Origin of the sequence: Brevibacillus daliensis (assembly GCF_021245735.1) — a bacterium.
In the GTDB taxonomy this organism is placed as follows: domain Bacteria; phylum Bacillota; class Bacilli; order Brevibacillales; family Brevibacillaceae; genus Brevibacillus_B; species Brevibacillus_B daliensis.
The window spans coordinates 1-99842 of record NZ_JAJISB010000025.1 but is presented as its reverse complement, the minus strand read 5'-3'; the positions used below and the strand labels follow the sequence as shown (position 1 = coordinate 99842).

Sequence of the window (99842 nt, the reverse complement as noted above, 5' to 3'; positions counted from 1 at the left end):
AAGCTTTGTGTTCATCCTACTTTCGTGGAGAAAACCAGCTTCTCTTTTCACTCTTCGCTAAAAGGGTCTTCGCCTCAAAGAGGGTTTGACTGTCCGCTCCGTGTGAAAAGAGAAGCTGGTTTTTCATGCTGTTGGTTTTTGTTATTGTTTTTACACTGAAGCCGTTAGCATAAGAAGCACATTTTTTGACCAGAACTATTTAAGGTCCTACTCAGCTACATAACAAAGAGGGCGGAATAAAAAGTGCAACCCATGAGATACTGCGTAGCGTCACCTCTTTTTGCACTTTTTGCACTCTTTATTTTGTAGCGGACATTCTTAAGCTCCCTTGCGGGACCTTAACGAGTTTGCAGATTAGAAAACTTGGCTTTGCCGCAGGTAAAGCCTTAGTTGCACTTATGTAGATGAGAATTTTTATAAATTCTTATCTGTCAAAAAATGTGCTTCTTCTGCATCCCACTACAGAAAAAAACAGCCAGCTAATTAAGCGACTGACTGTTTTGCTTTTTACCTTCTAAAGTTAATAAACGTAATCATTTTACCTGATGCAATCATCGACGTTATCCAGCCTTTTAATAAATGACGAAGAATCATTCTTGTAAAAGGAAAGAGGAACACCAAACCGACCACATCCGTGAAGAAGCCAGGGAATAACAGCATAATTCCACCGATAAGGAGTAAAAGACCATCCAAAATCGTATCGGTAGGCATTTGCCCTCGAGATAGCTGCATTTGTAATAGTTTCAGCATTTGAGTACCCTGCTGTTTGGCTAAATAAGCACCTGCTACAGAAGTAAGAATTAACAGAGCTATCGTCCATAATGGTCCGATTACCTTCCCTACGCTAATGATCCCCCAGATTTCAATAATAGGTACAGTCAAAAAAAGTATGAGCAATACTCGAAACTTCATCACTATCACTCCCTCTACAATAACTTGGTTTCGTACGATTATGGTGTCGTACATTTCCTTTCTTCCTAACGAGATTCATACTCTTTTTGCAAGCAAGAATAGAGTTCGGGAAACATTTTTGATAAACGAATTGGTTTTAACTCCATATTGGTAAATACGTGTTCGGTTTTACCAGAGACGAGTAATTTTTGTTCCGCTACTCGATAAATTTCATAATAAAAATCCAAACGAACTGGAGAGAGGTTTTCGATAGATGTGCGCACTTCAATTTCGTCATCATACAAAGCTGGTGAATGAAAGATCAAGGATGCATTGGTTAACGGCAGCATAAAACCCTTCTCTTCAATATCTCGATAAGAATATCCACTCTCTCTAATATATTCTGTACGTCCCACTTCAAACCATGATAAATAATTGGCATGATAAACGATTTTCATCTGGTCCGTTTCAGCATAACGAACTCGCAAGCGATGGGTATAATAAGGTTTGGTTTTCACAAGCGGTCCTCCCGATAGTAAGATCTTTTTTATACTGTAGCACAAAAATCAGGCAGGAAATAGTGAAGGGATGCTAGCCCTTTCAAAAATAAAGACTGCTGATCATTTCCGATCAGCAGCCTTGTCGATTAAACTACTCTATTACAATACAGGAGCAAGTCCAGAAAAGATTTTACCACGTTCTGGGTCGATTGTTACTTCCATTCCATCTTTCAAGATGGAAGTAGCGTCTCTCACACCAATAATAACTGGTGTATTCAGGTTAAGCCCTACGATTGCCGCATGGGAGGTAAGCCCACCTTCCTCCGTAATGACTGCAGCAGCACTTTCGAATGCAGGAATCATATCAGAATCAGTGCCCATGCATACCAGGATAGCACCTTTTTCTACCTTATCCATTGCTTCCTTTGCAGTGCGAGCTATAACCACTTTACCAGTTATAACCTTTGAACCGATCCCTTGACCTTTCGCAATCACATCACCGATCACATGAATTTTCATCAAGTTGGTTGTTCCTGTTTCACGAACAGGTACACCTGCTGTGATTATTACCAGGTCACCGTATTTTACAAGACCACTTTTCAAGGAATCACTTACAGCAATGTCGAACATTTCATCCGTTGTTTCTACTACCTTACTAACAACCGGATACACACCATACATGAGAGAAATGCGACGCGCAACACCTTCATGCGGTGTAATAGCGATGACAGGTGCTTTTGGACGGTATTTAGATACCAGGCGAGCTGTATAGCCGCTTTCTGTAGAAGAGATAACAGCAGCCGCATTCAAATCCAATGCTGTTCTTGCTACAGCTTGAGAAATAGAATCCGTTACAGTATTGCGATGAGCATGGGCATGTGCTTCTTGTACCTCTTCATAGTTAAGGCTTTGCTCAGCACGTAGAGCGATGCGATTCATGGTTTCTACAGATTCAACCGGGTATTTACCAGCAGCTGTTTCACCAGATAACATGATGGCATCTGTACCGTCGTAGATTGCATTCGCTACGTCACTTGCTTCCGCACGAGTCGGACGAGGGTTACGTTGCATAGAATCAAGCATTTGCGTTGCTGTAATTACTGGTTTACCTAGTGCATTACACTTTTCAATCAGCATTTTTTGTACAACAGGAACTTCTTCAACCGGGATTTCTACGCCTAGGTCTCCACGAGCAACCATGATTCCATCAGATACGGCAAGAATTTCGTTGATGTTATCTACGCCCTCTTGGTTCTCGATTTTGGAGATGATATCGATTTTTGCACCATGGTTGTCCAAAATTTCACGGATTTCCAGAACATCGGCACCTTTACGAACGAAAGAAGCAGCGATAAAATCTACTCCTTGTTCGACTCCGAACTTAATATCAGCAGCATCCTTCTCAGTGATCCCTGGCAAATTGATGCGTACGCCAGGTACGTTAACACCTTTTCTACTTTTCAGCGTTCCACCATTTTTCACACGGCAGATGATGTCTGTTCCTTCAATCTTCTGTACTTCAAGTCCGATCAAGCCATCATCAATTAAGATTAGGCTACCTTTCGTAACATCTTCTGTAAGTTCTTTATAAGTGATAGCAACACGCTCAGCAGTACCAGGTATATCCTCTGTTGTGAGTGTAAACGTGCTACCTTCTACTAATTCTACCGAGTCGGTTGCAAGCACAGTGGTACGGATTTCCGGACCTTTTGTATCTAAAAGAATCGCAACTAGCTTACCTGTTTCCTTAGCAGCTTGACGGATATTTTGGATACGTGCACCATGTTCCTCATGGGAGCCATGCGAGAAGTTCAAACGAGCTACATTCATTCCCGCCTCAATCAATTTTTTCAGAGTTTCCACTGATTCACTTGCTGGTCCAATCGTACATACAATCTTTGCTTTACGTAACAAAACAATTCCCTCCTCGAAAGAACGAGCCTTCTTTTATAATTCAACCACTAGATGTTTATTACCCAATATTTCTATATTAAATGGACAGTGTACGAGCTAGATGGAAAATGGACATATCTATCTCATGTTTATCTGCTAATGCTTCATCAATATCTACATCAATAATTTGGTTATTTTTCATTCCTACCATTCTGTCCTGTTTACCTTCCAGTAGCAAATCTACTGCTGCGGCACCCAAACGGCTTGCAAGAATTCGGTCAAATGCTGAAGGAGACCCACCACGTTGAATGTGACCAAGCACCGTTACTCGCGTATCAAAATTAGTTTGCTTTTTGATGATTTCAGCATATTGGTGAGCGGTGCCTACACCTTCTGCTACGATAATAATAGAGTGCTTTTTACCACGCTTACGACCTGCATACAGGCGCTCAATAACGTTTTCAACACCTGTTGTAGCCTCAGGAATGATAATAGATTCAGCACCTACTGCCAAACCTGCAAATAGAGCGATGTCACCAGCGTCACGACCCATTACTTCGATGATATATGTACGTTCATGAGAAGTTGCTGTATCGCGGATTTTGTCAATGCAATCCACAACAGTATTAAGAGCAGTATCAAAACCAATTGTATAGTCCGTGCAAGGAATATCGTTATCAATCGTTCCTGGAACCCCGATCGTTGGGAATCCAAGTTGCGTTAACTTTTGAGCACCACGGAAAGAACCGTCTCCCCCAATAACAATCAAACCTTCAATATCGTGTTTTTTCAGCTGTTCAACTGCTTTTGCACGACCTTCTTCAGTTCTAAACTCGTCACTGCGTGCTGTAAACAGCATTGTTCCACCATGGTGAATGATATCACCAACTGATCCAACTGTTAGTTCCTCGATGTTACCACTGATTAAACCATTGTATCCGTTATACACTCCAAAAACCTGAACGCCATTATAAATTGCACGTCGTACAGAGGAACGAATCGCAGCGTTCATGCCTGGAGCATCTCCACCACTAGTTAATACAGCAATTCTTTTCAATGAACTCACCTCTTCATTTTCTCTTTTCCATAGGATGACTCAAAACCATACTTTCTATTTTTGGTTTAACAAGCACAGACGCAAGATAACATGAAGGAATATATCCATTCTATTCCCTTATTAACGAACTAGCAAAAAAATAATTTCGTATTTAATCGTTCCGCTCGCTGAGGTTATACCAATAGATCTTATTTTGATAATAAGTATGCTGGATTACGCATATAACAGTGCTTAAACCAGTTCATTTCTATTTAAGTCATCTTACTTATGGAAAATGTGTCATACTTTTTGTTACTTTTGTATTTTCTGACATGATAAGACTTTCGATTACTGATTGTAGCAGATTTTAGACTGTGGAAAAAGCATAAAAAAGCCCTTTCTTTATGAAAGGGCTTTAAATGTGCCAATTTGTTTAAATTTGTTATAACGTTGTGTTTTTAGCTCTTCTGGAGACATCGGAAGTAGTTCTTCCAGACCACGTAACAACGATTCTTTAATTGATTGAGATTGCTTTACAACATCTCGATGAGCACCACCGAATGGTTCCGGAATCATTTCATCAATAATGCCTAAATCCAATAAATCTGGTGCAGTTATCTTCATCGATTCTGCTGCACGCATAGCTAACGTAGAATCTTTCCACAAGAGCGCTGCAGCACCTTCTGGAGAGATAACGGAATAAATGGAGTTCTCCAGCATGTAAATATAGTTTCCTACACTTATCGCTAACGCTCCTCCACTGCCGCCTTCTCCCATAACAACACAAATAACAGGAACAGATAGATTAGCCATCTCCAAGAGATTTCGGGCAATCGCCTCACTCTGTCCACGTTCTTCTGCTGCTTTACCAGGATAAGCTCCCTGGGTATTAATAAAAGTAATGATCGGTCTATTAAATTTATCAGCCTGCTTCATCAGTCGTAAGGCTTTACGATACCCTTCCGGATGCGCCATCCCGAAGTTTCGGCTAATATTTTCTTTTGTATCTTTTCCTTTTTGATGCCCGATTACAGTTACAGGACGCCCTTCAAGACGGGCAATGCCGCCTACAATGGATAAATCATCCCCATACAGCCGATCGCCATGCATCTCCACAAAATCGGTAAAGATATGCCCAATGTAATCGAGCGTTGTTGGACGTTCGGGATGACGAGAGATTTGTACGCGTTGCCAAGGAGTCAGATTACCATAAATCTGTTCAGCCAAATTTTTTGCCTTTGCCTCTAAGCGTATTACTTCATCAGTAAAGTCGATCCCTTTTTCCTCAGTAAACTTGCGTAATTCCTTAATTTTATCCTGTAGTTCAACTAATGGTTTTTCAAATGAGAGATCAGTTGCCATTTACGCTCCCTCCCAGACAGTATGCATTGCTACCAGCTGTGCCAGCTTATCGCGCATTTCCTTGCGGTGCACAACCATATCAAGTTGCCCGTTTTTTAACAGAAATTCAGCTGTCTGAAAATCCTTAGGCAACTCCTGGCGAATGGTTTGTTCAATGATACGTCTTCCTGCAAAACCAATCAGTGCACCTGGTTCTGCAATATTAATGTCCCCGAGGGAAGCAAAGCTCGCTGAAACCCCACCTGTAGTCGGATTAGTCATTACAGATATAAAAAGTACTCTTTCATTAGATAATTGCGCCAGTGCAGCACTGGTTTTTGCCATCTGCATTAAGCTGATCATTCCTTCCTGCATACGCGCACCACCTGATGCGGAAAACAGGATAAACGGTAATTTTCTTTCTTTTGCTCGTTCAATTGCTCTCGTAATCTTCTCGCCAACAACAGACCCCATACTTCCCATACGAAAACGAGAATCCATAACCCCAAGGATCACAGGTTGACCTTTAAGTAATCCTTGACCAGTAATTACGGCTTCATTCAAATTGGTTTTTTCCTTGTCTTGTTCCAGCTTTTCTTCATAGCCAGGAAATTGCAGAGGATTATTGGATAAGAGATCAGCATCAAATTCTTCTATGAACCAGCCATTATCAAGCAGGCTCTGAACTCTCTCTGTAGACGAGAGTATAAAATGATGCTGACAACTCTTACATACTTTTAGGTTTTTTTCCAAATCCTTGGAGTAATGGATGGACCCGCAATGGGAACATTTATGCATAAGACCTTCCGGAACCTCTTTTTGTTCAATCACAGGAACCTGTTGCATTCTAGATGAGTCTGTCGGTACAGTCGCAAATTTGCGCTTCTTTCCAAAAAGATCTTTAAGCACACTATCACCTCACATTAGGTTCAGTGAAGAATTGTTCCAAGAATTTCTTGTACTTCGGATAGTTCGCTCTCAGGTACTACTATTTCATATTGCTTCGACACCCTGGTCTCGCGAACCTTCACCAAAAATCCTTCACTTGTTAATCGGTGTTGAATACGTTCGGCAATCTTGGCGCTCGGAGCAATGTAGATCACAGTCCACATGCTAAATCCTCCTTACATGCTGTTCATGCATATGTCTGTGAGTCATCATATCACGCTCCGAATATACCTGCAATTTATAACATGCTGTTGTCAAGATGTACCTTCATATAATCAACTGCTTTTTGTTCGTTACCCTCACGGATTGCTTCCATCACTTGAATATGTTCCTGATGGGAATTACGCACTCTACCCTCTCTGGACAGAGAGTCTTTCCGAATCCCCCCACTATACTCTACGAGGGGAGCCCATATGCGATGTAAGACCGAGTTACGACTTGAACGGGCAATTATGCGATGGAACAGATAGTCCTCTTCCATTGGCACTTCTCCCTGTTCTATTCGCTCCCACGCTGTATCCAGGATTCGTTCCATTTCATCAAAATGTTTCTGTGTGGCACGCCTGCAAGCAAGCTGGACCGCATCCAGTTCCAAAATCTTACGCATCTCAACCAGGTCTTTCTTTGTTTTACTATCACGCAAAATATAAGAACCTAAAATATCAATGAGTCGATTTTGACGATAATGTTTTAAGAACGTACCTTCGCCTCGTCTCGTTTCAATGAGGCCAAGCAGTTCTAATGCTCGCAACGCTTCCCGAACCGAGGAACGCCCGACACACAATCGATCAGACAACTCACGTTCAGAGGGTAACTTGTCACCTGGACGCAAATTTTCCTCTGCAATGATTTCGTTCAGTTGCAGAAGAATCCCTTCATAAACTTTGCGATTAGATGAAGTATCTTCCATTTTTACCCGCCCTTTCTGTGAGAAGTCCTTTGGAAAACCCGGCACTACCAAATCCTTTTTTTACCAAACCGTTGAATGATCTCACGCGGATAATAATGTGATACATGCCCAATTCCTTAAGAATAACTTCTATGAAATTTATACATTCTGACCCAGGAAGAGAAGACGCCAGAGGCGCCTTCTCTTCCTTCGCACCTATGTTCAACAGCTTACACCTCTTGGTTTTTAAATCCAGATAATGCTGCTGTTTTCTTTTTAATGTCTTCAGGGTCGACAGTTATACGTGCTACACCTGTTTCCATAGCAGCTTTTGCTACCGCAGCAGCTACCGCAGGAGCAACTCGGTGATCAAATGGAGCTGGAATTACATAATCAGTATGTAATTCATCCTGATTAATCAAATTGGCAATGGCATATACGGCTGCCAGTTTCATTTCTTCGTTAATTTGAGTAGCTCGTGTATCAAGAGCTCCACGGAAAATACCTGGGAAAGCAAGTACATTATTTACCTGGTTAGCAAAGTCAGAACGACCGGTTCCAACAACAACTGCACCTGCTGCCTTAGCTTCATCTGGCATGATTTCCGGAATTGGATTAGCCATGGCGAAGATGATCGGATCACGGTTCATTGACTGAACCATCTCTTGTGTAACGGCGCCTGCTGCAGAAACTCCAACAAATACGTCCGCACCCTTCATTGCATCAGCTAACTGACCTTCCAGTTTATTGCGGTTTGTAATCAATGCCATTTGTTCTTTAATCGGGTTCATACCGAAAGTGCGCCCTTCATACACGATACCTTTTGTATCACACATAATAACTTCCTTAACTCCCATGTTAATCAGAAGCTTCATGATTGCGATACCAGCAGCACCAGCACCGTTAGCTACTACTCGGATGTCCTGAAGCTTTTTATCAACCAGTTTCAAAGCATTGATAAGACCTGCTGCTGTTACGATTGCCGTACCGTGCTGATCATCATGGAAAATGGGAATATTAGTCTCTTTTTTTAAACGCTCTTCAATTTCGAAGCAAGCAGGAGCAGCAATATCCTCCAGGTTAATCCCACCAAATGTCGGCTCTAAAAATTTTACGGTTTCAATAATTTTTTCCTTGTCTGTAGTGCCTAAGCAGATTGGAAATGCATCTACACCAGCAAATGTTTTAAACAACACCGCTTTACCTTCCATTACTGGCATAGCAGCCTCAGGTCCGATGTTCCCTAATCCAAGTACAGCCGTTCCGTCACTTACAACGGCAACCAAGTTACCCTTCATCGTGTATTCGTATACTTGGCTAGGATCTACAAAAATCTCCTTACATGGTTCGGCAACACCAGGCGAGTATGCCAGACTCAAATCATGTGCACTCCGCACAGGCACCTTTGTGACCGCTTCTAATTTACCTTGATGTTTTCTGTGAAGTTCGAGTGCTTCTTCTCTCAATGTTGACATTACCTACCACTCCATTCTCGCCTGATTAAATAAAATGAGGGCTATCCAAAACACGCAATCACCTATTAATGGCGGTATATGCGGCGAATAGCATCTGAAACATATAATATTTTGAAAATAAAATCTTTTACACCGAAGTGGTCTGACCACTTCCTGTCTGTTACTGTCCATTATAACAAAAGTTTTCCAACTGTAAACATATCGATTCAGCAAAAAATGTTTTATCAATGTAAAAACACACTGTTTCTATTTTTATAGAAACAGTGTGCGTCCATATAATATAATTTATTTGTAGAACAAAAAAGTATTTCTGGTAGCCTCACTACCTATGACTGGATGGGAATCTCAGTTCGAACGATATACTCTTTTCCAATCAAGTCACTTATTTTTTGTAAAACTTCCTTATCGTCTTTTATCCAAAATTGACTAGGCAGACGTATCGTTTTACGATTACTTTCATAATGAAGCAAGACAGGTATTTCCCCCTGATTACTTGCTAACAGCTCTTTTAAAGCTACCATACTTTCGCTTTTCTCCATACCTGCTACGATTTTGATAAAAAATACGTTTTCTATCTTTGGCTTCGGCAGGTCTTTAGCATTCCAAATCCGGTTTGCAATCAGCTTAGGAATATCACCCTGCTTGTCAACGCGCGCTTCCAGGACAATGATCGCTTCATTATATAAAAAGCTTTGCGCATGTTCAAATACTTTCGGAAAAATAATTGCTTCTATCTGCGCAGTCATATCCTCCAGAGTCAGAAAAGCCATGGGGTCTCCTTTTTTTGTCTGTATACGCTTCGCTTCTAAAACCATACCTACCACTTTACATAAATGATTGTGAGGAAAATCATCAATTGTAGCAAGTGGTGTAACCTCTTTTCTCTTACTCACATGAAGATAAGGATCAAGCGGATGACCTGTTAAATAGACTCCCAGCAGGTCTTTTTCGTCCTTCAGTTTTTGAGTATGGGACAACTCCGGAACCTGGGGATAATCGCTTTCCAACAGTGTTTCACTATCTTCTAACCCTTGATTGTTTTGTTCAGATGGTAGAGCAAACAGATTTAATTGATTATCTTCCCGTTCTTTCCGCTTTCTTCCGCCCTTATCCAACACCTCATCCAGCATCAATAACAGCTGGGCGCGGTGTCCCGGCATAGACTCAAGTGCCCCACAAAGAATAAGGGATTCTAGCACACGTCGATTTACCAGCCTGCTATCCACTCTAGAGCAAAAATCTAGTAAATCGGTGAACCTTGCTTTCGCACGTTCCTCTACAATTGACTGGATCGCCCCGTAACCAACATTTTTCACTGCTGCCAAACTAAATCGAATTGCTTGTTCCTTTTGATCTACCGTAAATAAAGAAAAGCTTTCGTTCACATCTGGTGGCAGAATCTTAATTCTCAATCTTTTTGCTTCTTCTATATACTCAGCAATTTTCCCCTGGCTACCAATAGATAGAGAAAGGAGGCCAGACATAAACGCCAACGGATAGTTTGATTTTAAATAAGCCATTTGATAAGCAATCATGGCGTAGGCAACGGAGTGCGATTTGTTAAAACCATAGTTAGCAAATTTAACAATTAAATCGTACACCTCATTGGCTAATTGTTCCTCGTAACCTTGAGCAATGCTTCCTACGACGAATTTTTCCCGTTGCTCTGTAAGTATTTCCAGCTTCTTCTTACTAACCGCACGTCGCAAAATATCTGCTTCCCCCAGAGTAAAACCAGCCATTTTAGATGAAATTTGCATGATTTGCTCCTGATAGATGATAAAACCATGTGTTTCCCTCAAAATAGGTTCCAAATCCGGGTGCAGATAATGAACAGGCGTATCCCCATGTTTAGCCTTGATATATTCAGGAATAATTTCCATCGGACCAGGTCGGTATAATGCTAGTAACGCAATAATATCTCCGAGTGAAGTTGGCTTAAGCTCACGGATAACGTTGCGTATACCTGTTGATTCCAACTGGAATACTCCCGTCGTTTCTCCCCGACTAAGCATAGTAAAGGATTGAGAATGATCAGGCGGTAAGCGATCCAAATCAATCTCTATTCCTTGATCTCGCAAAATACGCAAGGTTTCTTGGATGATCGTCAAGTTCCGCAGGCCTAGGAAGTCCATTTTCAAAAGACCTACTTTTTCCAATACATCCATTGGGTATTGGGTGAGTAATAAACCCTCACTGCCCTGTTGCAATGGAACATACTCTGTTAACGGCTCACGAGAAATAACCACACCTGCCGCATGAGTAGATGCATGGCGGGGTAAACCTTCCAAGCCACGTGCGATGCCAATTAGCTTGGCAACCTGCTGATTTTCTTCTGTCAGACGTTCCAGATCAGGATTAAGGGTAAACGCTCGTTCTATCGTCATTGATGGAGATTGCGGGATCATTTTCGCTACTCGATCAACCAAGGCGAGGGATAATCCCAACGCTCGACCTACATCTCGGACTACCGCACGTGCAGCCAACGTTCCAAAGGTGATAATTTGTGCCACTCGATTATGTCCATATTTATCTGCCACATAATGAATCACTTCGTCTCGACGCTCAACAGCGAAATCAATATCAATATCTGGCATCGTAATACGTTCTGGATTAAGAAAACGCTCAAAAAGCAGGTTATGTTCTAACGGGTCCACATTCGTAATACGAAGCACGTAGGATACTAGACTTCCCGCTGCAGAACCACGCCCTGGACCTGTTGCGATACCTGCTGTATGCGCATATTTCATGAAATCCCAAACAATCAGGAAGTAGTCAGTAAAACCGACATTATTAATAATCGACAATTCGTAATCAAGCCGTTGTTTAATCTCTTCATTAATCTGTCCATATCGATATAGACACCCTTGCTCGCACAAACTGCGTAGGTAGCCCTCGACTTCTTCTCCTTCAGGTAAAGGAAAGCTAGGTAAAATATGCTGATCTAACGGAATCTCAAGCTGACAACGCTCTGCTATGCGAAGTGTATTTGCCAGGCCTTCCTTGGCGTAGGCAAATAACCCACTCATCTCTTCTGCCGTTTTTAAATAATACTCCTCTGTGTCGTATCGAAAACGACCAGCTTCACTAATCGTATTACCATGACCGATGGCTAGAAGAACATCATGTAATTGCGCCTCGCTTCGCTCTACATAGTGAACGTTGTTGGTGACGACCAGCGGAATACCCGTTGTTTCATGCAATCGAACTAACCGTTGATTAAGGCGACGCTCTACCTCTGTTCCATGATCCTGTAGCTCCAGATAAAATTGATTACGTCCAAATACCTCCAGATACCAGGCTGCCGTTCGTTTAGCACCTTCTAGGTCGCCTGCCAGGAGTAAATCAGGAATCTCTCCCTCTTTACAACCACTAAGCGCAATTAGTCCTTCATGATGTCGTTTTAATCGCTCTTTGTTTATGCGTGGAACGCTTTGAGCCCCTTCTGTGTGTGCAATGCTTGCCAGCTGCAATAGGTTTTTATATCCCTGCATATTTTCTGCAAGCAAGGTAAGATGGAAGGGAGGTTTGCTCTGTCTCGTAACTCGATCACGTAAATCTCCATCTATTAGGTATACTTCCATTCCGATAATCGGCTTGATTCCATGCTGAATACACGCCTGATAAAACGGGATTGCCCCATATAAATTGGCGTGATCTGTCATTGCTAGCGCAGGCATATTGTATTCTGCTGCCTTTTTCACTAGCTTTTCTATTCGAGCCGCTCCATCAAGCAGGCTATATTCCGTATGCACATGTAAATGTACGAAGGAAGCTGACATGTCTCTTGCTCCTTCCTGAAAACCTCAACTATTCAGGGTTCCGTTATCTATTTTCCTGTTATCATTATAACCGATTCCCTCGTACGGGCGAACATTTACTCCCATCTAATAAAAAAACGTTTGATCAAAATGATACTACTAACCTTGATAAACGAATAATAAGAAAGAGGGTGTTTTGAAAAAAGATTGATCAAAACATCCTCTTAAATATTCTATTGGAGGACTATTTTTGCAGTCCTTTTTTGCGGAAAATCTTCTTGAACTCATAACTTCTTTATTTCAATGCCTGTAAATCTTATATTCAATTTAGCATCTGATGCAAGAATAATCTCGTGAGAAAGATAATGGTCATCATATGCAGTAATTTCATCTACTACCCAATCATCTAAACCTCTTTGTCCATCACATACAATTTCATCACACTCATAAATAAACGATACAACCTTTTCCTTCTAACTTGTCTAACCAATTTGGTATTTTTAACCTTTGATTCCATCTTAGATCTAAACGCTCTAATCCATCTATCTCCAGCAATGAATCTGGCAATTCTATCAAATGATTGCTCCTTAGATCTAATTCTAATAAATTTGTTAGCTTTCCGATTCCTTCGGGTAACGTAGTCAATTGATTATTTCTCAAATTCAATCGTCTTAGTTTTTTACATTGGTATAGTGAATGTGGGATTTGTTTTAATTGATTGTCTTCCATATCTAGAACTCGTAACAACGTTAAATTAGTAAATATTTCCGGGAGAGTTGTGAGTTGATTATTTTTCAAATATAGCTCTCTCATATTTGTTAACTTGCTAAAGCTCTCAGGTATCTTATTTAGTTCGTTATTCATTACACGTAACTCGACAAGTTTAGTTAATTCTCCAATTTCTTTTGGTAATTCACTAAATCTATTGTCACTTAGATTTAAATATTTTAATTTTGTAAGGCATCTAATTTCTGATGGGATCGTTTGTAATCTATTATTATGAAGATATAAATAATCCTCCAAATTCACGAGAAATTGGATTTCCGATGGAATTATTTCAATCTCATTATGTCCTACATCTAACATTCTAAGTTCTTCCAGATTTTTTATTTTAGAGGAAATTGTTACAAGTTCATTAGCAGAAACATTTAATATTTTTAAATTTTTCATTTCATAGATTTCTTCTGGGATTATGTTTAGATTATTATCATAAAGATTAAGATCAGTAATTACATTCATAGGTACGCCTAGGTTTGGCAACGACTTTAATTTAGCGTGGGGTAAGCTGATTTCCATTTGATTTCCTCTGATCAATAAAGCAATTTAAATAATTATAACATAATTTACATCTTTCAAATTTATACACAGTTTTAAAAAGAGCTGCCCACGATAGGACAGCTCTTAGTTTATTAGATACTATATTTTTTTTACTCCATTTATCATTTGGCATATTGGTTTATGGTTTGCAGATTGTCTTGCAACCACTCTATTCTTGACTCTTGGCTTTCTGTTACTCGCTTCACTAGCTCTGAACCAATTTTTTCATGTTTTTGGTTTTGTTTTTGGTTTTGTTTTTGGTTTTGTTTTTGGTTTTGTTTTTGGTTTTGCTTGTGCTTTTCCACTGAAGCCCTTGGCAGAAGAAGCACATTTTTTGTCCAGAACTATTTAAGGTCCTACCTAGCTACTGGGCAAAGAGGGCGGATTAAAAAGTGCAACCCATGAGATACTGCGTAGCATTCTCTACCTTTTGCACTTTCCGCACTCTTTGCCCAGTAGCGGACAGTATTTGCTCCCTTGCGGGACCTTAACGAGTTCACAGACAAAAAATGTGCTTCTTCTGCATGCCCACTAAATCTGATCTTACGAAAAAAAGGCTGCTGAAATTACTCAGCAGCCCTACGCTGTCTACACGGGACAGCTCATTATAGAAAAGTGGGATTTCACTTGTTACACACCAAAAGATACAAACTTTGTTTCCAGATACTCTTCCAAACCATATTTTCCACCTTCACGACCAATACCGCTTTCTTTGAAACCACCAAACGGTGCTTGTGTCTGTGTAGGGGAACCATCATTAATACCTACGATACCGTATTCCAAAAGCTCTGCCATACGGAAGCAACGAGCATTGTCTCGTGTATAAACATACGCAGCTAGACCGAATCTCGTATTGTTTGCATGTTCAACAACAGCCGCTTCATCCGTAAAAGTAATCATTGGCACAACTGGTCCGAATGTTTCTTCCTGATAAATTTTCATTTCAGTTGTAACATCTACCAATACGGTTGGTTCACAATAGAAACCTTTGGCATAATCGCCATCCGTTAAACGGTTTCCACCGTGAGCCACTTTTGCCCCTTTATTTTTTGCATCTTCAATATGATCTAATACTTTATTTAGCGCTTGTTCATTTACTAGAGGACCAATTTCTGTATCTTTATTACGTCCATCCCCTACTTTTGCCTTCTTCAAGCGTTCTGCCAGCTTTTCGGTGAAGGAGCTAGCTACGTTTTCATGTACATATAAGCGGTTGGTAGAAATACACATCTGACCTGTGTTACGGAATTTGCTCTCAAACAAACCGTCAGCTGCTGCATCCAAATCAGCATCCTCGAATACGATGAATGGGGCATGACCACCAAGCTCCATGCTGACACGCTTCACTTGCTTCGCTGCACCTTCCATCAGAAGCTTACCAACACGGGTAGAGCCTGTGAAGCCGATTTTTTGAACTTTTTCATTCTCCATGAATTCTTTACCGATTGATACTGGATCACCTACAACCAGGTTAACGACTCCTTTAGGGAAACCAGCTTGCTCGATTAATTCAAAGAGACGAATCGCTGAAAGCGGAGTGCTTTCAGCTGGCTTCAATACTACCGTACATCCAGCAGCCAGAGCAGGAGCAATTTTGCGTGCTACCATGTTCACAGGGAAATTCCAAGGCGTGATAGCAGCTACAACACCAATTGCCTGACGTAGCACCATGATGCGCTTGTTAGGAATAGAAGAAGGAATCGTTTCTCCATACACGCGTTTTACTTCTTCTGCATACCATAAGAAGTTATCTGCTGCGCCCAGCACTTCACCTTTTGCTTCACGAAGTGGTTTACCCATTTCAGCAGAGATAATTCCTGCCAGTTCATCACGATGATCACGAACCAATTCATATAATTTATACAAATATTTGGAGCGCTCACGAGCGGCTGCACGGGACCATTTGCCGAAAGCATCATGGGCAGCATCAATCGCTTTTTTGGCTTCTTGGCCACCCCCAAAGCTGGCTGTTCCTACTAGCTCACCAGTTGCCGGGTTCATAATCTGCTTTGTTTCTCCGCTCTCAGATGTAACCCATTCACCATTAATATACATTTTCGATACATCACTCATGTACTTCGCTCCCTTCAAATACTATTCATATATTGGTTTTAACGCTTCAAACGGATTTTTACAATGGCGACAATACAGAATACTCCGACATGCAGCAGGACCAAATAGATTCTCTACGTGGGTATACGGAGAGTCACAGTATGGACAGGCAACCTGCCATGTATCGTCTTGTTGTGGCGGTGGTGTAACAATTCCTAGTGTCTTAAGCTTCTCGCGTCCTTCATTAGAAATTCGATCAGATGTCCAAGGTGGTTGGTAGACAAAAGAAACATTGATTTCCTTAACTCCTGCCAAGCCTTTCAGCTTATTGCTAATGTCGTTCTTCATCATATCAAGCGCAGGGCATCCTACAAAGGTAGGCAGGACTTCCACAGTTACCATGTCATCTGATACCTTGACCTGATGAATCATCCCCATCTCCACCATGCTGACGACTGGCATTTCCGGATCTTTTACTTCCTCCAGAAGCTCCCAGCACTTTTCTTCGGTTACGGCACTCATTTCATATGGCATGTGGATATCTCCTTTACCAACTAGCTTGCGGATCGAGAACATATACCTCAGATAATGTTTGCAGTGCATTTGCGAGGTCAGGAGTATGCTGACCATCACGTCCACTCTCTGCTGGTATTCCCAAATCACCAGGCCAGTTCAGCCCGATTTCAGTAAATTTTTGTTGCATGCTAGCATACCATTTTTCGCGAAGACTCTCTTCGGATGCTACGATGCCGAATCCAACAATAGTAGCTGCTTGTTTTCCATAAGAGAACAATTCGCCTGCATCTACCCATACCTTCTCAAGAGCAGCTTCCAGTTTTTGTTTCGCATCATCTGTACTATTCGCTAACTGCTTCATCCACACCTGCCAATGCATCATATGATATCGGTGTTCAGTCAGCATCTTTCTGCTTACGAAAGATAATTTTTGATACGAAGATTCACGTAATGCTTCCAATTTAACTTGTTTGATAGATCCATATACAAAGTGGCGAGCAATCGCATACGCCCAATCATATTTAGGAGCATCGTTATATTCTCCACTACCGTTTTTACGTTCTGCCAGAATCACATTGCGGAACTCTTCCGGTTTACGTAGCTGAGCAAGATCATCTGCTTTTCCTAGTCCAAGCTCATCGAGCAATTCATAATGCATAACTGCGTGACCCATCATGTCCTGTGACATAGAGGAAAACGCCACATCTTCTTCAATATGAGGAGCAAGGCCAAGCCACTCCGATCCGCGATAGGCCAAGATGAAGTCATCATCAGCTAGTTGGAATAACAACTCTGTTAGAGCCGCTTTATATTCCGGATTTTCTTGAGCTTTTTGGGCTGAATCTACTTGTAGAAACTGAACCATCGTTATCTCTCCCCTGCTTCCCTGACATTCGGCTGTTGTTTGCTTTCATACGCTTCTTTATGCTTACGCCATCTTGCCTGGAGATCACCGTATCCTTTAGTCTCTCGATAGCTTTTATTATCCAGTCTTTCTAAGTTACCTCTCTCCTCAGGAGAAGTCATATGGATTTGGTCTCTCTTCACTACCCATATGTTTATACATTGATCCCGACGTAAAAAATTCTCGCGCGCCATGACCAGAGCAATCTCTGCATTAGGAGCTAGTAAACTGAACTGATGCGCAAAGGATGATGACTGATTTTTCTGACTAAAAACTTCATAGATATCGAAATTCTCGTTCATATTATTTGTCTCCATGCTGTTCACCTACCCTACTTTACGTCCGTATGCCAGAATCGCATCACGAACCCATTTGGTTTCTTCGTATGACATCTCTCTCAAATTCAAACGATGTGCCGAGCGAGGTCCATTTCCTTTAACAATCTGTTTGAACTCTTCCCAATTTGGTTGTTGATACACCCACATTTTAGATTCTTCATCGAAATGAATCGTTTCATCTGGCAAGGTAAAGCCCAAGTGGAAAATTCGAGGTACATACTTGGTCAGGAATGCCTGACGAAGCTCTTCATTCGTCTGTGTACGAATTTTATATCTCATATTCAATTGCTGGTTACTTGTAATACCGCCATTTTCCGGTGGTCCAAAGAACATGAGGAGCGACGGCCACCAACGTGTAATAGCTTCTTGAAGCATTTGACGTTGTGCATCTGTTCCTTCTGCTAATTCAAGTACAATGCTCTCACCATGCTGCGCATGAAATTTTTCCTCTGCACAGATTCGTTGCAGTGCTCTGCCATATGGTGCATAGGAAGAGTCAAGTGACATGGTTTGCGTAATGATGGCTGCACCATCTACCAACCAGCCAATAACACCAGCATCTGCCCAAGTTGGAGCTTCCATGTGGAACACATTGTGGAATTTCAATCTGCCAGTGAATAAGTCTTGCATGATATCTTCGCGTGATTTTCCAAGCGGAGCCATTAAGTCTTCTGCTACTCGAAGAAGTAATTGTCCGTGTCCCATCTCATCCTGAACCTTTGCCATGATTGCTAGCTTACGGCGCAGTGTCGGTGCTTTTGGAACCCATTCCTTCTCAGGCAGCGCACCCATGATTTCACTGATGCCATGCATGGTAATCAGTTTGATTAATTGCTGACGGTAATCGTCTGGCATCCAGTCATCTGCTTCAATTCTTTCACCACGGTCAATTCTGGATAAAAACGCTTCCATTTTATCAGATTGTTGATCGTTTATTGTCTCGGCAGAAATAGTCTGCGTTAATCCTGATTGGTTCATTTCGGCTTGCATAAAGTCTACCTCCTTGAGTTGATTTATATTACATTTTAATTATGCTACGTTTTTATAACGTTATAATAACATAGTGTCATACGATTTCGCAATAGTCATAACTTTTTCTGTTTTCAGATAGAGAAGGCTGTTCCTTCTGCTTTAACTTCAGAACGAACAGCCTTCATCTTAATCTGGGAAAACTACTCTTTTGTTCCGCTATTACGAGGCTGTCAGGTTACATTAATTCACAACGACAAAATCGCCGTTTTTCACTTCTACCATAATCATACTATCCTCAGATAATCCATTATGATCCTCAGCCGTAAACGAGAATTCTCCCGTTACTCCTACGTGTTTTACCTTTCCTAATGCTTCAGCTAATTTAGTTTGATCGCTATTTGTTGCTTGTAAAGCTTCTACCAGAATGTTTAGACCATCATAACCATAACCAGCAAATCCATCTGGATAATCACCATATGCTGCTTTATAGGTATCTGCGAAAGTTTTGATCACAATAGCCTGCGCATCGCCTTGATCGATTTGATCTGGAACTAACAGCTTACCAGCTACAAGAAGTACACCTTCAGCAGAATCGCCAGCCAACTCAATAAATTTGCTATTTGCGCTACCATGGCTAGAGATGATTGGAATATTAAAGTTTAACTGTTTCGCTTCTTTTACAATCGTAGCTGGACCTGGATTGGTACCTGCAACTATAAGTGCTTGTGCATCAGTTGCTTTAATTTTTGTTAATTGGGAGCTCATAGATGGATCTTTCGTACCATACTTTTCTTCTGCTACTAGCGTAATACCGTATTCAGGAGCATATTTCTTCAATTGCGTTGTCCAGCCACTACCGTAAGAGTTGCTATCATTCAGGATTGCAACTTTCGTAATACCTTTTTCTTGTAGATATTTGAAAATACGCTTTGTACCATGAATATCGGTGTGAGGTGTCTTAAAGATACCTGCACGGGTTGGATTCGTAATTTGATCTGCCGCTGCCATTGAGATCAGGCTGATTTTTTCTTGGGATGCAATTTCAGCCATAGCAAGAGAAGGACCACTGCCGGAAGAACCAAGTACAGCAACTACTTTCTCCTTGTTAACCAGCTTCTTCATCGCTTTAACCGCTTCTGTATTATCAGATTTATCATCTTCAATAATTACTTCAATTGGACGGTTACCTACTCCACCCTTTTCATTAATGCTCTTCACCAATAATTCTACAGCTTGTTTTTCAGGTACACCTAGAGGACTGTTCGGTCCAGTGAGCGAGAAAACTGCACCGATTTTAATTGCCTCCTTGCTGTCTTTTGCACCTGGTGCTTCTCCACCTGCACTAGCACTAGGCTTGTCTCCTCCCCCACAGGCAGAGACTACCAACATGGCAAATACTAGTACGAAATAAAACAATCCATTCAACTTCTTCATTTTTCTTCCCCCTTTTTTCATTCGCTGCTAATTTTATATGGCAGTATGTGAATGCCCCAGATATGCGGATTGAACTCTAGGATCATTAGCAATTTCTTGTGCATGACCCTCCAGCATAACGGTGCCCGTACTCAATACATAAGCCCGATCCGATACGGATAAAGCTGCTCTGGCATTTTGTTCCACGAGTAGGATCGTTGTTCCCCATTCTGCGCGTATCTCTTGTACGATGGTCAAAATCTCTTTCACAATTAACGGCGCAAGTCCCAGTGAAGGCTCATCCAAGAGTAACAGCTTTGGCTTTGACAACAGAGCTCGTCCAATAGCTAACATCTGCTGCTGCCCGCCTGATAGCGTCCCTCCCATTTGCCATTTACGTTCTGCAAGAATGGGAAAGCGCTCATAAATACTCTCTATTTCTATATTCAGATCTTTCTTCGATTCTTTTCCCATACGGTGAGAAGCACCCAGCCAGAGATTGTCTTCAACTGTCATGGTTGAAAAAATCTGCCTTCTCTCTGGAGCATGTGCCATTCCTTTTGGTACTACTGCTTCTGCCGGCATACGAGTAATGTCATGCTGGTTGAAGTGAATTCGTCCTTCCTTTGCTGTGTGCAGACCGCATATGGAGTGCAACAGCGTTGTCTTACCTGCCCCGTTCGCACCAAGCAACGAGACAATTTCTCCTTCATTCACATTCAGGTTAATCCCATGCAGAACCTCAACAGGGCCATATCGAGCCGTCAAATTTTCCACCTGTAATAGTGCCATGATTGTCTCACCCCTTTACCAGTTCCTCTTCTTCCTCGCCTAAATATGCGGCGATTACACTCTTATTCTCCTGAATTTCCTGAGGGGTTCCCTCGGCTATTTTCTTACCTTGGTCTAATACGACAATTCGATCTGCTACTTGCATGATCATGTCCATATCGTGTTCGACCAAAAGGATAGCTGTTCCACTTTTTCTGATCTCTTTAAAAAGACGGCTCATCTCCGCTGTTTCCGTATGGTTAAGTCCAGCAGCAGGTTCATCCAGTAGCAGTAGCTTCGGACCAGAAACCATTGCTCTGGCAATTTCCATGAGGCGAAGCTTGCCATATGGCAAACTCCCTGCCAATCTGGATGAGATATCAGGCAAACCAACCAGGTCTAGCCACTTTAGCGCTTGTTCGCGCATTTCTTTCTCTTCTTTTCGTGCTGTTGGCAATTTAATTCCACAGGCAAACAGACTTGATTTTCCTTTTGAATGCATGCCAACCATTACATTCTCCACTACCGTCATATCATCAAAGGTCTGTAGATTTTGAAACGTCCGAGTAATGCCTAGGCTAGCGTACGCGTGACCAGCAACCTGTAGCATCGGTTGATTTTCAAAGGAAATCTCGCCAGAAGAAGGTGGGATTACACCTGATATCATGTTAAGAACGGTACTTTTCCCTGCACCATTAGGGCCGATTAACGCCAGAATTTCTCCCGTATTCATATGAAAATCGACTTCAGAAACTGCCTTAACTCCACCAAAATCTCTAGACAAACCGCGAATATCTAAAAGCATTGTCATGTAGTAGCCTTCCTTTCCATCGACTGGTCGTCCTCTTCACCGCGAGCTGCCTTTTTCTTCATTTTCATACTTTGCAGGAATGCTGCCGATTTTGGAACGAGACCTTCAGGCATGAACATGACGATTAGTACGAGAATTCCACCAAATACGATTGTATCTACATCCCCGTGTAAGAAAGGGATATACTCTCTTAACACAGTCAGAATTTCACTGATTGCATTAATGACAACTGCACCGATTAAGGCACCCCAGATGCTCGTCATCCCCCCAATTACCACCATCGTCAAAAACTTGATGGATTCGTGTAAACCAAATGGCTGGGGATCAAGAATTCCCATGAAGTGAGCGTACAATCCACCAGCTAGACCAGCGAAAATACCGCTAATAATAAATGCACTCAATTTGAAAGATCGTACATTAATCCCCATTGATGTAGCTGCTACTTCGCTCTTATGAATCGCCCGAAACGCTCTACCTACTCTCGAATGAAGAAGCGACAAGGAGAATACCAGAACACAGGTAACAAGTGCCCACACGAGGTAATACATGCGAAGTTCACTTTCACCAAAAAATGCAATCTGTGGGATGTTAATCATACCGTTAGCTCCACCGGTCACCGATTCCCATTCCGTTATTCCGATTTGTACGATAAATCCAAAGGCGAGAGTTGCCATTGCCAGATAATATCCTTGCAAACCAGCGATCGCTCTGCCCAAAACGTAGGCAAAAACTGCTGGAATAATCATCGCAATAAGTAAGCCAATCATCGGTGATAATCCATATTTAGCGGTAACAACCGCTGATGTATAAGCACCCAGTCCAAAAAACGCTGCCTGTCCAAGCGAAATTTGTCCTGCTTGTCCCATCAGTAAGCATAGCCCGATGGTGACGATTGAATGAAAGCCGATAATAATTGCTACAGAACGGTAATACTCATCAATTGGTAAAAAAGGAAAGATAAGAACCAGAAAGAGGTATAGAAAAAATCCTTTTCCCCATTTGTTAATAACTTTCATTACAATCCACCTTTCCCCACGCTGCGTTCTCCAAAGAGTCCTGAAGGTTTCATTATTAGTACCGCTATCAGAATAAGGAAGGCAAATGCATCTTTCATTCCAGAACTGATATACCCTGCTCCAAATGATTCAAGAATCCCGATCAAAAATGCTGCAACTGCGGCTCCAATCGGATTACCTAACCCACCAAGGATCGCTGCAGAAAAGCCTTTGATACCTAGAAGCACACCCACATCATAGGAAGTAACACTTAACGGTGCGATTACGATCCCAGCAATTGCCCCCGTAGCTCCACTGATGCCAAACGCGATCATGCTCATCTTTACCGGACTGATTCCCATCAGTTTGGCAGCCATTGGATTGATGGAACATGCGGTTATTTTTTTTCCTAGCATTGTTTTACTCATCAAGAACCAGAGGAAGACAAGAATAATTAATACAGTTCCCAAAATCCAGACACTTTGCATTGCAATGTTTACACCTGCAATGGAGAGCGGTGCACTATTTGTGATAGGAGGGAGCGAGAATGCATCTTTTCCCCAGGTTAAGCTGGCAGCCCCTTGTAAAAGGGTAGAGAAACCTATTGTCAAAATTATTAGACTTATAGCATTTGCCTTTTTGACATTTGCAATAATATACTTTTGAAGAAAGATTCCTAATAACGTTACTGCTAAGATTGCTACTAACGCTGCTACGCCATACGGAAGTTCCATCCCAATCAAAGCCACAGTAATCATTCCGCCGAGCATTAAAAATTCACCTTGTGCCATGTTAATTACTTTGCTAACACTGTAAATGGTGATGAATCCTATCGCAACGATCGCATAGATACCACCATTTACTAGTCCATTAGCAAAATATTGCATAAATTCTGTCATTCGCTGATGCTCCCCCTTCTTTCCCAACCTACCATGAAAACGATTACAAGTTTTTTGAGTAAAAAAATCCCCCAGTACCTTGATGCTTTTGCAATGCAGTTGAACTGGGGTTACACTCTCATTTATGCCTTATCTGTGGGTGCGGGCTCGTACATATGTTCAAAGAAGCGAATTGCTCCCGGATGAAGCAGAGCATAATAATCTTGGAATAGCTGGTCTGCTTCTCTTCCTAGCCATAGCTTCGGGAGCAATTCCTCTGGTAAATCTGGATCAATAAACAAGAACTTGCGATATTCGTGGACGAGCTTTGATTTTTCAACAAAGCAGAAGCTATCTTCTATCCCTGCTTTTTGCTCTACTTTTTGTAGCAATTCCTCATAAGCTGGACGATACAGATGAATAAACTCTTCATAAGCAGCATTGATTTCATCAATATTCCAGCATTTTTGTACCAATGTCTCATTACTGCTCCACCCTTGATGCTCCGCAGTAAAAATCTCGACATAATCCGTAACCTCGTAAGATTCAGTTACTTCCTTGATCCTATCAGTAAGATTATTAGGACTAATCCATGTACTGGTTGTTAACATACCGAACCCCATCCAGGCGAGTTCTTTACGCAGCTGATCGCGCAATATTCTCTTTTCTTCGGGAATGTTGTAGCTGACTATGCAGCATTTGCCGTCCCACTGTGTATTTTCTACCTTATAGATACGGGCTGCCGCTTCATCCAGTCTCTTTTTGCCCCTTGGCGTCATTGAGTAGTAGCTACGGTTTCCGATTTTTCTAGATTCGAGCCAGCCTTGGCGATTCATACGGGAAATTGCTGCACGCACTGCCTGTTCAGTTAAACCGAACTCTCCCATTAACTTGGTGAGACTACCGATCCAAATTTCACTACCATAGTTGCGAACATATTCACCAAAAATGGTAAATAACATTGATTGTGGCTTCATTCATTTACCTCCAGATCGTCTTCATAACTTTCCGCTGTGAAATTGTACCATACATCCATGCGAAAAGTTCAGCGATCCGGCATTTTTATAACGGTTTTTCCTATTACGTCTTCATAACGTCATAACGAAAAGATGCTAGAGCCTTATGCTGATTCTCCTTCTGCTACCTTCTTTTGTAAGGAAGAAAGTCTTTCTGCCATCTCCTGCTTAACAAAAACCGCTTGCGTAAAAATCCCAACTCCCACTTGGTTTTCTGATGTATGTGCGGTTACTTCACATATTACTCGTTTTCCTCTGACTTCTGTGCAAGTTGCTTGAAAGGTAACAGTCTGCCCAATCACCGCAGGTCCCACATGCTTCACATTTATTTCAAATCCTGCTCCCTCTTCATGCTCTTCGAAGTAAGGGAGGATGACATACCGTCCCACTTTCTCCATGTAATAGATCATGGTGACGGTAGACATCACATGATGAACAATCTCACCATCGAAGGAAGGCACCATATCTTCGGTCACTATTATGGAAAATTTTTCGCTTTTTCCTAGTATCCCGGGTTTCACGTCGTCGCCTCCTACACTCGTTCAATAATTGTTGCAACACCTTGACCGACACCAATACACATCGTAGCTAATCCATAACGCACTTCACGTCGTTCCATCTCATGTAATAAAGTGGTTAAAATTCTCGCACCACTACATCCGAGTGGATGACCAAGTGCAATCGCTCCCCCATTCACATTAACCAGGTCATAAGGGATGCCTAATTCATTCACACAAGCCACTGCTTGAGCGGCAAATGCTTCATTTACTTCAAACAAATCAATATCTTCTATTTGTAGGCCAGCCAGCTTCAGTGCTTTTCTCGTTGCCGGAATTGGACCAAGTCCCATTACAGATGGATCAACACCTGCTACAGCTGATGCAACGATACGAGCACGAGGTGTAAGCCCCGATTCCTTTGCCAATTCCTCGTCCATTATCAGTAGAGCACATGCTCCGTCGTTAAGACCGGAAGAATTACCTGCCGTGACAGAACCATTCTGCTTGAATGCTGGCTTCAATTTCTTCAATTGCTCCATCGTTGTTTCAGGTCTAGGATGTTCATCTGTATCGACCAGCGTAACATCCCCTTTGCGCCCAACGATTTCTACATGGACAAGTTCACTAGCGAATTTGCCTTCAGCAAACGCACGCCCATACTTCTCTTGACTGGATAAAGCAAATTCATCTTGTGCTTCCCTTGTTACCCCATATTGTTCCGCTACATTTTCTGCCGTTTCTCCTAGACTAATTGTTGGATACATCTCATCCATCTTTTTGTTTACAAGACGCCAGCCTAGAGTCGTATCAGCAAGTTGTTGGTTCCCACGTTGATAAGCATTCCCAGGCTTCATCATGACTAGAGGAGCACGAGTCATGCTTTCCGTTCCACCAGCAATGTAAACCTGTCCAGCACCTGCTTTAATGGCATGCGATGCTTGGTTTACTGCCTCCAAGCCAGAACCACATAGTCGGTTCACAGTTACTCCCGGTACCTCAACAGGAAGTCCCGCCAGTAAGGAGGACATACGTGCTACATTGCGATTATCCTCACCAGCTTGATTGGCGCACCCAAAGATAACATCTTCAATCAAGGTTGGGTCTAATTCATTACGTTCCAGTAGTTTACGTATCACGATTGCACCCAGATCGTCTGGGCGGACATCCTTCAATGCTCCCCCATGGCGACCGATAGGTGTACGTATGGCATCAACAATCACAGCTGTTCTCATCAGTAATTCCTCCATGGTTCATGTTTACAAAGCTTCTACAAGCGTAGCCAATCCTTGTCCTCCACCTATGCAAAGCGAGACTACACCGTACTGTTTGCCTCTTCTATTTAGCTCGTACAAGATTGTTCCCAAGAGTCTCGCACCGCTACATCCTAATGGATGACCAAGTGCTATCGCTCCACCGTTCACATTGGTTTTGTCTGTAGGCAAATTCAATTCTCGGATACAAGCAAGTGATTGTGAGGCGAAAGCTTCATTTATTTCAAACAAATCGATATCATCAATGGTCATGCCCGTTTCTTCCAGCAATTTACTGATGGCATATACCGGACCCATTCCCATCACTCGTGGATCTACACCTACAGAGCAGTAATGAACAATTCTTCCTAATGGTGTGGCATTCAGTTCTTTTAGCTTGTCAGCACTCATTAGGACAACTGCCGCTGCTCCATCATTGATACCGGAAGAGTTACCTGCCGTTACCGAACCACCTTTGCGGAATGCCGGTTTAAGGCGAGAGAGTGATTCTAATGAAGTATCACGTCTTGGATATTCATCTGTATCAAAAATAATCTCGCCTTTCTTACGATCATGCCGAGTAATAGGGACGATCTCTTCTTTAAACCAGCCTTGATCAATCGCATGAATCGCGCGGCGCTGACTCTCTACCGCAAAAGCGTCCTGATCTTCACGACTAATGTGATAAGCTTCGGCTACATTTTCTGCTGTATCTCCCATGGTCAAATCTCCATATAGGCTAACAGGTGCAGAACGTGGACCTCCAAAGGATTCAATCAGTGTCTTACCACCACGTTGGTACGGTTGCTCGAATTTTTCCATAATGTAAGGGGAACGAGTCAAATTCTCCACGCCACCTGCCAGAACGACATCACTATGACCTGTTTGAATAGATTGCGTAGCCAGATTAATGGCTTCCAGACCAGAAGCGCATACTCGATTCACAGTTAATCCAGGAATTGATTCAGGGAGACCTGCTTTCAATAATCCGACACGGGCTATATTAATGAAGGGACCAGCCGAAATCACATTCCCCATAATGACTTCATTTACGTACTCTGGATTAAGGTTGGCACGCGAGACGGCTTCCTTCATAACCAGAGCGCTCAAATCATCAATGGGAACCTCTGACAGACCTCCTCCTAGCTTACCGATAGGTGTCCGAACCGCAGCAGTTACATATACATCACGCAGTTGTTGTCTCATACTCTGATTCCTTCTTCCTGCGGATACAGATAAAATCCTTGTCCACACTTTTTGCCCGTACGAGCTGCTAATACCAATTTTCTGAGGAGAGGAGCCGGACGGTATCTCTCTTCTCGTAGATCCCGATGAATCCCATTCACTATGGCATAAATCTCATCGATTCCAATTTGATCAGCCCAAGCAAGTGGTCCCTGCGGGTAATTGGTTCCTTTTTGCATCGCGATGTCGATATCTTCAGCAGTCGCGGTTTTTTCCATTACAGCAAATACTGCTTCATTAATGATGAGGGATAAAATACGAGGAAATACCAGTCCTACCTCATCTACGACAACTTCTGTTTCTTTGCCAAGTGTTGTAAAGAATGTTGTTACCTGCGGAGTAATTTCCTCCGCTGTCTGTAATGCCGGAGCAATCTCGATCAGCTCCCGCTCCACTAGCGGAACCAATGTTCCAAAACCACAAATCCGCTCAGGATGCTTGGTCCAGGATGCTACCTCCGTAGCCGTAATCGCAAGTGACGTTGTTACAATTGGAACTTCCAGAGAAAGGAGACGGTCCAGTTGCACGATCGAATCCTTCTTCTTTTCCAGATCGGTATTCATTACTTCCAGCGCCAGCTTCACTTGATACGTGCCGGTTTCTGCCATCTTCAAATCAATCACCTGATACTGATTGCTCGTCATCAAATAATGTAACTCTTCGAAGAGTGGTCCTTCTCCTACCAATAAAATGGTTTGATTAGCTGTAGTCATAAAATCCCTCACCTGTCTTCCTGCCCAAGTTGCCTGCCTGTACCATACGTTCCTGAATTCGGCTTGGCTTAAATCTTCCTTCATAGAAAAAGTCCTGGAACACGGTTTGCGTTGTTGCAAAATTAATGTCAATTCCGATCATATCTTGAAGTTCAAACGGTCCCATTTTAAAGCCACCTGCGCGCTTCATGATGCGATCTATCTGTTCTACTTCTGCCACACCGTCTCCGAGAATACGAAGGGCTTCGTTATAATACGGTCGTGCTACACGATTTACAATAAAGCCTGGTGTGTCTGTTGCCATTACGGGAACCTTAGCGAGCTTCTTAGCGAATTGATAAGTAGCTTGTACGTTCTCTTCCGAGGATTGTTTGCCCCGAATCACCTCTACCAATGGCATAACAGGTGCCGGGTTAAAGAAATGAAGTCCAAGTACTCTCTCCGGATGAGCCAGACTCCCAGCAATCGCTGTAATAGAAATGGAAGACGTATTACTCAGCAAAAGAGTCTTTTCCGAGCAGATTTTTGCAAGTTGCTGAAACAACGATTTTTTCAATTCGAGACGCTCAGGCACTGCTTCCACAATAATAGTCCGATCATGTAACTCTTCTATTCGAGCAATCGGATTAATCAACTGAATGGTTTTTGCCTTTTGCTCTTCGCTGATTTTTCCTTTCGTCACATCTTTGGTTAAGGTTGAGTGAAAATATTGTTTTGCTCTTTCCAGTGTCTCCTCATTGGCGTCCAAAAGCTTTACGCTATATCCCTGCCTGGCGCATACGAGAGCAATCCCTGCGCCCATCGTGCCTGCCCCGATCACGCCAACTCGATATTCATTCATGGTGGAAACCTCCTTTATGCTATTACTGTCCGGTAAAATCAGGAGTTCGTTTTTCCAGAAATGCCTGGATACCTTCTTTATGATCTCGGGTATTACCCGCAGCTTCTTGCGCAAATGCTTCGTATTCAAGCGTTTCAGAGAGATTCATGTTCATTCCTTTATACATGGTTCTCTTGATTAATCCGATCGCTTTTGTAGGTAGAGTAGCCAACTTACTTGCATAGGCAAATGCCTCTTCTTCAAAAGTCTCGGGAGCGAATACTTTACTTACAAGACCAATTCGATATGCTTCTTCTGCGGATACTTTTTCGCCTGTCATTGCCAATTCTAACGCTTTCCCCATACCTACAATTCGAGGCAGGAAGTAACACCCACCGGAATCAGGAACCAAGCCGATTCCCACAAATGCGTTTACAAACGATGCTTTCTGAGAGGCTACTCGGATATCACAAGCTAGTGCAATGCTCATCCCGGCACCTGCGGCTACACCATTGACTGCTGCAATAATCGGTTTCTCCGTTTGCTGGATTTGCATGATCATCGGGTTGTAACGATCGCGAAGGAATCCACCATAGTCGATGGTCTCTCCCTTTACGTCAGACAAATCCTGACCTGCATTAAAAGCTCTTCCTGCCCCTGTAAGCATGATGCTTCGAATATTATGATCTTTGTTTGCCTGTTTGAAGGCAGATATTATTTCTTTATGCATTTGTTCGGTAAAGGCATTAAATTTTTCCGGGCGATTCATCCTAATTACAGCCACGCCGTCCATGACTTCATATTGAATGGTTTCGTACATAATTGCCCTCCTATTTTCCTTGGAAATGTGCCTTTCGCTTTTCAATAAAAGCCTGCATGCCCTCTTTACGATCCTCACTTGCAAGTAACAGATAAAAGCAGTTGCGTTCATACTGCATACCTTCTGTAAGCGTGAGATCTTCCGCTTTATGAGCAGCTTTTTTGATTAGCTGAACCGCAAGAGGTGGTTGCTTGGCAATTTGTTTAGCCAACTTAATTGCTTCGTTGTAATAAGCTTCTACGGGAACCACTTTATTAACTAAGCCATATGCCAAGGCCTGATCTGCTGTAATTGGATCGCCTGTCAAAAGCATCTCCATCGCTTTTCTGAGACCAACTGCTCTTACTAGACGCTGGGTGCCGCCAGCACCAGGCATTACCCCAAGTTTTACTTCAGGCTGACCAATCAGCGTTGTTTCGGAGGCAATTACCATGTCACAATTCATCATCAATTCACAACCGCCACCTAGTGTAAAGCCACTGATAGCCCCGATAATCGGCTTCGAAATGAGTGACATGCGATCCCACACTGCAAACTGGTCTTTTTGCATGATCGAGATAGCTGATTCTTCTGCCATCTCATTAATATCTGCACCTGCTGCGAATGCCTTTGAATTCCCTGTCAAAACAATAACCCGTATATTTTTATCCTGATCCATCCGCTCAAGCTCGTTTACCAATTCATCGATGAGTTGCAAGTTCAAAGCATTAAGGACCTGTGGGCGATTCAACGTAATGATACCAACCTGCTCATCCGTCTTCACCTTAATCAATTCGGTAGACATGGATCATCCTCGCTTTCCTTGTGAACTTATCTGGAAGTAAAAGTTATGAGCTTACTTTTGCTACGTTCCGATTATCAACTATGCGGATCGCTTTGCTTTCACTTCGCTGAATGGAATAAGGAGCTACCATTTTCAGTAGAACGGATACCCCTAACATGTCTTTAATTCTGTGGCAAATCTGCTTCACCAGTTTACTAGTATCTTCACCCAACTCAGAATATTCTGGAGTTAATTCGCAGTGAACTTCGAAACGATCCAAAGCTCCATCACGTTCAATGACAACTTGATAATGTGGAGCAAGCTCTTTGAAGGAGAGAAGAACGGACTCAATCTCCGTCGGGAAAACATTTACGCCGCGAATAATCAGCATATCGTCAACTCGTCCTTTGATACGTGACATTCTTAATGACGTTCTTCCACATACACAAGGCTCTGGATTTAAAGAAGCGATATCCCCTGTGCGATAACGTAGAACTGGGAAAGCTTCTTTTGTAAGTGAAGTAAACACAAGCTCACCTTGTTCGCCATACGGCAATACTTCACTAGTTTTCGGATCAACAATTTCTGCATAGAAATGATCTTCAGCGATATGAAGTCCATCTTGTCCTTCATGACACTCACAGGAGATACCTGGTCCCATTACTTCGCTCAATCCGTAGATATCAACCGCTTTAATATTTAGCTCCGTCTCAAGCTGTTCTCTCATTTCCTCAGACCAAGGTTCTGCTCCGAAAATCCCGTACTCTACGCTAGATTCACGCGGATCTAAGCCCAATCGCTTCATTTCTTCCACGATATTTAAGATGTAAGATGGCGTACCTGACAATCCACGCGGTAAAAAATCTTGAATCAATGTGATTTGGCGTGATGTATTTCCGCCTGAGATCGGTACAACTACGGCTCCCATTTGTTCGATACCATAGTGAAGTCCCAATCCACCTGTAAATAATCCGTATCCATAAGCGTTATGGAAGATATCACCTGGACGTCCTCCTGCCAAGCAAATTGATCTCGCTACTACCTCAGACCAGTTCTCGATGTCTTTTTTTGTATATCCTACAACCGTTGGCTTTCCTTTTGTTCCGGAAGAACCGTGAATGCGTGCTACCTGATCCATACCAACTGCGAATAAACCAAACGGATAGTTCTCTCGTAGATCTGTCTTTTTCATGAACGGAATCTTCTGCAAATCATCTAAAGTTTGAATATCTTCTGGTTTAATACCTGCTTGTGCAAATGAATTTTTATGAAACTCCACGTTTTCGTAAGCGTGAGCTACTGTTTTTTTCAAGCGTTCCAATTGGATTTTTTGCATTTCTTCTCTTGATAACGTTTCCATTTCTTTGTTATAAATCATCTTTCCTTGCTCCTCTCACATTTGCAATGTCTCTAATCCTTACTTCTCTTCATTCATCTTTTACTCTCCAGTGAAAACTGGTTTTCTTTTTTCCTGAAAGGCTTGTAATGCCTCTATACGATCTTTAGTTGGAATAATAACCTCGTAGCACATGCTCTCCATATCTAACGCTGTCTGAATATCCACACCATGACCTCGATCAATTGCCTGTTTTGCTTGATAAACAGCTAGAGGCGCATTAGATGTAATTTCTATCGCTAGTGACATCGCCTTCTGTTGCAGTTGATCCAGATCATCAACCACACCGTTAAGCATTCCGTACTGATAAGCTTGCTCTGCATCAATTCGACGGGCAGTCAGAATAAGCTCCTTCGCCAGTGACAGACCTACTAGTCTGGTCAAACGCTGCGTTCCCCCAGCACCTGGAATAATCCCAAGGCTAACCTCAGTTAATCCCATTTTTGCTTCTCTTATGGCATATCTGAAATCACATGCCAATGCTAATTCCAAACCGCCACCAAATGCAAAGCCATTAATCAAGGCAATGGTCGGTTGCGGGAGACGTTCGATAGCACTAAAAACATCACGAATTTTACGAACATTCCGTCTAACTTGTTGTTGATTAAGAGTCTTTCTCTCTTTTAGATCAGCTCCGGCACAAAAAGCACGCCCTTCTGCTCTGACAAGAACTACTCGAGTCTCTTTACTATCAATTCTCACATTTTCAATGATCTCTTCCAATTGGACAAGAGTAGCAAACCCTAGTGCATTTAATTCATCGGGACGTTGGAGTGTAATGATCCCGATATATCCCTCTTTTTCAAAACGTACATGTTGTTCTGCCATTCCTCTTCCCTCCCAAGAATCTATTCACTATTTTGATAGATGTGCATTGTTATTTACGATTTTTCGGTATTAATTCTCGCATACGTCCCTGAAGCGAATGCTACTAACTCACCATCGCAAGTAACACGTGCTTCCATGATTATTAGTTTGCGCCCGCTTTTAATTACTTTGGAAACCGCTTCAAGACGCTCTCCTTTTGCAGGGGCTACATAGTTAATTTTTGTTTCTACCGTGACACATTGCTGTACTCCGTTTAGATAAGGTGCAGCTCCATGGCCCATCACTACATCAGCCAGGGTAGCCGTTACTCCACCATGTACAACGTTATCTAGACTGTTAAAGTGCTCCGGTCTCACAGTCAATGCAATACGACAGCCTTCATCATCTCTATGCAGCACTTCTATACCTACATGCTCATTAAATCGATTCGTTTTTTGATTTAGCATCTGCTTTGTCCTCCTGATGCAAAAAATACTTCTAATTATTGAGGCTATCTACAACCATTACCATGATGATTACTAGTGGCAGATAGCCTACATCGATATAAAATTATAAATTTTCAGTCATTGCAAACCATGTTTTATTCCAATACTTCTGCAATATGCATGGCTACTACTTTACCTGCAAAACCCATTAAATCTTTTCCAGCAGCACGACCTTCAGCAGATGACAACGCTTCCAATACAGCTTCCTTAGAATCAAAATACATTTCTGCGATTAGATGCAGGTTGCTTTCTCCACCAGGAGCTCCAACTACTTTGCTTACTTCCATTTTGATAAGACCTGGCATTTTTTCTGCAAGGGGCGCGTGCACTTCGAAATAATGACGATCAAATGCTTCTACATCTTCCGGCTTTTTATAAACAGCGACCAATTTATACATGTTACCTAGCCTCCCAAAATTAAAAATATTAAATGTGACATTATTTTATGTGACGTTATAATAACGCACACTATATTTTTTATTATATTTTTAGATTCAAGCAAGAGTCAATGAATTTTTTGTCATCATTTGTTCAATTTTGTTTTTTTATATGAAAAATATCTACTATTCGCAACGTTTTCACAAGTGTGATGTGCAATTTTATTCAGAATAAATGATATAATGTGTGAGAATCTTTATTTACAAATTAATAATCAGGCAGGTGTCTCTTTATGTGGAATGCCATATATGTAACGGGAATAGTCGCGGCATGTATTATGGGGGTTTTTTATAGCATATCGGCAAGACGACGCGGTCTCCATCCAGCTGAATCCCGTATGATTCTCGGCAAAATGAACATTTCTCTTGGTCTTCTCTTGTTATTACTTGGAACCAATCAGTTTACTTTTGAAGATGTAACAACCATACGTGTAGTCGTTGCCATCATTATGCTAATTGTGGGTACAACCAATCTGGTACTGGGATTTAGAAATTATCTCTATTACAAAAAAGATTGGAGACAAATAGCGGCACAATTAAACGCGAAGAACTAATACGTGTCTAGAAAAAATAACAGAAGCCCCCTTTAGTTACAAAAGGAGTAACATGTCTAACATGCCATCCATTTTGTTGCAGTAGGGGGTTTATAAAATGTAGCGGATTTACTTTCCAATAAATATCAATTTATTGTAACTTTTTCCTGTTTTGATCGTATTAATTAAAACAAACCTCGCAATTATCTTTCACTGACCCTCTCAAATATTACCAATATCTGCTCCTGCATTCCCTTATTCTTACGCCATCCGGTTAGAAAAATTGAATGGAGGTATGTACATGGTTCTGCCAATTGCAATGCCGCCAACTTTTCCCCCAGATGTTTCTAATTTATCTGCGTGCACAGAAGATGTACGTCTAGCAGCATTAGTAACGGATTCAGGTCCTCTTCATCCACTCGATTACCAGTCCCTTATTACTCGCCTTACTGCCAGTAAATCCAGCTTACCGCCTTTATATCAAGATGCTGTTTTCAATCCTTTTCTCACCACTTTAGAACAATTAGGTGAAGCAGGATTTGAACGGTTGCTCCGTCAAGATCCGCAACATGTTCGTCAGGCAGGTCTCTTGCTTGATATTGCACAAACCATTTTGCAAAACGGAGAAAAGTATCTTCAGGAATCAACAGATGCCTTTCAAGAAGTGGTAAGCGATTTATACGATGGTTTCTTAAGTGCACAGGATCGAAAAGGCGTAAAGCCATCTGATCTGGGTACCATTCCACCTCTTGTAAAATGGGGAAATCCTGATTTTGGACCCTATACTTGGACAGGCGAAGCAACCAAAACATTCGGTGTAAAAACTGCCATTGTTAACCTGCCACCGTCGCACGCAACACGCTGTTTATTCGGCTGGGCAACGCTAGGACATGAGACTGCCGGACATGATATTTTACACGCTGATAAAGGGCTTGCCTCGGAACTTAGCTCCGCTCTTCGACAGCAATTGTTACAATCAGGAACAACCGAGCTGTTAGCACATTACTGGGCGAATCGAATTGATGAAACGGCTTCTGATGTAATGGGAATTCTCAATATGGGACCTGCTGCCGCTATTGGTCTTATCGGCTATTTCCGAGGATTAATGGCTGCTTATCGCAATGACCCCACTCTGCGCAATGAAGGTCCGGAACAAGATTCCCATCCCATCGATATTCTACGCGGTTTTCTCGCTGCTTCCACTGTTCGTTTACTCCAGTTTTCCAAAGCAAGTGAATGGGCCAATCTGATTGAAGAAGAAGTCATGAAAGATGTAAGCACCATTCGTATCGGAAAAACGATTATTTCACTTGATGATGCCAAATCCACTGCCCAGCAAACAGCAGAAGTCATCATGTATAAAAAGATGGCTGCGCTCGAACATCACGCCTTGGGAGACATACAAAACTGGAAGGACTGCGATGAAGAAATTGTTTCCATGTTACGTCAACAGTTGGTGAATCAACTCCCACCTTCTGTCGATTATGCAACAGGGATATATGCTGCTCATGTGGTCGCAGCTGCTGTAACACAAGGAGCCTCACAAGGTGCCGACCTCACAAGCCTTTTTACTCAGATGATACAAATGCTGAAGCAAATGCACGACGCTAATCCAGCTTGGGGTCCTATGTATGTGACACTCCCAGGTAATCTTGTTCGTCATCATGCCTTTCTTTCATAAAAAATTAGAAAACTTGGCTTTACCAAGCTTCTGGTGCAGGTAAAGCCTTAGTTGCACTTATGCAGATAAGAATTTTTATAAATTCTTATCTGTAAGCAAAAGAAGATGGGGCCACAATGCTGTGCCCCCATCTTCTTCATTTTTGTATATACACTTCGAGGAAAAAAACCTATCTTTCCAAAATCTGTGCAGTAATCATGGCTTTTCCCACCATATGCTCCTGATGATACACCTCAACCTCCACTTTACCAAAGCGACGGCTTACATCAAGCACACGTGGTCTAACCTCTAGTTCACTCTCAATTTGTACGGGACGGAGGAAGTAGACAGTTATATTTTCTGGGACCATATCTCCTCTACGATGACGGCGCAATTCATTACAAGCAGCTTCAGCCATGACTGTAGTCAAGACACCGCTAGCAATTGTCCCTAAATGATTGGTCATCTGTGGAGTTACTTCACCGATATAGTTCACCGTGTCACGATCCTTCTCCTCACGGAAATTGCTCATGATAAGATTAGGGAACGTTTCGCTTAACTGTGGCTGTTTCTGCATGTATTGAAGAGCCTTCAATACCTCCTGACGCGTGATGACACCGATCAGTTTTTTGAAGTTGTCCACAACCGGCAAGAGCTCTATCCCTTCCCATGCCATTAAATGCGCAGCCGATGCTACAGAGACACGTGGCGAGGTGGTAATCGGATTACGTGTCATAACTTTTTCCACACTTACATTTTCCTCGTTACCAATGATATCCTTCGAAGTTAAAATCCCCAGTAGCCTACCCGTATCATCTACTACTGCAAATCGTGTGTCCTTATATTTTTCTGTGTATAGATGCCACTTCTTAATCGTATCTGTCGAGAAAAGAATTGGTACTTCTTCCAGTGGCTTTACAATGTCCTCTACCATGACAATCTCTTTTTTAATTAAACGGTCATAAATGGCACGGTTTAACAGGGATGCCACACTAAATGTATCATACGTGGTAGAGATAATAGGCAGTTCGATTTCATCAGCCAGTTGTTTTACCTCATCAGACGTATCAAATCCACCTGTAATCAGTACCGCCGCACCGTTTTGCAAGGAGAGACGATGTGCTTGCTCACGGTTACCCACAATCAACAAACTTCCTGGTTGAATATATTTGACCATGTTTTCCAGCTTCATTGCACCGATCAGGAATTTTTGCAGTGTCTTATGCAGTCCATCTTTTCCGCCTAATATATGACCATCTACGATATTTACAACCTCTGCGAAGGTAAGTCGGTCAAAATTTCCCTTTTGTTTCTTTTCAATACGCACCGTTCCTACTCGTTCTATGGTGCTCACATACCCCTGTACTTCCGCTTCCTTAATCGCTCGGTATGCTGTGCCTTCGCTTACTTCAAGATCCTTGGCAATTTGTCGAACCGAAATCTTGGTACCGATCGGAAGACGGTCAATATGCTGTAATATTTGTTCATGCTTGGTTGCCATGTTAATCACCTACAACCCTCTCTATATATGAAAAGCTTCCTTGAAACAGCATACCGCAAGCGAGTATAAAAAAAAAGGGTGCAACGGCGCCCGTTACACCAAAACACGTATATAAATTAAGGGGGTTTTCATCATGTTTTTATCATATCCCCTTAATATTACAGGAATGTTACAAACGAATTACAATTGGATTTCATTCGCCAGAAACTGCAATAATCTTGTATTACTCTTTATTTTTCTCCCATTCCATACAAAGCTTGCAGCGGTTCTGCAATAATTCTGTTGATATCTTCCATAATTTGACCCAGCATACGCTCTGCTTCTAGTACCTTGCGAATGTCATCATTAAGCTGAATAATCTCATACAGTTTTTGAATTTGTTCAATCTCTTCTTGAGATAATTCTTGTCCACTCATTTGTTTCATTTGAAATTCAAACTGCTTTTGACGAAAGTCTTCCAACATGCGATTTGACTCGGGAGTTTCGCTCACTTTCTTTTGAGCTGCCAAAAACATTTTGTATTCAGCGCTCTCCTTAATAGAGCGTGCTAATTCATGGGCTTTATCGTAATTCATTTCTTTTCCTCGCCTTCTTTGTCAGTTTTTACCAATTGTTGCTACACCATCTCGGTACTGGTTTACCTTATGCTCCCTCTTCTGCTTTTACCAATTGCGAAGTACAAGCAGGACAACGTGTTGCTGCAACTGGAATTCTCGAAATGCAGAACGGGCACTCTTTTGTTTTCGCCTCTTCCTTTTTCGGTTCCTCTTTTTGTTTACGTAGTTTGTTAAGTTGTCGAATTACGAAGAAAACAGAAAAAGCAATAATAAGAAAATCTAGGATTGCATTAATGAATAAGCCATAATTAAGTGTTGCATGACCTGCTGTATTTGCTTCTGCTATTGTCTTGTGATCCGTAGCGGAAAGGTTGATAAACAAATTACTAAATTCAACTCGTCCCAATAGCATCCCCACAAGTGGCATGATCATATCATTAACCAGACTCGTGACGATTTTACCAAAGGCACCACCAATCACTACCCCTATCGCTAGATCAATAACATTTCCCCTCATCGCAAACTCTTTAAATTCTTTCCACATTCTCATCACCCTTAAAATATTTCCGTTAGATAAATCATAGTAAGTAACCCCAAGATAAATGACATGGTAGCTACACGCTGATTACCATCTCCATGACTTTCTGGAATTAATTCTTTGTAGACAATAAACATCATAGCACCAGCCGCAAAGGATAGTCCATACGGTACCAATCCACCGATTATAGAACTGAGATAGAACCCGATCAATGCGGTTACGATTTCGACAGCTCCCGTTAATGTGGCAATTCCAAGTGCCTTCCATTTATTTATGTTTTGATTTACCAAAAACAGAGCAACCAGGAAGCCTTCTGGTGCATTTTGCAACCCTATTGAAAAGGCTATTAGCGTTCCCAAACTGTCATTTCCACTCGCATAACTGACACCGACGGACAACCCTTCCGGCAAGTTATGCAAGGTAATGGCTGCAATAACCAGAAATGCTTTTCCTTCAATCTGAAAGGTATTGTTACTGTGCTCAAGATCAGTGTGTGGCACAAATCTTTCCAAAATAAGTAGAGTAAGACTTCCTAATAAAATTCCGATAGTAATAATCAGTAGGTTGGAGGCAGCAAGTGCTTCCGGAATCAAATTGAACATGGACGCAGAGGTCATTATTCCTGCTGTATATGCCAGTAAAATATCACGCCACCGATGTGTAACCTGTCGAAAAAAGAGAATAGGAATTGCTCCTATACCTGTTGCAAGAGCGGAAATTGTACTACCAACTATTACTTCATTCATGTTCGTTACCGTTCCTTTCAATCCTATCCCCGTGTATGATTTACTTTTTTATTTTAACAAAACTTTTTTTCATTGATAAGCTACATTCGTTATACTGTCTAACTGTATCTGTTACCAATAAATAGACTCTCTGAAACATAAATAATTATATATAAATAAAAATTAATTTGGTTGTAAATTTTTTTCTCTTCATGTACGATAAATACATTCCGCTTCACTTTAGTACAGAAAAGCGGATAAGCGTTAATGTAATATACTTATTACGAAATCAATTATCTAGAAATGGAGGTTACACAGATGAAGCAACAACATTCATCATCAAGCTGGACAAATCCTGTACATTCATTCATCCTACTCATTCTACTACTGGTGGTGATTGGTTATCTTGTGCTTGTTCTGCAAGCCCCTCCACATCTCGCCATTCTATTTTGTTTGATGTTAGCAGTAGGGTACGGCTTTATAAAAAAAATACCCTGGCGTGTAATGGATAAAGGAATTCGAGAAGGTATTTCATCGGGGATAACTTCCGTGATCATTTTTATGCTAATCGGTGTATTGATTGCTGTATGGATCAGTGCAGGAACTATTCCCAGCATGATTGTATATGGATTTAACCTGATCTCAGCCGATTACTTCCTCGTCACAGCTTTTATTTTATGTGCTATTGTCGGTACGAGTATCGGAAGTGCCTTTACAACTGCAGCTACACTGGGTGTTGCCTTTATGGGTATGGGAAGTATGCTGGGGCTTGAACCGGCACTTATCGCAGGTGCAGTCATTTCTGGTGCATTCTTCGGAGATAAAATGTCTCCGTTATCGGATACAACTAACCTGGCACCTGGTATGGCTCATGTTGATCTGTTCGTGCATATTCGACACATGATGTGGACAACACTTCCTGCCTTTGCGATTTCACTCGTTTTGTTCTGGATGATTGGGAGTTCGCAAGGTAGTTCTGTTTTAACTGATTTCGAAACTATGCAACAAGGTCTAATGGCTAATTCCTACATTTCCTGGGCTACTTTTTTACCGCCTCTCGTCTTGTTTGTACTAGCAATTAAACGTGTACCAGCTATTCCAGCTTTATTTGTCGGTATCGTTGTTTCTGTTGTGCTGATCTTCATCACACAACCTCAGATGCAATTGCTACAATTATTAAATGTGATGGCAAACGGCTATGTATCAGAAACAGGAATTGCAGCAATTGATTCCCTTCTGTCTCGGGGTGGAATTCAAAGCATGATGATGTCCGTCTCACTCATTTTGCTCGCGCTTGGTCTTGGGGGTATTCTTTATGAGATCGGCATGATTCAGGATCTAGTGTCTTCGATTCAACGTTTTGTAAAGACTAGAGCACGACTTATTTTCTCTACTGCAATTTCTGGTATAGGTGTCAATGTGCTCGTGGGTGAGCAGTACCTGTCAATTATTTTGCCTGGACGAGCTTTCTTAACCAAATTTGATGAACTGGGATTAGCGCGTAAAAACCTCTCTCGTGTCTTGGAAGATGCGGGAACGGTTGTGAATCCGCTCGTTCCTTGGAGTGTTTGTGGGGTATACCTGACTGGTGTACTGGGAGTGCCAACGCTGGATTACCTTCCTTACGCCTTCTTCTGTCTCTTGTGTCCTGTCATTACAATGATATTAGGCGTTACTGGTATAGGCGTTCCTACTGCCGAAAAAGCAGGGCAAGTACCACGGAATGTTAAACTAGAAAAATCCATCACTTAACATAAGAAAAACTTATATCGAAGTCCCTTCGAAGAAGCTGGTTTTCTTCCTGCAATAGTGGAGAAAATCAGCTTCTCTTTTCATGCTGTTGTGATTGTTCCTGTTTTTGCACTGAAGCTGTTTGCAGAAGAAGCACATTTTTTGTCCAGAACTATTTAAGGTCCTACCTAGCTATACAGCAAAGAGTGCGGGCTAAAAAGTGCAACCCATGAAACACTACATAGAATGGCTTCTTTTTGCACTTTCCGCACTCTTTACTGTGTAGCGGACAGTATTAGCTTCGTTGCGTGACCTTAACGAGTTCGCAGACCAAAAATGTGCTTCTTCTGCCACCCCACTACAGTACTAATTAAGTTTTGAAGCCTTTCTAAGAAGCTGCTTCCACCTTATGATGAAAGCAGCTTCTTGCTTTTCATTATCTTATCTACAAAATAAAGTTTATCAATCCTTGAACCAGACCAATGATTCCCCCAAGAACAAAGCCAAGTATTGTGATCATGCGGAATTCTTTGCCTGAAATGCCTATGATCATCTCTTCCAGGCGTTCTAACGGGAAGCCTTCTACTTGCTTGGTCACAATTTCTTTAATTTGAATTGAATCAAATAATCGTTCCACGTTATCTTCCAACTTTTTCGTTACCAGCCGAGCCAAACGAGGCCCCCACATGGTGACAATTCTCTCTTCGAAATGAGACACTACCAAAGAAATAGGCCTATCCAGAAGAGCTAAGCCAGCTTTTTCTCCATTACGAAACAGTAGCTCCTGCAACTCTTTTCGCCCTTCTGTACCTAATAGAAGAATAAAATCACCTGTTGGTCTTTCTAATTGTCGCTCTGCTTCCTTATGCAGGGTACGCTTTACTTTATGGATCATTTCTTGATTCGTTAGCATCGATTCCAGATACGGAGTAACTTTGGAAATCAGCCGCTCGTCACTAAGAAACATGCTGAAGAATCCACCTAATTTATTACTACCTTTAGTCATCATGGAGCGAACCATACGCTGCATATACATCTGTCCATCCTCTGAAAGGATATACTCCCTCACTCGATTTATGAGTAGATCACCCAATGTATCTATGGCATCATCCAGCTTGTCCAACAAAACAGGAGGAAGTAATAAGTGAAACGGGCGACTTTCTATTCCTTGCAAAAGTTGTGCGACCTGTTTGTCATACAGCTGATAGAGTGGCTGGCGGATACGAGGATGTAGTCCGCCTTCCTCATCAAACACTTCTGTTGTATGACGCCCCACAACTTCTTTCAAAGTAGCATCGCTACTTTTCCATGTGTGGACTTGCGTTGCCAGCCATTCCACCAGCTTCTTCTCTGCATCCAATGACTGAATCGCCTCTTTGACACTTTCCTTGGTCAGAAGATGATCTTCAACCAGCCTTCCCATTTCGAACGAAATTTGTTGATGTCTGCGCGGAATGAGACCAGGTGTGAACGGAAGGGCAAATCCGCCTATTTTTATCTCTCTATATGGTCTAAACAGCATACGTATGGCAAGCTCATTTGTTATACCACCAATAGCTGAACCCACGCCTACATTGATTAGCAATGTGAGCCAAGCACTCATCTTACCACTCCTATATGGAACCAAAATATTTGATAACTCATACCATAGACTAACCTAATGCCTATGAAAAGGGGGATTGTCATGTTGTTTGTACGTACAAATGTGCGAGAAGATTCCCACCGTCCCCCATCTCAAATTAGTATCCCCAAACATATCATTGCAGGACTATCTATTCCCGTAAACCAGACTGTAACGGTACAGATGGGTCAGGCAAAGAGTATGGCGACCATTACTCCGAGTAGACAAGGAGAGTCTATTTACATGCATAGTTCTCTTCTAAAAAGCCTGCATATTCCTGCGGGAACCAGGTTTCTCTTAGGCTACAATCAAATTGCAGAAACACTTTATTTAGGCCCTTTATTAGGTGTTCTGCTCACACGTATACAGCGTGATGAACACCTTTCTCCATTTGGGTCTCTTCAATCGTTTATGAACGAACTGTCTTACACCTACAATCAAAAAGGCGGCCAACTCTTTGTATTTTGTGCAGAAGACCTTCATCGAACAAGGAAAACGATCTCTGGTTTTGTACAAATAGAAAATGAATGGCATTCCGTATCCATGCCTCTCCCAGATTGTATCTACAACAGATGCGCTTCGAGAAAAAGCGAAAAAAACTCTGCTACATTGGAATTGATGGAAATCTGCGAAAAGAGTGGGATTCCCGTCTTCAACCATCGCTTTGTTAACAAGTGGCAGGTTCATGAAGCTCTTCATAATGACAGCGATAGCAGAAAATATCTACCTGAGACCATTTTGTATCGAAAAGAGTGTCCTCTCTTTGACATGCTTACCTCCCATTCTTTTCTGTACTTCAAACCCACTCATGGTAGCATGGGGCGTGGTATTGTTCGTCTCAGGAAAAATCTTGGTTCTTATACAGTAGAATACCTTCATAAAAACAAATTAGTTACCCGTACTCATAACAGTTTACCTTCACTCCAAAAATTTTTAAACAAACGTAGTAAAAATAAATCTTATGTACTTCAGCAAGGGATACAACTTATAGGAATTAATTCTAATCCTACAGATTTTCGCGTACTGGCTCAGAAGAACAAAAATGGGAAATGGGCCGTTACCTCTACAATTGCCCGAACTGGCGAGAATCACTTGGTATCCAATGTTGCACGCGGTGGCAGCATGTTATCTCCCAAGACAGTTCTAAATGAATACGGACCATGGAGAGGTAACCACCCACCATCTGTATCAGCTCTTAAGCAGGTTGCCTTACAGATCGCCGAATCCTTGGAAAGCAAACTAGTCGGACATTACGCAGAATTTGGTATCGACCTCGGGATAGATGACACAGGACATATCTGGTTGCTTGAAGTAAATAGCAAACCTTCCAAGTCGTATACCTCACTACCTGGCATAAACCGAGCGGATATCCTCGATCAACGTGCGCGTCCCTCCGTCCTTCGTCTGATTGAGTATACTGCTTTTCTCAGTGGCTATCAGACTTTACTGCCTGTAAAAAAACAGCCAAAGAAAAGAAAGACAATGCACAGAATAGATAATGATACTGTTATTTCGGGTGATAAAGGATGAAAACGTTTAAGAGAAAGTTAGGGATTTTGGCAATATTTAAAGGTTCAATCGAAGAAGCAACCTTCAACGAGAAATCATATTATACGCGTATCAGTCTCATCGGGCAAAAACTAGGAATTCGAATCTTCGTTTTCTCCCCGAGACATGTTAACTTTGCCTCAAAAACCATCACTGGTTTTAGACTGGTAAACGGAAACTGGGAGAAGGAATTATTTCGTTTTCCCGTATTGATATATGATCGATTTTTTCGCGGACCCTATGTAAAAAAAAATAATCACATCTTGCAAGAGATGCAAAACAATGCTGATCTTACTTTTTTAGGACGCGGATTATCAGGAAAATGGCAGGTTCATCAGATGCTTTCCCAGTCAGCTGACCTGAATCCCTTATTACCACCTACCGAATTATTTACCGTCCAATCATTCATAGAGAAACTGGAGACAAATGGGTCCCTCTTGATTAAACCGTTAGCTGGAACTCATGGAAATGGTGTGGTTCGAATTCAGAAACGAAATAGTCAGGATGGGCAAACGAAATATGAGCTAACTGGCAGAACCTTGCATAATAAACCATTTCGTTTGGTGCTGCCCTCTCAAAAACAGACCATAAAGAAAGTAAACAGACTCACGAAAAAAAAGGAATACCTGATTCAACCTTTTTTACAGCTTGCTACAAAAGAAGGTTTCCCCTTTGACATACGTATTCTGGTTCAAAAAAACGGGCAAGGCAAGTGGCAAACAACAGGAAAGGCCGTTCGTATCGGTAACAAAAAAAGCATTACATCCAATCTTCACGGCGGTGGCATGGCAACAGCACTGCATCCATTTTTAGAAGATCATTATCCGCAAGAGATCTGCTCCCACATTATCGATACGCTAGACCATATTGCAACAACTCTTCCTCCCTTTTTAGAAAAAAAACATGGGCGATTGGTCGAATTAGGCATTGATGCAGGCGTTGATCCAGAGGGAAATGTCTGGATTATTGAGGTGAACTCTCGCCCTGGCCGGGATGTGTTTCGTCACATAAAAGATCGCCAGGCGATCGCCACCTCCATCAAACAGCCCGTTCACTACGCTCGTTATCTCTTGGAGGAGCATATAGGAGGTTAGGTAAGCATGGAATCCTTAGCAGTACGACTCAGCTTTCTCACTTATTTGCGTGTCAAAGCAATCGTGCTCCCTTCCCATTTATGCAGGGAGTGGGGGTTGAAGCATAAGATGATAATTACCATCTCACACGGACAAAAAAATAGTAGAGCACTCGTCATGGAAGATACGCAGATCCAATCAGGCCGAGTTGTAAAACTTACGTCGCCGTTAAAAAAAGCGCTAGCTATCCCGTATGCGGGAACCATTCACATAAAAAATGAGAATGGCACCCTGCGCATTGGTCCCTCCATCGGCATCGTTACCACTGGAATAAAAACAGATACTCAAACCCTTCTGGGAGGCAGGACTCGTTTTTTTAAAAAATTATTGATGGCTCAAAAAGGAAAAGGCGTATACTACTTCTTATTTTCTCCTGATGAAGTTGACTGGGAATCAAATCAGGTTAATGGCTGGTTCCTGCTTCCTAACGAACAAGGAGAATATAGCTGGAGACAGTGTGTTACTGCAATGCCTGATTCCTTGTATGATCGAATTCCCTCACGTGCAGCTGAAGCCAAGGATGATGTTCAAGACTTCAAGATAAAATTGATAACCGAGACCCATGTCCCTATTTTTAACCTAGGATTCTTTGATAAATGGGGCGTCCATCAGCGGCTCTCCTATATGCCAGAAGTTACGAACTATATACCTGAAACCCATCTTGCTCCTACTCTCGATATGTTAGAGAGTATGTTAGAAAAGTACCCAATGCTCTACTTGAAGCCCAAAAACGGCAGTCTGGGATATGGAATTGTGAAAGTGCAAAGACTTTCCAATGGCTTTCGGGTTTCCTACCGGATGGGTGGAAGTAACTTCAGTAAAACGTTCGCGAAGCTAGCTAATTTATATCGTCACATTTTCCGTACACGTCAAGTAAGCAATTATTTAATTCAACAAGGCATTCAACTATGTACGTATAAAGGGCGACCCTTTGACTTCCGCGTTCACTTGCATAAAAACCTGGATAATAACTGGGTTGTCTCCTGTATGGCAGCTAAAGTGGCAGGTGTCGGAAGTGTAACTACACATGTACGTACAGGCGGGTTCGTTATTCCTGGTAGGGAACTCCTAGAAACCTTATTCCCTGACCGTTTTGATGAGTTAGAAGAACAAATCAGAGAAGCGTCGGTTCGTTTAGCACAATCGATGGAACTTGCGTATTCCACTCATCTGGGCGAGCTCGGTCTTGATATGGCAATTGATCTAAACGGTGATATTTGGATGTTTGAAGCTAATTCTAAACCAGGTCGTTCTATTTTTAAGCATGATCGGTTGAAGCGAGCAGATGAGCTGTCACGCAGTTTGCTTGTTGATTACAGCAGATACTTAGCCAATTTTTAATTTTATGTGATACAGCTTGCATGGATGGATTGATAAAAAGCTGGTAGAAAAGAGGAGATCGCATGCCCAGCTGGCATTCCGGTTTACTTACTATCCTACCGACGGGCCAGTGGTATCTAAGTAACAAAAAAAGCATATCCGAAGGCCATCTGGAAGAAATACTTATAGCTCCATTAGGACCTTGCCAGAAAAATCAGCCTGTTACGATTGGCTTGGCACCCGTTGCTGCAGATCGATACCGAACTCGTATCCGTTGGAAAATTACAGATGATACGCTTCATCTTACTCCGTTAATTGGAATCCTCACCTCGGGTGAAGGAGCCTCTTTTAAGGGAAATCGGGAAAATTTTATTGATATTTGTAAAATGGGGCAAAAGAAAGGGGCTCTTGTTTTTGTTTTTACACCTGATGGAGTAAATTGGGATACAAAAGAGATCAATGGACATTTATACCATAGCAAAAAGGAAGAGTGGTTTTCACACACCTTCCCTTTTCCACATGTCGTCTATAATCGCATCCCCACTCGAAAAGTTGAAACAAAACCTTATATGCAAGAGCTAGTGGAACGCTTCTCTCGACTTGAAAATGTAACGTTATATAACCAAAAGTTCTTCGATAAACATGACCTGTTCACAGAGCTACAAAACCAGAATAATGTGGCTTCGTTCCTACCCCAAACACAAAAGTTAGATACCCTCTCAACCTTAAAAAATTTTAGTAAAAGCCACTCTCTTCTCTATTTAAAGCCCGTTCTCGGCAGAGCAGGCAAAGGCATCATGCAAGTGGAAAAGGTAAAGGGCAACTGGTTACTCCGGCGTGTTGAACGAAAAAAAGCACCAACCGAAACATATTCCACATTAAAAAAGCTTTGGGAGCAAATTAAACCTCTGCTTGATAATACCCCTTATATCATCCAACAAGGAATTAGATTAGCTTCTTATCAAAACCGTATATTTGATATCAGGGTACTTGTACAGAAGAATGGTTCGGGATGCTTTGGCGTTACAGGAATGGGAATCCGGCAGGCAGGTGAAGATAGTATTACAACACATGTCCCACGTGGAGGAGCCATTTTGCTCCTTGACGAGGTGCTGCCAGCCCTATTTGGAGAAGATGAAGCTACGCGATTAAAAAATGAATTACGTAATACCGCATTATTATTTGCAATGGCGTTAGAAAAATCAAAGGGAGTTCTAGGAGAAATGTCAATGGATCTCGGAGTGACACCAGATGGGGCTATCTATTTTTTCGAAGCAAATGCAAAACCGGAAAAATTTGATGAGCCCTCGATTAGAGTCTCTTCATTAGAAAACATTATTTCCTTTGCCCACTATCTATCTTCGCAATCCTTACATTTACCTCAATCTCCTTCATCCAGATAATCAGTCCCTTTGATATCGCATTGGGACTTTGTTTTTTTTCAACACTATTTTTCAAATACTCCAGAAAAAAAGAGGAATAAAATATGTGTAGCAGAGAGGGAAAAATACGCCGACATAGAATTGGTCGATAAAAGAGCAAAGAAATGGAGCAGCTAAATGAAAAAGATAATTGAAAAGGTAAAAGAAATAGATTCAAATGATGTTGGAATCATTGTATTTTCCCATAAAAAACAAAGTATTATTTCCTCTTACAATGAAGATATCACTGTCCCACTTGCTTCTTCTGCTATGCTTGCACTAGGTTTTTGTGTAGCAAAATGGGTAGAGGAAACTCTACTTAGTTGGGATGACAAGGTAGATAATATTACGTTCCATCCAAAAGAAGATAGTAAAGAAAAATATCCACACTTACAACAACGGACCACACTAGCACTGCGGGATGCTGTTGAAGTTATGATTGCATGCCACGACAGCTTTTTAGCCAATAGTGTTGTACAGTTTTGTGGTGGATGGGACAAAATTAATAACCAATTAAAACTTTATTTTAGTCATATAAATATTACAAATAACCCTAGAGATTCAGAAAATACTGGGCAATTAAAGCAGATGTTTGAACTTTTACATTCCATATTCCAGGGCTATAAAGCTACTCCAGATTTATGGATTCCAATTATCAATGGATTAGTTAGACAACAAGCTTCGATAGGAGAAATACCTGAACATTATGTAAATCATATGACTGGTGGATTAAAAAATCTCGTGATTGATATAGGTATTATAGGAGAGTTTAGTCAAAATCCATTGTTGTATGTATTAGGTGCAAATAATCTACCTGATCGAAGCAACAATCAAATAGCAGATAATAAAATTATAGAAGCAATTATATACCTGTATGAGGAGTACAAAAATCAAGAAACAGTAACATAGGATTACCTTACCTCATGAAAATTTTGTTCATCCATGCATTTCCTTTCCCTCCTTGGTAAAAACTGAAAACAGGAGGTGGTCAAAATGACCCACAATCAAAACTATAATCCATCTGCTTTTGCACAACTTTCGGGAGCTCATTCCGTTTTCCAACCTGGTTTCGCTGGGACCAATGTTCAGGAAGTACAAGCCTGGAATTCAGGCTATCATCCGCAACAAGCAATGAGTCAAGCACCTACCAACCTTTACTCACAAGGATTTGCCAACACGAATGTACAGGAAGTTCGCGCACTTAATTCCGGACAACCTACACCAACTGTTGCGAATCAATCTTATGGTGGAGGTTTACCTGCTACATACGGCTTTCAAAACTATGGGTCCAATCAAAATTATGGAATGAATCAAGTTCATAGCAGCCTTCATAACTATCAGTCCTCTGCAAATCTGGGTAATAACGCAAATCAAAGCTATGGACCAATCCAAGGATATGGCGGATTCAACAATGTATTCCAACCAGGCTTCGCAGGGACCAATGTACAAGAAGTACGCTCTTTGAATGCTGGTCATTTCACACCTGGCACCTCTCAAGGATTAAGTAGTGGTGGAGGTCATTCCATTTATAATAATGGCTTCGCCAATACGAATGTCCAAGAAGTAAGAGCTCTTAACTATGGACAGCCTGTATCAGGTGTTTCTTACCAATCCTACGGAAATCAGGCTCCCCAAGCTTACTCCTATTCAGGCTTAGGTTCTGTTTTAGGAAGCGGTAATTATGGGGCTTCCAACTTCACGAATCAACAAAGTGTAGGCAACATCCATCAGCCTGGATTTGCAGGAACGAATGTACAGGAAGTTCAAACTTGGAATTCCGGTTACCACCCGCATCAAACTATGAATGCAACAACTGCTAGCATCCAAAGCCCTGGATTCGCAAACACCAATGTACAAGAGGTACGCTCACTTAATTCAGGTCAACCTACACCTTCTGCTCAACAACATGCTTATGGGCAAGTACAAGGTTTAGGTACAGGATTCCAAGGCTTTACTCTTTAATTACTTTTAAACAAACGAAAGACCGCTCTAGCCGGGCGGTCTTTTTTTCTGAATCAGATAGAGAACAGGAGGATGCTAATGAAACCGTACGGAGATTTTCGTAAATTATATAAAAGACTACGTACCTACGATTCACAGCAGACTGCTGTTCAGCGAAGTGAGGATTTGCAAGAGATTGAACAAATCTGGCACTTTTATAACAAGCTATCTGTTCATGAGTTACGTATACTGTGTGCAGCTATCAAAAAAACGGAGGCTCAGCTCGGGTATATACCCTTTTGCCTTACCACCGTTCCCATTGTCTTTATCGTTTTTTCTAGCAAGCTAACGCATTATGTTTCTACAAGTATTCCACTGCTTAGCATTGTCATCATTTTTTTTACAGCATTGTTAATTTATCTGATATATAAACACTTTAAGTTTAAATCATACAATGCCTTACATCTGTATATTGTTCAATCGTTACTGCAAACCAAGTCGGAATTGGAAAAGGATGCGCAACCAGAAGAAAAAGATGCACGTCCGCTATCTCATTCCTTTGTAGAAGAATAAGGTTATTTCTTCGTTTCGTTTAGACGATCGACAATTTCTTTTGCCCACTCCTGAAAACAGGCAAGTGCATCTTCTACATCAGAAAATATCTTTTTTTCCAGACAAACAAAATTGGGGAAATCAGTGATCTGGTTCTTCTGTACGCGCACACCGTCCGTCATAATTTGAATTTCAAGGAATATAGATACATCTTCATCGATACCGTATTCATTCTCTACATATTCATATGTACGGACCCAATCAAGTACACGAATCTCATTTGGCTTCAAGCCAGTAGCCTGTGTAATGGACATCACCGTTTCATTCCCGTAGTAATGCATCCAATCCTCTCCTTCCCTCTCTTACGCCAATTGTAGTGCAAAAGTCAGCACATACCCTATAATGGCCAGCAAAACGGAACCAAGTAACCCTGCCACCAGAGCAGGCATCCCCGTTTTTCGAAAGGCAGCAAACTGAACCTGCAATCCCAAACCTGCCATTGCCATCGCAATTAACAAGTACGCGATATCTACCATCCATGATGCAACCACTTCTGGAATCAATCCTGTAGAATGAATTGCGCTCATTACCAAGAACCCGAAAATGAACCACGGTATAGGTAGAGATTGACGCTTGTTGTTGTCATATCCCTCTGCTGCTTTTTTCCCTTCCAAACGGTTATACCAGAATCCGATTATGAGAGCAACAGGTACAAGCAGAAGAACTCGCGTTAATTTGACGATAACTGCAATATCTACCGCAGAGTCACCACCTGGTGCGGCAGCCGCAATTACGTGAGCAATCTCATGCAACGTAGCTCCACTAAATACTCCATATCCTTCCGATGACAGCCCTAATACAGGATAAAGAAACGTATAGAGTAGTGTAAAAATCGTTCCCAATATTGCAACAACGGCAGCACTGATCGCAGTCTCTTCTTCTTTTGCTTTAATTTGTGGAGAAATAGCTACGACTGCAGCTGCTCCACAAATTGCCGTACCGCAAGCTGTTAGGATCGATAATTTCTGGTCAGCCTTTAATAAGCGCGAAAAGCCATATACCACAGGCAAGGTAAAACAAATAACGATGGTAGCTAGTAACAATACCTTAGGTCCCGCTTCCACAATATCAACCAGGTTAAGTCGCATACCAAGTAATATAATCCCGAGTCGTAGCAGTTTTTTACTTGAAAATTGGATCCCTGACAAGGAACGGTGCGGAACACGTGAAAAACCCTGCCAAATCATACCCAACAATATCGCAATAACCAAATGCCCCATAATACTGAAGAAAGGTAGCATGGCGATATATTTAGCAGCGATAGCAAGAATAAATGTAAGTAAAATTCCAATCGTAAAACCCTTTTTTTCTGACTGTGGAGTAGCCGTCCCTCCCATTTTGTATCCTCCGTTTCAGATCGATGTCCGATGATAACAATGAATATTCCCGTCTTTATCATAAGAAATTATGAATGATAATGGAAATATTGATTTGTTATCTTAATGATTAGAAAAACTTATCATACATAAGAAAAAGGCTACCTATCTAAAGCCCCTTATAATGATCGTCTTCTTCCTACCATAGTGGAGAAAACCAGCTTCTCTTTTCACCCTTCACTAAGAGTCTTCGCCCCGCAAGGGGTTGGACTGTCCGCTCCGCACTATTCATCAGGGAAGCTCAAAACGACGTATTCACTGTAAGACTTGCTGGGTCTCGCTTCTTAATCCCGATGAATAATGCTCCGCTGGGTCGTGCTTCGCCAAGTCGCTCTGTGTGAAAAGAGAAGCTGGTTTTTCATGCTGTTGTGATTGTTCGTGTTTTTCCACTGAAGCCGCTTGCAGAAGAAGCACACTACAGTAGTCATTAAAAGGTCTTTCACACCTGAAAATTATATACTTTCTGATCTTAGAACGAAAAAACATCCCGTCCCACTCTCAAAAGTGGGACGGGATGTTTTTTCATATGTTATGTTAACTTATTTCATTTTCTTCAATTCTACGTGGAAATAAACAGCATCACCTTCTGCATTAGCCCAGATTTTACCACCGTGCAATTCCACTATACTTTTCGAGATGGCAAGTCCAAGGCCAGAGCCATCTTGAACACTGTGACGTGATTCATCAGCCTTATAGAATCGATCAAATAATTTGTCCAGATCCTTTTTGCCAAGTGATTCTGCTTTATTGGCTACTGTTATTGTAACCTTATACTCGTCATGCTTCATGCGCACAAGAATTTCTCCTGGCTTATCGCTGTACTTAATGGCATTTCCAAGCAGATTCTCAAACACTCGTACGATCTTGTCAGGGTCCACTTCAACATTAACCCGTTCGGACGGCACTTGTTTCTTGAAGTGTAACTCTTCTTCCTCTATCTGTGGAACCAATTCCTCCAACAGTTGTTCCAGCATCTCTGTTAGATCAACCTGTTTCCGATAGATGGTAACACCTTCATTAGTCAGTTTCGTATATTCGAACAGGTCCTCTATCAGTCGCTTTAACTGTTCGGACTTCATGTAAGCAATCTCTGCATATTCAGCAAGCTGCTCTTCATTTCGATATCGTTTATCTTGAATCAATCGAAGATAACCCATGATAGAGGTCAACGGTGTTCGTAAATCGTGGGAGACGTTGGTGATCAGTTCATTTTTTGTCTGCTCTGCCCGTCGTTCTTCCTCGATGGTATCATTCAATCGCATAGCCATATTATTAATGTTCTCAGCTAATTGTCCTAATTCATCGATACTGTTTACAGGAACCCTCACATCCAAATCCCCTGTAGCCATCGCTCTGATTCCTGAAGCCATATTTCGGATGTGTAGCATCTTTTTCTTGGTTAAGAAGAAAAAGCAGAAGATAAATACTACAAATCCAATAAAACCAGGTAAATCTGAAGGTAGATAGGTTTTGATTAATTCAGGATGAGGGATTCCTCTTACTACTACATACATTTTTTCTTTTAGCAAGTCGATTGGGTAAAAAGTAGTAAATTGTTGCAGCACATCATCTTCTGAATTAATTCGTTTATCCATAGAGGATCGAATCAGCGTGTGTACATCAATCTTCGTCTCATGTACATTTTTGGATTTGATCGCAATATTCCCATCCAGATCCATCAAAATAATGTCTACACTATTGATTCGGGAGAAACTGTCTACCAGCTCATTCAATTCGTCACGTTCTTCTGTAGACAGTTTCTGGACAGGATTTGTTATGGCATTCGCTGCTGTTACATAAGCTCCAGCTCCTAGTGAATTTCCCGGAGTCGCCGTATTGCCTATTACATCGGGGGGATTAGCCGATGTAATAGTCCCAGATGATTCTTCTGTTCCCGTTGGAGTCTCGGTTTGAGAAGACTTCTTCTCTTCATCCGTCTCCGGATTTGTGATATATTCATTAAAATTTTCTAGCTCTCTAACGATTCTCTGTGCATCATTATCAATATTTTCCATTCCATTCTTATAATTAATGACAACATGCTGCTCACTCGAATACGGTTCAATGTTAACTGCTACTAAAATACCAGCAAGCATACTAATAGCAAAAGACATCATTACTTGCAATCGCAAGCTGGAACGGTACTGAAAAATGATTTCTTTTCCGATTTTTTTAATCGATTGCACCAAAAAAAGGAAAATTCTAACCGGATTCCACTTCAACTTTATAACCTACTCCCCACACAGTTTTAATATAGCGAGGTTTACGAGGATTTGTTTCGATCTTTTCCCGGATTTTTCGAATATGTACCATCACAGTGTTATCCGATTGATAGAAAGGTTCATTCCATATCCGTTCATAGATTTTTTCCGTGCTAAACACGATTCCCTTGTTGCGCACCAACAATTCTAGAATGGCAAATTCACGTGGTGTCAACTTCACCTCGCGACCATCCACTCTTACTTCATGCGTAGCTACATTTATTAACAAGTCATCCACTTCCATCTGATCGCTAGATACCTCATTAAAACCACTCAAGCGCATATAACGACGCAGCTGAGATTTCACCCTAGCGATCAATTCCAGGGGGTTAAATGGTTTCGTGACATAATCATCCGCACCAGAAGTTAAGCCAATTATTTTATCCATATCTTCAGCTTTAGCAGAGAGCATGATAATGGGAACATTCTCTGTATCCCTGATTTTCATACACGCCTCTAAACCATCCATTTTCGGCATCATGATGTCCAGAATGATCAAATGAACTTTATGATTCTTTAACTTCATCAGACCTTCCAGTCCATCCGCAGCTTTGATTACATTGTACCCTTCATTAGTCAGATAAATCTCGATTAAATCTCGGATTTCTTTTTCATCATCAATGATAAGAATGGTCTCTTTCTGCATTTTGTCTTCTCCCTCACAGTTGTGATTCCTTACTCATTGTACCTGTTCCATCCTTAAAAGTCTGTATGGGATCTACCGGAAACCCATTACTGTTTCTTTTTTTTGATCCGATATATAAAAGCGGGAGGAACATTCAATGGCTCAAATGAGATGGAAACCTCGTCAAATACTTCTTCAAACTGACTTTTCATCTGCAAGGAATACTGGAAGGCAATAAAAGATCCACCAGGTTTTAATGAACGTTCAATCTCATTCACAATACGATCTCGCAACTCCTGTGAGAAATTCTTGAACGGAAGACCACTAATAATTACATCTACCTGACCAATCTGTGCATCATGTAAATCCTGAAACAACCGCTCCGCCTGTTTACGATGGTAATAGTTAGGATAATTTCTTTTAAGCAATTCCGCCAATTCCGCATCCTGTTCATAGATAAATACTTCAGCATCTTCTTTAATGAGTTGGTTTAAATACTTTGTAAAAACTCCTGTACCCGCACCTAGTTCTACTACTGACGAAACATTATTCCAATCAATACGTTTAAACATTCTCTTTGCTAAATGTCTGGAGCTAGGGATAATACTACCAACTTCTTTTGGTGACTTCATAAATGTACGCAAAAAAGTAATTTTATCGTGAATGGCTGCTCCTTTGAATGTATTCGGATTGGACAGGCCATCTTTCTTATTGGATAACCCCAATTTACTCACCCTTTCCGTAAGTCCTATTGTAAGTGACGAATCTTAACATAAACACGTAACACTTCTTAAGAAAATATAAAAATTCGACAAGTGAATTTATCTTTCCTTTTCTGAATTGATTTGTTAAAGTTCAATAATATCATAATTTGTTAAACTTTTCTGAAAGAAGGGTATTGCATGAGTCAACCTGCTAATCGCCCCATTGTTATCTTAGCTTTGATTACTGCATTATGTTTGTTGGGAGATTCGATGTTATACATCGTTTTACCTGTTTTTTTTAAAGAGGCTGGACTTACATCTATTGCCCAGGTTGGTTTATTACTTTCCATCAACAGGTTAATCCGATTACCACTATCACCCTTGGTAAATTATATATATGGTCGTGTCAACTTACAGGTTTGTATGGTAGCCGCCGTTTTTTTATCATTTGTAACTACCCTCAGTTACGGTTTTTTACATAGCTTCTGGCTGTGGCTATTAATCCGAGCCCTATGGGGGTTTGTCTGGAGCATTCTGCGATTAGGTGCATATCTCACTATTGTTGATCTGGCAACAGAACAAAACCGGGGTCAATTAACGGGCACGTATAATGGCTTGTACCGATTAGGTAGCCTATTTGGAATGCTACTTGGCGGATTTTTGGCAGATTGGTACGGTCTTGCTACCACAGCAATTATTTTTTCCGTAGCAACCTTAATTGGTATTCCCTATATTTTACTAACATTTAAAAATCCCAAACCAAAAGAACTAGATACCACCACAGTTCCTGTCGAACATTCTAGCACTCCTAAAAGAAGTAAGGTAACCATTTGGGACATCCTCAAGCAGCGTCAAGTCGCTTATGCCATGATAACAGGAGTTTTGGTTGCTATGCTGTTTCAAGGAATTCTCGCAGGGGGAGTCAGTCAGCTTTTCGCATACTATTACTCTGATCCGACACGATTATTCGGGATAACAGTTGGAGTAGCCACCTTGGCTGGGATCATCCAGTCTATTCGCTGGGTATGGGAGCCTTGGCTTGCCCCGTGGGTAGGACGCTTGTCTGATGAAAAATGGAGTCGTAGTAGGCTCTTATCTTACTCACTAATAGGAACTGCCCTTTGTTTATTTTTAATTCCGATAAGTAAGCCTATCTGGATGATGGTCTTTCTCTTGTTGCTCATCCAATTATTAGCTACTTCTCTTACAACCTTATCAGACACGTATGCTTCTGATATGGCCGCCCAGCATGTCCAGCATAAGGGTTCTATTCTTACAAGCTATACCATGTCTGTTGACTTAGGTGCTGCCCTTGGTCCACTGATTGGATTAAGCGTTTTTGAATGGTGGGGACCTCTTCCACTATACGTAACTGCTGCTGTTGTCATGTGCTGGCTCTCTTTCATCTGGTATCAACAAGCAAATACGAAAAAAATCCCGCTCGCGTAAGTGTGAACGGGATTTTTTGCTTTTTGTTCGTTTATTTCAGATGCCCACTAGCTAATTAGCTACGAGCACCTCTGTTTTCGTTGTTGTAAGAACGTGGTTTGCCTCCACCGCTGTTTCCGCCACCACTACGACGACGATCATCTCCGCCACGACGATCATCTCCGCCACGACGTCCATCAGAACGGCCTCCACGATTTCTATCTCCGCCACCGTAATTGCCACGTGGACGATCTCCACCACGACGAGGTCCGCTATTACGCTTGTCATCACCATATGGACGGCGTTTTTTGCTGCGAAGAGGAGCCTCTTCAGTCAAACGAATCGGAGTTGTGTCCGGCTCTTTTGTCAGCATTTTAAGCGCTGCTGCAACAAGTGCAATCGAATCATTTTCGTCCAACAATTTTTCAGCAAGTGTATGGTACTCACGATAGTTGTCTTCACTGATAACAGAAACCAATTTTTCAACTGTAATACGTTGTGCACCTTCGATTGCTTCAGTCAGAGTTGGAACAGGTTGACGATTCATTTTACGCTTCGTTACTTGCTCGATCATGCGCAGATGGTCTACTTCACGAGGTGTTACAAATGTAATGGCAACGCCTGTTTTACCTGCACGACCAGTACGACCGATACGGTGAACATAGCTCTCAGGATCTTGAGGAATATCGAAGTTGTATACATGGGAAACGCCGCTGATATCTAGACCGCGGGCAGCAACATCTGTAGCAACCAGAATATCAATAGTACCTTCTTTAAACTGGCGCAATACGCTGTCACGCTTCGCTTGAGTCAGGTCACCATGAATTCCTTCTGCGGAATAACCACGTTTGTTTAGGGCTTCGCTTAGCTCGTCCACACGACGTTTTGTGCGACCAAACACGATAACTAATTCTGGGGATTGGATATCAAGCAAACGACACATTACATCGAACTTCGATTTCTCTTGAACTTCCATGTAGACTTGCTCAATATTTGGAACCGTTACTTCTTTTGCTTTTACTGCAATTTTTTCTGGGTCTTTCAGATAACGTTTAGAAAGTGATTCAATCTGTCTTGGCATGGTTGCTGAGAAGAGTAGGGTTTGACGCTCAGCAGGAATTTGTTGAAGGATTGATTCGATCTCTTCAATGAAACCCATGTTCAACATTTCATCTGCTTCATCAAGAACCAGTGTGCTGATATGATTCAAACGAATCGTGTTGCGGTTGATGTGGTCAATTAGACGACCAGGTGTTGCCACAATGATATTTGGATTCTTTTTCAATGCACGAATCTGTCTTACGATATCTTGACCGCCATAGATAGGGAGTGTTTTAATCCCTGAGTATTGACCAACCTTGTTCAATTCTTCTGCAACTTGTACAGCAAGTTCACGTGTTGGTGTTAATACGATACCTTGGATGTGTGGTTTATCCATATCGATTTTCTCGATCATTGGAATACCAAAAGCTGCTGTTTTACCTGTACCTGTTTGTGCTTGACCAATCAGGTCTTTGCCTGCAAGAGCAACTGGGATTGTTAGTGATTGGATGGGTGTCGCTTCTTCAAAACCCATGTTGCTTAGGGATCTCAGAACTTGGTGACTTAATCCCAACTCGAAAAATGTAGCCAAATTTATTCATTCTCCTTTTTAAGTGACTCTACCTCTATATAGTTTGCCACTTTTTTGGACCTTTAAAGCCCTTATCTTATATTTGCTACCGATTTAACCTATAAGGTGGATAATGATCGTGTGTAAGCACTTGCTTCATACCCAACAGTCACAACCGTTCGGCTGACCACCAGGGTCGATTGGCGAGAATAATGGGAAAAACTCCACAAAAAAAACATTAAGCCGGGAAACACACGCTTAATGCCTGCACATTCTCGTGTTTTATCAATTAATCCTTTTCATGCGATGGAATTCATCCATTGCCAAAGGCTACTCGCGAAATGCTCCACGGATATAGGTATTTCTCCGCAACGTAATAACAATATCATGTCTCTATTCAATTTGCAATAACTGGTTTATTCTGAGGCATAATCTGTGTGTGGAAAAATAATCCATTTACACATAACAACCACGTGTAATGTAGCTTTGACAAAAAGATTGATTACAATGGATTATTGGTATTAATGTTGTTTTCATCTACTTGGATTATACTAACGGGTAGTTACGTGAAAAATGAATTTTGTTGTATAATAAAAAGATGGAACGTAAAAACACAGTCTGGTTGGTAGTCCAGACGCATTGAGCCCTTTTTGGGGATTCAATGTCAGTAACCTTCCCCCCTCGGGATGTCCATTGTTCCAATGTTTGATTAGAGGGGGATTTTATGAAGCTAACAGTGTATTATGATGGTCAATTTTGGGTAGGTGTTGTTGAGGAAGTTCATGAAGGGAAATTGAGAGCAGGTAGGTACGTATTTGGTTCTGAACCAAATGATTCTGAAATTCTGGAGTTTATCCAGAGACAGATAGTAGACTTAACAAACAGATTGTCTCAAGAAATCAATAGAAAAACTCCCAATGAGCGGAGAGTAAACCCAAAGCGTCTTGCAAGACGAGTGGCTGATGAACTGAAAAATAAAGGTATATCTTCTCATGCCGAAGAAACTCTCAAGTTGGAATATGAGAAAAGAAAAAAAGAAAAACAAACTTTTTCCAGGCAACAAAGGGAAGAAATGAAAGAACGAAAGCGAGAAATAAAACGTCAAAAAGCGAAAGATAAACATCGTGGAAGGTAATTAAAAAATCGGGTAACCCCCGATTTTTTACATTGATTTTGCTTTTGTCTTTTTTGTTGTGGTAACGGGATTGATAGTTCAAGACCGCCTTTTACGATAAGGCGGTCTTTCTTTTGTCCAAAAATCAACACGAAAAGCTAACAAAGCCTTTGGAAGTAACAATCACACTATCCAAGTACAAAGTATTTCATGATCATTGCAAAATGAATACCCGTACCCGCCATCACGAACAAATGGAATATCTCATGAAACCCGAATCGATTTGGGAAAAAGTCAAAGATTTTCGTAGCATAGATGACAGCACCAAGAGTGTACATCACACCGCCAATAACGGTAAGCACAATTGCTCCCATCGGCAAATTATGAACCAATTGAGCAAACGGAACCACTGCAATCCAGCCCAACGTCACGTAAAAAATCGTGGAAACGTACCGTGGCGCATTGATAAAGTAGATCTTCAGGAACAAGCCAATTATGGCAAGAACCCATACCGCAATCAGCATGCTCCATTTCCACCAGCCTGTCAGACCATAATAAAAAACTGGTGTGTAAGAGCCAGCAATTAATATGTAGATGGCGATATGATCAATTTTTTTCAAAATCAGTTCCTTATCGGGAGTTGTTCTCACCCAATGATAAATAGAGCTAGCACCATACAATAATATTATACTTACACCAAAAATCGTCATTGTAATCAATTTTGACATGCTACCCAGAGATAAAACAATCAGGAATACTAAACCAACAATTCCCGCCAAAAACGTAATGAAATGTGTCCAGGTACTTACTGGATCCTTCATTTTCCAAAAGTTTTTCATACATTACCTCCATCCCTTGATGCGTGAAACTATTTATTATCTTCATTCTAACACTAGAAGAACGATAGGGATAGATCAATTATATAATTGTCATAATTAGATTACATAATTTTTATAATCAGATTGCCTAGTAAACTCTTTTTGCTCCTACATAAGCTGGGCCCCAGTAGCTATTTTTCAGTGAATAAACATGTATTCCTTTGGAAGAGGTCGCTGAAATGAATCTGTTGTTACCTACATAAAATCCAACGTGAGATACCTGTTTAGATTTTTTTAACGCAAAAAAGACAAGATCACCAGGCTGTAGTTGTTTTATAGGAACCCACTTACCCATTGTGTATAGTACCGCAGAAGTTGTTCTTTCAGTAGGGATCCCGTGTTTGTTATACATGTAATAAATGAAACCGGAACAATCAAATCCAGAAGGTGACTCACCGCCCCACACATAAGGAACTCCCATATAGGTATAGGTATCTGAGATCAGGCGATTCACTGTTTCATTTCGTTTTTGTTCTATTTGCCTTGCCAACAGTAGTTCGTTCCACTGCTCTGCCTTTTTTGTCTGTATGCTTTTTCTGACTATCGTTTCTTTCTCTTCTTTAACAGGACTATTTAGATCATGTGCAAAAGTCACAGCCCCCGACACATTCCAACTCAAACTACCAGCTAATAAAAAGAGAAACCACTTCTGACAACGACGGCTTACAAACTGCTTAGACGCATGCAAAGAAATGCACCTATTGCTGTTGGACACGCTATTCTACTCCTTTTTCAAGCAATTTTTATTTAGCATGTCCTACTTATCAATGTTTATTATTTTTTCTCCAGAACAGGCTTGTGTAACTCTTGTGCCTTTTTTGTGTAATCCAAAACCTGAGCAGAAGAAGCATCATTTTCGACAGAGCACCTTTTACCCTCCAGCTGAACGAAGCAACACAGAGCGAGGAGAAAAAAGTGCAACCCATGAGTTATCTACCATGATGTCGCTACTTTTTGCACTTTCCTCGCTCTGTGTTGTGTAGTGGACAGTCCTTCTCCCTTGCGGGAGGGTAAACAGTACGCAAGTCGAAAATGATGCTTCTTCTGCCTACACTAAAGTACACACAAAAACAGGCGCATGAGTTATCCTCACACGCCTGTTTACTATTCTTACAGCTTGTCCAAAATATTTTCTTTGATATACGCGCGAATTTCTTCACCCGTAGCCAAATTCAAAATCTCATTGGTAGCCGCTTTCATTTCTTCCATGCTTAGTTGCGTCAGCAAGTGACGGGAACGCAGGATAGAAGGAGCACTCATACTGAATTCATCCAGACCAAAGCCTAGTAGAACTGGCAATGCGTACTCTTCACCAGCCATCTCACCGCACATACCAGCCCATTTACCTTCTTTGTGAGCTGCGTCGATTACATTCTTGATCAGACGCAGAACAGCAGGGTTAAACGGATCATACAGGTAAGAAATTTGTTGGTTCATACGGTCAACGGCCATTGTATATTGGATCAGATCGTTTGTACCGATACTGAAGAAGTCTGCTTCTTTTGCCAGTTGATCAGCAACTACTGCAGCAGCAGGAATTTCAATCATCATCCCTACTTCGATTTCTTCGTTAAAGGCAATGCCATTTTGACGAAGATCTTCTTTTACTTCTTCAAGGATTGCATTCGCTTGGCGCAATTCAACCAGAGAAGCAATCATTGGGTACATGATCTTGATATTTCCGAATGCACTCGCACGAAGCAATGCACGTAATTGGGTCTTGAACAGGTCAACCTGATCTAGACAAATACGGATTGCACGGTAACCCAAGAATGGGTTCATTTCGTGTGGTAAATCAAGGTATGGAAGCTCTTTATCTCCGCCGATATCAAGCGTACGGATGACAACTGGACGGTTATTGTCTATAGTAGCTGCAACCGCTTTATATGCTTCAAATTGCTCCTCTTCAGTAGGGAAGTTATCGCGTCCCATGTACAAGAACTCTGTACGGAACAGACCAATACCTTCTGCACCTGCTTTGTCAGCACCTTCAGCATCGTGCGGAGTACCAATGTTGGCCACTAGCTCAACATGGTGACCATCTTTTGTTACGGATGGCTCGTTGATTAGTTTTGCCCATGTAGCTTTTTGCTCATGGAACTCTTTTAATTTTTGCTCATAACTAGCGATCAGATCTTGATCAGGGTTAACGAATACATCCCCAGTTTCTCCATCAACGACTAACATATCGCCAGATTTAACTTTTTCAGTAATGTCAGAAAGACCTGTAACAGCAGGGATTTCCATCGTACGTGCCATGATAGCGGAGTGAGAAGTGCGTCCCCCGATATTAGTAACGAACGCTTTTACTTGATCCTTGTCCAACTGAGCTGTATCAGAAGGCGTCAAGTCATGACATACAAGAATAACAGCCTCTGTAGCGTCACCTAGCAAGGAATCTTCAATGCCAAGCAAGTTTTTCAAAAGACGTTTGCTTACATCACGCAGGTCAGCTGCGCGCTCACGCATGTATTCGTCTTCCATGCTTTCAAACATGCCCACGAACATATTGCTTACGCCTTCCAACGCTGATTCAGAATTAATTTTTTCGCTTTCAATATTGCTCTCAATAGCTCCAATAAATTCCGGGTCGCTCATGATCAATTGATGAGCTTCAAAGATTTTTGCTTCAGCTTCCCCAATATCTTTTGAAGCTTTTTGTTTGATCGCTTCCAGCTGGGAAATGGTTTTTCCTACCGCTTCTTTCAAACGAGCCACTTCAGCTGCAACTTGATCTGCTTCTAGAGTAGTGCGTGTGTACGAGAGGGTTTGTTCAACTTTTACGAATGCATGGCCAATTGCGATACCCTGAGCTGCTGCAATACCTTTACAAAGCAAAGAAATCCACTCCTCTGTTATCTTTTTATGTCTTAGTCTTTGTCGTGTTCTAGAATTGTTCCCAATTCTTCCAGAGCTTGAGCTTCATTTTCACCATTTACTTCAAGAACGATTTCGTCGCCTTTTTTCGCAGCAAGAGTCATTACACCCATGATGCTTTTTCCGTTTACTTTTTTAGTACCCTTGATTAGGTTTACATCGCAAGAGAAAGAAGTTGCCTTTTGAACAAACATGGTTGCTGGACGAGCATGTAGACCAGAAGGGTTTTGAATTGTGCAAGTTTTTGTCAACATAGTATATTGCTCCTTTTTTATTGTTATTTTAGTTAATTGTAACTTTCATCATAAGTATATTAATCTACAGATAAGTTATCAATGTCAATAAAAAAATTGACACGATTTGAAGACATATGGAAATAAAATTGGAAAAACCAAGAGTTTTTACCGTCTATTATTCCCTTCGAATCCCTTTTCCTGATTTTTCTATCTGGTAAGGGTGATGTTGTACCTTATTATGCATGCCCTTTTATCAGGACGCAATATTTTTTCATTAACATTTTTTATCTTCATTTCTAATTGCTCTTTCTCGATAATATCTAGTATCTACTACTAGCAACTGTAAGATACGTAACACATTATCGTCCATTAGAATCCGCAAAATAGACTTCCCTCATTCTTATTGCATATTGTGCAATTACAGTACGATTTTTGCACTAAATACAACTCGCTCTTATTTTGTGCAATTGATTGCAATCAATTCAATTCTCGTTGTTTCTATATTAAATAGGAAAGAACTCGTTTTTTTGAAGGAATCGCATTGTATGGGCTATGCAAAGCCTATATTACTTGCAATGTGTATGATGTTTTATTAAAAGTTTCCTTTTTATTTCGCAAGCTTTTCTATTGTCTCATCCTTGAGTTGATCCATAGACCGTACCTTTGGATCAGCAAGGAATGAACTCCTCACTTACATTTGTGCAACAAGGGGACTGAACCGAGATATTATTGCACATTCTTTATGCAATTCATGAGTAATCAGGATTACGTTGCATGCACCTATTATAATGAAGGAAAAAATATTATCAGTGAATGTAAAAAGGTAACCATTCTCTGGTTACCTCCTCATTAGCCCATGAAGAAACTATCCATTATTTTAAAATAATTAAAAATATCTGGAGAATATTTTACCAGGATTTAAAATTCCTTTAGGATCAAAGGTCTGTTTCAGCAGCTTCATGACCTGAAATGCCGTTCCGTGCTCCTGCTCTTGGTACTTATTTTTGCCTAATCCAACTCCATGTTCACCCGTGCAAGTGCCACCCCTCATTAATGCATATTGCACAATCTCATTGTTCACATCTTCTGCTTTTCTTAATTCTTCAGGATTGTTCGGGTCTAGCATGATAAGAGTATGGTAATTACCATCACCAATGTGCCCCAGAACGCCCCCTTCCAGTCCAGAACGTTGCACAATTTCTTGCGCATTTTCCACGGCTCCAGACAGTTCTGAAATGGGTACACAGACATCTGTTGTCATTACTTGTTTACCAGGAACAGAATGTGCAAAAGCCCAATAGAGGTGATGTCGTGCTTCCCATAACTGTGCTCTGCCTTTGGAATCCAGCTCAATATCAAAGTGTTTGCAGTTATTCTCCATCGCAATCTCTTTAGCGAACTCTGCATCAGCTTGTAATCCAGCTACATTTCCATGAAACTCAAGAAACAATGTCGGGGTTACATCATAGGCAGTTTGTTTATAGCTATTAATTTTTATTATTGAAAGTGGATCGACTAGCTCTACTTTTGCAACAGGGATTCCTACAGACAGAATAGCTACAGCCGTTTGCACCGCACTTTTCACATCAGGAAAGGAGGCGCGTACCGCCATCACTTCTTCCGGTATGCCATATAGCTTTAATGTCAGCTCCGTAATTACTCCTAGCGTACCTTCTGAACCAACGAACAAACCGTTCAAATGATACCCAGAAGATGATTTAGCTGCAAGCCCCCCTGTATGTATGATGTCTCCATTCGCCAAAATAACCTCCATATCCCGTACCTGATCACGCATGACACCATATCGTACAGCTGTAGTCCCACTTGCATTGGTCGCTGCCATTCCACCTAATGTCGCATCAGCACCAGGGTCTACGGAGAAAAAGAGCCCATATTTTTTAAGCTCCTTATTAAGCTGAGTACGTGTTGCACCTGGCTGGACCCGAACCAATAAATCATCGGGACGCACCTCTAGAATTTGATTCATCCGTTGAAAATCTACGGAGATTCCCCCATAAACTGGAATCGCGTGCCCTTCCAGACTCGTCCCCAGCCCAAAGGGAACTACCGGAATCACGTGTTCATTGGCAAACTGCAATATCTTGCTCACATCTGATGTTGATTCAGGAAAAACCACTACATCAGGTGTGATTGGCGTATGATAGGACTCATCCTTACTATGTAATTCCAGAACGCTTTCACTAATGGATACCTGATCTTTTGTAAGAATACGGCAAAGATTATCATATAAAGACATTTGATTACCTCCGTCATTGGTGTATAGATTTCTTTTTTTCATTATAACGAGGAAGCTTGTTTTTGTGTCTGTATTTTCAGAAATTTTATAGCACTACTCTGTTCTTTCAATATTTTGATTCAATAAAAGTTATAAAGATTGTCTTCTTCCCATTATAGTGGAGAAAACCAGCTTCTCTTTTCACCCATCGCTAGAGTCTTCGCCCCGCAAGGGGGTGGACTGTCCGCTCCGCACTATTCACCGGGGAAGCTCAAAACGATGTATTCACTGTAAGACTTGCTGGGTTTCGCTTCTTATTCCCGATGAACAGTGCTCCGCTAGGATGGGCTTCGCCAAGACGCTCTGTGTGAAAAGAGAAGCTGGTTTTTACAGGCTGTTGGAGTTGTTTGTATTTTTTTCATTGCACCCCTTTGCAGAAGAAGCACATTTTTTGTCCAGAACTATTTAAGGTCCTACCTAGCTACTGGGTAAAGAGTGCGGAATCAAAAGTGCAACCCATGAGACACTACGTAGCAATTGCACCATTTTGCACTTTCCGCACTCTTTGCCCAGTAGCGGACGGTCATGACTCCCTTGCGGGACCTTAACGAGTTCACAGACAAAAAATGTGCTTCTTCTGCATACCCACTACAGTAGTCATTAAATTAAGCATTTTCTAACATTATGAAAAACCCGCCAGAATCTCCTACTCTGACGGGCACTCCATTATAACCATTCCTACAAAAATCTGCGATGCACCTTCTTGCCATCATAACTAAATACCAGTGGTCGATTATCTAGCGCCGTTTCCAGATGAACATTTTTGCCCCAAATATGATACACATACGGAAGTGTTTTCTCGATGTATTTCACATCCAGCTCCAGTCCTTCGAATGAATGCTTCAAATATAACTCTCCATTGCGCAGGTAATCCCCATCTTGAACAGTCAGATAAGGAAAGCCTCCATTTACGCGAGATAGTGCCAGCTGGTCTCGCACAGTTTCCCACTGCTTCTCCGTTACTACCCAATCGTTACCTTGCTTGCCGAATGTATAAAGGTCCAGCTTCGTGACCAGGTCCTTCGTCAAATAGTTACGGATAAAGGAAATATCGCCCTCCAGCTCACGTACCTCGAAGATTTTTTCTCTACCTTTTCCTGGCTCCCGTCCAAAGCGTTCCTGCTCTTCCCTAGTTGGATTGTTATAACGCTCTTCAATATCTTCAAGCATTTTAAGTCCTAAGTGATATGGATTGATACTGGTAGTGGACGGCTGGATGACGGAAGAATGTAGTTTGGCAAATTCAATTGTCTCATCCTCGGTCAGGTCCAGCTCTCTGAGGATTTGGCAATGCCAGTAGGAAGCCCAACCTTCGTTCATGATCTTCGTTTCCAACTGAGGCCAGAAATAGAGCATCTCATCTCGAATGATTGTTAAGACATCTCGTTGCCATTCTGCAAGATGAGTACTGTATGACTGTACGAACCATAATAAATCCTTTTCTGGTTCACTTGGGAACCGGTGTTTTTCTAATGATTGATCATTACCTTTCACCTTCTCCTCAGGGTCTAGTCTCCACAAATCATCATACGGAGAATCTCGTTTACCTGAACTGGCTACCCTGGATGAACGGTTCCCATATTGTGATTGTCGCTCTTTATGCGGATGAATTAACCGTGGATCAATATGCTCCTGGATCGCAATCGCCGCATCCAACAGCTCTTCTACCTCTTTTTTTCCATACTCGATCTCATACTGTCTGATACGTTCTGCACTGGCTGCCATGCTGTCCACCATAAAGCGATTGGTATTTTGAAAGCGTGAATTATTCTTAAAAAAGTCGCAATGTCCTAATACATGCGCCACAATCAGTTTATTCTGAATCAGACTGTTTCCATCCAATAGGAACGCATAGCAGGGATTCGAATTGATGACAAGCTCATAAATTTTACTCAGATTCAGATCGTATTGAAGCTTCATTCTGTGGAAGGATTTTCCAAAACTCCAGTGAGAGTACCTCGTCGGCATTCCATAAGCACCAAACGTGTATATAATATCTGATGGACATATCTCATATCTCATCGGGTAAAAATCAAGACCAAAGCCTTTGGCAATCTCCGTAATTTCATCGATGGCGTATTCCAGTTTCCGTTGTTCCTCCCAATTCATTCTGACTCCTCCTTTGCCTTCTACTCCATATATATGGGTAATGGTGCAAAAGATTTATCAGAATATGCAATCAGAACTTCTGAAAGACTTTTTTCCAGGCAAATTTATTTACGACCACCATTAGAACCATGTTGAGATAGATCGCATAATCGACTTTCAATAACAAGTAATGGTACGTAGCGAAAACACCTGCAATGCTTAATACGAGTAAGGATTGCCCAAAGTTTGTGCTCTGCTTGGAAGTCTCGGCTGATTGTGAAAAAGGTATTTCTCTGTTATAGATGGTAGAACAAATGACCGTAAACAGAATGGTATGCAAAAAAATAACTACCATATCAGGGATAATCCTCATCCCAAAAATCACAATGAAAACAAGCATATTAAAACACATAACTGGCAAAACCAAGCGAGCAAGCGCGGCTTTCAAAGCACCACGATAAATCGAAGCTACACTTTTGATAGGGGTTGTTGTATAAATCCATGCTGCCTTATATTTTTCAGAAGTTCCTAACATTAACAGGATGCTAGATACCATCATCATGCTGAAATAAACGAACAGAAACTTATTACCTGACCCGATTTCCTGAAGAGAACCATCATTAATTTGTGGAATCAAAAAAATAAAAGGAAAGATTAACGCCAAACCTAAGCTAGGATACACTTTCAGCTTAAATTCCCTTTCATTTTTCATCATTTTTAGTGTAAATGCATAAAAAATCCGCTCTTCTCTGTCCGTACAAATACGTCTTGCCAACCAGTTTGAAAAACGATTGCGCTGTTTTCTCGGTATACCATTATTACTTGATAGCTTTTGAATGGAGCGTTCAAATGTAGGCATGAGACGAACATATATCATAATGAAGAGTATCGGCATAACTATAGCCATCACTGCATATATCAGCAAAAACAAATGACGCTCGCCCTGGAAAATAACCTCAAACAAAGATCCAAACCAGATAGGAGGTAGCAAAAATTGCCACCACTCTGGTGTAAAGACGATGTCCATATTACTCAGACGAAACGAACGACCTACAAACTGATAGCCTATCGTGAGAATAATCGAGAGGGCAATTTGAATGTAGGCAATCATGTCCTTCAATCTTTCTCCGTCAAAAAATGTAAGCACCAGCAGATAAAAACAAGCCGTTAGTAAAATAATGATGAAATTCATGAAGATAAGTTCTAGTACCAGTACGAGAAAAAACAGAACACCCTGATTGAAGATTGTTACAAGCAAGGGGATGAACGTAAGCGAGAAGGTTATAAAGAACAAATAAATCGTGACATGGATGATTTTTGCCGCACTAATTGTTCTTGGATGTATCGGTTTCGTATGTAAGATATGGTTATCTCTCGTATCAAGTAGCACAGAAGAAAAATCTGAAATCATGGACATCATTACCATGAACATTGCAATGCTAAAAAAAATGGTCATCTGAAAAAGATACTCTTCTCCCCCCATAAAAATGGAAAGAAACAAACCAATAAATATATACACCCATAGCGATTGAAGAAAAACATTTCTCTCTTTTGTTTTTTTAGATGTCTGATTAGCAAATACGGTCGGGACACGTCTTTGATCCATCGTCAACTTCAACTGAACAATTTTTCGCATGATCTCGTACTCAATCCCCAGCTTTTCAAAAATCCAGCGAAACCGATCCAAAATGCGTAGTGTAGTAAAATTTTTCATGGTCTACACCTCTTGTACAATGGAAACAAACTCTTTTGCCATTTGCTGATGTTCGTGAAACCCAGTTAACTGGTTAAAAATCTGTTCTAATGTACCTTCTTTACTGTCCTTTTGGAGCTCCTCAAATGTACCGTCTGCTACAATCTGTCCTCCATTTATCAGGATAATTCTGTTACTGATCTTCTCCACAACCTCCATGATATGTGAGGAGTAGAAAATAGTCTTACCCTCGGCAGCCAGCTGTGCCATGATTTCCTTAACGATCATGACACTATTTGCATCTAGTCCACTTAGCGGTTCATCAAGGAAAAGCAGGTCCGGATTATGTAGTAGGCTGGCGATTAACAGTACTTTTTGCTTCATTCCTTTTGAGTATGAAGCAATTCTTGTATGATAGACATCTTGCAAGCCAAAGAGCGTTGCCAGTCTGTTCGCTTTTTCTTCTGCCTTTTCATAGGACAATCCATATAATTCTCCTACAAAGGTAAGGTACTCACTGGCACTTAGGCTATCATAGATCTCTGCTACCTCTGGCACATAACCAATTCTCCCCTTATAGGAATTGTTCTCATCCTGCGCTATGTTCTGACCAAAGATAGTCACCTCTCCCGTGTACCCTTGCACAAGACCAAGCATGATCTTAACGGTTGTACTCTTACCAGCACCATTCGGACCGATGTAGCCGATAATTTGCCCCTCATAGACAGTAAGATCAATGCCTTGTAAGACATGTTTAGTGCCAAAACTTATTCTCAAATCCCGTAAAGAGAGTACTTCTTTCCTTGTGATATCTTTAGACACCCAATCATCCTTTCCGCTACTTCCTTCTAGTGATCAACCTCTTGCTCAAGCATCTCTTCCCATTGTTTAATAACATGTACCAGCTCTTCCATCTGAATAAATCGTGCTGCACGGTACACTTCTTTTCCTTCTACAAACAATAAGACAACTGGTGCTGTAAAAGCGAGGTATTTCCCAGACAGTTCTGGTACATCGTTAATGTAGGCACTGATTGCATTTATCTTTGGATGATTTTCTAAAATGGGGATAAGCTGCGCTTGCACCGCCTCACAGACACCGCACTGCTCTGCTTTAATTACGAACAGGTTTATTGCATGCTGCTCCAGTACTGATTCTAACTCTTGGATGTTCATCAATCTTTTCATACGTAGCACCCCCTGTTGATTTACTTCTATTGTGAAGAATTAGATGGAAAATAGCAAATATTTTACAAATCATATTGTTTGATACATACATCTATAGAACAGATACGAAAAGCACAAACTCCTTTCCCTGACAAGCAGAAAAAGGAGTTTATGCACCTTGCCTTGATTCTTATGCTTTAGCCGCCGTACCTTTAAGGTACCAACGTATACAAAATGAAAAGATCGTAACAATAAAAACAATACGAAACAACTGAAAAGAGGTAACAAATAAGGCGTCAGCACCAATTTCTAGTGCTGTTACACTCATTTCTGCTAGTCCGCCTGGGGCTGCGGCCAACAGCCAAGTCGTAAACGGTATTCCTGTAAAATACGCCAAAGCAGCAGCTACAACAATGCTAAACAGCCAGAGGAGCATGTTATACATGAATCCATAGAAAAACATAACGCGATTTTTAATTACTTCCGCTCTCTTCCACTCTCCACCGATACTAATCCCAAATATGAGTTGGGCCGTATTCATCAGAATATCCGAAAACGTATAGGGGGTTCCCGTCTCAAAACTAGTTAACGATAATAAAGCCACCACAGAGAGAGAGCCAAGCAAGTAAGGAGAAGGAATCTTGATTCTCCTTGCAAGAAAAGCCCCCACTGCTCCTAATCCAATTATTCCGATCGTGGGTAGAATCGCTAGCACAATCTGGTTCAAAGCCGCGACACTGATCATCCCGCCGCCTGTTTGTAACGGCAATAGAGTGATTAAAAAAGGATTTAAAAGAACAATCATCATAACGCGAATCGAGTGAAACATGGAAATAATCTGGAGATTACCTCCTTGGCTCTGTCCCAAACTAATCATTTCTGACAGGCCACCAGGGATACTGCTGAAAATGGCTGTAACTTGCTCCACCTTTTGTTTCCGATGAAGCATCCATGCTGTGACGAGACTAAACATAATCATAATCAGTGTCGTGGTCAGCATGAGTCCCAAGTGATCCATCATCGCTTTTCCCATATCAGGGGTAATTTTCAGTCCAAGTGCAGCACCAATTACGATAAGAGCACCTCGTCTAAACCAGACAGGGATCATCAGATTTTCCATTCCACCCAAGATACAAAGGACAACCGTAATCAGTGGTCCTATCAGCCAGGCAAGGGGGATGCCTGTATTGGAGAAGATCCATCCACTAATCGCAGATGTAACAACGAGAAAAATGTGAACATAGTGCCTAGGCCATTTATTTGTTCGTTTTAAAAATTCTGATAAATACATATACATTCCTCGCAACTTTCAGTTTGATGAACCAAGAAGTACATTAAGCTTAAATGAAAATATAAGATAATTCCCAACTCTTACACAAATCATGAATCTTGTCAACTATTCCTTACTATATAAGGATGTTCTACATAATGTCAGAAAGTCTCTTTTCCTAACGTTGCATGCTACAATAGATAGAGAAAATGGAAAGGTACTGCGAAGTCTAAAAGGAGGATGAAGCTACCTATGCGCTTACAAGGGAAAAAAGTAGTTTGCTTTGTAGAACATGATTTCGAGGATTTAGAGCTATGGTATCCCGTTTATCGCCTGCGTGAGGAAGGAGCTACCGTTCATTTGGTCGGACCGAAGGCTGGTGAAACCTATATAGGTAAATATGGAGTACCTTGCGTCTCTGATAAAGCAATGTCTGATGTAGCGGCAAAAGATTACGATGGTGTGCTCGTTCCTGGAGGATGGGCGCCAGATAAACTTCGTCGTTACGGGGAGGTACTCACCTTCGTAAAAGAAATGGATCAAGCTAAAAAACCAATTGGTCATATCTGTCACGCTGGCTGGGTTCTAGCATCAGCAAAGATTTTACAAGGAGTAAAAACTACCTCCACTCCTGGCATCAAGGATGACATCGAAAATGCCGGAGCAGTCTGGATTGATGAGGAAGTAGTGGTGGATGGACATATCATCGGCTCCCGTCGACCACCTGACCTGCCTGCCTATGCAAAAACATTTGCAGATGTTCTAGCAACAAAATAAATGTTTATCTAATACATTGAAAGCGGGAGTCCTCTTCGGGCATCCGCTTTCTTTATATTTTCATTGGATCATAATACTTCGCTTAACCTCTTTCATCCATACATTACGCTTTACATTTATTTTTCATGGGTAAAAATATGATCAAATACAGGCTGGGTTGACACACAGGAGCAATTTTTTTCGTATTAAGAGGTAATGGTATTTATGATCGAATATTCTGCCTGACGTGAGGGAGCATACTGTATGAAAGATAAGATTGATAAAGAGTTTATCTCTGTTGAGAAAGTATCCTTGAAAGACCTGTTGCGATGGAGAAGGGAGCGACGGAACAAACATAAAGACCTTACCTATGTTATACCGCGAGTACAAGTAGAAAGAGATTTTCTCTGTTCCAATCGGGACACTGATTGTCTTACCTTCGTCGGGCACTGTACGTTTATTCTTCAATTAGCTGGTCTTACTATTATTACTGATCCGGTATGGGCAGCACGAATGGGGTTAGATAAACGTTTAACTGCCCCCGGTGTTTCTATTGAACATGTCCCTCCTATAGACGTCGTACTCATTTCCCATAATCATTACGATCACCTGCATTATGCCTCCTTACGAAAACTAAAAGGCGAACCGCTATTTTTGGTTCCAAAAGGGCTGAAAAAACAGCTACTACGTAAAGGATTTACAAATGTACAAGAATTTGAGTGGTGGGAACAGGTAGAGCACCTCGGGGTTGCCTTCACATTCATTCCGTCCCTCCATTGGTCCAGACGCACACTTTTTGACCTGAATAAATCCCTGTGGGGTGGATGGATGATGGAGAGTGCCGAAAAGAATATCTATTTCATGGGTGATACCGGGTACCACAATCATTTCTCCAAGATCGGAGAACGCTTTTCAATTGATTATGCGCTCATTCCAATTGGTTCTTATGAGCCCGAATGGTTCATGGGAAAACAGCACATGACTCCCGAGCAAGCTGTCCAAAGCTTTACTGAGCTGAATGCACACCATTTTATCCCGATGCATTATGACGCATACCGCCTGGCTGATGAAACGCCAAAGGAAGCTCTCGATCGGCTACATGCTAACTGGAACACTCAATCTCTAGATAGGAACAGGTTAAAAGTATTGAGTCTCGGGGAAACGTTGCGATTGTAATAGATAAAGACCCTCCTCGTTTTACTGTTTCCAGTTTACTTGGGAGGTCTTTTGGCTTGTATTTTTACTTGATTACCTGTTTGTTCACTTACTCGTTTACTTATTTCGCTTTGATAACGCCTACATATTTTCTATGGGGCAACAAGCTCAACTTTTATTCTGCCGGAATCTTCGAGTTTAATGATTCCCGAATCTCAATCCAATTCTTAATGGAAACAACTACATCATGTAATGCCTCTCCACTTGGCGTTAGTTGATACTCTACTTTTTTTATGGATGCTTCCAAATAGCTTTTCGTTACCAAGCCTTCTTCTACTAATTCTTGTAAACGCTCAGTTAATAACCGGTCGGATATCCCTGGAATGCTTTCTGCGAGCTCATAAAAACGTTTTGGCCCTGACATTAATGAATAGATAATAATCCCCATCCATCTTTTCCCGATAAATTCAATGGTATTATGAAAGTCTTTACACACATGTGTGAACTGATCACACGAGTATGACGTCTTCATACTATGATGCCTCCGCTCTCTTCCTTCTTATCATAATTATAACATGCATACACCATGTATTGAGTTTCTCGAATGACTCTTGTGTATTTACTCATACATACTTCCACTCTACTTCATGCTCAACTGCACCGATATACCTCTTAGATAACTTTATGGTATTTCAATGAGTTCAGTAACAGTTAAAAATTTGACTTACCAAACTTACTAATGATAAGTTATACTCATAAAACTTACTTTTTATTAGTTTGATATTAAGGAGGATAACATTCATGTCACATTTAGAAAAAATTATGCACGATCGACATTCTGTTCGTATATACGATCCATCTTTTAAAGTAGATAAAGCAGAAATAGAAGATTTGCTTCAACAGGCAATCTCAGCTCCGTCCTCCAGCAATTTGCAACCATGGCGTTTTCTCGTCATCCAAGATCAGGATGTGAAGAAAGAACTTAGAGAGATTGCAAACAATCAGGCACAAGTAGAGGATTCATCTGCAGTTATTGCTGTTTTGGGCGATAGAGAAATGTACAAAAAAGTAGAACAAATTTATACTCAAAATGTTGCAGAAGGATATATGGATGAATCAAGTAAAGATCGTATGATCGCTTCTACTACTGCTGCCTATCCTCATGCACCAGTAGAAGTACTGAGAAACATCGCCAGCTTTGATGCAGGATTAGTATCGATGCAATTCATGCTACTTGCAAAAGATCGCGGCTTTGATACTGTTACCATGGGCGGATTCGATAAAGTGAAGTTCGCAAAACACTTTGACTTACCAGATCATATCTTCCCAATCGTCCTTATCGCCTTAGGGAAAGCAGCTGCGCCAGCTTACGGGTCTTCACGACTTCCTTTAGATGAGATTGCTACGTTTTTGTAAGGGGTTTTGAAGATTTCGTACGGTGAGTTTACCTTTTTAGGAAAATAAAAAAAGTGATAGTTTCCCTAGCTATTTAATGATAAAGGAACTAGAATTAAATAAACAGAAGCCCCAGACGAGCTGCTATTTACTCGGTTGGGGCTTCTGTTTAATTTTTTTCAATAGATATTGTTGCATTAATTGAACTCATTCGTTATATATAGTGATTGCAATTTGAATAAAGGTGGATCCAATGTGAAAGACAAATTTTTAGATATTTATGACCAGTATTTTCATGATGTATATCGGTATGTATTTGTAAAAACAGGAAGTAGGTGGGATACAGAAGACCTTGTCAGTGAAATTTTTCGAAAAGCATATGAAAAATTTGATGGCCTTCGATCAGAGGTCAACAGAAAAGCTTGGTTAATGACCATTTCCCATAATACCGTCATTGATTTTTACAGGGCTAAAAAGCCTGTTAGTGTAGGTGATGGTCTGGAGCTTATGCTCCCTCCTTATATCGAAGTAGATTCCTTGCAACAACAGGAAGAACGTATTTGTATTGAAAAATCATTAAATTATCTCGATTCACTTGATGCAGAAATTATAATGCTTCGCTACTTTTCAGAAATGAAATGTAAAGAGGTCGGTGAAGTATTGGGAATGTCAGAAGCTAACGTAAGAACAAAAACCTCTAGAATCAAGAAAAAATTATCCATCTTACTCTCTAAATGCCTGGGGGAACAGTAATGAATATACGTGAAGAACAAGTGGAAGAAATGCTACGCCATCACAAAAGTTTAATAGTCGTGGATGAAGAATTTCAAAAAAAATTGCGACAGTCTTTTGAAAGTGGACATGCTGCTATAAATAAAAAAAGGAAATCTTCCTGGTTAAAAAAATTCGCCTTACCTGCTATTTCGATTGCTGCTACTATAGCTCTCATCGTATCAAGTGTAGTTATGCAGCCACCAACTCACGTGGATGCTGCCTCTCTTACAATAACTAACCAACTCTCCTTTCTTAACGTAAGTATGGGAGATACGGCAGGAATAGCAGAACATGATAACAAGCTATATGTTTCAGTTAAAGACAAAGGGATATATGTATATGATCAGAAAGGTTTTAAGCTGATCACATCAGAAGAAGCCGATACTCTCCGTTTAAACGAAAATGGTGACAAAATCCTTTTTTCTTCTCATGGTACTATCCTGATGCATGATCTTACTACTGGAAAAACAACGAAACTGTTGAAGTCTGATTCACCTTCTGTTGCATATACACAGCCAGACTGGGTTGATGATCAGACTATCCTCTTGAGTGAGTCTCAATCAGGAGAGCAATCAAATCTCTATCTTTACAATCTACAGACCAAACAAAAAATCCACCAGGGTACGGGCAATTCCCCTTCATTTGTAAAAGATATGAATGCCATTGTATATGAACATCAGAATCAGCTCTATACAAAAACTCTTTCAAATGAGGAAGAAAGCCTGATTGACCAAGGTCACTCACCACAGGTTTCGCCCAGTGGTTACTATGTTACCTATCTAAAAGAAGAGCCTAACGGTGCAGAAAATGTCTGGATAGCCGATTTGCAGCGAGGAACAACGAAACAAATTACAACCAATCCAATGCAAGCAAAAACTAAAGAAGAGAATACCCAGCTAAAAACAGAGCCTGTTTTCCAGTATTCTCATCCTGTATGGAACACTAATTCCGACAGTATTTATGTCATTAAGCAACGTATGCAGGACTCACCAGAGTTCAAGCAAGTCATGCGCATTGATGTAACGACTATTAAAATGACCGCTGAAGATACGGTAACACGATACTTGCAGGCGTTGATTACCCGAGATGATGATTTTGCCAAATCGTTATTGGTGTCCCCACCTGACGATATTTTAACCTATTCCAATCCTCACCCCGTTGGATTCCAAATCACTGGGCAGGGAAGGGAAAATGGTACCTATTATGTGGATGCAGAACTATATCTAGCAGATACGGCACGTCCATACTATCAAGTAACCTCTTCTCGTTACTGGCTACTCCCTGACAAGAATGGGTACAAAATCGAAAAAATTATGGAACAGGATCAATGGATAGCTACTGCTTTTACTGAAGATGGTGATATTGGAGAATCTGTTATCCTTCAACAAAAGCAAACAAGTGAAAAGAAAGAACTTTTTTCCATGAAAGATATTAATCAGGAATGGCTGGGTGATGGCAAATATCGCTTTGCATCCCTTGCCTATCAGCCAAATGCGGATAAAATGTATCTCTCACTCCAAAGGATTGATGAGACTACTAATACTTCCGTTCTCCTCCTTACTTACGATATTTCTACAGATTCTTTTGCTTTAGTGGATCATGTAACAGAAGTGAATGGAAGTACGAATCCGGTCGTAAGCAGTCTAACCGTTGAACCAGATGGGAAGGCACTCGCAGTAGATTTCACTTTGGAAGATCCTTCTGGGCCTTCAACAGTCGTATACGAACTCTCTAATCAAAAGAGAGTGAAGCTTCACTCTCAATTAACAGATACGCAGGTATCTCGTATGTATTCCTTCTACTGGGAAAGGGGAAAATTATTTTACCATGTACAAAGTAACGGTCAAACGATAATGTTTCATTACGAGGTAAAATAATATGCTTGTTACACAAACAAGGTGAACCTTTGCTTTTCAGGAATTTCAAACGTAAGAAACCTTAAATAATCAAGAAGAACACATACTATACATGAATAATATGTGTTCTTCTTTTTCTTTTTTTATTGGCTTTCATACTGTTTATTTTTTTCATAGTAAACATAGTATCTACTACTTTTTAATATAGCTGTATCACAGCCTATATTCTTACTCTCATTTTATAACAAACGTAACTTTTCCAACAAAGAAATAATCTTAGCAGACTTAGGTAGAAACGTAATATCTTCACGCGTGATTCCACCTAGTTTAATTAGCGCTACACCATATACGAGAACCCCTACTGTAACAGAAGTGAGCGAGACGACCATATTAAGTATACGATCTGAACCAATAATCGGATCAAGCAGGTATAACTGAGCAATTGCCGCTACTGCAACAATCACTCCCATCAGAAGTACTGCCATAGCGGATTTACTATATTTACGTTTATCATCCTGCGTAACCTTAGCCTCTGTTCCAATCGCTCTCAAGTTAAGAACGGTAGGAACCAGATAGGCAAATACGGTTGCCAACGCTGCTCCGGCAATTCCGAAGATAGGTAGTAACACCATATTCAGAGCAAATTTTGTAATAACACCAGCTACCAAATATTTTGGTGGTAAATTTACTTTTCCCATCCCTTGCAAAATACCAGAAGAGACAATGCCAAGTGTAGAAAAGAGAATAGCAAAGGCATGAATCGCCAGCGCACTCGTCCCGTTCGTATCCCCAAATAGCATGATGTTGATTGGTTTTGCCAAGATGGCCAATCCTACCGTTGCAGCCGCTCCTAACAGGAAAGTTAGACGAATTGCAGTTTGTGTGCGGTAATGAATCAGGTCTTGTTGTCTTTTCACTATCGCTTCACTAATGGACGGAACAATGGCCAATGAAAGAGAAGTGGCAAAAAATGTCCCAAACTGTAACAACGGCTGAGAACGATCAAAAGCTCCTTTTAACAGAATGGCATCCTCATTCGCGATACCAGATGAATAGGTCAGCATGTTAATTACAGTAAAGCTATCAATCAAAGGTATTAGCGGTAATACTAGAGAAGCTAGACAAATTGGAATGGCAAATTTCAAAATACGCTTAAACAACACGCGATCAGGAACAACCTCAAACGATTCTTCAACTTGAAGAGGTAAGGCAACCTGCATTCTTTTTTGTTTGTAATAAAAATATCCGAGTACAATCAGAGAAACGATTGCTCCAGGCGTAGAAGCAAATACAGCTATTGATCCGGCAAGGTATGGATCTGCATATACCTTCATGACCACATAGGCTCCTACGATGATGATGATGACACGGAATAGTTGTTCCAGTACCTGAGAAATAGCCGTTGGTATCATGTTCTGATGCCCTTGGAAATACCCTCGCATATTAGCAATAAACGGTACAAATATCAGTGAAACAGAGATAGCTCTAAGCGGATTAGTCAGATTGCTATCTCCCATCATGGTAGCAATAATCGGTGCAAACAGAAAGGTAATCAGGAAAAAGACGCTTCCCAAAATTCCTAAGGTAATCGATGATACACGAAAAATTTGCTGAATTCCTTTCGTATCTCCCACTGCCGTTCGATCAGCAATCATTTTAGAGATAGCAAGCGGAAATCCGGCAGTAGCTAGGGCGATTAACGTGGTATAAAGTGGATAAACGGTTCCATACACATGCATACCGATATCGCCAGTAATGTTTTGATAGGGGATTTTATAGGCAGCACCCATAATCTTAGAGATCAGTCCAGCAATCGCTAAGATAGCGGCAGCCTTTATAAAATGATTGTCCCCCTTTATTCTATTGTCCATATAGTAGCTTATCCTCTCTTCATTACAATCTTCTTTTGGTATTATAACAGATTCACAACAATGTCTCTCTCTTCCTTTTTTACTACATCTGGCTCCTATAGAAAAAAACGGCATGCTTCATTTTCAAGAAGCACACCGCCTTTTTAATTGTAACTCTATCTGTAAACACGATCATGTTCGACAAGAAAGTGTTCTGTATTAGCCCTCTATTTTTATCCCTAGAACAATAAATGTGCCATCAAGGCAATGATAGGTAGTGTAATCAAGGTACGCAATAGGAAAATTAACAACAGATCTTTCAATGTAACTGGTAAGCGAGATCCTAGCAATACGCCCCCAACCTCAGACATATAGATTAACTGGGTCACAGAGACGCAGGCAATAACAAAGCGTGTCAACTCACTCTCAATTCCACCAGCTAGCACAGTTGGCAGGAACATATCGGCAAAACCAGCAACCAACGTCTGTGATGCCTCTACTGCTTCTGGAATCTGTAGCACTTGCAAGATAGGAATAAACGGTGTACCTAACCAAGCGAAAAAGGGAGTATATTCAGCTATGATTAAGGCAATCGTTCCAACTGCCATGATAATGGGAGTTACCCCTAACCACATGTCCAGGACATTGTGAAATCCTTCCTTCACAAAAGCACCGGGACTTCTGTTCTCGTCCGCCTTCTCAACAGCCTGCTGTAATCCTTGTTTCCACAAAGGCTGATCTTGCTTGTTCTCCTCTTCTATCTTAGGAGTAATTCCTTCGTGATAAGTATCTTTTTTTCTGGAAAGTGGAGGAATGCGCGGCATAATAATGGCCGCAACAATCCCTGCCAGAGTAACAGTCAAATAAAATGGAACAAACATCCGCTCTAGTCCCACCTGTGTGAGAACAACAAAACAGAATGTAATCGATACGGCAGAGAAAGTAGTGCTAATTACTGCCGCTTCCCGCTTCGTGTAATAGCCTTGATCGTATTGTTTTCTCGTAAGCAGTACACCAATGGTTCCATCTCCCAACCAGGAAGTAATGCAGTTGACGGAAGAACGTCCGGGCAGAGTAAACAGCGGACGCATTACTTTTTTTAGCATCGTCCCGCTAAACTCTAATAATCCAAAATTAAGTAGTAACGGTATTAGTAGCCCTGCAAATAAAAACACTGTTAGCAGCAATGGCAATAAATTGTATAAAAGCATACCACCTGTTGCATCAGACCATATCCATTCTGGTCCGATTTTGAAAAAAGTAGCATATGCCAAGATCATACCTATAACACGGATTGTCACCCAAAACAGGGAAACATTAAATAACGAAGCCCAAAAAAGATTCCTGGTTAATAGAGCCGGCCGAAGTACCTTTACAATCAGGCTACCCATTCCTGTAATAGTAATTAATATAGTGACGAGTAACGGCAAATATTCCTGTAACAGACCTTGTGCCCATTTAGAAAGCATCGCAATCGGAATTGTGATTTGCCCTTGATAAGAAACAGGCGTAATAAATAGCAATATCCCTATTAAAGAAGGAATAACAAAGGGAAGTAGTTTCCCCCAAGAAATATAATTATCATACTGCTGGTTCTTTGAAATCTGCATGTTGCTCTCCTCAGTGATGCAAAAAATGTTATAAGTAAATATTTATTCGCTTATTTTCATTTTAATACATAAATCTGAACTTCTCAATTGTTAAAAATGGCAATCAAGAAAATTAGCAACCACTAGTATGGTTCCTACACACTACATTATTTTATTGAGCCACAGCTAGCTCAACTCCTAACGAAGTATATACGGCTTTTGAAAAAAGCTACGTGCTGATTAGCGAGCTAGTTTTTCACAAAAAAAACTCCCCAGCTTACCGGGGAGTTCTCCTTGCTTTGCACAAAAACTAGCTATTCAATTGTCTATTTAACAGGTGTGATACGACCGTCAACTTTAGGAGAAATTGTTTTTTGTTCAAGTAGAGCTTCTTCAACGATATCATACAAGCTAAAGCCTGTGTTGAAGTAGTCTTTCTTCAGCATTTCGTAGCCATCGCCACCAGCTGCCATGAAATCAAGAGTTGCCAGTTTATAAGTTTTTGCTGGGTCAATCGGTTGTCCCGCAACTTTCACTTCAACTACACGTTCACCAGCTGGTTTTGCTGGATCATATGTGAAACTCATACCAGAGATTTGTGCGAAGCGTCCTGCTCCTTCTTCCACTTTGCTTACACTATTTTCAAGAGCTGTAACCACTTCTTTACCTGTTACGTCTATAACAGAGAGAGTGTTGGTGAACGGAAGAAGAGTGTATAGATCTTTCTTCGTAATGTCGCCAGCGTTTAATTGAGTACGAATACCACCGGAGTTAACAATCGCGATGTCAGCTTCGTATCCTTTGATTGTTTTTGTTTTAGCGACCATTGTGTCCGCAATGAAGTTACCAATATTGGTTTCTTGCTTACGAACTTTTTCACGATCACCGTCTAGTGGTACATCGGATTTTGCAATTACGACTTTCATTACTGAATCAACTTTATTTACTACGTCAGTAACTAATTTCTCTACTTCCGGATCAGGTTTTACAGTTTCATCATAATCAATCAACCCGCCACTGAAATCAACCAATTTATCATTGTAGTAATATAAATCAGCACGGCCTAGTGATTTACCATACTCCCAGTCCTGCACAATATATGTATTATTGACTTTCTCAGGCTCATGCAACGGAGTGTGAGAGTGACCACCAATGATTAGATCGATGCCATCTACGTTTTTCGCGATTTCACGATCAACCTCAATACCAATATGAGATACGACCATCACGTGATCTACTTCTTTTTTCAATTCAGGTACCATTTGTTTGGCAACCTCAACTGGAGATTTGAAAGTAAGACCTTTTACGTTATCAGGGTGAGTCAAGATAGCTGTATCTTCTGCAACAAAGCCTAGGAAAGCATATTTCTTACCATCGATTTCAGCTTTGTATACAGGAGCTAGTAAATGTGTACCATCTGCCATGTAAACGTTCGCACTGATTACTGGATATTTTAATTGATCACGCAGTTTAAGCAATTGCTCATAACCAAAGTCAAACTCATGGTTACCAGAAGCCATTGCATCGTAATCTAAATGATTCAAAACTGGTAGGATTGATTCACCTTTGAATTGGTTAACAAAAATTGTACCTTGGAAGGTATCACCTGCATCAAGAAGCAAGAAGTTTTCGTTCTCTTCACGCATTTCCTTGATCAGAGTAGCCATTTTTGCATAGCCAAATTCTTTTAGGCTTTTGTCTTCAGAAATATGACCATGTACGTCGTTTGTATGTCCAATTGTTACATGTGTACTGATTTCAGCACCCAATGCTTGGAAGAAATCACCACGAGTTAATACTGCTTTAGAAGCAAGCTTCAGGTCATAGCCTAATTTTTTTGCAATCGCAACTGCTTTGTCAGATGATACAGTAGCAGCTGGTTTTGCAGATTCAGCAGCTGTGATAGCGCCTTGTTCTTCAGCCCATTTCAAAGCAGACGCAGCCCAATGACCTTCCGCTTTTGGCAATCCTTCATAAACACCTTTTACTTTTGCAAGAGCTGTTACTGTTTCTGCAAGAGTAAGATTTCTTTCCAAGCTCAATTCCGAGATTACGGAATTCTCCTTCATCCAATCAGCGTGTACTACAGGTTGAAGTGGAGCAGCGAATGCACTACCTGCAAATAAGGAAGATGCTACCAATCCTGCTACTAGTGTATAGCCTGTTTTTACTTTTTTCATGCTCTCTTCTCCTCTCGAGGATGAATAATAATATCAAGACTATTATACCAAGTTTTTATAGGACCAAGGTAGAATTTTATTGCCTTTTCTATAAAGAAACGGCTTAATTCATACGGTTATTCATTGTTTTTACCAATTCTTCCATTTTTTCTTGAGCACATCTCCTAATATAAGGAATTTTAACTCTTTCCATTTTATTCTTCCCACGGTGTTTCCACAGGATAAACAGTTCCCCACGATCTTCTTCAACTGCCAGCATTCGAATATCTTTACGACGCATATCAACAAGGGCTGCTTTTTCCATTGAGAGTGCCACTTCTCGTAAAAAAACGAGGAGATGCTCATATCCATGAGTCAGTTTAAGCTGAGAAGAACCTACTATCACGCTATCTTGAAATAATAAGGAAGCTACTTCTTTCCAAATAACATAGCTAATCACGAAATCCTGTGCTTCCATATATAATCACCATCATTCCAAATCAAAATAAGATCATATGTTCTCATATAGTATGACAAATGTTATACCTATTATGCAAGTATTTCTCAAAAAAGCAACAAAAAGAGGATACAGTTACAAACCATCAGAAAGTTTTTCATTCCTGGTCTGCAAGCACATCCTCTTATATTCTTACTACTTTCCATTTATTTTTTCACCTGAATCGTATCTAGCATTGCCCACAGCTTAGGTATAATAACAGGAGCATCCTTATCCTTTAGAGTAAATAACGTGAATTTGAACCATTCACCGTCAATTTTTACAGCAACAATTTCCTTATGTTCTTTATCCGTATCTACCCCAAGTCTAAAGGCAGCCTTATTTACAAAAGGAAAATCCTTTTCCTTGGTTAAATCTTTTACGCTACCCAGATCTGTTAGTTCTATCTCTGCATTTTTACGTAGAGTTGCCACTTCGGTCTCTTTCGGTAATCTTTCTATTCGTACCGAATAGAGATCGTTTTTCTCTGAAAAAATCATATCTTTTCCTGGCTCTTCTCCGGTTGCCACATAGCCTGGGATAACATACAGATAGTACCCTAAATCACTTTCAAATAATTTGGCTTCCTGGGATACCTCTTTTCCATCAATGATAAATGTAATCATTTTGGTAGGCGATACGATTCTAGTTTTTTCAGGTCGTTTTTCCGTTTTCGGATTGGTTATGGGTGTCTTGTTCTTTGTTGTGGTAACTTGTCCAGCTGGTTTTTGCTGGTTCTCCTGCTCTAGCTGAGCTCCTACACCATCACCACCACATGCAGTTATTACGAGAGAAGCAACCAGTGATAACACTACATATTTATAAGATTTGTTTATGTGAAACATTCGAGTAGGCTTATTCATATTGTAACCTCCATTTCTTGCTTATTATTTTCCTGGTTTTCCGTAATCTTTTGTATGATATGACATCAACTAGATCTTTATGCTCTTGCACCAGAAATACGAAAAAAAGACTGAACAAAATTACTTCTGCTCAGTCTTTACCCTTTTTCAGCCATTTTGAAAAAAAGCCCTTCTTTTACTCGTTACACCATATTGGATAATACAACGTTTTGCCTTAGTAATTCTTTCACCTGATGATCTGGTACAGGCTCATAAAAAAGATATCCTTGGCACTCGTCACAATTATTTTCTAGCAAGTAAGATAATTCTTCTTTGGTTTCAATTCCTTTAACAAGCACTGATCGTCCCAAATGATGCGCCAAAATAATCGTTGACAGGACGACCGCCTGATTTTTATGATTATATGGAATTTCATAGATAAAAGAACGATCTATATTATAGCGATCAATTGGATATTGAATAAGATGAGATAACACATGCTGGCTACTACCAAATTGATCAATTGCTATCTGGACTCCTACCTTTTTTAATTTTTGCAGGATTTGAACAGAGCGTTCGTGATTTGCCAGCATTTTCTCTGTTAATTCCAATTCCAAGTATTCAGGAGCAAGCCCTGTTTTCTTCAAAGTACTCTCTACGTTCTCTACAAAGTTACTCTTCCAAAACTGTCTATTGGATACATTGATAGAAATACGTACAGGTGGATATCCTTGAGCTTGCCACTTGGCTGCATGTTCACACGCCTTATTCAGTACCCATTCACTGATCCGAACGATAAATCCGGTCTGCTCAGCCAACGGGATAAACTCTTGAGGCATAATAATTCCCTTTACTGGATGCTTCCAGCGAATAAGTGCTTCCAACCCCACAATTCTCTGCGTATTACTACAAATTTTCGGTTGGTAATATAACAAAAATTCATCATGCTCTAGTGCACGATGCAGCTCTTCCTCCAAATAAAGACGTTCAAAATCAATATCATTCATAATGGAGGAGAATAGCCTGTACTGATTACCTTTGCCTTCTCTCGCATGGAACATTGCTGTATCAGCATGTCGGAGCAGGGTTTGTACATCTTCGCCATCATCTGGATAGAGTGATACTCCTAAATAAGTTGTTATATGTATTTCATGTCCTTTTATGATACAAGGCTGTTCAATAGCCTGAATAATCCGATCAGCAATAATCATTATTTCTTCCGTTACAATCTCAGGTAACAGTATAATAAATTCATTCCCATCTAAACGGGCTACCATATCATTTTCTCTAACGCATGCCTGTAACCGATGTCCAATTGTAATGAGCAGCATATCCCCAAAATCATGCCCTAAGGAATGATTTACACCCTGCACATTATCAATTTCCACAAACATTACCGCTAATTTTCCTCTGCTATCTGGTTGCCTCATCTGCTGGAGAACCACTTCCAACTGTTTTTCCAGAAGTCTTCGATTGGGCAAATCCGTTAACGCATCGTAATGAGCCATGTGGTACAACTGTTTTTCCAGGCTTTTTTCATCCGTGCAATTCCGAAATGACAATAAACCGGCATCTATCTTGCCAGCTTGAATAAATGGCACATAGGTTAGGTTAACATGCAAGGGACGATTGCTTTCTTGAAGTAATGTAATTTCCGTGTTGCCTGCTTTTCCTGCCATCAAATTATGTATAAGCTGTTCAACCTTTTCTTCTTCCTCTGCAATAACTAAGCTGGTAAACTTCCTCGATTGCCAATCCATTTTTTGCTCAGCACCCAATAATTGTTTCATCGCATCATTCATAGAGCTGGCCATACCTTTACCGTCAATGATCAAGTAAGGCTCTTCATTTTTTTCCCAGATTATCTTCTCTGCTTTTCTTTTCCCCCCAGCTGTTGTTTTTACTGTTCCCCCTGATTTATGAGCATTTCTTTTCCCGATGAAAAAACTAACCGCTATTGTTGTTATGCTCCCGATCAGAAAAGAGACGATGATGATCGAGTTAATCAAAAGCGAAGGCTCCTCCATTTCATTTCTCCCTCTATCGATTTCTTCTATCTTTTTCCACCATACCCTATCTTGATTTCCTAGAAAAGAGTCCTAATATCTAACTCATTATAGTGAAAATCATTATTTTTCCGTTCTTTCTTACTATATCAAATTGTAAAAATAACTTAAATCGACTGTTGTTTGTATATTCCATTTACATTACAGATAGTCTGAAACGCAAAAATGTGACAAGGTAATTATTGGTGGGTTTTCATTTCATATGAAATAATACCGGCTCTGATCCTACCACAGATATTGGCAGGTCAGAGCCGATAATCAGATACCTTTATTACCTAACAGTCATCAACTACCCACATGTTCCTTTTTACCAAAGAAATGCTTCAACGCCTTGTAAACCTCTCCCTTTTCACGTATGATGCTATGCATGAATTTGGGGTCTTTGATATGGCGATAGGCAGACATGAGGGTCGAGTGACGGTTGTATTGATTTACCTCGGCGTACTGAAACACATTACATCTTTCCATCAGCTCTTTTACCAGCTTGATACAACGGTCATTATCCGAAGTTAAATTATCACCATCTGATATATGACACGGATAAATATTGTATTGGCTACTTGGATAACGGGCATCGATAATCTCCAGTGCCTTCCGATAAGCAGAAGAACAGATCGTTCCCCCGCTCTCTCCCTTGGAAAAAAACGTATCCTCCATTACTTCTTTTGCTTCTGTATGGTGGGCGATAAAGACGATTTCCACCTTTTCATACTTGGTGCGCAGAAACCGCAGCATCCAGAAGAAGAAGCTCCTGGCGACATATTTTTCGAATACACCCATTGATCCGCTTGTATCCATCATAGCCAGAATAACAGCGTTAGAATGTGGCTTCACAATATCATCCCACGTTTTAAAGCGCAGATCATCATTGGAGATACCCAATTCCAACTCGTCGTACCCTGCAAGGCCATTGCGACGAACCGCAGCCAATAACGTACGTTTTTTATCAATATTTCCCATCAGACCTTTTTTACGTACATCATTAAACTGAATATCCTCCACAGTAATCTGTTGTTCATCTTTCTGTTCTAAATAGGGAAGCTCCAATTCAGCGAAAAGCATCTCTTGCAGTTCTTCCACAGTTATTTCTGCCTCATAGTAATCATTTCCCGGTTGATCGCCTGCTCCCTGCCCTTGCCCGGGAGCCCCTTTTGCTGGTTCGCTATCTCTTGCAACCACATCGCCTACTTTTGAATCGCCTTTACCCTGGCCCGTATGTTGCCCTTTTCCGAAGTTGTATCGAAAACGATATTCATCCAGAGAACGAATCGGTATCTTGATAACGTCCTTACCATTTGACATGATGATGGTCTCTTCACTCACCAAATCAGAGAGATTTTTTTTGATTGCCTCTTTTACCTTCTCCTGATGTCTGCTCTGATCCTGATGGCCTTTGCGATGAAGAGACCAATCCTCCCGGGAGACAACAAAGGATGATTGATCCATGTGATCATCCCCCTATCTGTTTAAAAGACTGCCAACATAACGAAGCAGTTCATTGGCGGAAATTGGCGTATATCCATGTTCTTCTACCAGCCTACGCGTCACTTCATTAATTTTTTTCAATTGATGTTCATCTGGAGTTTTGGTCGATGTAGTAATTTTGACTACATCCTTCAGATCAGCAAACAATTTTTTCTCAATCGCTTCCCGCAATCGATCATGGGTATTGTAATCAAAACGTTTTCCTTTTCTCGCATAAGCAGAAATTCTAATTAGAATCTCTTCACGGAAAGCACGTTTCGCATTTTCCGATATTCCAATCTGCTCCTCAATAGAACGCATCAGACGCTCATCGGGTTCCAGCTCTTCACCCGTCACCGGATCACGTAATCGATTAGAATTGCAATATGCCTCCACGTTATCCAAGTAATTATCCATCATCGTCTTGGCGGACTCTTCGTAGCTGTAAACAAATGCTTTTTGCACTTCTTTCTTGGCAATCTCATCATATTCCTTACGAGCAATCGAGATAAAATTCAAATACCGTTCCCGTTGATCCTTATTTATCGATGGATGCTGATCCAGCCCTTCCTTCAAGGCGCGAAGAATATCTAGGGCATTGATTGACTCCGTATCTCTGCGAATTAACGCGCTCGATATCCGGTTAATGACATACCGTGGATCAATCCCGAACATCCCTTCATCCACATGTTCATTACGTAATTCCTCAATATCTGCTCCCTTAAAGCCTTCTACTGTTTCACCATTGTACAGGCGCAATTTTTTCAGTAAATCAGTACCTTGTTTTTTTGATTCTTTCAATCTGGTTAAAATTGAGAAAATGGCGGAGGTATACAAAGCATGTGGTGCAATATGGACATGACCAAGATCAGATTGCTTGATCAATTTTCCATAAATTTTTTCCTCATCGCTTACACGAAGATTGTACGGGACAGGCATTACGATCATCCTTGATTGCAAGGCCTCATTCTTTTTGTTGCCAATAAAGGTTTTATACTCGGTTTCATTGGTATGAGCGATAATGAGCTCATCCGCAGAGATTAAGGCAAAACGTCCTGCCTTGAAGTTCCCTTCCTGAGTAAGTGAAAGCAGGTGCCAAAGGAACTTCTCATCGCACTTCAACATCTCCTGGAACTCCATTACGCCTCGGTTGGCTTTATTCAATTCCCCATCAAAGCGATAGGCTCTTGGATCTGACTCTGATCCGTATTTCGTTATTGTGGAAAAATCAATGGTACCGGTTAAATCGGCAATATCTTGAGACTTAGGGTCTGAAGGGCTAAACGTACCAATTCCCACACGCTTTGCCTCCGAGAAGAAAATTCTCGTCACAGGAAAATCTTCAATTCGTCCGGCATATTCCGTCTCCAGCCTCATGCGGTTAAAAGGTGTAAGTTCTCCTTCGATTCTGACTCCGAATTCTTTTTCAAAATCAGCTCGGAGCTCATGAGGAATTAGGTGTAACGGTTCTTCTTGCATTGGGCAGCCCTCTAACGCAAACACGGCTCCCTCATCAGTTCGTGAGTATTCCTCTAGGCCACGCTTAAGCATAGTAACGATAGTCGATTTCCCACCGCTCACAGGTCCCATTAACAATAAAATCCGCTTGCGTACATCCAATCTTCTCGCTGCCGAATGAAAATACTCTTCAACCAATCGTTCAACACTGCGATCTAAGCCATAAATTTCTCGCCCAAAAAACTTGTATTGCCTGCTTCCATCTTCATTTTCTTCGACTCCATGGCTTTTAATCATACTGTAGACACGTGAATGAGCCGTTTGTGCAATTTGGGGATTCTTGCGTACAAGCTCAAGATATTCAGCAAACGTGCCTCTCCACGTCAACTTTTCTTCACGGGCCCGGTGCTCTGCAATTCGTTTTATGATGTCCATGCAAGTCACTCCTCCCTCATTCAACCGTTTCTTCGCTCGACGTTGTTATCTCTACCAATATATGACCCGGCATTTTTAGGCATTCATCAAAGAAGCCAAACATGTGGGTAAAAATCACTTCTTCCCTATCAGTATGCAAGTCATGCCCACATGTTTCTTTTTTGTATGTACCAAAAAGCTAATAAAAACTCCTATTGAAGTCTTTTCGAAGAAGATGGTTCTTCTTTAGTGGATTTTTTTCAAGCGTATAAGGGAGCGAAATCCAGAAGTTATCCTTTCTGATACAGTAAGAAAACTTGGCTTTGCCACTCCTCTGGCGCAGGTAAAGTCTTAATTGCACTTAAGCAGATAGGAATTTTCATAAATTTCTATGTGTTAAACAAATCTGTCAACTTTCATTAGTTTTCAAAAATGGGCAAGCTCGGTTATAATGGAAGATACTACTGAATCGAAAGGAGTTCTCACACATGGGTTTATTTATAGTGACTGCCACTTTTATTACCTTCCTGTTCTTTATTTTGACAGCTGGTTATAACGAAGACAAAACATGGAACTTATAAAATCGGTACATTAGTTTCCATTCGCCTTTGTGCGTTCATTACTGTCTGAAAACATAAAACTTTCAATCAGACAAAAATGAATACAGCGCATCCCTCTAACGAAAAGGATGCGCTTCTTTTATTTTGATTATTTGGTTGATTCACATATCAATTCGCTCTCGACAACCATACTTATTTTGCGAAGACACCAGTACGTTCTGTTATCGCTTCATACAGTTCCTCAAACGTTCCTTTTTGGTCAATCTCATATATAGGTTCACCCTTGTCTGAGAGATAATTCGTGACCAGGAATGTTTTCATCCCAAGCTTGCTTGCAACCATGTCCTCTTGCATATTGTTACCTACCATAATTACTTCCTCAGGTTGTACTCCAAGCTCATCGCATACTTCCTGATAATAAGCTGGATTCGGTTTAGTAAAGTGAGATGTCTCATAAATGGTTACCCATTCAAAGTCCTCTGCAGTTAGTCCAATCCATTCCAGCCTGGCATAGATCGCATTTTTAGGAAATAAAGGATTAGTGGTAACGGCAACACGATATCCTTGTTCTTTTGCAGCTTCAACTAGTTTTTTACCCCAAGGGGAAGGTAGCGTCAGATAGGAAAGCGTAGGAAAAATTTCATTATAAAACGCATCAAATATTGGCCAAACCTCTTCTTTGTTTGCCCCGCTTATTTCAATAAAGCGTTCTATAAATACTTGTTCATTCGTCTTGTCCGTTTCCTGGCTAACAACTACAGCTTTGGTAGCATCCCAAATCCATGCTACTAGCTGCTTTGGTTCAAAACGGTCGCCCACAAACTTGGTTAATTCGAGCATATAATTATTTATAAACTCATCACCGTTCATCTCCAATAGTGTGCCATCCAGATCAAAAAAAATCGTCGTTGAGACTCCCATCTTGTTCTCTCCTCTTTCTTTTGCTATAAACCTACTTTAAACCGGGAAAACCGATTTGTCGAAGGGCTTCGAACGTAACAATCGCCGCACAATTAGACAGGTTTAATGACCGAGTAGCAGTGCCCATGGGAATACGAATAACCTGATCTTTCGGATAGTCCTGTAAAAGTTCTTCTGGAAGACCGCTTGTCTCTTTTCCCAGTACAATAAAGTCACCATCCTGAAAAGCAACATCACTGTAAGCTTTTTCCCCACTAGTCTCCACAAAGAAAAAGCGATGCTTATGACCAGCATGTACCTCTTCAAAATGAGCAAAGCTATCGTAATAAAACACATGAACAGCATGCCAATAATCCAAACCTGCTCGTTTCAATGCTTTATCATCTGTAGAAAAACCAAGTGGACGTATCAAATGCAGATGTACCCCTGTTGCTGCACAAGTTCTGGCTATATTTCCTGTGTTGGACGGGATTAACGGTTCGTGAAGCACAATATGTATAGACATAGACGTAAACTCTCCTTCAACTAACTAACAAGAATTAATTATAACAAGGATTTGCTTTGGTGGCGACCGTTCCCCACTCATAAGCAAATTGGGAAATAAGAAAGAAGATCGTCTTCTTCCTACCATAGTGGAGAAAATCAGCTTCTCTTTTCATACTTAGCTAAAAGTCTTCGCCCGCAAGTGGTTAGACTGTCCGCTCCGCCAATACGCTCTGTGTGAAAAGAGAAGCTGATTTCTCATATTTTTAGTTTTATTTGAGTTTTTTCTTTCCACTGCAAGCCCACTACATGAAAATTTTTATAAATTCTTATCTATCAAGTGAAAACGAACAGGATAAGAAAAGTAACCTCCCCTTTTCACTTTCCTGTTCGTTTTGCGCAGTATATATTATAAATGACTTCACGCTCTTATATGAAAAAATGCGTATTTCATTTGAGGGGTGTATGCTGTGGAATCTAAATATGCCCAGTTACGGTTAGCACTGTTATAGGTATGCGCATTAACAAGCGGCATGCCTTCTTCATCCTTGGCAACCACAATTGTATTATGCTGGAACCTTCCATCTCCGTCAAAATCATAGCAAATAATATCTCCTAAATCCAGCTCTTGCGGAGATTGTACCGCTTGAGCATAAAATGGTGCTCCGCCTGAAGCAAGTAAGTTTTTCAAGCTGTTGGCAATTGCCCAACTAAAGCTCCATCCTTCATTTCGATGTCGATACCACCAACCCTTGGCTCTACTATTGCTAAAGATCATAGGAATATTACCTGCAAACAAACATTGAGAAATAAAGTTCGTGCAATCATCTTTAAAATACGGGTAGGCTGGATTCGGTACTTCCCAAAATTGATTCGCGTAAGCAACTGCCGCTGCTCTGTCGTATCGCCCTGTCTGTGCTAAAGAGACAGTCCCTTCCGCCTCAATAGGATCGTTCTGAATCAAATGTAGTTTATGTTTATTGGCTGGCATTTTTTCAGGTAATCCCCATACATTAGCAAACTTCCAGTCTCCCATATCGCCTGACAGCAATTTTATCTCTACATGCTGTTCTGTTTCGTGAAAATGAAGGTCATTTGCCGCCTCTATTCGATAATAGAAGCGTCTAACAATGGTTCCCACCATTACGATCTCCATCCGACTAACTGCTGTATATGAGGGAAGCAGGACGGTGTAGAGAGCTTCTGGTTGCACACCTGCTGTCTGAAGTTCATTCCAATCCTTGCTCCATTCATCCAAACTGCTTTTAGCAGCTTCGCTCTCTTTATACAATGGAAAAAGTAGATCGGGAATGGAGTAATGGAGCGCTGCCTGGTCGATCTCAGCCACATATCGATCAATCTGTTCTTTCCATACTGGTACTCTCATGGGATGATCAATCTGATTAACCATAGTTTGATCAGATTGTTGCTGTAATGCTTCACCTGAGTCCGGTCTCATTTGCAGACCTCCTCCCTTACTTGGGAATTCTACCTTCCTATCTACGTAGTTCCTATAATCCACAAGGACAGGAAAGGTATTTCCTCACAAGTATATGGGAAGAGTGCTTGACCCATGAAAAAACTGGTGGATTCAGTTCATGTCACTTACTTCCTACAGGTATTACTCCTTCAAGTCCCAATAGATGCTCCTTAATTGATAAGCCGCCACCATAGCCGACCAAAGAGCCTCCTGCACCTATAACCCGGTGGCAAGGCACTATGATAGGAACTGGATTTTTGTTGTTGGCACCACCCACAGCACGCACCGCTTTTTCCGAACCAATAGCCTCTGCTACCTGTTTATACGAGCGTGTCTCACCATATGGAATTTGCAACAACGCATTCCACACTTTGCACTGAAATGGGGTTCCTTTTAAATCTAGTTGTATGTCGAATATTTTTTGTTTCCCTTCAAAAAACTGGGTTATCTGTTGATGCAACTCTTTATGTGCCTCAAGTGCCGGTTCTTCTTCCAGCGTATGCCCCCATTTTTGGCAGTACTTCCTTATCGCTTGCATATTGGACTCATCTTTTCCAAATTCCACCAAACAAAGACCTTTCTGACTAGTAACAATGGTTAAGGCTCCAATTGGCGAGTCAATAAAAGAGTATTGTAATACGCTCACGTCTATTCCTCCTTACTATCTGATAGCGATTCCTCAATAAGCTGAAGACTTTTCGTAATTTCAGCTCGTACGCTTTCTTCTTTTTCTCTGGCGCCTGCTTGAAGCAATGCATCTCTCGCTTCCTCTCCGCCAATTTTTCTTAATGACCAAGCTATGATACTACGCATATCTGGACGAGGATCTTCCTGTAATAGTTTAGCTAGTTCTGGAATTGACGACTTGTCCTTAAAGTGGGCAAGCGCTAATATTGCATTTCGTTGAATAGGTTTTTTCCCTCGCCAAGCAGCTGCTGTTGGACCAAATTTTTCTTTAAATTCCTTGTTTCCAATACGGAGAAGTGGGAGTAACAGTGGTTTTGCTAATTCCGGATCAGGAAGGGTTTCTGGATGATGAGTAAAGTGCATTCCTTTGTTTTTAGGGCAAATGGTTTGACAGGTATCGCACCCATATAATCGATTACCAATTTTTTCTCGGAATTCTTCTGGTATCTCTGTTTTCACCTGTGTTAAAAACCCCACACAACGTTGAGAATTAAGCTGCCCACCTTGTACAATCGCATTGGTTGGGCAAACATCAATGCATCGTGTACAATCACCACATTGATCCTCCATAGGTTGATCAGGTGGGAGTGGAAGAGTCGTAATTAATTCTCCTAAGTACACATAAGAGCCAAATTCAGGAGTAATTAACGATGTGTTTTTACCGATCCATCCTAAGCCAGCACGTTCGGCAACAGCACGATCTGAAAGGGCTCCAGTATCTACCATGGATTCCACTTTAGCTAATGGTTCTTGTTCCTGTATAAAAGTAGCAAGTTGTTGCAACTTCTCTCTCAAGATGTGATGATAATCTAGCCCCCATGCAGAACGTGCCATGATCCCCCTATAAGCTCCCGGCTCTGATTTAGGGAATCCAGTCATTTTGGATGGGTAGGCTATTGCAATTGCAATTAATGAGCGTGCACCTTCCAATGAAAGCTCTGGATAAACACGCTTATCAATGTCTGATTCCTCAAAACCTGATTCATATCCCTTTTCACGATGAACTAGCAGTCGTTCTTTCAATTCCAGAAAAGGATCTGCTGATGCAAATCCAATTTTATCGATCCCAATCTCTTTGGCGTATGCTTGAATCGATTCTTTTGTCTGTTGCCAGTACTGTTGATCTGAATGTGATCTCACCGTCTCTTAATCGCTCCTACAGCTAATTCATCGCAACGATTGTTCCACTCGTTATCCGCATGCCCTTTAACTTTTACATAAGTTACATCATGTTTTTCCATTAACTTCAGCAGCTCTTTCCACTGGTCCTGATTCTCGACAGGTTGATTCTTGCTGTTTTTCCACCCTTTTTTCAGCCAGCCCTTATACCACCCCTGTTGGAAACAGTTAACCAGGTATGCACTATCACTGTGTAACGTAACCTTACATGGTTCTTTTAAAATGGACAGTGCTTCAATCGCTGCCTGTAGCTCCATACGGTTATTCGTTGTATTCTCTGCATAGCCAGACATTTCTTTTTTATGTTCACCATAAAAGAGTACTGCTCCCCAACCACCTGGTCCAGGGTTACCAGAACATGCTCCATCTGTATATATCATGACATCTTTCATCATTAACTTGAGTTACCTCCTTGCTTTCTACAAACATTGTATAAAAAGATAAAGCTTTCTACAAAAAGCTTTTTTGTTCCAAACTTGTAATCCCCATGTTACGTGAATAAACAGGGAAACTCAATGTCTTTTCATGCCATTCTCAATCCTCCATATTCATTATCCAGTACCGAAGTTCAGCCTGATAATTGACATATGCTATACTTACTTACAGGATATTTGTGAAAGGAGAGAATAGATTTGACGATGGTAAAACTTGATTCATCTGTTAAAGAAAAAGCTTCTGAACTCTCGCTAGGCGTCATTCAATTTGCCAATCTCTCAATCTCTGACTCCCCCAAAATGATTAAGGGGCGCATTCAATTATTTATTGAAACACTTCGCCTTGAACATTCTACGGACAAGCTAACAAAAATTGCTGGAATTGAGCAATGGCGAAAAGCTTTCAAAAAGCTTGGTACAGATCCTAGCCGCTATCGTCCTTCATCTGAAGCACTATTGCGCCGCTTGTTACAAGGCAATTCCTTTCATTTTGTAAACAGTGCTGTAGATATTAATAATTTCCTATCAATTACTCATGCCTTTCCTTACGGGCTGTATGACCTTTCTCAAATAAATGGACCTGTTAATTGCAGAATCGGCACAGAAGCTGATAGCTATGATGGTTTAAACGGTAGAGAAGTACATATGGCTAACAAACTCGTTCTGTCAGACCAACAAGGTGCTTTTGGAAGTCCCATTGTTGATTCTACGAGAACCTGTGTAACAGAATCCAGCAAAGATCTTTTGCAAATTATTTTCTTTCCACCAGGAATTTCACTTAATGAACGCGATAAAATTGTTGGCTCAACCGCCCGTATGATGTCCGAAATCAACGGAGGAGAAGTAACTGGTACTGCATTAGTTCAGTAATTAAAATCGTTTTACATGTAAATAGCATTGCCATACTTTTGACCCGCACAATAATAAAAGATCATTCCTATTCACAAAAAAGAGACGAATCTTATCTGGCAGATTCGTCTCTTTTTTCTTCTCTTGGTTTACGATAAATAACATGCTCTAAAAGTAGAGATACAATAACTCCCACTAACAATCCATTACTAAATAAGAAACTAAACATAGGATACATCTCTACCCAAGCCCCAGGCGATAAAAACATCAACCCAATCCCCAGTAGAAGTGAACTACCAACGACAATGATATTTCGCTCATCGAAATCAAGTCGTTTTAAATCTCTCAGTCCAAATCCAAGAATCTGCGAGTAAGCAACAAACATAGCTGCATAAGCAACTGGTGTAGGCAGAGTGGCTAATAAATTAGAAATACTAGGAAAAATACCGATCAGCATCATTAATATCATTGCTATCATAAAAGGTAATCGGGAAGCTATTTTTGTCGTTTGCACGACTGCAGCTGCGAGCGTCAAAGGTATCATACCCACGACTCCAGAAAAACCCGACACAAAATGGGATACACCAGTAAAAATACCACCACGGTCGAATTCCTTACTTTCAGCTTTTTTATCAGTCGCTATCCCAATTACGGCAACACTCGTTATTAAATTAGTAAGAAGGATAAGCGAGGTTAAGACGCACGTCACAACGATTCCCAGATTCCAGTGAAAAGGTCCCCAGAAGAACAATTGCGGCATAGTTATTAGAGCAGTTGCCTCACGTACCGGCTGTGTCCAACCCAAAGCGGCATATAATGCCCATCCAGCTAACATCCCTATTAGTACCGCATAACTCGCCAATGCTTTTATTCTAAGACATACGAGAACAATCGTTATTATAGCGATTGATGCAAGTGCAATACCAGGTACAACGGTTGTCGAATTATTAATACCGACACCAAGCATACCACTAATAAAATTGGCTGCTAAGGATACAGCCAGAAGTACCATATAAGTTCCCGTTACTGCTGGGGTGAATAACCTTTGTAAACTACTTATTGATTTGGTCAAACCAAGAACTAGAAAAATAACACCAGATATTACCATTCCTAACTGGAAGGACTGCCCAATTTCCTGCGGTGCTAATCCCATTGAAACCCCAATTTGAGATAGTATGATAAAAATACTCCACCAGAGACCAGCAGGAGCTTCCATCATTGGATACCTATGCCCTATCCATACTTGAATAAATGATGCTACACCGATATAAAAAAGCGTCTGTTGAATAAACACTGCTGTAGCTGCTTCGGTAAGGCCATATGCTTCTCCAATTACAATTGGGACCGCTATACTCGAGGACAAGGTTACGATTAACCATTGTATGGATGCTAGAAGCGTTACTCTACCAGGAGGAGTTTGGTACAAACTATATTTCATCTTACATTTACCTTCTTTCAGGCATCTGTTCTATACCAATTATTTACCAAAATAAAAAGGAACCTTTTCTAATAGTTAGAATTATTCCTGCCTTGCTCAGCAGTTTATACGTTCTAATACAGTAAAAAAACTTTCCTTCAGTCGAAAGAAAGTTAGCTTATGTAATATGGTGCCGGTAGAGGGACTTGAACCCCCACGGTTTCCCTCGCGATTTTGAGTCGCGCGCGTCTGCCAATTCCGCCATACCGGCAAGTTATAAAATTATCTAAGCAGAAGTCTATCACAATTAATTATTGATTACAATAGTTTTCTACGAATATTATGGAGGAGGTACCCGGATTTGAACCGGGGATAAGGGTTTTGCAGACCCGTGCCTTACCACTTGGCTATACCTCCAGGCTATATGGAGCGGACGAAGGGTCTCGAACCCTCGACCTTCGCCTTGGCAAGGCGACGCTCTACCAATTGAGCTACGTCCGCAGAAAAAACAGGGGCGACCGATGGGAATCGAACCCACGAATGTCGGAACCACAATCCGATGCGTTAACCACTTCGCCACGATCGCCATAAAATTAATGGCAGGGGCAGCAGGAATCGAACCCACGCCAAAAGTTTTGGAGACTTTTGTTCTACCGTTAAACTATGCCCCTGCAATAAAGGTGGCTCGGGACGGAATCGAACCGCCGACACGAGGATTTTCAGTCCTCTGCTCTACCGACTGAGCTACCGAGCCATACTTTTTAAATTTTTACCGCCATTTATAAGAAAAATGGCGGAGCTGACGGGACTCGAACCCGCGACCTCCGGTGTGACAGACCGGCGTGAACTCCAACTTCACCACAGCTCCATTTTGGTTGCGGGGACAGGATTTGAACCTGCGACCTTCGGGTTATGAGCCCGACGAGCTACCGTGCTGCTCCACCCCGCGACAATAATTATAAAATTAAATGGTGGAGGCTGACGGGATCGAACCGCCGACCCTCTGCTTGTAAGGCAGATGCTCTCCCAGCTGAGCTAAGCCTCCAGATATCCTCGCAATCTAGCGAGAAACTAATTAAAAAATGGTGACCCGTAGGGGATTCGAACCCCTGTATGACA

Annotated in this window: 89 protein-coding genes and 9 tRNA genes; 18 read left to right on the top strand and 80 right to left on the bottom strand. The window is 41.1% G+C overall.

The genetic code is table 11. The annotated features are described in order from the left end of the window. Positions 1 to 507: 507 nt before the first annotated feature. From LM917_RS17380 to LM917_RS17215, 34 genes are all read right to left on the bottom strand, one after another. Positions 508 to 912 (bottom strand): FxsA family protein, encoded by a 405-nt coding sequence (locus tag LM917_RS17380; protein ID WP_232698920.1) that lies wholly within the window; start codon positions 910 to 912, stop codon positions 508 to 510. Between the two features lie 65 nt (positions 913 to 977). Further along, positions 978 to 1349: an acyl-CoA thioesterase gene (locus LM917_RS17375; RefSeq protein ID WP_232698919.1), complete on the bottom strand. Its 372-nt coding sequence runs from the start codon at positions 1347 to 1349 to the stop codon at positions 978 to 980. A 201-nt stretch (positions 1350 to 1550) separates the two neighbouring features. Next, positions 1551 to 3305 (bottom strand): pyruvate kinase, encoded by a 1755-nt coding sequence (gene pyk, locus LM917_RS17370; protein WP_232698903.1) that lies wholly within the window; start codon positions 3303 to 3305, stop codon positions 1551 to 1553. Positions 3306 to 3381: 76 nt separating this feature from the next. Next, positions 3382 to 4341, bottom strand: coding sequence for a 6-phosphofructokinase (gene pfkA / locus LM917_RS17365; RefSeq protein WP_232698901.1), 960 nt, complete (start codon positions 4339 to 4341; stop codon positions 3382 to 3384). A 381-nt stretch (positions 4342 to 4722) separates the two neighbouring features. Continuing rightward, a complete protein-coding gene (gene accA / locus LM917_RS17360) occupies positions 4723 to 5682 on the bottom strand; it encodes an acetyl-CoA carboxylase carboxyl transferase subunit alpha (RefSeq protein ID WP_232698900.1) in 960 nt (319 codons plus the stop codon). Then, complete coding sequence (gene accD / locus LM917_RS17355; protein ID WP_232698898.1) at positions 5683 to 6570, bottom strand: acetyl-CoA carboxylase, carboxyltransferase subunit beta; 888 nt, start codon at positions 6568 to 6570, stop codon at positions 5683 to 5685. A 20-nt stretch (positions 6571 to 6590) separates the two neighbouring features. Then, on the bottom strand, positions 6591 to 6773 hold the full coding sequence (locus LM917_RS17350) for a glutamate decarboxylase (protein ID WP_232698897.1): 183 nt from the start codon (positions 6771 to 6773) through the stop codon (positions 6591 to 6593). Between the two features lie 74 nt (positions 6774 to 6847). Further along, on the bottom strand, positions 6848 to 7519 hold the full coding sequence (locus tag LM917_RS17345) for a FadR/GntR family transcriptional regulator (protein WP_232698896.1): 672 nt from the start codon (positions 7517 to 7519) through the stop codon (positions 6848 to 6850). Next, positions 7500 to 7724, bottom strand: a complete 225-nt coding sequence (locus LM917_RS17340) for a hypothetical protein (protein ID WP_232698895.1) — start codon at positions 7722 to 7724, stop codon at positions 7500 to 7502. Before LM917_RS17340 ends, LM917_RS17345 begins: the two co-directional genes overlap by 20 nt. Before the next feature lie 4 nt (positions 7725 to 7728). Next, positions 7729 to 8973: an NADP-dependent malic enzyme gene (gene ystJ, locus LM917_RS17335; protein WP_232698894.1), complete on the bottom strand. Its 1245-nt coding sequence runs from the start codon at positions 8971 to 8973 to the stop codon at positions 7729 to 7731. A 326-nt stretch (positions 8974 to 9299) separates the two neighbouring features. Next, positions 9300 to 12755: a DNA polymerase III subunit alpha gene (locus LM917_RS17330; RefSeq protein ID WP_232698893.1), complete on the bottom strand. Its 3456-nt coding sequence runs from the start codon at positions 12753 to 12755 to the stop codon at positions 9300 to 9302. A 423-nt stretch (positions 12756 to 13178) separates the two neighbouring features. Continuing rightward, positions 13179 to 14030 carry a leucine-rich repeat domain-containing protein gene (locus LM917_RS17325; RefSeq protein WP_232698892.1) on the bottom strand — a complete coding sequence of 284 codons (852 nt, stop codon included), beginning with the start codon at positions 14028 to 14030 and terminating at the stop codon, positions 13179 to 13181. 651 nt (positions 14031 to 14681) lie between these two features. Continuing rightward, positions 14682 to 16124 carry an NAD-dependent succinate-semialdehyde dehydrogenase gene (locus LM917_RS17320; protein ID WP_232698890.1) on the bottom strand — a complete coding sequence of 481 codons (1443 nt, stop codon included), beginning with the start codon at positions 16122 to 16124 and terminating at the stop codon, positions 14682 to 14684. Positions 16125 to 16145: 21 nt separating this feature from the next. Continuing rightward, positions 16146 to 16637 carry a 1,2-phenylacetyl-CoA epoxidase subunit PaaD gene (paaD, locus tag LM917_RS17315; RefSeq protein ID WP_232698889.1) on the bottom strand — a complete coding sequence of 164 codons (492 nt, stop codon included), beginning with the start codon at positions 16635 to 16637 and terminating at the stop codon, positions 16146 to 16148. Between the two features lie 13 nt (positions 16638 to 16650). Beyond that, complete coding sequence (gene paaC, locus LM917_RS17310) at positions 16651 to 17484, bottom strand: 1,2-phenylacetyl-CoA epoxidase subunit PaaC (protein ID WP_232698888.1); 834 nt, start codon at positions 17482 to 17484, stop codon at positions 16651 to 16653. A gap of 2 nt (positions 17485 to 17486) precedes the next feature. Then, positions 17487 to 17825 carry a 1,2-phenylacetyl-CoA epoxidase subunit PaaB gene (gene paaB, locus LM917_RS17305; protein ID WP_232698887.1) on the bottom strand — a complete coding sequence of 113 codons (339 nt, stop codon included), beginning with the start codon at positions 17823 to 17825 and terminating at the stop codon, positions 17487 to 17489. 24 nt (positions 17826 to 17849) lie between these two features. Then, positions 17850 to 18839, bottom strand: a complete 990-nt coding sequence (gene paaA / locus LM917_RS17300; protein WP_232698918.1) for a 1,2-phenylacetyl-CoA epoxidase subunit PaaA — start codon at positions 18837 to 18839, stop codon at positions 17850 to 17852. A 234-nt stretch (positions 18840 to 19073) separates the two neighbouring features. Beyond that, positions 19074 to 20267: an ABC transporter substrate-binding protein gene (locus LM917_RS17295; RefSeq protein ID WP_232698886.1), complete on the bottom strand. Its 1194-nt coding sequence runs from the start codon at positions 20265 to 20267 to the stop codon at positions 19074 to 19076. Positions 20268 to 20300: 33 nt separating this feature from the next. Further along, the gene (locus LM917_RS17290) at positions 20301 to 21038 is read right to left on the bottom strand and encodes an ABC transporter ATP-binding protein (RefSeq protein ID WP_232698885.1); all 738 of its coding nucleotides are present in this window, start codon (positions 21036 to 21038) and stop codon (positions 20301 to 20303) included. Between the two features lie 7 nt (positions 21039 to 21045). Next, on the bottom strand, positions 21046 to 21828 hold the full coding sequence (locus LM917_RS17285; RefSeq protein WP_232698884.1) for an ABC transporter ATP-binding protein: 783 nt from the start codon (positions 21826 to 21828) through the stop codon (positions 21046 to 21048). Next, positions 21825 to 22844, bottom strand: coding sequence for a branched-chain amino acid ABC transporter permease (locus tag LM917_RS17280; protein ID WP_232698883.1), 1020 nt, complete (start codon positions 22842 to 22844; stop codon positions 21825 to 21827). Before LM917_RS17280 ends, LM917_RS17285 begins: the two co-directional genes overlap by 4 nt. Beyond that, a complete protein-coding gene (locus tag LM917_RS17275; RefSeq protein ID WP_232698882.1) occupies positions 22844 to 23722 on the bottom strand; it encodes a branched-chain amino acid ABC transporter permease in 879 nt (292 codons plus the stop codon). The genes LM917_RS17280 and LM917_RS17275 overlap by 1 nt, the downstream gene beginning before the upstream one ends. A 122-nt stretch (positions 23723 to 23844) precedes the next feature. Beyond that, the gene (paaX, locus tag LM917_RS17270; protein ID WP_232698881.1) at positions 23845 to 24678 is read right to left on the bottom strand and encodes a phenylacetic acid degradation operon negative regulatory protein PaaX; all 834 of its coding nucleotides are present in this window, start codon (positions 24676 to 24678) and stop codon (positions 23845 to 23847) included. Positions 24679 to 24821: 143 nt separating this feature from the next. After that, entirely contained in the window at positions 24822 to 25238 is a 417-nt protein-coding gene (locus LM917_RS17265) for a thioesterase family protein (protein WP_232698880.1), read from the bottom strand. Between the two features lie 11 nt (positions 25239 to 25249). After that, a complete protein-coding gene (locus tag LM917_RS17260; protein WP_232698879.1) occupies positions 25250 to 26449 on the bottom strand; it encodes a thiolase family protein in 1200 nt (399 codons plus the stop codon). 24 nt (positions 26450 to 26473) lie between these two features. Beyond that, positions 26474 to 27673: a thiolase family protein gene (locus tag LM917_RS17255; RefSeq protein WP_232698878.1), complete on the bottom strand. Its 1200-nt coding sequence runs from the start codon at positions 27671 to 27673 to the stop codon at positions 26474 to 26476. Continuing rightward, positions 27670 to 28425 carry a 3-hydroxyacyl-CoA dehydrogenase family protein gene (locus LM917_RS17250; protein WP_232698877.1) on the bottom strand — a complete coding sequence of 252 codons (756 nt, stop codon included), beginning with the start codon at positions 28423 to 28425 and terminating at the stop codon, positions 27670 to 27672. Before LM917_RS17250 ends, LM917_RS17255 begins: the two co-directional genes overlap by 4 nt. Next, positions 28412 to 29266 carry a 3-hydroxyacyl-CoA dehydrogenase NAD-binding domain-containing protein gene (locus tag LM917_RS17245; protein WP_232698876.1) on the bottom strand — a complete coding sequence of 285 codons (855 nt, stop codon included), beginning with the start codon at positions 29264 to 29266 and terminating at the stop codon, positions 28412 to 28414. Before LM917_RS17245 ends, LM917_RS17250 begins: the two co-directional genes overlap by 14 nt. A gap of 22 nt (positions 29267 to 29288) precedes the next feature. Further along, on the bottom strand, positions 29289 to 30065 hold the full coding sequence (locus tag LM917_RS17240) for an enoyl-CoA hydratase-related protein (protein WP_232698875.1): 777 nt from the start codon (positions 30063 to 30065) through the stop codon (positions 29289 to 29291). A 10-nt stretch (positions 30066 to 30075) separates the two neighbouring features. After that, positions 30076 to 30849, bottom strand: a complete 774-nt coding sequence (locus tag LM917_RS17235; RefSeq protein WP_232698873.1) for an enoyl-CoA hydratase-related protein — start codon at positions 30847 to 30849, stop codon at positions 30076 to 30078. A 43-nt stretch (positions 30850 to 30892) separates the two neighbouring features. Then, positions 30893 to 32206 (bottom strand): phenylacetate--CoA ligase PaaK, encoded by a 1314-nt coding sequence (gene paaK / locus LM917_RS17230; RefSeq protein ID WP_232698871.1) that lies wholly within the window; start codon positions 32204 to 32206, stop codon positions 30893 to 30895. 60 nt (positions 32207 to 32266) lie between these two features. Next, positions 32267 to 33052, bottom strand: a complete 786-nt coding sequence (locus LM917_RS17225) for an enoyl-CoA hydratase-related protein (protein ID WP_232698869.1) — start codon at positions 33050 to 33052, stop codon at positions 32267 to 32269. A gap of 53 nt (positions 33053 to 33105) precedes the next feature. Further along, positions 33106 to 33498 carry a PaaI family thioesterase gene (locus tag LM917_RS17220; protein ID WP_232698867.1) on the bottom strand — a complete coding sequence of 131 codons (393 nt, stop codon included), beginning with the start codon at positions 33496 to 33498 and terminating at the stop codon, positions 33106 to 33108. Positions 33499 to 33632: 134 nt separating this feature from the next. Continuing rightward, a complete protein-coding gene (locus LM917_RS17215; RefSeq protein WP_232698865.1) occupies positions 33633 to 33935 on the bottom strand; it encodes an EthD family reductase in 303 nt (100 codons plus the stop codon). A gap of 272 nt (positions 33936 to 34207) precedes the next feature. Here LM917_RS17215 and LM917_RS17210 point away from each other — a divergent pair, with 272 nt between their 5' ends. Then, positions 34208 to 34528: a YtpI family protein gene (locus LM917_RS17210; protein ID WP_232698863.1), complete on the top strand. Its 321-nt coding sequence runs from the start codon at positions 34208 to 34210 to the stop codon at positions 34526 to 34528. Between the two features lie 280 nt (positions 34529 to 34808). Continuing rightward, the gene (locus LM917_RS17205; protein WP_232698861.1) at positions 34809 to 36188 is read left to right on the top strand and encodes a hypothetical protein; all 1380 of its coding nucleotides are present in this window, start codon (positions 34809 to 34811) and stop codon (positions 36186 to 36188) included. 169 nt (positions 36189 to 36357) lie between these two features. On the opposite strand, the gene LM917_RS17200 is transcribed toward LM917_RS17205, so the two are convergent. The 4 genes from LM917_RS17200 to LM917_RS17185 form a co-directional block, all read right to left on the bottom strand. Continuing rightward, positions 36358 to 37668, bottom strand: a complete 1311-nt coding sequence (locus LM917_RS17200) for a DRTGG domain-containing protein (RefSeq protein WP_232698917.1) — start codon at positions 37666 to 37668, stop codon at positions 36358 to 36360. Between the two features lie 230 nt (positions 37669 to 37898). Continuing rightward, positions 37899 to 38243, bottom strand: a complete 345-nt coding sequence (locus tag LM917_RS17195; RefSeq protein ID WP_232698859.1) for a YlbF family regulator — start codon at positions 38241 to 38243, stop codon at positions 37899 to 37901. A 67-nt stretch (positions 38244 to 38310) separates the two neighbouring features. After that, a complete protein-coding gene (mscL, locus tag LM917_RS17190) occupies positions 38311 to 38769 on the bottom strand; it encodes a large conductance mechanosensitive channel protein MscL (RefSeq protein ID WP_232698858.1) in 459 nt (152 codons plus the stop codon). A gap of 11 nt (positions 38770 to 38780) precedes the next feature. Further along, positions 38781 to 39509 carry a ZIP family metal transporter gene (locus LM917_RS17185; RefSeq protein ID WP_232698916.1) on the bottom strand — a complete coding sequence of 243 codons (729 nt, stop codon included), beginning with the start codon at positions 39507 to 39509 and terminating at the stop codon, positions 38781 to 38783. Between the two features lie 297 nt (positions 39510 to 39806). Between LM917_RS17185 and nhaC the strand changes: the two genes are divergently transcribed. Continuing rightward, positions 39807 to 41240, top strand: a complete 1434-nt coding sequence (nhaC, locus tag LM917_RS17180; protein WP_232698857.1) for a Na+/H+ antiporter NhaC — start codon at positions 39807 to 39809, stop codon at positions 41238 to 41240. 424 nt (positions 41241 to 41664) lie between these two features. Here the strand turns inward: nhaC and LM917_RS17175 are convergent, their stop codons facing one another. Beyond that, positions 41665 to 42822 (bottom strand): DUF445 domain-containing protein, encoded by a 1158-nt coding sequence (locus LM917_RS17175; RefSeq protein WP_232698856.1) that lies wholly within the window; start codon positions 42820 to 42822, stop codon positions 41665 to 41667. An 81-nt stretch (positions 42823 to 42903) separates the two neighbouring features. On the opposite strand from LM917_RS17175, the gene LM917_RS17170 reads away from it, so the two are divergent. From LM917_RS17170 to LM917_RS17140, 7 genes are all read left to right on the top strand, one after another. Next, positions 42904 to 44370: a YheC/YheD family endospore coat-associated protein gene (locus LM917_RS17170; RefSeq protein WP_232698855.1), complete on the top strand. Its 1467-nt coding sequence runs from the start codon at positions 42904 to 42906 to the stop codon at positions 44368 to 44370. Further along, positions 44367 to 45482, top strand: a complete 1116-nt coding sequence (locus tag LM917_RS17165) for a YheC/YheD family endospore coat-associated protein (RefSeq protein ID WP_232698854.1) — start codon at positions 44367 to 44369, stop codon at positions 45480 to 45482. Before LM917_RS17170 ends, LM917_RS17165 begins: the two co-directional genes overlap by 4 nt. 6 nt (positions 45483 to 45488) lie before the next feature. Further along, complete coding sequence (locus LM917_RS17160; protein WP_232698853.1) at positions 45489 to 46862, top strand: YheC/YheD family endospore coat-associated protein; 1374 nt, start codon at positions 45489 to 45491, stop codon at positions 46860 to 46862. A gap of 62 nt (positions 46863 to 46924) precedes the next feature. Then, the gene (locus tag LM917_RS17155) at positions 46925 to 48244 is read left to right on the top strand and encodes a YheC/YheD family endospore coat-associated protein (protein WP_232698852.1); all 1320 of its coding nucleotides are present in this window, start codon (positions 46925 to 46927) and stop codon (positions 48242 to 48244) included. A gap of 156 nt (positions 48245 to 48400) precedes the next feature. Then, complete coding sequence (locus tag LM917_RS17150) at positions 48401 to 49171, top strand: serine hydrolase (protein ID WP_232698850.1); 771 nt, start codon at positions 48401 to 48403, stop codon at positions 49169 to 49171. 84 nt (positions 49172 to 49255) lie between these two features. Beyond that, positions 49256 to 50224 (top strand): hypothetical protein, encoded by a 969-nt coding sequence (locus LM917_RS17145; RefSeq protein ID WP_232698848.1) that lies wholly within the window; start codon positions 49256 to 49258, stop codon positions 50222 to 50224. Between the two features lie 78 nt (positions 50225 to 50302). Continuing rightward, complete coding sequence (locus LM917_RS17140; protein ID WP_232698846.1) at positions 50303 to 50776, top strand: hypothetical protein; 474 nt, start codon at positions 50303 to 50305, stop codon at positions 50774 to 50776. A 2-nt stretch (positions 50777 to 50778) separates the two neighbouring features. Here LM917_RS17140 and LM917_RS17135 read toward each other — a convergent pair whose 3' ends face one another. From LM917_RS17135 to LM917_RS17115, 5 genes are all read right to left on the bottom strand, one after another. After that, complete coding sequence (locus LM917_RS17135) at positions 50779 to 51096, bottom strand: hypothetical protein (RefSeq protein WP_232698844.1); 318 nt, start codon at positions 51094 to 51096, stop codon at positions 50779 to 50781. Between the two features lie 21 nt (positions 51097 to 51117). Beyond that, positions 51118 to 52152 (bottom strand): YeiH family protein, encoded by a 1035-nt coding sequence (locus tag LM917_RS17130; RefSeq protein WP_232698843.1) that lies wholly within the window; start codon positions 52150 to 52152, stop codon positions 51118 to 51120. Positions 52153 to 52730: 578 nt separating this feature from the next. Continuing rightward, positions 52731 to 54413 (bottom strand): HAMP domain-containing sensor histidine kinase, encoded by a 1683-nt coding sequence (locus LM917_RS17125; RefSeq protein ID WP_232698842.1) that lies wholly within the window; start codon positions 54411 to 54413, stop codon positions 52731 to 52733. Continuing rightward, positions 54394 to 55098, bottom strand: coding sequence for a response regulator transcription factor (locus LM917_RS17120; RefSeq protein ID WP_232698841.1), 705 nt, complete (start codon positions 55096 to 55098; stop codon positions 54394 to 54396). The genes LM917_RS17125 and LM917_RS17120 overlap by 20 nt, the downstream gene beginning before the upstream one ends. 86 nt (positions 55099 to 55184) lie before the next feature. After that, a complete protein-coding gene (locus LM917_RS17115; RefSeq protein WP_232698840.1) occupies positions 55185 to 55802 on the bottom strand; it encodes a class I SAM-dependent methyltransferase in 618 nt (205 codons plus the stop codon). Positions 55803 to 55979: 177 nt separating this feature from the next. Here LM917_RS17115 and LM917_RS17110 point away from each other — a divergent pair, with 177 nt between their 5' ends. Continuing rightward, positions 55980 to 57230 carry an MFS transporter gene (locus LM917_RS17110; RefSeq protein WP_232698839.1) on the top strand — a complete coding sequence of 417 codons (1251 nt, stop codon included), beginning with the start codon at positions 55980 to 55982 and terminating at the stop codon, positions 57228 to 57230. A gap of 55 nt (positions 57231 to 57285) precedes the next feature. On the opposite strand, the gene cshA is transcribed toward LM917_RS17110, so the two are convergent. Then, the gene (cshA, locus tag LM917_RS17105) at positions 57286 to 58842 is read right to left on the bottom strand and encodes a degradosome RNA helicase CshA (protein ID WP_304502590.1); all 1557 of its coding nucleotides are present in this window, start codon (positions 58840 to 58842) and stop codon (positions 57286 to 57288) included. A gap of 703 nt (positions 58843 to 59545) precedes the next feature. Here cshA and LM917_RS17100 point away from each other — a divergent pair. Continuing rightward, positions 59546 to 59956 (top strand): YjdF family protein, encoded by a 411-nt coding sequence (locus tag LM917_RS17100; RefSeq protein ID WP_232698838.1) that lies wholly within the window; start codon positions 59546 to 59548, stop codon positions 59954 to 59956. Between the two features lie 167 nt (positions 59957 to 60123). Here the strand turns inward: LM917_RS17100 and trhA are convergent, their stop codons facing one another. From trhA to LM917_RS17050, 10 genes are all read right to left on the bottom strand, one after another. Beyond that, positions 60124 to 60774, bottom strand: a complete 651-nt coding sequence (trhA, locus tag LM917_RS17095; RefSeq protein ID WP_232698837.1) for a PAQR family membrane homeostasis protein TrhA — start codon at positions 60772 to 60774, stop codon at positions 60124 to 60126. A gap of 127 nt (positions 60775 to 60901) precedes the next feature. Beyond that, positions 60902 to 61528: a C40 family peptidase gene (locus tag LM917_RS24650; RefSeq protein WP_232698836.1), complete on the bottom strand. Its 627-nt coding sequence runs from the start codon at positions 61526 to 61528 to the stop codon at positions 60902 to 60904. 395 nt (positions 61529 to 61923) lie between these two features. Next, positions 61924 to 63657 carry a phosphoenolpyruvate--protein phosphotransferase gene (gene ptsP, locus LM917_RS17085; protein WP_232698913.1) on the bottom strand — a complete coding sequence of 578 codons (1734 nt, stop codon included), beginning with the start codon at positions 63655 to 63657 and terminating at the stop codon, positions 61924 to 61926. A gap of 26 nt (positions 63658 to 63683) precedes the next feature. Then, the gene (locus LM917_RS17080; RefSeq protein WP_232698835.1) at positions 63684 to 63944 is read right to left on the bottom strand and encodes an HPr family phosphocarrier protein; all 261 of its coding nucleotides are present in this window, start codon (positions 63942 to 63944) and stop codon (positions 63684 to 63686) included. A gap of 868 nt (positions 63945 to 64812) precedes the next feature. Next, positions 64813 to 66183 (bottom strand): FAD-binding oxidoreductase, encoded by a 1371-nt coding sequence (locus LM917_RS17075; protein ID WP_232698834.1) that lies wholly within the window; start codon positions 66181 to 66183, stop codon positions 64813 to 64815. Between the two features lie 717 nt (positions 66184 to 66900). Next, positions 66901 to 68331 (bottom strand): SpoVR family protein, encoded by a 1431-nt coding sequence (locus LM917_RS17070; protein ID WP_232698833.1) that lies wholly within the window; start codon positions 68329 to 68331, stop codon positions 66901 to 66903. A 70-nt stretch (positions 68332 to 68401) separates the two neighbouring features. Continuing rightward, a complete protein-coding gene (locus LM917_RS17065) occupies positions 68402 to 70024 on the bottom strand; it encodes a hypothetical protein (RefSeq protein ID WP_232698832.1) in 1623 nt (540 codons plus the stop codon). 3 nt (positions 70025 to 70027) lie between these two features. Next, positions 70028 to 70813, bottom strand: coding sequence for an ABC transporter ATP-binding protein (locus LM917_RS17060; protein WP_232698911.1), 786 nt, complete (start codon positions 70811 to 70813; stop codon positions 70028 to 70030). A gap of 38 nt (positions 70814 to 70851) precedes the next feature. Further along, the gene (locus tag LM917_RS17055; RefSeq protein WP_232698831.1) at positions 70852 to 71190 is read right to left on the bottom strand and encodes a YbbN family protein; all 339 of its coding nucleotides are present in this window, start codon (positions 71188 to 71190) and stop codon (positions 70852 to 70854) included. Positions 71191 to 71359: 169 nt separating this feature from the next. Beyond that, complete coding sequence (locus LM917_RS17050) at positions 71360 to 72460, bottom strand: AbrB family transcriptional regulator (RefSeq protein ID WP_232698830.1); 1101 nt, start codon at positions 72458 to 72460, stop codon at positions 71360 to 71362. Between the two features lie 231 nt (positions 72461 to 72691). On the opposite strand from LM917_RS17050, the gene LM917_RS17045 reads away from it, so the two are divergent. Next, positions 72692 to 73216, top strand: a complete 525-nt coding sequence (locus LM917_RS17045) for a type 1 glutamine amidotransferase domain-containing protein (protein ID WP_232698909.1) — start codon at positions 72692 to 72694, stop codon at positions 73214 to 73216. A 243-nt stretch (positions 73217 to 73459) separates the two neighbouring features. Continuing rightward, positions 73460 to 74371: an MBL fold metallo-hydrolase gene (locus tag LM917_RS17040; protein WP_232698829.1), complete on the top strand. Its 912-nt coding sequence runs from the start codon at positions 73460 to 73462 to the stop codon at positions 74369 to 74371. A 154-nt stretch (positions 74372 to 74525) separates the two neighbouring features. On the opposite strand, the gene LM917_RS17035 is transcribed toward LM917_RS17040, so the two are convergent. Continuing rightward, the gene (locus tag LM917_RS17035; RefSeq protein WP_232698828.1) at positions 74526 to 74882 is read right to left on the bottom strand and encodes a winged helix-turn-helix transcriptional regulator; all 357 of its coding nucleotides are present in this window, start codon (positions 74880 to 74882) and stop codon (positions 74526 to 74528) included. Positions 74883 to 75151: 269 nt separating this feature from the next. Between LM917_RS17035 and LM917_RS17030 the strand changes: the two genes are divergently transcribed. The 3 genes from LM917_RS17030 to LM917_RS17020 all read left to right on the top strand — a co-directional run bounded on the left by LM917_RS17030 (position 75152) and on the right by LM917_RS17020 (position 78396). After that, positions 75152 to 75766 carry a nitroreductase family protein gene (locus LM917_RS17030; RefSeq protein ID WP_232698827.1) on the top strand — a complete coding sequence of 205 codons (615 nt, stop codon included), beginning with the start codon at positions 75152 to 75154 and terminating at the stop codon, positions 75764 to 75766. 234 nt (positions 75767 to 76000) lie between these two features. Then, on the top strand, positions 76001 to 76498 hold the full coding sequence (locus LM917_RS17025) for an RNA polymerase sigma factor (RefSeq protein WP_232698826.1): 498 nt from the start codon (positions 76001 to 76003) through the stop codon (positions 76496 to 76498). Further along, positions 76498 to 78396, top strand: coding sequence for a hypothetical protein (locus LM917_RS17020; RefSeq protein WP_232698825.1), 1899 nt, complete (start codon positions 76498 to 76500; stop codon positions 78394 to 78396). Before LM917_RS17025 ends, LM917_RS17020 begins: the two co-directional genes overlap by 1 nt. A gap of 218 nt (positions 78397 to 78614) precedes the next feature. Here the strand turns inward: LM917_RS17020 and LM917_RS17015 are convergent, their stop codons facing one another. The 14 genes from LM917_RS17015 to rnhA all read right to left on the bottom strand — a co-directional run bounded on the left by LM917_RS17015 (position 78615) and on the right by rnhA (position 96415). Beyond that, positions 78615 to 80246, bottom strand: a complete 1632-nt coding sequence (locus LM917_RS17015; protein ID WP_232698824.1) for a putative polysaccharide biosynthesis protein — start codon at positions 80244 to 80246, stop codon at positions 78615 to 78617. 218 nt (positions 80247 to 80464) lie between these two features. After that, positions 80465 to 81835, bottom strand: a complete 1371-nt coding sequence (locus tag LM917_RS17010) for a YjiH family protein (protein WP_232698822.1) — start codon at positions 81833 to 81835, stop codon at positions 80465 to 80467. 305 nt (positions 81836 to 82140) lie between these two features. Further along, positions 82141 to 83994 carry a bifunctional metallophosphatase/5'-nucleotidase gene (locus LM917_RS17005; RefSeq protein ID WP_232698820.1) on the bottom strand — a complete coding sequence of 618 codons (1854 nt, stop codon included), beginning with the start codon at positions 83992 to 83994 and terminating at the stop codon, positions 82141 to 82143. Between the two features lie 103 nt (positions 83995 to 84097). After that, on the bottom strand, positions 84098 to 84451 hold the full coding sequence (locus LM917_RS17000) for a hypothetical protein (protein WP_232698818.1): 354 nt from the start codon (positions 84449 to 84451) through the stop codon (positions 84098 to 84100). Positions 84452 to 84636: 185 nt separating this feature from the next. Further along, entirely contained in the window at positions 84637 to 85332 is a 696-nt protein-coding gene (locus tag LM917_RS16995; RefSeq protein ID WP_232698817.1) for a DUF8580 domain-containing lipoprotein, read from the bottom strand. Positions 85333 to 85514: 182 nt separating this feature from the next. Beyond that, positions 85515 to 87338, bottom strand: a complete 1824-nt coding sequence (locus tag LM917_RS16990) for a sensor domain-containing protein (RefSeq protein ID WP_232698816.1) — start codon at positions 87336 to 87338, stop codon at positions 85515 to 85517. Between the two features lie 324 nt (positions 87339 to 87662). Beyond that, positions 87663 to 88823, bottom strand: a complete 1161-nt coding sequence (gene yhbH / locus LM917_RS16985; RefSeq protein WP_232698815.1) for a sporulation protein YhbH — start codon at positions 88821 to 88823, stop codon at positions 87663 to 87665. Positions 88824 to 88835: 12 nt separating this feature from the next. Further along, positions 88836 to 90734 (bottom strand): PrkA family serine protein kinase, encoded by a 1899-nt coding sequence (gene prkA, locus LM917_RS16980; RefSeq protein WP_232698814.1) that lies wholly within the window; start codon positions 90732 to 90734, stop codon positions 88836 to 88838. 731 nt (positions 90735 to 91465) lie between these two features. Beyond that, a complete protein-coding gene (locus LM917_RS16975; RefSeq protein WP_232698813.1) occupies positions 91466 to 92194 on the bottom strand; it encodes an HAD family hydrolase in 729 nt (242 codons plus the stop codon). 31 nt (positions 92195 to 92225) lie between these two features. Next, positions 92226 to 92699, bottom strand: coding sequence for a tRNA (uridine(34)/cytosine(34)/5-carboxymethylaminomethyluridine(34)-2'-O)-methyltransferase TrmL (gene trmL, locus LM917_RS16970; protein ID WP_232698812.1), 474 nt, complete (start codon positions 92697 to 92699; stop codon positions 92226 to 92228). A 399-nt stretch (positions 92700 to 93098) separates the two neighbouring features. Next, positions 93099 to 94136 (bottom strand): amidase domain-containing protein, encoded by a 1038-nt coding sequence (locus LM917_RS16965; protein ID WP_232698811.1) that lies wholly within the window; start codon positions 94134 to 94136, stop codon positions 93099 to 93101. A gap of 142 nt (positions 94137 to 94278) precedes the next feature. Continuing rightward, on the bottom strand, positions 94279 to 94803 hold the full coding sequence (locus tag LM917_RS16960; RefSeq protein ID WP_232698810.1) for a methylated-DNA--[protein]-cysteine S-methyltransferase: 525 nt from the start codon (positions 94801 to 94803) through the stop codon (positions 94279 to 94281). A 2-nt stretch (positions 94804 to 94805) separates the two neighbouring features. Further along, positions 94806 to 95984, bottom strand: coding sequence for a tRNA epoxyqueuosine(34) reductase QueG (queG, locus tag LM917_RS16955; protein WP_232698808.1), 1179 nt, complete (start codon positions 95982 to 95984; stop codon positions 94806 to 94808). Continuing rightward, a complete protein-coding gene (rnhA, locus tag LM917_RS16950) occupies positions 95981 to 96415 on the bottom strand; it encodes a ribonuclease HI (protein ID WP_232698907.1) in 435 nt (144 codons plus the stop codon). The genes queG and rnhA overlap by 4 nt, the downstream gene beginning before the upstream one ends. A 246-nt stretch (positions 96416 to 96661) precedes the next feature. Here rnhA and LM917_RS16945 point away from each other — a divergent pair, with 246 nt between their 5' ends. Next, on the top strand, positions 96662 to 97327 hold the full coding sequence (locus LM917_RS16945) for a B3/B4 domain-containing protein (RefSeq protein ID WP_232698905.1): 666 nt from the start codon (positions 96662 to 96664) through the stop codon (positions 97325 to 97327). A 91-nt stretch (positions 97328 to 97418) separates the two neighbouring features. On the opposite strand, the gene LM917_RS16940 is transcribed toward LM917_RS16945, so the two are convergent. From LM917_RS16940 to LM917_RS16895, 10 genes are all read right to left on the bottom strand, one after another. Next, positions 97419 to 98744, bottom strand: a complete 1326-nt coding sequence (locus tag LM917_RS16940; protein WP_232698806.1) for a purine/pyrimidine permease — start codon at positions 98742 to 98744, stop codon at positions 97419 to 97421. A 167-nt stretch (positions 98745 to 98911) separates the two neighbouring features. Continuing rightward, positions 98912 to 98994: transfer RNA gene (locus LM917_RS16935), tRNA-Leu, on the bottom strand. A gap of 72 nt (positions 98995 to 99066) precedes the next feature. Next, positions 99067 to 99140, bottom strand: a tRNA-Cys gene (locus LM917_RS16930). An 8-nt stretch (positions 99141 to 99148) separates the two neighbouring features. Beyond that, positions 99149 to 99224: transfer RNA gene (locus LM917_RS16925), tRNA-Gly, on the bottom strand. Between the two features lie 12 nt (positions 99225 to 99236). Continuing rightward, positions 99237 to 99309, bottom strand: a tRNA-His gene (locus tag LM917_RS16920). A gap of 11 nt (positions 99310 to 99320) precedes the next feature. Then, positions 99321 to 99394: transfer RNA gene (locus LM917_RS16915), tRNA-Trp, on the bottom strand. 10 nt (positions 99395 to 99404) lie between these two features. Then, a tRNA-Phe gene (locus LM917_RS16910) sits at positions 99405 to 99477 on the bottom strand. A gap of 37 nt (positions 99478 to 99514) precedes the next feature. Beyond that, positions 99515 to 99591: transfer RNA gene (locus tag LM917_RS16905), tRNA-Asp, on the bottom strand. Positions 99592 to 99595: 4 nt separating this feature from the next. Further along, positions 99596 to 99672: transfer RNA gene (locus LM917_RS16900), tRNA-Met, on the bottom strand. Between the two features lie 20 nt (positions 99673 to 99692). After that, a tRNA-Val gene (locus LM917_RS16895) sits at positions 99693 to 99768 on the bottom strand. Positions 99769 to 99842: the final 74 nt, after the last annotated feature.

What these genes read in the sequence shown, in the direction of transcription:
- rnhA (WP_232698907.1), bottom strand. Translation starts at nt 96,415, where the DNA reads ATGAAAGATGTCATGATATATACAGATGGAGCATGTTCTGGTAACCCT.
- ystJ (WP_232698894.1), bottom strand. Translation starts at nt 8,973, where the DNA reads ATGTCAACATTGAGAGAAGAAGCACTCGAACTTCACAGAAAACATCAA.
- LM917_RS17350 (WP_232698897.1), bottom strand. Translation starts at nt 6,773, where the DNA reads ATGTGGACTGTGATCTACATTGCTCCGAGCGCCAAGATTGCCGAACGT.
- LM917_RS17250 (WP_232698877.1), bottom strand. Translation starts at nt 28,425, where the DNA reads ATGACTACAGCTAATCAAACCATTTTATTGGTAGGAGAAGGACCACTC.
- LM917_RS17380 (WP_232698920.1), bottom strand. Translation starts at nt 912, where the DNA reads ATGAAGTTTCGAGTATTGCTCATACTTTTTTTGACTGTACCTATTATT.
- LM917_RS17050 (WP_232698830.1), bottom strand. Translation starts at nt 72,460, where the DNA reads ATGTATTTATCAGAATTTTTAAAACGAACAAATAAATGGCCTAGGCAC.
- LM917_RS17225 (WP_232698869.1), bottom strand. Translation starts at nt 33,052, where the DNA reads ATGGCAGAACAACATGTACGTTTTGAAAAAGAGGGATATATCGGGATC.
- LM917_RS17235 (WP_232698873.1), bottom strand. Translation starts at nt 30,849, where the DNA reads ATGTCTACCGAATTGATTAAGGTGAAGACGGATGAGCAGGTTGGTATC.
- paaA (WP_232698918.1), bottom strand. Translation starts at nt 18,839, where the DNA reads ATGAACCAATCAGGATTAACGCAGACTATTTCTGCCGAGACAATAAAC.
- LM917_RS17275 (WP_232698882.1), bottom strand. Translation starts at nt 23,722, where the DNA reads ATGACAGAATTTATGCAATATTTTGCTAATGGACTAGTAAATGGTGGT.
- LM917_RS17185 (WP_232698916.1), bottom strand. Translation starts at nt 39,509, where the DNA reads ATGAATGAAGTAATAGTTGGTAGTACAATTTCCGCTCTTGCAACAGGT.
- yhbH (WP_232698815.1), bottom strand. Translation starts at nt 88,823, where the DNA reads ATGGATCAATCATCCTTTGTTGTCTCCCGGGAGGATTGGTCTCTTCAT.
- LM917_RS17345 (WP_232698896.1), bottom strand. Translation starts at nt 7,519, where the DNA reads ATGGAAGATACTTCATCTAATCGCAAAGTTTATGAAGGGATTCTTCTG.
- LM917_RS17000 (WP_232698818.1), bottom strand. Translation starts at nt 84,451, where the DNA reads ATGGAAGCACAGGATTTCGTGATTAGCTATGTTATTTGGAAAGAAGTA.
- LM917_RS17195 (WP_232698859.1), bottom strand. Translation starts at nt 38,243, where the DNA reads ATGAATTACGATAAAGCCCATGAATTAGCACGCTCTATTAAGGAGAGC.
- LM917_RS17045 (WP_232698909.1), top strand. Translation starts at nt 72,692, where the DNA reads ATGCGCTTACAAGGGAAAAAAGTAGTTTGCTTTGTAGAACATGATTTC.
- LM917_RS17135 (WP_232698844.1), bottom strand. Translation starts at nt 51,096, where the DNA reads ATGCATTACTACGGGAATGAAACGGTGATGTCCATTACACAGGCTACT.
- LM917_RS17205 (WP_232698861.1), top strand. Translation starts at nt 34,809, where the DNA reads ATGGTTCTGCCAATTGCAATGCCGCCAACTTTTCCCCCAGATGTTTCT.
- LM917_RS17220 (WP_232698867.1), bottom strand. Translation starts at nt 33,498, where the DNA reads ATGCTAAATCAAAAAACGAATCGATTTAATGAGCATGTAGGTATAGAA.
- LM917_RS16990 (WP_232698816.1), bottom strand. Translation starts at nt 87,338, where the DNA reads ATGGAGGAGCCTTCGCTTTTGATTAACTCGATCATCATCGTCTCTTTT.
- LM917_RS16995 (WP_232698817.1), bottom strand. Translation starts at nt 85,332, where the DNA reads ATGAATAAGCCTACTCGAATGTTTCACATAAACAAATCTTATAAATAT.
- trmL (WP_232698812.1), bottom strand. Translation starts at nt 92,699, where the DNA reads ATGTCTATACATATTGTGCTTCACGAACCGTTAATCCCGTCCAACACA.
- LM917_RS16945 (WP_232698905.1), top strand. Translation starts at nt 96,662, where the DNA reads ATGGTAAAACTTGATTCATCTGTTAAAGAAAAAGCTTCTGAACTCTCG.
- LM917_RS17145 (WP_232698848.1), top strand. Translation starts at nt 49,256, where the DNA reads ATGACCCACAATCAAAACTATAATCCATCTGCTTTTGCACAACTTTCG.
- LM917_RS17255 (WP_232698878.1), bottom strand. Translation starts at nt 27,673, where the DNA reads ATGAGACAACAACTGCGTGATGTATATGTAACTGCTGCGGTTCGGACA.
- LM917_RS17075 (WP_232698834.1), bottom strand. Translation starts at nt 66,183, where the DNA reads ATGTCTTTATATGATAATCTTTGCCGTATTCTTACAAAAGATCAGGTA.
- LM917_RS17035 (WP_232698828.1), bottom strand. Translation starts at nt 74,882, where the DNA reads ATGAAGACGTCATACTCGTGTGATCAGTTCACACATGTGTGTAAAGAC.
- LM917_RS17245 (WP_232698876.1), bottom strand. Translation starts at nt 29,266, where the DNA reads ATGAATGAATATCGAGTTGGCGTGATCGGGGCAGGCACGATGGGCGCA.
- LM917_RS17260 (WP_232698879.1), bottom strand. Translation starts at nt 26,449, where the DNA reads ATGAGAACAGCTGTGATTGTTGATGCCATACGTACACCTATCGGTCGC.
- LM917_RS17150 (WP_232698850.1), top strand. Translation starts at nt 48,401, where the DNA reads ATGAAAAAGATAATTGAAAAGGTAAAAGAAATAGATTCAAATGATGTT.
- nhaC (WP_232698857.1), top strand. Translation starts at nt 39,807, where the DNA reads ATGAAGCAACAACATTCATCATCAAGCTGGACAAATCCTGTACATTCA.
- LM917_RS17020 (WP_232698825.1), top strand. Translation starts at nt 76,498, where the DNA reads ATGAATATACGTGAAGAACAAGTGGAAGAAATGCTACGCCATCACAAA.
- LM917_RS17065 (WP_232698832.1), bottom strand. Translation starts at nt 70,024, where the DNA reads ATGAAAAATTTTACTACACTACGCATTTTGGATCGGTTTCGCTGGATT.
- LM917_RS17280 (WP_232698883.1), bottom strand. Translation starts at nt 22,844, where the DNA reads ATGAAAGTTATTAACAAATGGGGAAAAGGATTTTTTCTATACCTCTTT.
- prkA (WP_232698814.1), bottom strand. Translation starts at nt 90,734, where the DNA reads ATGGACATCATAAAACGAATTGCAGAGCACCGGGCCCGTGAAGAAAAG.
- LM917_RS17325 (WP_232698892.1), bottom strand. Translation starts at nt 14,030, where the DNA reads ATGGAAATCAGCTTACCCCACGCTAAATTAAAGTCGTTGCCAAACCTA.
- LM917_RS17015 (WP_232698824.1), bottom strand. Translation starts at nt 80,246, where the DNA reads ATGGACAATAGAATAAAGGGGGACAATCATTTTATAAAGGCTGCCGCT.
- LM917_RS17080 (WP_232698835.1), bottom strand. Translation starts at nt 63,944, where the DNA reads ATGTTGACAAAAACTTGCACAATTCAAAACCCTTCTGGTCTACATGCT.
- LM917_RS17130 (WP_232698843.1), bottom strand. Translation starts at nt 52,152, where the DNA reads ATGGGAGGGACGGCTACTCCACAGTCAGAAAAAAAGGGTTTTACGATT.
- LM917_RS17120 (WP_232698841.1), bottom strand. Translation starts at nt 55,098, where the DNA reads ATGCAGAAAGAGACCATTCTTATCATTGATGATGAAAAAGAAATCCGA.
- LM917_RS17200 (WP_232698917.1), bottom strand. Translation starts at nt 37,668, where the DNA reads ATGGCAACCAAGCATGAACAAATATTACAGCATATTGACCGTCTTCCG.
- mscL (WP_232698858.1), bottom strand. Translation starts at nt 38,769, where the DNA reads ATGTGGAAAGAATTTAAAGAGTTTGCGATGAGGGGAAATGTTATTGAT.
- LM917_RS17160 (WP_232698853.1), top strand. Translation starts at nt 45,489, where the DNA reads ATGGAATCCTTAGCAGTACGACTCAGCTTTCTCACTTATTTGCGTGTC.
- LM917_RS17240 (WP_232698875.1), bottom strand. Translation starts at nt 30,065, where the DNA reads ATGTACGAAACCATTCAATATGAAGTCATGGACGGCGTGGCTGTAATT.
- LM917_RS17155 (WP_232698852.1), top strand. Translation starts at nt 46,925, where the DNA reads ATGCCCAGCTGGCATTCCGGTTTACTTACTATCCTACCGACGGGCCAG.
- LM917_RS17295 (WP_232698886.1), bottom strand. Translation starts at nt 20,267, where the DNA reads ATGAAGAAGTTGAATGGATTGTTTTATTTCGTACTAGTATTTGCCATG.
- LM917_RS17330 (WP_232698893.1), bottom strand. Translation starts at nt 12,755, where the DNA reads ATGTCAGCTTCCTTCGTACATTTACATGTGCATACGGAATATAGCCTG.
- LM917_RS16940 (WP_232698806.1), bottom strand. Translation starts at nt 98,744, where the DNA reads ATGAAATATAGTTTGTACCAAACTCCTCCTGGTAGAGTAACGCTTCTA.
- paaX (WP_232698881.1), bottom strand. Translation starts at nt 24,678, where the DNA reads ATGAAGCCACAATCAATGTTATTTACCATTTTTGGTGAATATGTTCGC.
- LM917_RS17170 (WP_232698855.1), top strand. Translation starts at nt 42,904, where the DNA reads ATGTTGTTTGTACGTACAAATGTGCGAGAAGATTCCCACCGTCCCCCA.
- paaC (WP_232698888.1), bottom strand. Translation starts at nt 17,484, where the DNA reads ATGGTTCAGTTTCTACAAGTAGATTCAGCCCAAAAAGCTCAAGAAAAT.
- LM917_RS17215 (WP_232698865.1), bottom strand. Translation starts at nt 33,935, where the DNA reads ATGTATAAATTGGTCGCTGTTTATAAAAAGCCGGAAGATGTAGAAGCA.
- LM917_RS17375 (WP_232698919.1), bottom strand. Translation starts at nt 1,349, where the DNA reads ATGAAAATCGTTTATCATGCCAATTATTTATCATGGTTTGAAGTGGGA.
- LM917_RS17055 (WP_232698831.1), bottom strand. Translation starts at nt 71,190, where the DNA reads ATGAAAAGATTGATGAACATCCAAGAGTTAGAATCAGTACTGGAGCAG.
- LM917_RS17140 (WP_232698846.1), top strand. Translation starts at nt 50,303, where the DNA reads ATGAAACCGTACGGAGATTTTCGTAAATTATATAAAAGACTACGTACC.
- LM917_RS17285 (WP_232698884.1), bottom strand. Translation starts at nt 21,828, where the DNA reads ATGACAATGCTTTTAGATATTCGCGGTTTGTCTAGAGATTTTGGTGGA.
- LM917_RS16975 (WP_232698813.1), bottom strand. Translation starts at nt 92,194, where the DNA reads ATGGGAGTCTCAACGACGATTTTTTTTGATCTGGATGGCACACTATTG.
- LM917_RS17290 (WP_232698885.1), bottom strand. Translation starts at nt 21,038, where the DNA reads ATGGCACTATTACAGGTGGAAAATTTGACGGCTCGATATGGCCCTGTT.
- LM917_RS17100 (WP_232698838.1), top strand. Translation starts at nt 59,546, where the DNA reads ATGAAGCTAACAGTGTATTATGATGGTCAATTTTGGGTAGGTGTTGTT.
- LM917_RS17210 (WP_232698863.1), top strand. Translation starts at nt 34,208, where the DNA reads ATGTGGAATGCCATATATGTAACGGGAATAGTCGCGGCATGTATTATG.
- LM917_RS16965 (WP_232698811.1), bottom strand. Translation starts at nt 94,136, where the DNA reads ATGAGACCGGACTCAGGTGAAGCATTACAGCAACAATCTGATCAAACT.
- LM917_RS17165 (WP_232698854.1), top strand. Translation starts at nt 44,367, where the DNA reads ATGAAAACGTTTAAGAGAAAGTTAGGGATTTTGGCAATATTTAAAGGT.
- LM917_RS17175 (WP_232698856.1), bottom strand. Translation starts at nt 42,822, where the DNA reads ATGAGTGCTTGGCTCACATTGCTAATCAATGTAGGCGTGGGTTCAGCT.
- trhA (WP_232698837.1), bottom strand. Translation starts at nt 60,774, where the DNA reads ATGAAAAACTTTTGGAAAATGAAGGATCCAGTAAGTACCTGGACACAT.
- LM917_RS17110 (WP_232698839.1), top strand. Translation starts at nt 55,980, where the DNA reads ATGAGTCAACCTGCTAATCGCCCCATTGTTATCTTAGCTTTGATTACT.
- paaK (WP_232698871.1), bottom strand. Translation starts at nt 32,206, where the DNA reads ATGATTTATAACAAAGAAATGGAAACGTTATCAAGAGAAGAAATGCAA.
- paaB (WP_232698887.1), bottom strand. Translation starts at nt 17,825, where the DNA reads ATGAACGAGAATTTCGATATCTATGAAGTTTTTAGTCAGAAAAATCAG.
- accA (WP_232698900.1), bottom strand. Translation starts at nt 5,682, where the DNA reads ATGGCAACTGATCTCTCATTTGAAAAACCATTAGTTGAACTACAGGAT.
- LM917_RS17070 (WP_232698833.1), bottom strand. Translation starts at nt 68,331, where the DNA reads ATGAATTGGGAGGAACAACGGAAACTGGAATACGCCATCGATGAAATT.
- paaD (WP_232698889.1), bottom strand. Translation starts at nt 16,637, where the DNA reads ATGCCATATGAAATGAGTGCCGTAACCGAAGAAAAGTGCTGGGAGCTT.
- LM917_RS17005 (WP_232698820.1), bottom strand. Translation starts at nt 83,994, where the DNA reads ATGAAAAAAGTAAAAACAGGCTATACACTAGTAGCAGGATTGGTAGCA.
- LM917_RS17040 (WP_232698829.1), top strand. Translation starts at nt 73,460, where the DNA reads ATGAAAGATAAGATTGATAAAGAGTTTATCTCTGTTGAGAAAGTATCC.
- LM917_RS17320 (WP_232698890.1), bottom strand. Translation starts at nt 16,124, where the DNA reads ATGAGTGATGTATCGAAAATGTATATTAATGGTGAATGGGTTACATCT.
- LM917_RS17030 (WP_232698827.1), top strand. Translation starts at nt 75,152, where the DNA reads ATGTCACATTTAGAAAAAATTATGCACGATCGACATTCTGTTCGTATA.
- LM917_RS17010 (WP_232698822.1), bottom strand. Translation starts at nt 81,835, where the DNA reads ATGCAGATTTCAAAGAACCAGCAGTATGATAATTATATTTCTTGGGGG.